The sequence below is a fragment of the Bacillus methanolicus PB1 genome, from assembly GCF_000262755.1.
GTDB classification, from domain to species: domain Bacteria; phylum Bacillota; class Bacilli; order Bacillales; family Cytobacillaceae; genus Bacillus_Z; species Bacillus_Z methanolicus.
In genome coordinates this window covers 115,344-230,686 of sequence record NZ_AFEU01000003.1, presented here as the reverse complement: position 1 = coordinate 230,686, position 115,343 = coordinate 115,344, and the positions used below count along the sequence as shown (strand labels likewise).

The 115,343-nt window shown below is 38.5% G+C and carries 118 protein-coding genes, 5 pseudogenes and 2 riboswitches (2 of these 125 cut by a window edge); of the genes and pseudogenes, 89 read left to right on the top strand and 34 right to left on the bottom strand.

From position 1 onward, the window contains the following. A riboswitch (cobalamin riboswitch) is annotated at positions 1 to 19 on the top strand (it extends 180 nt beyond the left edge of the window). A gap of 153 nt (positions 20 to 172) precedes the next feature. The 3 genes from metE (at position 173) to PB1_RS10930 (ending at position 3,705) form a co-directional block, all read left to right on the top strand. Continuing rightward, on the top strand, positions 173 to 2,467 hold the full coding sequence (metE, locus tag PB1_RS10940; RefSeq protein ID WP_004436489.1) for a 5-methyltetrahydropteroyltriglutamate--homocysteine S-methyltransferase: 2,295 nt from the start codon (positions 173 to 175) through the stop codon (positions 2,465 to 2,467). Between the two features lie 215 nt (positions 2,468 to 2,682). Next, the gene (locus PB1_RS10935; RefSeq protein ID WP_004436488.1) at positions 2,683 to 3,111 is read left to right on the top strand and encodes a DUF1284 domain-containing protein; all 429 of its coding nucleotides are present in this window, start codon (positions 2,683 to 2,685) and stop codon (positions 3,109 to 3,111) included. 81 nt (positions 3,112 to 3,192) lie between these two features. Then, positions 3,193 to 3,705 carry an acyl-CoA thioesterase gene (locus PB1_RS10930; RefSeq protein WP_004436487.1) on the top strand — a complete coding sequence of 171 codons (513 nt, stop codon included), beginning with the start codon at positions 3,193 to 3,195 and terminating at the stop codon, positions 3,703 to 3,705. An 83-nt stretch (positions 3,706 to 3,788) separates the two neighbouring features. Here the strand turns inward: PB1_RS10930 and PB1_RS10925 are convergent, their stop codons facing one another. Next, positions 3,789 to 5,531, bottom strand: a complete 1,743-nt coding sequence (locus tag PB1_RS10925) for an AAA family ATPase (RefSeq protein WP_004436486.1) — start codon at positions 5,529 to 5,531, stop codon at positions 3,789 to 3,791. 153 nt (positions 5,532 to 5,684) lie between these two features. Here PB1_RS10925 and PB1_RS10920 point away from each other — a divergent pair, with 153 nt between their 5' ends. Beyond that, positions 5,685 to 5,966 (top strand): hypothetical protein, encoded by a 282-nt coding sequence (locus PB1_RS10920; RefSeq protein ID WP_238533129.1) that lies wholly within the window; start codon positions 5,685 to 5,687, stop codon positions 5,964 to 5,966. A gap of 114 nt (positions 5,967 to 6,080) precedes the next feature. On the opposite strand, the gene metH is transcribed toward PB1_RS10920, so the two are convergent. From metH to PB1_RS10900, 4 genes are read right to left on the bottom strand one after another with little or no spacing between them, the layout of a single operon-like run. After that, complete coding sequence (metH, locus tag PB1_RS10915; RefSeq protein ID WP_004436484.1) at positions 6,081 to 9,533, bottom strand: methionine synthase; 3,453 nt, start codon at positions 9,531 to 9,533, stop codon at positions 6,081 to 6,083. Beyond that, positions 9,511 to 11,376 (bottom strand): bifunctional homocysteine S-methyltransferase/methylenetetrahydrofolate reductase, encoded by a 1,866-nt coding sequence (locus PB1_RS10910; protein ID WP_004436482.1) that lies wholly within the window; start codon positions 11,374 to 11,376, stop codon positions 9,511 to 9,513. The genes metH and PB1_RS10910 overlap by 23 nt, the downstream gene beginning before the upstream one ends. After that, positions 11,373 to 12,575 carry a cystathionine beta-lyase gene (gene metC / locus PB1_RS10905; RefSeq protein ID WP_004436480.1) on the bottom strand — a complete coding sequence of 401 codons (1,203 nt, stop codon included), beginning with the start codon at positions 12,573 to 12,575 and terminating at the stop codon, positions 11,373 to 11,375. Before metC ends, PB1_RS10910 begins: the two co-directional genes overlap by 4 nt. Further along, positions 12,572 to 13,684 (bottom strand): methionine biosynthesis PLP-dependent protein, encoded by a 1,113-nt coding sequence (locus PB1_RS10900; RefSeq protein ID WP_004436477.1) that lies wholly within the window; start codon positions 13,682 to 13,684, stop codon positions 12,572 to 12,574. Before PB1_RS10900 ends, metC begins: the two co-directional genes overlap by 4 nt. Positions 13,685 to 13,767: 83 nt before the next feature. Next, a riboswitch (SAM riboswitch) is annotated at positions 13,768 to 13,884 on the bottom strand. Between the two features lie 211 nt (positions 13,885 to 14,095). Here PB1_RS10900 and PB1_RS10895 point away from each other — a divergent pair. From PB1_RS10895 to PB1_RS10885, 3 genes are all read left to right on the top strand, one after another. Beyond that, positions 14,096 to 14,884 (top strand): ABC transporter ATP-binding protein, encoded by a 789-nt coding sequence (locus PB1_RS10895; RefSeq protein WP_004436475.1) that lies wholly within the window; start codon positions 14,096 to 14,098, stop codon positions 14,882 to 14,884. A gap of 139 nt (positions 14,885 to 15,023) precedes the next feature. After that, positions 15,024 to 15,998 carry an ABC transporter substrate-binding protein gene (locus tag PB1_RS10890; protein WP_004436473.1) on the top strand — a complete coding sequence of 325 codons (975 nt, stop codon included), beginning with the start codon at positions 15,024 to 15,026 and terminating at the stop codon, positions 15,996 to 15,998. Positions 15,999 to 16,002: 4 nt separating this feature from the next. Further along, entirely contained in the window at positions 16,003 to 16,776 is a 774-nt protein-coding gene (locus tag PB1_RS10885) for an ABC transporter permease (RefSeq protein ID WP_034645565.1), read from the top strand. A gap of 93 nt (positions 16,777 to 16,869) precedes the next feature. Here PB1_RS10885 and PB1_RS10880 read toward each other — a convergent pair whose 3' ends face one another. Continuing rightward, complete coding sequence (locus tag PB1_RS10880) at positions 16,870 to 17,325, bottom strand: winged helix-turn-helix transcriptional regulator (protein ID WP_004436470.1); 456 nt, start codon at positions 17,323 to 17,325, stop codon at positions 16,870 to 16,872. A gap of 211 nt (positions 17,326 to 17,536) precedes the next feature. Here PB1_RS10880 and PB1_RS10875 point away from each other — a divergent pair, with 211 nt between their 5' ends. Further along, positions 17,537 to 18,070, top strand: coding sequence for a DUF4242 domain-containing protein (locus PB1_RS10875; protein ID WP_004436468.1), 534 nt, complete (start codon positions 17,537 to 17,539; stop codon positions 18,068 to 18,070). Positions 18,071 to 18,250: 180 nt separating this feature from the next. Continuing rightward, complete coding sequence (locus PB1_RS10870; protein ID WP_004436467.1) at positions 18,251 to 19,324, top strand: acyl-CoA dehydrogenase family protein; 1,074 nt, start codon at positions 18,251 to 18,253, stop codon at positions 19,322 to 19,324. A 394-nt stretch (positions 19,325 to 19,718) separates the two neighbouring features. Here PB1_RS10870 and PB1_RS10860 read toward each other — a convergent pair whose 3' ends face one another. The 3 genes from PB1_RS10860 to PB1_RS10850 form a co-directional block, all read right to left on the bottom strand. Next, a complete protein-coding gene (locus PB1_RS10860; RefSeq protein ID WP_004436463.1) occupies positions 19,719 to 20,183 on the bottom strand; it encodes an SgcJ/EcaC family oxidoreductase in 465 nt (154 codons plus the stop codon). A 53-nt stretch (positions 20,184 to 20,236) separates the two neighbouring features. After that, the gene (locus PB1_RS10855; protein WP_004436461.1) at positions 20,237 to 20,980 is read right to left on the bottom strand and encodes a thermonuclease family protein; all 744 of its coding nucleotides are present in this window, start codon (positions 20,978 to 20,980) and stop codon (positions 20,237 to 20,239) included. A 240-nt stretch (positions 20,981 to 21,220) separates the two neighbouring features. Continuing rightward, complete coding sequence (locus tag PB1_RS10850; protein WP_004436458.1) at positions 21,221 to 21,796, bottom strand: GNAT family N-acetyltransferase; 576 nt, start codon at positions 21,794 to 21,796, stop codon at positions 21,221 to 21,223. A 243-nt stretch (positions 21,797 to 22,039) separates the two neighbouring features. On the opposite strand from PB1_RS10850, the gene PB1_RS10845 reads away from it, so the two are divergent. The 7 genes from PB1_RS10845 to PB1_RS10820 all read left to right on the top strand — a co-directional run bounded on the left by PB1_RS10845 (position 22,040) and on the right by PB1_RS10820 (position 25,806). Then, on the top strand, positions 22,040 to 22,228 hold the full coding sequence (locus PB1_RS10845; protein ID WP_004436456.1) for a hypothetical protein: 189 nt from the start codon (positions 22,040 to 22,042) through the stop codon (positions 22,226 to 22,228). Positions 22,229 to 22,518: 290 nt separating this feature from the next. After that, entirely contained in the window at positions 22,519 to 22,719 is a 201-nt protein-coding gene (locus PB1_RS17030; protein WP_238533128.1) for a helix-turn-helix domain-containing protein, read from the top strand. 3 nt (positions 22,720 to 22,722) lie between these two features. Further along, on the top strand, positions 22,723 to 23,286 hold the full coding sequence (locus PB1_RS10840) for a methylated-DNA--[protein]-cysteine S-methyltransferase (RefSeq protein WP_004436454.1): 564 nt from the start codon (positions 22,723 to 22,725) through the stop codon (positions 23,284 to 23,286). Positions 23,287 to 23,471: 185 nt separating this feature from the next. Beyond that, entirely contained in the window at positions 23,472 to 23,690 is a 219-nt protein-coding gene (locus tag PB1_RS10835; protein WP_004436452.1) for a tautomerase family protein, read from the top strand. A gap of 396 nt (positions 23,691 to 24,086) precedes the next feature. After that, on the top strand, positions 24,087 to 24,797 hold the full coding sequence (locus PB1_RS10830) for an MBL fold metallo-hydrolase (RefSeq protein ID WP_004436450.1): 711 nt from the start codon (positions 24,087 to 24,089) through the stop codon (positions 24,795 to 24,797). A gap of 65 nt (positions 24,798 to 24,862) precedes the next feature. Then, positions 24,863 to 25,444 carry a TetR/AcrR family transcriptional regulator gene (locus tag PB1_RS10825; RefSeq protein ID WP_004436448.1) on the top strand — a complete coding sequence of 194 codons (582 nt, stop codon included), beginning with the start codon at positions 24,863 to 24,865 and terminating at the stop codon, positions 25,442 to 25,444. 23 nt (positions 25,445 to 25,467) lie between these two features. Then, positions 25,468 to 25,806, top strand: coding sequence for a YrdB family protein (locus tag PB1_RS10820; protein ID WP_004436446.1), 339 nt, complete (start codon positions 25,468 to 25,470; stop codon positions 25,804 to 25,806). Between the two features lie 292 nt (positions 25,807 to 26,098). On the opposite strand, the gene PB1_RS10815 is transcribed toward PB1_RS10820, so the two are convergent. The 6 genes from PB1_RS10815 to PB1_RS10790 all read right to left on the bottom strand — a co-directional run bounded on the left by PB1_RS10815 (position 26,099) and on the right by PB1_RS10790 (position 30,022). Then, positions 26,099 to 26,836, bottom strand: coding sequence for an amino acid ABC transporter ATP-binding protein (locus PB1_RS10815; protein WP_004436444.1), 738 nt, complete (start codon positions 26,834 to 26,836; stop codon positions 26,099 to 26,101). A 20-nt stretch (positions 26,837 to 26,856) separates the two neighbouring features. Beyond that, the gene (locus tag PB1_RS10810; RefSeq protein ID WP_004436443.1) at positions 26,857 to 27,558 is read right to left on the bottom strand and encodes an amino acid ABC transporter permease; all 702 of its coding nucleotides are present in this window, start codon (positions 27,556 to 27,558) and stop codon (positions 26,857 to 26,859) included. Continuing rightward, entirely contained in the window at positions 27,545 to 28,390 is an 846-nt protein-coding gene (locus PB1_RS10805) for an amino acid ABC transporter substrate-binding protein (RefSeq protein ID WP_004436440.1), read from the bottom strand. Before PB1_RS10805 ends, PB1_RS10810 begins: the two co-directional genes overlap by 14 nt. Positions 28,391 to 28,551: 161 nt before the next feature. After that, the gene (locus PB1_RS10800; protein WP_004436439.1) at positions 28,552 to 29,421 is read right to left on the bottom strand and encodes a DUF421 domain-containing protein; all 870 of its coding nucleotides are present in this window, start codon (positions 29,419 to 29,421) and stop codon (positions 28,552 to 28,554) included. 20 nt (positions 29,422 to 29,441) lie between these two features. Next, complete coding sequence (locus tag PB1_RS10795) at positions 29,442 to 29,648, bottom strand: DUF1657 domain-containing protein (protein WP_004436437.1); 207 nt, start codon at positions 29,646 to 29,648, stop codon at positions 29,442 to 29,444. 170 nt (positions 29,649 to 29,818) lie between these two features. Then, positions 29,819 to 30,022 carry a DUF1657 domain-containing protein gene (locus tag PB1_RS10790; RefSeq protein ID WP_004436435.1) on the bottom strand — a complete coding sequence of 68 codons (204 nt, stop codon included), beginning with the start codon at positions 30,020 to 30,022 and terminating at the stop codon, positions 29,819 to 29,821. Between the two features lie 303 nt (positions 30,023 to 30,325). Between PB1_RS10790 and PB1_RS10785 the strand changes: the two genes are divergently transcribed. From PB1_RS10785 to odhB, 3 genes are all read left to right on the top strand, one after another. Next, a complete protein-coding gene (locus PB1_RS10785) occupies positions 30,326 to 30,562 on the top strand; it encodes a hypothetical protein (RefSeq protein WP_004436433.1) in 237 nt (78 codons plus the stop codon). Between the two features lie 314 nt (positions 30,563 to 30,876). After that, positions 30,877 to 33,732, top strand: a complete 2,856-nt coding sequence (locus tag PB1_RS10780; protein WP_004436431.1) for a 2-oxoglutarate dehydrogenase E1 component — start codon at positions 30,877 to 30,879, stop codon at positions 33,730 to 33,732. A 1-nt stretch (position 33,733) separates the two neighbouring features. After that, complete coding sequence (gene odhB, locus PB1_RS10775; protein WP_004436429.1) at positions 33,734 to 35,014, top strand: 2-oxoglutarate dehydrogenase complex dihydrolipoyllysine-residue succinyltransferase; 1,281 nt, start codon at positions 33,734 to 33,736, stop codon at positions 35,012 to 35,014. Between the two features lie 74 nt (positions 35,015 to 35,088). Here odhB and sda read toward each other — a convergent pair whose 3' ends face one another. Further along, the gene (gene sda, locus PB1_RS10770) at positions 35,089 to 35,223 is read right to left on the bottom strand and encodes a sporulation histidine kinase inhibitor Sda (protein WP_004434141.1); all 135 of its coding nucleotides are present in this window, start codon (positions 35,221 to 35,223) and stop codon (positions 35,089 to 35,091) included. A 190-nt stretch (positions 35,224 to 35,413) separates the two neighbouring features. Here sda and PB1_RS10765 point away from each other — a divergent pair, with 190 nt between their 5' ends. The 5 genes from PB1_RS10765 to crcB (PB1_RS10745) all read left to right on the top strand — a co-directional run bounded on the left by PB1_RS10765 (position 35,414) and on the right by crcB (PB1_RS10745) (position 37,937). Further along, complete coding sequence (locus PB1_RS10765; protein WP_004436427.1) at positions 35,414 to 36,202, top strand: VOC family protein; 789 nt, start codon at positions 35,414 to 35,416, stop codon at positions 36,200 to 36,202. Between the two features lie 13 nt (positions 36,203 to 36,215). After that, positions 36,216 to 36,620, top strand: a complete 405-nt coding sequence (locus PB1_RS10760) for a secondary thiamine-phosphate synthase enzyme YjbQ (protein ID WP_004436425.1) — start codon at positions 36,216 to 36,218, stop codon at positions 36,618 to 36,620. A gap of 219 nt (positions 36,621 to 36,839) precedes the next feature. Beyond that, positions 36,840 to 37,043: a DUF6501 family protein gene (locus PB1_RS10755; protein WP_004436424.1), complete on the top strand. Its 204-nt coding sequence runs from the start codon at positions 36,840 to 36,842 to the stop codon at positions 37,041 to 37,043. Between the two features lie 148 nt (positions 37,044 to 37,191). Continuing rightward, positions 37,192 to 37,587 carry a fluoride efflux transporter CrcB gene (gene crcB / locus PB1_RS10750; protein WP_004436423.1) on the top strand — a complete coding sequence of 132 codons (396 nt, stop codon included), beginning with the start codon at positions 37,192 to 37,194 and terminating at the stop codon, positions 37,585 to 37,587. Then, on the top strand, positions 37,584 to 37,937 hold the full coding sequence (gene crcB / locus PB1_RS10745; RefSeq protein WP_004436422.1) for a fluoride efflux transporter CrcB: 354 nt from the start codon (positions 37,584 to 37,586) through the stop codon (positions 37,935 to 37,937). Before crcB (PB1_RS10750) ends, crcB (PB1_RS10745) begins: the two co-directional genes overlap by 4 nt. A gap of 147 nt (positions 37,938 to 38,084) precedes the next feature. Here the strand turns inward: crcB (PB1_RS10745) and yidC are convergent, their stop codons facing one another. From yidC to PB1_RS10725, 3 genes are all read right to left on the bottom strand, one after another. Further along, on the bottom strand, positions 38,085 to 38,858 hold the full coding sequence (gene yidC / locus PB1_RS10740; protein WP_004436421.1) for a membrane protein insertase YidC: 774 nt from the start codon (positions 38,856 to 38,858) through the stop codon (positions 38,085 to 38,087). 500 nt (positions 38,859 to 39,358) lie between these two features. Continuing rightward, positions 39,359 to 39,925 carry a biotin transporter BioY gene (locus PB1_RS10730; protein WP_004436419.1) on the bottom strand — a complete coding sequence of 189 codons (567 nt, stop codon included), beginning with the start codon at positions 39,923 to 39,925 and terminating at the stop codon, positions 39,359 to 39,361. Between the two features lie 278 nt (positions 39,926 to 40,203). Next, positions 40,204 to 40,662, bottom strand: a complete 459-nt coding sequence (locus PB1_RS10725) for a cupredoxin domain-containing protein (protein ID WP_004436418.1) — start codon at positions 40,660 to 40,662, stop codon at positions 40,204 to 40,206. A 131-nt stretch (positions 40,663 to 40,793) separates the two neighbouring features. Here PB1_RS10725 and PB1_RS10720 point away from each other — a divergent pair. Both PB1_RS10720 and PB1_RS10715 read left to right on the top strand, forming a co-directional pair. Next, positions 40,794 to 41,159 (top strand): annotated as a pseudogene (locus PB1_RS10720) (EamA family transporter); the annotation flags it as partial. A gap of 202 nt (positions 41,160 to 41,361) precedes the next feature. Then, entirely contained in the window at positions 41,362 to 42,549 is a 1,188-nt protein-coding gene (locus PB1_RS10715; protein WP_004436416.1) for a C40 family peptidase, read from the top strand. A 69-nt stretch (positions 42,550 to 42,618) separates the two neighbouring features. Here PB1_RS10715 and modB read toward each other — a convergent pair whose 3' ends face one another. Both modB and PB1_RS10705 read right to left on the bottom strand, forming a co-directional pair. Next, entirely contained in the window at positions 42,619 to 43,272 is a 654-nt protein-coding gene (gene modB / locus PB1_RS10710) for a molybdate ABC transporter permease subunit (RefSeq protein WP_004436415.1), read from the bottom strand. 286 nt (positions 43,273 to 43,558) lie between these two features. Then, on the bottom strand, positions 43,559 to 43,801 hold the full coding sequence (locus PB1_RS10705) for a YkuS family protein (protein WP_004436414.1): 243 nt from the start codon (positions 43,799 to 43,801) through the stop codon (positions 43,559 to 43,561). A 112-nt stretch (positions 43,802 to 43,913) separates the two neighbouring features. On the opposite strand from PB1_RS10705, the gene PB1_RS17025 reads away from it, so the two are divergent. Next, positions 43,914 to 44,045 carry a YuzL family protein gene (locus PB1_RS17025; protein WP_004436413.1) on the top strand — a complete coding sequence of 44 codons (132 nt, stop codon included), beginning with the start codon at positions 43,914 to 43,916 and terminating at the stop codon, positions 44,043 to 44,045. A 420-nt stretch (positions 44,046 to 44,465) separates the two neighbouring features. Beyond that, positions 44,466 to 44,597: a hypothetical protein gene (locus PB1_RS18310; RefSeq protein WP_004436411.1), complete on the top strand. Its 132-nt coding sequence runs from the start codon at positions 44,466 to 44,468 to the stop codon at positions 44,595 to 44,597. A gap of 269 nt (positions 44,598 to 44,866) precedes the next feature. Here PB1_RS18310 and PB1_RS10700 read toward each other — a convergent pair whose 3' ends face one another. Further along, positions 44,867 to 45,466, bottom strand: a complete 600-nt coding sequence (locus PB1_RS10700) for an SCO family protein (protein WP_004436410.1) — start codon at positions 45,464 to 45,466, stop codon at positions 44,867 to 44,869. A 234-nt stretch (positions 45,467 to 45,700) separates the two neighbouring features. Between PB1_RS10700 and PB1_RS10695 the strand changes: the two genes are divergently transcribed. The 14 genes from PB1_RS10695 (at position 45,701) to PB1_RS10635 (ending at position 59,619) form a co-directional block, all read left to right on the top strand. After that, on the top strand, positions 45,701 to 46,099 hold the full coding sequence (locus PB1_RS10695; protein WP_004436409.1) for a CidA/LrgA family protein: 399 nt from the start codon (positions 45,701 to 45,703) through the stop codon (positions 46,097 to 46,099). Further along, on the top strand, positions 46,035 to 46,757 hold the full coding sequence (locus tag PB1_RS10690; RefSeq protein ID WP_081485619.1) for an LrgB family protein: 723 nt from the start codon (positions 46,035 to 46,037) through the stop codon (positions 46,755 to 46,757). Before PB1_RS10695 ends, PB1_RS10690 begins: the two co-directional genes overlap by 65 nt. A 1,055-nt stretch (positions 46,758 to 47,812) precedes the next feature. After that, positions 47,813 to 48,697 (top strand): FAD binding domain-containing protein, encoded by an 885-nt coding sequence (locus PB1_RS10685; RefSeq protein WP_004436407.1) that lies wholly within the window; start codon positions 47,813 to 47,815, stop codon positions 48,695 to 48,697. After that, on the top strand, positions 48,694 to 49,209 hold the full coding sequence (locus PB1_RS10680; RefSeq protein WP_004436404.1) for a (2Fe-2S)-binding protein: 516 nt from the start codon (positions 48,694 to 48,696) through the stop codon (positions 49,207 to 49,209). The genes PB1_RS10685 and PB1_RS10680 overlap by 4 nt, the downstream gene beginning before the upstream one ends. Continuing rightward, positions 49,190 to 51,541, top strand: a complete 2,352-nt coding sequence (locus PB1_RS10675; protein WP_004436402.1) for an aerobic carbon-monoxide dehydrogenase large subunit — start codon at positions 49,190 to 49,192, stop codon at positions 51,539 to 51,541. Before PB1_RS10680 ends, PB1_RS10675 begins: the two co-directional genes overlap by 20 nt. A 178-nt stretch (positions 51,542 to 51,719) precedes the next feature. After that, the gene (locus tag PB1_RS10670; RefSeq protein ID WP_034645269.1) at positions 51,720 to 52,727 is read left to right on the top strand and encodes an XdhC family protein; all 1,008 of its coding nucleotides are present in this window, start codon (positions 51,720 to 51,722) and stop codon (positions 52,725 to 52,727) included. Positions 52,728 to 52,833: 106 nt separating this feature from the next. Further along, positions 52,834 to 53,277, top strand: a complete 444-nt coding sequence (locus PB1_RS10665) for an SRPBCC family protein (protein WP_004436399.1) — start codon at positions 52,834 to 52,836, stop codon at positions 53,275 to 53,277. A 17-nt stretch (positions 53,278 to 53,294) separates the two neighbouring features. After that, positions 53,295 to 54,155 (top strand): AAA family ATPase, encoded by an 861-nt coding sequence (locus PB1_RS10660; protein WP_004436397.1) that lies wholly within the window; start codon positions 53,295 to 53,297, stop codon positions 54,153 to 54,155. A 20-nt stretch (positions 54,156 to 54,175) separates the two neighbouring features. After that, the gene (locus tag PB1_RS10655; protein WP_238533127.1) at positions 54,176 to 55,270 is read left to right on the top strand and encodes a vWA domain-containing protein; all 1,095 of its coding nucleotides are present in this window, start codon (positions 54,176 to 54,178) and stop codon (positions 55,268 to 55,270) included. A 39-nt stretch (positions 55,271 to 55,309) separates the two neighbouring features. Continuing rightward, the gene (locus tag PB1_RS10650) at positions 55,310 to 56,083 is read left to right on the top strand and encodes a cytochrome c oxidase assembly protein (RefSeq protein ID WP_004436393.1); all 774 of its coding nucleotides are present in this window, start codon (positions 55,310 to 55,312) and stop codon (positions 56,081 to 56,083) included. A 179-nt stretch (positions 56,084 to 56,262) separates the two neighbouring features. Continuing rightward, positions 56,263 to 57,312, top strand: a complete 1,050-nt coding sequence (locus tag PB1_RS10645; protein WP_004436391.1) for an XdhC family protein — start codon at positions 56,263 to 56,265, stop codon at positions 57,310 to 57,312. A gap of 43 nt (positions 57,313 to 57,355) precedes the next feature. Next, positions 57,356 to 57,970 carry a nucleotidyltransferase family protein gene (locus tag PB1_RS10640; RefSeq protein ID WP_004436390.1) on the top strand — a complete coding sequence of 205 codons (615 nt, stop codon included), beginning with the start codon at positions 57,356 to 57,358 and terminating at the stop codon, positions 57,968 to 57,970. Between the two features lie 62 nt (positions 57,971 to 58,032). Next, the gene (locus PB1_RS17515; protein WP_004436386.1) at positions 58,033 to 58,209 is read left to right on the top strand and encodes a hypothetical protein; all 177 of its coding nucleotides are present in this window, start codon (positions 58,033 to 58,035) and stop codon (positions 58,207 to 58,209) included. A 231-nt stretch (positions 58,210 to 58,440) separates the two neighbouring features. Then, a complete protein-coding gene (locus tag PB1_RS10635) occupies positions 58,441 to 59,619 on the top strand; it encodes an MFS transporter (RefSeq protein ID WP_004436383.1) in 1,179 nt (392 codons plus the stop codon). Positions 59,620 to 59,755: 136 nt separating this feature from the next. On the opposite strand, the gene PB1_RS10630 is transcribed toward PB1_RS10635, so the two are convergent. Beyond that, complete coding sequence (locus PB1_RS10630; RefSeq protein ID WP_337999022.1) at positions 59,756 to 59,947, bottom strand: hypothetical protein; 192 nt, start codon at positions 59,945 to 59,947, stop codon at positions 59,756 to 59,758. A gap of 103 nt (positions 59,948 to 60,050) precedes the next feature. Here PB1_RS10630 and PB1_RS10625 point away from each other — a divergent pair, with 103 nt between their 5' ends. Both PB1_RS10625 and PB1_RS17020 read left to right on the top strand, forming a co-directional pair. Beyond that, positions 60,051 to 60,263 carry a cold-inducible protein YdjO-related protein gene (locus PB1_RS10625; RefSeq protein WP_004436378.1) on the top strand — a complete coding sequence of 71 codons (213 nt, stop codon included), beginning with the start codon at positions 60,051 to 60,053 and terminating at the stop codon, positions 60,261 to 60,263. Positions 60,264 to 60,511: 248 nt separating this feature from the next. After that, the gene (locus tag PB1_RS17020) at positions 60,512 to 60,616 is read left to right on the top strand and encodes a YjcZ family sporulation protein (RefSeq protein WP_081485618.1); all 105 of its coding nucleotides are present in this window, start codon (positions 60,512 to 60,514) and stop codon (positions 60,614 to 60,616) included. A gap of 220 nt (positions 60,617 to 60,836) precedes the next feature. Here the strand turns inward: PB1_RS17020 and yhfH are convergent, their stop codons facing one another. Then, positions 60,837 to 60,980 (bottom strand): protein YhfH, encoded by a 144-nt coding sequence (gene yhfH / locus PB1_RS17015; protein WP_004436376.1) that lies wholly within the window; start codon positions 60,978 to 60,980, stop codon positions 60,837 to 60,839. Positions 60,981 to 61,279: 299 nt separating this feature from the next. On the opposite strand from yhfH, the gene PB1_RS10620 reads away from it, so the two are divergent. Then, on the top strand, positions 61,280 to 62,104 hold the full coding sequence (locus PB1_RS10620; RefSeq protein WP_004436374.1) for a LysM peptidoglycan-binding and 3D domain-containing protein: 825 nt from the start codon (positions 61,280 to 61,282) through the stop codon (positions 62,102 to 62,104). Between the two features lie 49 nt (positions 62,105 to 62,153). Here the strand turns inward: PB1_RS10620 and PB1_RS10615 are convergent, their stop codons facing one another. Further along, positions 62,154 to 62,942, bottom strand: a complete 789-nt coding sequence (locus PB1_RS10615) for a hypothetical protein (protein WP_004436371.1) — start codon at positions 62,940 to 62,942, stop codon at positions 62,154 to 62,156. A 125-nt stretch (positions 62,943 to 63,067) separates the two neighbouring features. Beyond that, the gene (locus tag PB1_RS10610; RefSeq protein ID WP_034645265.1) at positions 63,068 to 64,198 is read right to left on the bottom strand and encodes an MGDG synthase family glycosyltransferase; all 1,131 of its coding nucleotides are present in this window, start codon (positions 64,196 to 64,198) and stop codon (positions 63,068 to 63,070) included. Between the two features lie 134 nt (positions 64,199 to 64,332). Here PB1_RS10610 and PB1_RS10605 point away from each other — a divergent pair. The 6 genes and pseudogenes from PB1_RS10605 (at position 64,333) to PB1_RS10585 (ending at position 67,615) form a co-directional block, all read left to right on the top strand. Further along, positions 64,333 to 65,135: pseudogene (locus tag PB1_RS10605) on the top strand (metallophosphoesterase). Positions 65,136 to 65,328: 193 nt separating this feature from the next. Continuing rightward, the gene (locus PB1_RS17820; RefSeq protein WP_004436364.1) at positions 65,329 to 65,487 is read left to right on the top strand and encodes a hypothetical protein; all 159 of its coding nucleotides are present in this window, start codon (positions 65,329 to 65,331) and stop codon (positions 65,485 to 65,487) included. Positions 65,488 to 65,629: 142 nt separating this feature from the next. Beyond that, positions 65,630 to 65,797, top strand: a complete 168-nt coding sequence (locus tag PB1_RS17815) for a hypothetical protein (protein WP_004436363.1) — start codon at positions 65,630 to 65,632, stop codon at positions 65,795 to 65,797. Between the two features lie 231 nt (positions 65,798 to 66,028). After that, the gene (locus PB1_RS10595) at positions 66,029 to 66,472 is read left to right on the top strand and encodes an RDD family protein (RefSeq protein WP_004436361.1); all 444 of its coding nucleotides are present in this window, start codon (positions 66,029 to 66,031) and stop codon (positions 66,470 to 66,472) included. A gap of 358 nt (positions 66,473 to 66,830) precedes the next feature. Beyond that, positions 66,831 to 67,037, top strand: coding sequence for a hypothetical protein (locus PB1_RS10590; RefSeq protein ID WP_004436359.1), 207 nt, complete (start codon positions 66,831 to 66,833; stop codon positions 67,035 to 67,037). A gap of 56 nt (positions 67,038 to 67,093) precedes the next feature. Next, positions 67,094 to 67,615 (top strand): HD domain-containing protein, encoded by a 522-nt coding sequence (locus PB1_RS10585; RefSeq protein WP_004436358.1) that lies wholly within the window; start codon positions 67,094 to 67,096, stop codon positions 67,613 to 67,615. A gap of 238 nt (positions 67,616 to 67,853) precedes the next feature. On the opposite strand, the gene PB1_RS10580 is transcribed toward PB1_RS10585, so the two are convergent. Together PB1_RS10580 and PB1_RS10575 are read right to left on the bottom strand one after the other, a co-directional pair. Continuing rightward, positions 67,854 to 68,777, bottom strand: coding sequence for a VanW family protein (locus PB1_RS10580; protein WP_004436357.1), 924 nt, complete (start codon positions 68,775 to 68,777; stop codon positions 67,854 to 67,856). Between the two features lie 45 nt (positions 68,778 to 68,822). Further along, positions 68,823 to 70,253 carry an aminotransferase-like domain-containing protein gene (locus PB1_RS10575; protein ID WP_004436356.1) on the bottom strand — a complete coding sequence of 477 codons (1,431 nt, stop codon included), beginning with the start codon at positions 70,251 to 70,253 and terminating at the stop codon, positions 68,823 to 68,825. A 115-nt stretch (positions 70,254 to 70,368) separates the two neighbouring features. Between PB1_RS10575 and PB1_RS10570 the strand changes: the two genes are divergently transcribed. Next, complete coding sequence (locus tag PB1_RS10570; protein ID WP_004436355.1) at positions 70,369 to 71,289, top strand: DMT family transporter; 921 nt, start codon at positions 70,369 to 70,371, stop codon at positions 71,287 to 71,289. A 384-nt stretch (positions 71,290 to 71,673) separates the two neighbouring features. Here PB1_RS10570 and PB1_RS10565 read toward each other — a convergent pair whose 3' ends face one another. Beyond that, positions 71,674 to 72,630, bottom strand: a complete 957-nt coding sequence (locus tag PB1_RS10565) for a TIGR03943 family putative permease subunit (protein WP_004436354.1) — start codon at positions 72,628 to 72,630, stop codon at positions 71,674 to 71,676. A gap of 13 nt (positions 72,631 to 72,643) precedes the next feature. Beyond that, positions 72,644 to 73,660, bottom strand: coding sequence for a permease (locus PB1_RS10560; protein WP_004436353.1), 1,017 nt, complete (start codon positions 73,658 to 73,660; stop codon positions 72,644 to 72,646). A 244-nt stretch (positions 73,661 to 73,904) separates the two neighbouring features. On the opposite strand from PB1_RS10560, the gene rpmG reads away from it, so the two are divergent. From rpmG to PB1_RS10495, 14 genes and pseudogenes are all read left to right on the top strand, one after another. Next, positions 73,905 to 74,054, top strand: coding sequence for a 50S ribosomal protein L33 (gene rpmG / locus PB1_RS10555; RefSeq protein ID WP_004436352.1), 150 nt, complete (start codon positions 73,905 to 73,907; stop codon positions 74,052 to 74,054). A 115-nt stretch (positions 74,055 to 74,169) separates the two neighbouring features. Then, positions 74,170 to 75,369 (top strand): GTP-binding protein, encoded by a 1,200-nt coding sequence (locus PB1_RS10550; RefSeq protein ID WP_004436351.1) that lies wholly within the window; start codon positions 74,170 to 74,172, stop codon positions 75,367 to 75,369. Between the two features lie 177 nt (positions 75,370 to 75,546). Then, complete coding sequence (locus PB1_RS10545) at positions 75,547 to 76,110, top strand: biotin transporter BioY (RefSeq protein WP_004436350.1); 564 nt, start codon at positions 75,547 to 75,549, stop codon at positions 76,108 to 76,110. Further along, positions 76,111 to 76,827 (top strand): dethiobiotin synthase, encoded by a 717-nt coding sequence (gene bioD, locus PB1_RS10540; protein ID WP_004436349.1) that lies wholly within the window; start codon positions 76,111 to 76,113, stop codon positions 76,825 to 76,827. Positions 76,828 to 77,036: 209 nt separating this feature from the next. Further along, positions 77,037 to 77,462 carry an OsmC family protein gene (locus PB1_RS10535; protein WP_004436348.1) on the top strand — a complete coding sequence of 142 codons (426 nt, stop codon included), beginning with the start codon at positions 77,037 to 77,039 and terminating at the stop codon, positions 77,460 to 77,462. A gap of 188 nt (positions 77,463 to 77,650) precedes the next feature. Continuing rightward, entirely contained in the window at positions 77,651 to 78,655 is a 1,005-nt protein-coding gene (locus PB1_RS10530; protein ID WP_004436347.1) for a LacI family DNA-binding transcriptional regulator, read from the top strand. Positions 78,656 to 78,892: 237 nt separating this feature from the next. Beyond that, a complete protein-coding gene (locus tag PB1_RS10525; RefSeq protein WP_004436346.1) occupies positions 78,893 to 80,065 on the top strand; it encodes a substrate-binding domain-containing protein in 1,173 nt (390 codons plus the stop codon). A 168-nt stretch (positions 80,066 to 80,233) separates the two neighbouring features. After that, positions 80,234 to 81,733, top strand: coding sequence for a sugar ABC transporter ATP-binding protein (locus PB1_RS10520; RefSeq protein WP_004436345.1), 1,500 nt, complete (start codon positions 80,234 to 80,236; stop codon positions 81,731 to 81,733). After that, positions 81,714 to 82,697: an ABC transporter permease gene (locus PB1_RS10515; RefSeq protein ID WP_004436344.1), complete on the top strand. Its 984-nt coding sequence runs from the start codon at positions 81,714 to 81,716 to the stop codon at positions 82,695 to 82,697. Before PB1_RS10520 ends, PB1_RS10515 begins: the two co-directional genes overlap by 20 nt. A gap of 66 nt (positions 82,698 to 82,763) precedes the next feature. After that, a pseudogene (locus PB1_RS18430) lies at positions 82,764 to 83,180 on the top strand (sugar phosphate isomerase/epimerase family protein); the annotation flags it as partial. A gap of 74 nt (positions 83,181 to 83,254) precedes the next feature. After that, entirely contained in the window at positions 83,255 to 84,286 is a 1,032-nt protein-coding gene (locus tag PB1_RS10510; protein WP_004436343.1) for a zinc-dependent alcohol dehydrogenase family protein, read from the top strand. A 138-nt stretch (positions 84,287 to 84,424) separates the two neighbouring features. Continuing rightward, on the top strand, positions 84,425 to 85,267 hold the full coding sequence (locus PB1_RS10505; RefSeq protein WP_004436342.1) for a sugar phosphate isomerase/epimerase family protein: 843 nt from the start codon (positions 84,425 to 84,427) through the stop codon (positions 85,265 to 85,267). Positions 85,268 to 85,742: 475 nt separating this feature from the next. Beyond that, the gene (locus PB1_RS10500; protein ID WP_004436340.1) at positions 85,743 to 86,921 is read left to right on the top strand and encodes a Gfo/Idh/MocA family protein; all 1,179 of its coding nucleotides are present in this window, start codon (positions 85,743 to 85,745) and stop codon (positions 86,919 to 86,921) included. Further along, positions 86,918 to 87,889 carry a sugar phosphate isomerase/epimerase family protein gene (locus PB1_RS10495; protein WP_004436338.1) on the top strand — a complete coding sequence of 324 codons (972 nt, stop codon included), beginning with the start codon at positions 86,918 to 86,920 and terminating at the stop codon, positions 87,887 to 87,889. Before PB1_RS10500 ends, PB1_RS10495 begins: the two co-directional genes overlap by 4 nt. A 222-nt stretch (positions 87,890 to 88,111) precedes the next feature. Here the strand turns inward: PB1_RS10495 and bioB are convergent, their stop codons facing one another. Next, on the bottom strand, positions 88,112 to 89,110 hold the full coding sequence (bioB, locus tag PB1_RS10490) for a biotin synthase BioB (RefSeq protein WP_004436337.1): 999 nt from the start codon (positions 89,108 to 89,110) through the stop codon (positions 88,112 to 88,114). A 398-nt stretch (positions 89,111 to 89,508) separates the two neighbouring features. On the opposite strand from bioB, the gene glsA reads away from it, so the two are divergent. The 5 genes from glsA to PB1_RS10465 all read left to right on the top strand — a co-directional run bounded on the left by glsA (position 89,509) and on the right by PB1_RS10465 (position 94,017). Next, a complete protein-coding gene (glsA, locus tag PB1_RS10485) occupies positions 89,509 to 90,438 on the top strand; it encodes a glutaminase A (protein ID WP_004436336.1) in 930 nt (309 codons plus the stop codon). A 53-nt stretch (positions 90,439 to 90,491) separates the two neighbouring features. Continuing rightward, positions 90,492 to 91,976: an alkaline phosphatase family protein gene (locus PB1_RS10480; protein ID WP_004436334.1), complete on the top strand. Its 1,485-nt coding sequence runs from the start codon at positions 90,492 to 90,494 to the stop codon at positions 91,974 to 91,976. Between the two features lie 249 nt (positions 91,977 to 92,225). Next, on the top strand, positions 92,226 to 92,795 hold the full coding sequence (locus tag PB1_RS10475; protein ID WP_004436332.1) for a YkoP family protein: 570 nt from the start codon (positions 92,226 to 92,228) through the stop codon (positions 92,793 to 92,795). A gap of 141 nt (positions 92,796 to 92,936) precedes the next feature. Continuing rightward, the gene (locus PB1_RS10470) at positions 92,937 to 93,230 is read left to right on the top strand and encodes a hypothetical protein (RefSeq protein WP_004436327.1); all 294 of its coding nucleotides are present in this window, start codon (positions 92,937 to 92,939) and stop codon (positions 93,228 to 93,230) included. A 151-nt stretch (positions 93,231 to 93,381) separates the two neighbouring features. After that, positions 93,382 to 94,017: a spore coat protein gene (locus tag PB1_RS10465; RefSeq protein ID WP_004436325.1), complete on the top strand. Its 636-nt coding sequence runs from the start codon at positions 93,382 to 93,384 to the stop codon at positions 94,015 to 94,017. Between the two features lie 160 nt (positions 94,018 to 94,177). Here PB1_RS10465 and PB1_RS10460 read toward each other — a convergent pair whose 3' ends face one another. Further along, a complete protein-coding gene (locus tag PB1_RS10460; RefSeq protein WP_034645262.1) occupies positions 94,178 to 95,524 on the bottom strand; it encodes an APC family permease in 1,347 nt (448 codons plus the stop codon). A 384-nt stretch (positions 95,525 to 95,908) separates the two neighbouring features. Here PB1_RS10460 and PB1_RS10455 point away from each other — a divergent pair, with 384 nt between their 5' ends. From PB1_RS10455 to PB1_RS17005, 6 genes and pseudogenes are all read left to right on the top strand, one after another. Then, a complete protein-coding gene (locus PB1_RS10455) occupies positions 95,909 to 97,315 on the top strand; it encodes a branched-chain amino acid transporter BcaP (protein ID WP_004436322.1) in 1,407 nt (468 codons plus the stop codon). A gap of 197 nt (positions 97,316 to 97,512) precedes the next feature. Continuing rightward, positions 97,513 to 98,940, top strand: coding sequence for an adenosylmethionine--8-amino-7-oxononanoate transaminase (gene bioA / locus PB1_RS10450; RefSeq protein ID WP_174269862.1), 1,428 nt, complete (start codon positions 97,513 to 97,515; stop codon positions 98,938 to 98,940). A gap of 299 nt (positions 98,941 to 99,239) precedes the next feature. Continuing rightward, positions 99,240 to 99,695 carry an SRPBCC family protein gene (locus PB1_RS10445; protein ID WP_004436319.1) on the top strand — a complete coding sequence of 152 codons (456 nt, stop codon included), beginning with the start codon at positions 99,240 to 99,242 and terminating at the stop codon, positions 99,693 to 99,695. Between the two features lie 365 nt (positions 99,696 to 100,060). Further along, positions 100,061 to 101,458 (top strand): amino acid permease, encoded by a 1,398-nt coding sequence (locus PB1_RS10440; RefSeq protein ID WP_004436317.1) that lies wholly within the window; start codon positions 100,061 to 100,063, stop codon positions 101,456 to 101,458. A 220-nt stretch (positions 101,459 to 101,678) separates the two neighbouring features. Continuing rightward, positions 101,679 to 102,586 (top strand): annotated as a pseudogene (locus PB1_RS10435) (AEC family transporter). Between the two features lie 30 nt (positions 102,587 to 102,616). Next, a complete protein-coding gene (locus tag PB1_RS17005; RefSeq protein ID WP_081485617.1) occupies positions 102,617 to 102,871 on the top strand; it encodes a DMT family transporter in 255 nt (84 codons plus the stop codon). Positions 102,872 to 103,020: 149 nt separating this feature from the next. Here the strand turns inward: PB1_RS17005 and PB1_RS10430 are convergent, their stop codons facing one another. Then, complete coding sequence (locus tag PB1_RS10430) at positions 103,021 to 103,605, bottom strand: beta-class carbonic anhydrase (protein ID WP_004436313.1); 585 nt, start codon at positions 103,603 to 103,605, stop codon at positions 103,021 to 103,023. 490 nt (positions 103,606 to 104,095) lie between these two features. Here PB1_RS10430 and PB1_RS10425 point away from each other — a divergent pair, with 490 nt between their 5' ends. The 6 genes from PB1_RS10425 (at position 104,096) to PB1_RS10395 (ending at position 109,021) form a co-directional block, all read left to right on the top strand. Next, complete coding sequence (locus tag PB1_RS10425; RefSeq protein ID WP_004436311.1) at positions 104,096 to 104,668, top strand: NADPH-dependent FMN reductase; 573 nt, start codon at positions 104,096 to 104,098, stop codon at positions 104,666 to 104,668. Between the two features lie 262 nt (positions 104,669 to 104,930). Beyond that, entirely contained in the window at positions 104,931 to 105,503 is a 573-nt protein-coding gene (locus PB1_RS10420; protein WP_004436309.1) for a DJ-1/PfpI family protein, read from the top strand. A gap of 478 nt (positions 105,504 to 105,981) precedes the next feature. Beyond that, positions 105,982 to 106,368, top strand: coding sequence for a VOC family protein (locus tag PB1_RS10410; protein WP_004436305.1), 387 nt, complete (start codon positions 105,982 to 105,984; stop codon positions 106,366 to 106,368). Between the two features lie 200 nt (positions 106,369 to 106,568). Then, positions 106,569 to 107,321: an alpha/beta fold hydrolase gene (locus PB1_RS10405; protein WP_004436304.1), complete on the top strand. Its 753-nt coding sequence runs from the start codon at positions 106,569 to 106,571 to the stop codon at positions 107,319 to 107,321. Between the two features lie 274 nt (positions 107,322 to 107,595). Further along, the gene (locus PB1_RS10400; protein WP_004436302.1) at positions 107,596 to 108,369 is read left to right on the top strand and encodes an inositol monophosphatase family protein; all 774 of its coding nucleotides are present in this window, start codon (positions 107,596 to 107,598) and stop codon (positions 108,367 to 108,369) included. A 370-nt stretch (positions 108,370 to 108,739) separates the two neighbouring features. Next, positions 108,740 to 109,021 (top strand): CC/Se motif family (seleno)protein, encoded by a 282-nt coding sequence (locus PB1_RS10395; RefSeq protein ID WP_004436300.1) that lies wholly within the window; start codon positions 108,740 to 108,742, stop codon positions 109,019 to 109,021. A gap of 433 nt (positions 109,022 to 109,454) precedes the next feature. On the opposite strand, the pseudogene PB1_RS10390 reads toward PB1_RS10395, so the two are convergent. Further along, positions 109,455 to 109,706: pseudogene (locus tag PB1_RS10390) on the bottom strand (SDR family oxidoreductase); the annotation flags it as partial. Between the two features lie 202 nt (positions 109,707 to 109,908). Here PB1_RS10390 and PB1_RS10385 point away from each other — a divergent pair. The 6 genes from PB1_RS10385 to PB1_RS10360 form a co-directional block, all read left to right on the top strand. After that, positions 109,909 to 110,142, top strand: a complete 234-nt coding sequence (locus PB1_RS10385) for a hypothetical protein (RefSeq protein ID WP_004436295.1) — start codon at positions 109,909 to 109,911, stop codon at positions 110,140 to 110,142. Beyond that, positions 110,129 to 110,695 (top strand): DUF6036 family nucleotidyltransferase, encoded by a 567-nt coding sequence (locus PB1_RS10380; RefSeq protein WP_004436293.1) that lies wholly within the window; start codon positions 110,129 to 110,131, stop codon positions 110,693 to 110,695. Before PB1_RS10385 ends, PB1_RS10380 begins: the two co-directional genes overlap by 14 nt. A 275-nt stretch (positions 110,696 to 110,970) precedes the next feature. Continuing rightward, positions 110,971 to 112,002 (top strand): Delta(5) desaturase DesA, encoded by a 1,032-nt coding sequence (desA, locus tag PB1_RS10375; protein WP_004436292.1) that lies wholly within the window; start codon positions 110,971 to 110,973, stop codon positions 112,000 to 112,002. Between the two features lie 106 nt (positions 112,003 to 112,108). Further along, positions 112,109 to 113,242, top strand: coding sequence for a sensor histidine kinase (locus PB1_RS10370; protein WP_034645257.1), 1,134 nt, complete (start codon positions 112,109 to 112,111; stop codon positions 113,240 to 113,242). Continuing rightward, positions 113,239 to 113,838 carry a response regulator transcription factor gene (locus PB1_RS10365; RefSeq protein ID WP_004436289.1) on the top strand — a complete coding sequence of 200 codons (600 nt, stop codon included), beginning with the start codon at positions 113,239 to 113,241 and terminating at the stop codon, positions 113,836 to 113,838. The genes PB1_RS10370 and PB1_RS10365 overlap by 4 nt, the downstream gene beginning before the upstream one ends. 547 nt (positions 113,839 to 114,385) lie before the next feature. Continuing rightward, positions 114,386 to 115,343: the 5' portion of a sulfate ABC transporter substrate-binding protein gene (locus tag PB1_RS10360; protein WP_004436284.1), read on the top strand. 122 nt of this gene lie beyond the right edge of the window; only the first 958 of its 1,080 coding nucleotides appear in the window; its start codon is at positions 114,386 to 114,388; its stop codon lies off the right edge, out of view.

The window sequence follows — 115,343 nt, the reverse complement described above, 5'->3', positions numbered from 1 at the left end:
CCTGGTTCAACAACACTGCTGGACCTACGGGAGATAGGGAGGTGTCAAAAATTTGATCATGGGTAGAATTGATCGTCTACTCCTGCTTATTTAGGCATTTCTAACTTTCTATTTGGTCGTTAGAGATGCCTTTTTATTTTTGTGTTTTTATATCTAAATAGGAGGTATGGAGATGAGTGGAATCAAAAGCAGTCAGTTAGGTTATCCACGATTAGGGGAAAGGCGTGAATGGAAAAAGACTCTAGAAGCATTTTGGGCAGGCAAAATAGAAGAATCCGACTTTCTTGATCAAATGGAGCAGATCCGTCTTTCCCATTTACAAAAACAAAAAGAGAAAGGAATCGATCTCATTCCAGTCGGTGATTTTTCATTTTATGATCATATGTTGGATATGGCTGTTATGTTTGGGATGATACCTGAACGTTTCAACTATAAAGGTGGAGTCGTTCCATTTCAAACATATTTTTCAATGGCGAGAGGGAATCAGACAGCAGTAGCATGTGAAATGACAAAATGGTTTAACACGAATTATCACTACATTGTTCCCGAGTATGAAGGAGCAAAACTAACCTTGACAGAAAACAAACCACTTAACGCCTATCGAGAGGCAAAAGAAAAGTTGGGAATTGAAGGAAAACCTGTTCTTGTTGGACCTTATACGTTTATCAAACTTTCTAAAGGGTATTTATGTACGCAATTACCTGCTTTTATTTTGCAACTGGTTCCATTGTATGTGCAAATTTTACAAGAATTAGAGAAGGAAGGAGTCGAATGGGTCCAATTGGATGAACCAATCCTCGTTACTTCAATCACAAAGGAAGAGATGGAAACGGTCGCTTACATTTATAAACAGCTTCACGAAGCAGCTCCAAAACTTCGTATCATGCTGCAAACTTATTTTGATTCTGTCGAATGGTATTCAGAGTTGATGAAGCTGCCTGTACAAGGAATTGGATTAGATTTTGTTCATGGTTTGGAAGAGAATCTGCAAAATCTTAAAACGGTCGGATTCCCTCATGATAAAATACTTGGTGTTGGACTTGTCGACGGACGGAACGTATGGCGTTCTAATTTACATGAAAAATTAGAGTTAGTAAAAACGATCTCGAATATTATCCCACAAGATCGATTATGGCTTCAACCATCCTGCAGCTTATTACATGTTCCTGTTACAACAAAACATGAAACGAAGCTAGAACTCGAAATTAAAAATGCATTAGCTTTTGCTGATGAAAAATTAGATGAGATTATATCCTTAGTCAAAAGGTTTCACTATGGAGAAAGCTGTGTTGACGAGGAATTTTCCAACAGCGAGACAATTCTCAAACAATTGGCCCGGTCCCAAGGAAGAAATCGTTCTGAAGTACATCGGTCTGTCAATCAAATCCAAGCACATCATTTTCATCGAAATTTACCTTTTAAAGAGCGATACGAGAAACAACAATCATTGTTCGATCTTCCTTTATTGCCAACTACAACAATAGGAAGCTTTCCGCAAACCTCAGAAGTTCGACAAGCTAGACAGAAGTGGAAAAAAGGCGAATGGACGTCAGAAAGCTATGATAAGTTTATCAAAGAACAAATAAAAAAATGGATTAATATTCAGAAAGAGATTGGACTCGATGTCTTTGTCCATGGAGAATTTGAACGGACAGACATGGTGGAGTTTTTTGGAGAAAAGTTAGGAGGATTTGCTTTTACACAGAATGGCTGGGTACAATCATACGGCTCACGTTGTGTTAAACCTCCAATTATCTACGGTGATGTTGAGTTTCTTGAGTCCATGACTGTAAAGGAAAGTGTATATGCCCAATCATTAACAAATAAGCCTGTGAAAGGAATGATTACGGGTCCGGTAACCATCTTAAACTGGTCATTCGTTCGCGACGACTTATCAAGGCAGCAAATCGCCTACCAAATTGCTCTTGCTTTACGAAAAGAAGTGGAAGCGTTAGAGGCTGCCGGAATCAAGATGATTCAAGTAGACGAACCAGCACTCGGTGAAGGATTGCCCCTTAAAAAAGCCGCTTGGAATGACTATTTAGACTGGGCTGTTAAGGCATTTCGCTTAACGACTTCTTCGGTGAAAGATACGACACAAATTCATACTCATATGTGCTACTGCGAGTTCCATGATTTTATTGACTCTATAAGCGATTTGGATGCGGATGTGATTTCCATTGAAACATCGCGCAGTCATGGGGAATTGGTTTCTTCGTTCACAGATCATTCGTATTACAAAGGAATCGGACTTGGAGTATATGATATACACAGTCCTCGAATTCCATCTATTGAGGAAATCACAAGCATTATCGAACGAGGGTTGCAAGTGCTTGAACCGACTCTGTTTTGGATTAACCCGGATTGTGGATTAAAAACACGAGGCGTTGAAGAAACAATCGCTTCTCTGAAAAATATGGTTGCCGCAGCTGCGATCGCCCGCAAGAAATTAATAGCTGTACATTAATGGAAACATTAAATAAATTAGTTGAAAATGGAAATCCGTTTATCCTTACTTGAGGTCGATCAAATATAATTACAAAAACCCGAACATCTGTCCTTAATGTGGCAGAAAATCGGGTTTTTGGTAATGTAAGAACATGCTTGTTCTTTTTTCGGTTCCATTCAATTACAATAAAAAATAAATAGTATTATATATTAATAGAAGGAAGAGGTTTAAGAATGGAAATAACTTTAAGAGGGCATCATCTTTTATGTGTGCACGGATTCCGCGGAATGGGCTACAGCCCTGAATTTGTAGAAAAAATGGCTGGTATCGTAAAAGATATAAGAAATGAAGAGAAAGATTTTAATATAAAAGTAGTAGCGGCTTTAGATGATGCATGTATGGCGTGTCCCCATCGAGGGATGATAAAATGTGAAGCTGACGAAAATTCAAATGAACACGTTCTTTCCATGGATGAAAAAGTCATCCGTCATTTAGGGTTAGAGAAGAATATAAGCTATTCTAAAACAATGTTAGTTTTGTTAACAGCCTCAAAAGTACAACCTGATGACTTGGATTATTTATGTAAAAGATGTTCGTGGCTTCCTTACGGGGTTTGCAAAGAAGGGATAAAAGAACTAAAGGAAAAAATAAATCGCAATTAAGATTATGAAAGGTATATTTGGCTTGTTTTTTCCAAATATAGTATAAACTAAAGATATAATTTACAGAAGGAGTTTCACATCATGGAAAATTCAAAGCGCTGCAGAGATTCATTTGTTGTTAGAACAAGTATCGTCTTGCCTCCGGATACAAATAGTTATGGAACAATGTTCGGGGGTAAACTAATGGCCTACATTGATGACATCGCAGCAATTTCTGCTATGCGCCATGCCCGTAAGCCCGTAGTAACAGCTTCTACAGATTCCGTCGACTTTTTGCATCCTATATATGAAGGAAATTCTGTCTGTTTGGAGGCGTTTGTCACATATACAGGACAAACATCCATGGAGGTGTTTGTAAAAGTGATTGCCGAAGATTTGTTAACAGGTGAGCGAAATGTATGTGCACTATCTTTTTTAACTTTTGTTGCCATTGATGTCAACGGTGCACCTTCTCCTGTTCCACAAATTATACCTGAAACAGAGGAGGAAAAGAACTTATTCAATACTGCGAAAGAAAGAGCTGAATTACGAAAAAAACGGAAAAAAGAAAGTGAAATCCTGGCCAAACGGTTCGGAACCGACTTGCCGTGGTAAAAATTCCTTATAAAAAAAATAAAGAGTAAGAACCCTCCAATACAACCATATAGTCATGGTTAGAGGAGGTCAGACCCTTTATATCAAACCATCAACAATTCATTCGAAGTATTATGATTTTTTCCCAAAACGATCGATTCTACTTCCCAGCCTTCAAGCGTTTCTTTTTTCAGCAATGCTTCAACAAGGTGATTAAATACTTTGCGTTTTGTGCGTATCAAAGCTTCCGCTTTTTCTAATGCTTCGTCAAAAAGAGCCTGCATTTTTGCTTCTTTTTCCGTCTTATTAAATGTTAATGTAAAACCATCCTGAAGGAGCCCGGTGTCAACCATTTGCTCAAGGATTTGTTTTGCTTGCTGAACATCACCGCTGACTCCGATGCTATGTTCCCCAAGAATGATTCTTTCAGCAACGCCTCCGGCAAGGATCATTGCAACTTGATCGATCAGCTCACTTGTTGTTGATAAATGGAGTTCTTTCGGAATAGGTGCGACATAACCGAGAGCTTGGCCGCGCGGAATAATCGTTGCTTTTCTGACTGAACCAGGTTTAGTTACAGCCGCGACAAGAGCGTGCCCGGCTTCATGAATAGCTACCCTTCGTTTCGTGGCAGGATCATGAAGATTGCGGGAAGTGCTGCCGAGAATGATCCGGTCGAGCGCATAATCAAGGTCACTTTTTTGAATTACATCCTGCCCGTTACGAAGAGCTCTTCTGCTGGCTGTCTCAAAAAGTGACTGAATTTCTGCACCGGAAAAGCCTGATGTGCTTTCCGAAAGTTCGTCCAAACAAGCGGCTGCATCTACTGCAAGAGGCTTTCCTTTTAAATGAATGTCAATGATTTCTCTTCTTCCTTTCCGATCCGGCAGAGGAACATGGAAAGAAAAATCAATCCGGCCGGGGCGTAAAAATGCTTCATCAAGCATATCCTTCCGGTTTGTTGCTGCAATAAATAAGATCCCGTCATTGGAATGGCCGCCATCAAGCTGTACAAGAAGTTCTGTAAGAGTTTTTTCAGCTTCTTCACCGCCATATTGTTTACGTTTTCCTGCCAGGGCATCTACTTCGTCAATAAAAATAACTGCGGGGGTTTGTTTTCTGGCATTCTGAAATAAACTGCGGACACGGGACGCTCCGACTCCGACAAATAATTCGTTAAACGCTGAACCGCTTGTAGAGAAGAAATTGGCTCCAAGTTCATGTGCGATGGCCTGCGCAAGAAGGGTCTTGCCCGTACCGGGCGGCCCGTATAGCAAAATTCCTTTCGGTGCATTCAACCCCATTTTTTTCGACTGTTCAGGATTTTTAAGAATAGACAAAGTTTGTAAAATTTCTTCCTTCATTTCTTCCGGCAGTCCGCCTACATCATTGAGAGTGATGTCAGGAAGCGACTTTGCTTTCGAAACGCTGTTTTTCATTGAATTTGTAATACCAATTCCGCCCTTTGACTTTTTTTGAATTAAGAGTGCCGATGCTATAAGCACTAAAACGATTCCGCCGAATAACCATTTTCCGTACTGGCTGTTATTGGAGTAAGAATAATGAACATTATATGTTTCCACAAGCTTTGCTGCCATTTCACTGCCGGGAGGTATGTGGGTAACGTACAAACCGTCTTTTGTCGAAACATAGATCGTTCCATCACTCTGTTCATTCAATTTAACAGGTTTTCCGTTTTGTTTTTGGAGGATATGTTCCAGTGATGAAAAAGGGATCACTGTTTCGCTGCTTCTATTTACCATTAACAAGATGGAACTTGAAATTAAAATAACAATTGACGCAATCAGCGGAATAAACTTTGCAATCTTTTTTGACCGTAATTTCAATTTGCGACAACTCCTTATTTAGACTTACTTCCATTATAAATAAGAAAGAAAGTCATTAATAGGTTAATAGAAGGAATAATAAGTGGTGGATTATGGAAAGAACGGGATTGTTTTTATAGAAAAAAGTACATAGTAAAAAAAAGAGGGAATCAAATGAAAAGGAGTGAACATATGTCCTATCATGAAGGATTTATTATTTCGGGGGAATACGATAAAGAAATGAAAGAGTTTGCTATCCAAAAAGTGAAAGAATTTCAAACACAATCGGTTGTGAATCAAAAACAAGTAAATAGCTTGTATCGATATTTAAAAAGCAATATTGATAAAGAAGAAGGACAAGTTGTTACGCTTTATGACCAAATGCCGGTAAAACTTTCACAAGAGGAAGTAAAGCAAATCATACTGGATCTTGAACATATAAAGTCACTATTTTAATTTGTGCTAATGCGGAAGTGTAAAAAATGGTCAGACCCCTTCCAATACAATAAAATGACAAACAGTCATTCATTATTGGAAGGGCCAGACCCTTATGAGTCATTCTCCTTTTCGTTAATTTTTTAGTACATTAAAATACCTTGCCTCCGGATGGGCAAATACCATTGCTGAAACTGATGCTTCCGGTTCCATCATGAAGCCGTCCGTAAGATAAATGCCAATATCCTCAGGCTGAATCAGCTTGAATAGCTTTCTTTGGTCCTCAAGGTCCGGGCAGGCCGGATATCCGAATGAATATCGCTGGCCTTGGTACTTGGCGGAAAAGCGTTCCCGCATTGTAAGGTCGACCGGATCTGGGAAGCCCCAGCGGTCCCTCATTTGCCGATGGATTAATTCGGCAAATCCTTCAGCTGTTTCTAATGCTAACGCCTGCAGGGCATGGCTCTCTAAAAAACGGCCTTTTTGTTTTAATTGTTCTGCCACCTCGCGAATTCCCCGGCCTGCTGTAACTGCAAAGAAGCCCACATAGTCCATTTGCCCGCTATCGACCGGTTTTAAATAATCAGACAGACAAAGGAACGGAGAAAATTCTTGCCTTGGAAACTCAAACTCTTCTATAATCTGATTTTGCTCAACCGGATCGTAAATATATATTTTATTGCCGTCAGACTGGGCAGGGAAAAACTGATAAACAGCAGCTGGAGTTATCCAATTATTATTCTTCGCTTCAACAATCAACCCATCGACAATTTCTTTTACCTTGACTGCTTTTTCATTACCTGCTTCAAGGAGCTTTGCAATGTTGCCTTTCACGCCAAGATGGTGTCCCAATAGCATCTGCTGATTAATATAAGGCTCAATATGAGAAAGGGAATAAGACGTTAATAAATGCCGCTTTGTATCCTTTGGGACAAATACCGGAACTTCTGTTGACACGGCTGATGAAGTCTTAACAGCTGTTGCTACAGCAGACCGTTCTTGGTAACTCGGCTGAATAGGCATAGATACTGTTTTTTCATGTTTTTCAGCAAGAAGCTTTTCATACTCTTCCGGATTTTGAAGCTTGTTAGCCAGTGAAAGACCATTCATGGCGTCTTTCGCATACAGTACAATTCCATCATATTCTTTTGAAATTTTTGTTTCTGTAAATTTTCTCGAAAGAGCCGCTCCTCCTACTAAAATTGGAATCGAAATTCCTGCTTTTTTCAAGTCATGGGCTGTAATCACCATTTGCTGCGCCGATTTCACAAGGAGACCTGATAGCCCTACTATATCAGGTTTTTCATTTTTGATCGCTTCAATCAGTTCGTTTGGTGCAACTTTGATGCCAAGATCGATAACCTCGTAGCCGTTATTGCTCAAGATTATGTCCACAAGGTTTTTTCCAATGTCATGAACATCTCCTTTTACCGTTGCCAGAATTATTTTTCCTTTTGTAGAAGTGGAAGTGTTTTTCTCCATAAAAGGCTCTAAAAAAGAAACTGCTGTTTTCATAACTTCGGCACTTTGCAGAACCTCTGCAACAATTAATTGATTGTCGTTAAAGAGCCTGCCGACTTCCTTCATCCCATCCATTAATGGTCCATTGATAATGTCGAGCGGGGAAGGGTAGGAATCTAACGCCAGCTCCAAATCTTGAAGCAATCCTTCCTTCGTTCCTTCAACAATGTAGTAGGAGAGGCGCTCCTCAAGTGTCATGTCGGGAAGGGTACTTTTTGCTTCTTTCTTTTTGTCACGGTAATATTCAGTGAATGCTGCTAATGATTCGTCTGTTGTTTCAAAAAGTAGCTTTTCTGCCATCGCTACTTCTTCTTTTGAAATGGAAGCGAATCGTTCAAGTTTTTCTGTATTGACAATCGCATAGTCCAAGCCAGCCTGTGTACAATGATAGAGAAACACGGAATTTAAAATTTCTCTTCCGACAGGGGGGAGGCCAAAGGAAACGTTGCTGATCCCAAGAATTGTTTGTGTTTCAGGAAAATTCTCCTTAATCATTCGAATCCCTTCAACGGTTGCTTTAGCGGATCCGATATACTGCTCATCACCAGTACCAACCGGAAAGACAAGGGGATCAAAAATAATATCTTGCGGTGAAATTTTGTATTTGTTCACTAGCAGTTCGTATGAACGTTCGGCAATTTCAAGCTTTCGTTCAGCCGTCACGCCCATTCCTTTTTCATCAATCGTTCCGACGACTACTGCTGCACCATACCGATGGATGAGGGGAGCAATTGCTTCAAACCGTTCCTCACCGTCTTCAAGGTTTATTGAATTAATGATTGCTTTTCCTTGTGTGTAAGTAAGTGCTTTCTCAATTACCCTTTCATCGGTTGAATCGATAACTAAAGGAACTTTGACTTTCTTGACAACTTCCTTTATAAAATTTTCCATATCCGCGAGCTCATCCCGATCCGGATCTGCAAGACAAATATCGATGACATGGGCACCGCTTTTAACCTGCGCTCTCGCAATCTCGGCTGCTTCCTCATATTTGCCTTCCTTGATTAAACGTTTAAACTTCCGGGAACCGATGACATTCGTCCGTTCACCGACCATAATCGGTCTAAAAGAAGGATCATCATATATTAACGGTTCAATACCTGACAATTTATGGGTGTTGTCTTGTTTAAGCAATCGAGGTTTGTAAATTTTCATAACATCCGCGATTGCCCGAATATGGTCAGGAGTTGTACCACAGCAGCCGCCGACAATATTCAGCCATCCCTGTTCTGCAAATCCCGCCAATTTTTGTGCCAGTATTTCGGGAGTTTCATGGTATTGTCCTTCTTCATCAGGCAATCCGGCATTCGGATAACAACTTACAGCAGTCGTTGCAAGGTTTGCCAACGAACGGATGTGATCCTGCATAAACTCTGGTCCTGTTGCACAATTTAACCCGACAGCTGCAGGTTTCATATGCTCAACTGAAATATAAAATGCCTCGATGGACTGTCCGGCAAGGGTTGTACCCATTGGTTCAATCGTTCCGGAAATGATCAACGGGAGAATTTTTCCTGTTTTTTCAAACGCTCTTTTAATTCCGATAAAACCCGCCTTTACATTAAGCAAATCCTGGCTTGTCTCCAATAATAATAGATCAACATTTCCATCAATTAATCCGATCGCCTGTTCTTCATATGAATCAGCAAGAGCTTCAAAAGTTGTACCGCCTGTTACACTCAATGTCTTCGTGGTCGGACCCATCGAGCCGGCAACAAAGCGGGGCCATTCCGGAGTTGAAAACCGGTCTGCCGCTTTCCGTGCAATCCGTGCGGCAGCTTTATTAATCTCATAGGCTTTATGTTCAAGCTGATACTCAGCAAGTACAATACTTGTGGCTCCGAACGTGTTTGTTTCAATAATATCTGCTCCGGCTTTTAAATATTCTATATGAATCGATTCGATTACTTCTGGAGCGGTTAAATTGAGGTGTTCATTACAACCATCATAAAGCTCCCCGCCAAAGTCTTCTGCAGTCAGGTTGGCTTGTTGCAGCATCGTTCCCATTGCGCCGTCCATAATGAGAATTCGTTGATTTAATTGATCAGTGAAAGATGCTTTGGACATAGTTGTTCCTCCTAACTAGATTCTCACTTTGACTTCGGGCATATTCCGCTAACTCGACAGTAAGCTCATATCGTAAAAATGGGGTAATCAGATAGATTCCGTTAAAAAGGTCCAGTGCTGCATCGATTAGCGATTTTGAAATATTAAGGCCTTCAAGGGCAGCTTGTTGAGGGTCATCCTTGAATTTTGCCATCCTGTCTCTAATGGTATCAGTTATTTTTATGCCGGGCACTTCATGATGCAGAAATTCAGCATTTTTACTGCTTATTAACGGCATAATTCCAACATAAATCGGTGCATTAATATGTTTAGTAGCTTCATAAACTTCTATTAGTTTTTCTTCTGAAAAAATCGGTTGAGAAATGAAATAATCTGCTCCAAACTTCATTTTCTTTTCAAGACGGCTTACTGCTTTTTCCAAAGACCTTACATTCGGGTTAAAAGCCGCAGCAACAGAAAAAGCTGCTTTCTGACCAAGATCCTTCCCGGAAATGGACAATCCTTCATTCAATTGCTTAATCATTTGAATTAATTCAAATGAAGACACATCGTACACGGACGATGCTCCCGGAAAATCACCAACCCGTGCCGGATCTCCGGTTACAGCGAGGATATCATGCAACCCCAATGTATGCAGTCCCATCAGATGTGACTGCAAACCGATAATATTCCGGTCACGGCAAGTAATATGAATAATCGAACGCAAGCCTATTTGTGTTTTTGTCAAATATCCTAAAGCAGAATTTGAGATGCGGGGGGAGGCAAGGGAGTTGTCAGCCAGTGTAATGGCATCTATACACGTTTCTTTCAGTGCCTTAGCCCCTTGAAAAAATTTTGTCGCATCCAATTTTTTTGGCGGATCAAGTTCAACGATGATGGATTTTCTCTCCTTTACGATATCCTGAAGGGGCGGATATTCTCTTTTTGCCTCTTCCGGCTGAATGATGATCTTCTTAGGTTTCTGCTTCACTGCTTTTTCCGTTACAGGCGGAGCATCGTGAAGTTCCGCTGCAAAGGCGCGTATATGTTCAGGTGTCGTTCCGCAGCAGCCTCCAAGCAATCTGACTCCTTGTTCTCTGAAAGACCGGGCCGATTTTTTAAAATAATCCGCATCCCCTTCATAATGGAATTTTCCATCGGTATATGCTGGTAAGCTGGCGTTTGGATATGCCGACAAGAAAGCACTCTTTGGAAGAGGGACTTCTTCAAGAGTTACAAGCATATGATGAGGACCAAGACGGCAATTAAGCCCGATGACATCTGCTCCTATGTCCTCTAATCGATTGAATGCTTCTGTTATCGGTGTCCGGTCCTGCATAATTCCAACCTCTTGCAGGGAAACCTGGGCGATAATCGGCAGGTCCGTTTCTTTTCTCGCAATCTGCAAAACAGTTTTTAATTCCTCAAGATCATAATAGGTTTCTAGTAAAATTCCATCGACTCCTTCTAACAGGAGGCAATATAATTGTTCACGAAAGCTTCTTTTTATTTCTTCTATTGGTATAGAATTCGGTTTTATGCCGCGATTGCCCCCGATCGTTCCCAGTATATATGCCCGGTTTTGTGCTGCTTTTTTGGCATTTCTTACAGCAGCGCTGTTGATTTCTTTTACAAAATCCTCAAGACCGTACCTCTTCAGCTTTAAATAATTGGCTGCATAAGTGTTTGTTTGAATCACATCAGCCCCTGCATCAATATAAGCCCGGTGTATATTTGTGATTTGCTCGGCCTGGGAAAGGTTCAGCTCTTCGAAACAGCAGTCTGTTCCATATGAATAAAGAAGTGTTCCCATCGCACCGTCGGCGATTAATATTTGATTTTCTAGTTTATTCAGGAAGCTCATTTCCTCCCTCCTCGTTGTACATAAATTTCCCTCTCATCGTAACAATTTTCATTTAAAGCAACAGTAAAGTCATTAATTAAGTCATCCGGATTTTCAAGCCCCACCGACAAACGAAGAAGATTGTTGCTGATTCCTCGTTTTTCTCTTTCAATTTGCGACATAGCCGCATGAGACATTTTCGCCGGATAGGAAAGAATTGATTCGACCGCCCCAAGACTTACGGCGAATACTGGGATTTGAACCTTTGATAAAAATGAACGAAGTACTTGTTCATTGATTAATTCAAAGGAAAGAACGGCTCCCGGCCCTTTTGCCTGTTCAGTTTGCAAAACATATTGCGGGTGGCTTTTCAGTCCGGGATAATAAACCTTTTCCACTAATGGATGATCTTCCAAAAATGACGCAATCTTTTTTGCTGATTTGATCGATTGTTCAAGGCGGACATGCAGCGTTTTTAAACCACGCAGAACTAGCCATGCATCTTGAACTCCTAGAACTGCACCAAATGAATTTTGTAAAAAGGCAAGCTTTTCGGCCAGAATTTCATCTTTAACCACTGCCAACCCTGCTACGACATCACTATGCCCTGACAAGAATTTGGTTGCACTGTGGAGTACGACATCTGCTCCCAATGTAAGGGGTTTTTGCAGAGCAGGGGTTAAAAACGTGTTATCAACAAATGTTAAGGCATCGTTTTCCTTCGCGATTTTGCTGATTGCTTTAATATCCGTCACTTTTAGCAATGGATTTGACGGTGTTTCAATATAAAAAACTTTTGTATTAGGGCGTACCGCTTGGCGAACTGCTGAAATATTTGTCATATCGACAAATGTGTGCTCGATTCCATATCTGGTTAAAACTTGTGTTACGATCCTGAAAGTACCTCCGTAAACATCATCAGAAAGGATGACATGATCTCCTTGGGAAAGAAGGAGAAAAGCGGTGGATATGGCTGCCATTCCAGATGAAAAAGCAAATCCTCTCGTTCCTTCTTCCAAGTCTGCAATGACTTCCTCAAGTGCTTCGCGAGTTGGATTTAAGCTGCGGCTGTAATCATATTTTCCAAATTGATCTATGTGAAATTGATGAAAAGTAGATGCATGCTGAATAGGCACACTTACCGCACCGGTTACTGGATCGATTTTTTGCCGATTGTGAAGAAGCGATGTTTCAAAAGAAAATGTTCCTTGTCCATTCATACTGCAACCACCTTCCTTGCATTTACAAATGCCTGCTCCAAATCTTCTATTAAATCGTGAACATCTTCAATTCCTACCGAAAACCTTAATAAACGATTACATACTCCGTTTTCCAGCCGGATTTTTTCCGGGATATCTGCATGAGTCTGCGTGGCAGGGTAGGTGATAAAGCTTTCTACTCCTCCGAGGCTTTCCGCAAAAGTGATAAGGGAAAGACTTTGCAAAAACGGATTTACCCATGATTCATCTTTCATTCGGAATGAAACCATCCCGCCTTTTCCGGGATAAAGGACGTCAATGACTGCTTCATGCTCAGTAAGATAGGATACAATTGCTTTTGCATTTTCTTCATGTTTCTTCATCCTAAGAGACAAGGTTTTCATTCCTCGCATTAACAGCCATGAATCAAATGGACTAAGGACAGCCCCGGCAGCATTATGATAAAGTGCAAGGGACTCGCACAGTTCTTTTCCTTTTGCAACAATGAGTCCGGCAAGTACATCATTATGGCCGCCAAGGTATTTTGTCGCACTGTGAATGACGATGTCCGCGCCAAGGGCTAAAGGCTGCTGCAGCAAAGGAGTGTAGAACGTATTGTCCACAATCAGCAATAAATCATGCTTTTTAGCAATCTTTGAAACTGATGAAATATCGGTTTGTTCCATGAGGGGATTTGTCGGAGTTTCCAGGAAGATAGCTTTTGTTTGAGGAGTAATTTGACTCTCAAGCTCTTCCGGACAACACGTATTTACATATTTACAGTGCAATCCCCATTTCTTAAAGCCTTGCTCCAATAAACGGTATGTTCCTCCATATAAATCTTTGCTCACAATCCATTCATCACCGGATTGAAATAAAGACAGAATGGTAAGAATGGCTGCCATTCCGGAACTGCAGGCAAAACCTTGATCCCCTTTTTCTAAATCGGCAATTGCATTTTCAAGAAGCTGTCTTGTCGGATTTCCTGTGCGGATATAGTCATATCCGGTTGATTGTCCAATGCCCTCATGCCGATAAGCGGTTGAAAAATAAACTGGCGGGTTTACCGTTCCTGTTGCTTTTTCACTTCGATTGCCGATTTGTGCAAGAATCGTGTCTACTTTATACATGACCATCACTCCTTCTTATGTAGGAAAAATAAAAAAAGTCTTCTTTGATAAGAAGACTTTTGTATGCAGTGAACACAATCGTCTTCTTATCTTTCAAGTTCATAAGAACTTGCTGGAATTAGCACCTTTTCAATGTCGAAGTAACATTGAAGGTTGCTGAGGCTTCATTGGGCCAGTCCCTCAACCTCTCTTGATAAGAAATCCTCAATATTAAATTTTATATAAACATTACTATACTTAATTGTATTCTGTCAATTGCCTTTTTGCATAATTTTCAAAACTTTTTATTTTTATAAGGTTGAATTTTTGAACAAAGTATATTAAACTTACTAACAACCATTTAATCACACTAATTTGATAGGAATTTAATGAAATTTAATTAACTGAGGTGAAAGGAAGGTTAGGCGAAAATTGGATCATTCTGCAATAATTAAAGTTGATTGTGTAAGTAAGAGTTTTTCGAACAGAGGGCAAACAGAACAAGTTTTACAGCAAGTCTCGTTTGATTTAGAAAAGGGGGAGATAATTTCAATACTCGGTGAGAGCGGATGCGGAAAAAGCACTCTCTTAAATGTAATCGGAGGTTTTGAACAAGCAGACAGCGGAAAGGTTCTTTTGGATGGACATATAGTGGAGCGGCCAAGCAGGCGGTGTGTAATGTTATTTCAAAATTATGGACTGTTGCCTTGGCGGTCGGTGCTTAAAAATGTGGAATTAGTATTAGAAGATGATGCAAAAATACCTGCAAATGAACGAAGAGAACAGGCTTTTCATTATTTAAGATTAGTCGGACTTCATGACAAAGCCAATCTCTTTCCCCATCAGTTGTCAGGAGGGATGCAGCAGCGGGTTGCACTTGCAAGAGCGCTTGCCATTCAACCGGAATTAATCTTAATGGACGAACCGTTTGCTGCTTTAGATACGTTTAACCGTTATTATTTACAAGATGAACTATTACGTCTTCAGGACAAAGAAAAAACAACCGTAATCCTAGTGACGCATGATATTGATGAAGCAATCTATTTATCGGATCGGATTCTGATCATGAGCGCAAATCCGGGACGAATCCGCAGAGAAATAATAATTAACACCTCAAGACCGAGAGATCGAAGTCATCAAGACTTTCAACATTTCCGAAAAATCATCTTTGAAGAGTTTCATTTCAATCGTCCTGCACTGCCAATGGAATACAGTATCTAATTTTTTTAGAAAAATAAACCATACAGATCTATTAAATTTACGGAAAGTTGTTGTGAGTTAAAATTTTCGAATATTTTCTTCATATAATTTTTTATCATATCGGTTGGACAATTTTTTTTATAAAAAGGGGGTTATTTCAATGAAGAAAAAATTAATGAGAGCTTTTGCTTTATCATTGCTCATAATGAACCTTATTATTCTTTCAGCCTGCGGGTCAAATCAATTATCTTCGGGAAGCAGCGGCGGCGGGAAACGTACAATTAAAATAGGGTACTTGCCGATCACTCATGCATTGCCATTGTACATCGAAGAAGAGACGGGCAAGAAAAACTTTAAAAATATCAAGCTTGAACTTGTGAAATTTGGATCGTGGCCTGAATTAATGGACGCTCTGAATACAGGAAGGATTGATGGAGCTTCTGTTCTTGTACAACTTGCGATGAAAGCAAAAGAACAAGGGATTGATTTAAAAGCAGTAGCATTGGGGCATAGAGATGGAAATGTTCTCGTAACTTCAAAAGATATCAATCGTGTGGAGGACCTAAAAGGAAAAAATTTTGCCATCCCTCACAAATTTTCTACTCATAATATATTACTCTATCAAATGCTTAAAAAAGCAGGGCTTCAATACGATGATGTGAATGTGATTGAACTTCCGCCTGCAGAAATGCCGGCAGCTCTTTCCGAAGGCAGAATTTCCGGTTATGTCGTGGCAGAGCCATTTGGTGCCTTGTCCGTTGCTAAGGATAAAGGAAAAGTACTGTTCCAATCCCAAGATTTATGGGTAAATTCCGTGTGCTGTGCCCTCGTTTTAAGAAATGAATTTATTCGAAAAGAGAATAAAGCTGCTCAAGAGTTAGTGAATGAATATATAAAAGGGGGAGAAATGGCTGAGTTGAAAGATGAACGCACTCATAAAATTTCTTCAAAATATATGAAAGTGGATAAAAAGGTATTGGATTTATCATTCCAATGGATTTCATATGATGATTTAAGATTGAACGAAAGCTCATATGAGGAATTGAGAAAGTACATGAACGAAACAGGCCTGTCAAAAAATCCTCCAACCTATGAGGAGTTTGTTGATAATTCATTAATTGATAAAGCGATGTGATCAAATGGATAAATTGAAAAAACTATTCAATGTCTTGATAGGGTTAGTGTTATTAATTGCTGTATGGCAAGCGCTTATTTTTATTGGAAAATATGACGAGGTTCTCTTTCCATCTCCTTTAAAAGTGTGGGAAGGCATTTTAACGCTCATTAAAGATGGAACTATTTTCATTCATTTTCAAGTAAGTTTAATGAGATTTTTGATTGGATATCTCTTAGCTGTTGTTACAGCAGTTGTATTAGGGTTAATTTTAGGACGGCTCAAGAAATTGTGGGATATTCTTGATCCTATTGCGCAAGTGTTGAGGCCGGTTTCGCCTATTGCATGGTCTCCTTTTATAGTTCTGTGGTTCGGAATCGGTGATATACCGGCAATTGTCATCATTTTTATTGCTGCATTTTTTCCAGTTTTACTTTCCACTGTTTCAGCTGTGAGAAAAGTAGATAAGATGTATTTGAAAGTTGCACAGAATTTTGAAATTAAACAATCTCAATTATTGAGAAAAATCATTTTTCCTGCTTCATTTCCGTATATTGCGAATGGTCTTCATATTGCAGTGGGTACAGCATGGATATTCCTTGTTGCCGGAGAAATGGTTGGTGCACAGTCGGGGCTGGGTTATCTGATTGTTGATGCCAGAAATTCTTTAAGACTGGATCTTGTATTAGCAGGAATTATCTTTATCGGTGTTTCCGGATTGATTCTGGACAGGGCAATCGGATTATTTGAGAAATGGATCCAAAAGCAATGTGGGCGGTCAAGTTCGGCTTCGAATTAATAGCTCATACTCTCTGTTTTGTAAAACATTAATAAGAGGCTGTCTCATAGGGGTCTGACCCCCTTTGAGACAGCCTCTAATACACGTAATCCTTTAATAAGATGATAGCGGCTTGCGTTCATTGAATTCAATCTCTGCAACAACGAGATCGTCCACATTTTTTTCACAATGCGGGCAATAATAGGCGATTTCTATTTCATGCTGGCACGATTGGTGCACGATTTTCTTGTAGCATTTTTTCAAATGGTTTCTTCCCCAAAGAATCAAAGCGTTAAAGACATCCTCCAGATCCTTCCCGCTTTCTGTCAATGTGTATCTGTATCTTGGCGGATGTTCAGAGTAAAGGGTGGAAGTGACAAGTCCGGTTTCCTCCAAATATTTTAAACGGTCCGATAAAAGATTAGAGGAAATACCGTCCAATGACTTTTTTATTTCGTTAAAGGTCGTATGTCCCAGCAATATCTCGTGAACAATTAACAAAGTCCAACGATCACCAATGATATTCAGTGATTGAGCAATATTACATGGCAAATGATACGTATTTTTCATAAAGAAAACCTCCAATTATCACATTTTTTTAAATAATAACATATTTCTTTTTTTAAAGGTTGTTTTTTTGAACTTAGTGTAATAAAATTACTAACAATAACAAAATTCCATTAATTAGGTCGGAAAAGTAAGAAAGTCCATAAAACTTTCAGGACAATCCCGATCGATTAATTGGAAGGTCAAAATGTGATTTAATAAGGAGGAAATCAAAATGACGCTTTATTTAGTGGAATCCATTTTAAACGGTGCAGTAAAAGATAAGGAGAGTTTTGAAAAAAAGGTTTCTGACATTCAAGAAGCTGTCAGCAAGAAAAATGCGAGTATCATTGAAATCCAAGTATCAAAAGACTTTTCAAGAGCATTTTTCATTTTCGACAGTGAAGATCGAAATACTGTAAATGATAGTTTAAGAGAGTTAGGGATTCCGATTACTCTTATTAAACAAGTACGGCTTGTCGGCCAAGATTTAGAAGAAGTAAAGAAACAAAAAGATGCAGTGAATTACCTTGTTGAATGGAATCTTCCTGAAAATTTGACAATGGATCAATATCTGGACAGAAAGAAAACGAACTCCGTACACTATGCTGAAGTACCTGATGTTTCATTCGCGAGAACATATGTATGCGAAGATATGACAAAGTGCCTATGCTTTTACGATGCTCCCGATGAAAGAACAGTCAAAAAAGCTCGCGAAGCAGTTAAAGCTCCAATTGATACAATTACAGAAATTTTACCTCAAAAATAAATCAGTTAGTTTGGAATCATAAAAAAAGTTTGTCGGTTAAAGTCTGCAGGTTATTATGAGAGTTTCTGAAAGCTCCGGAACCACATTGCCGGAGCTTTCAATCGATGATTTTCATTGATAAAATGAAATCTCCTTCATGTTTAGGTTATCCAATTAAGTGTTAGAGAGGAGAATTCAAAGTTGGCAATAAAGGAATTGAAAGAAATAAAGGTTTTGGAAGATTTAATCGCAAATCTATTGAAGCCTTATGTAAGAAAAATTGATTGCGAAGCCTATTATCCCCGCGATTTCTTAATGGAGCTTGGAAAATCCGGTCTTTTGCGCTCACAAGGTTTAGATGAAAAAGAATTCCGTTTCCGGGAAGTGCGTGTAGTCGAAGAGATCGCGAAAGTATGTATGACGACAGCGTTTAACTTATGGTGCCACTTAGCTTCATTAACATATTTACGGAAAAGCGGCAATCCTTTTTTGAAAAATGAACTTTTACCTTCGCTTGAAAACGGAAAATTGCTCGGAGGAACTGGTTTGTCTAACCCGATGAAATACTATGCCGGCATTGAATCTCTTCATTTAAAAGCGAAGCGTACTGCAGGAGGATATATTGTTTCCGGCCAATTGCCGTCCGTGTCCAATTTAGGACATGATCATTGGTTCGGAATCATTGCATCGGTAAATGAGCAAGAACGGATCATGGCATATGTTCCATGTCATGCAAAAGGTCTAAAGTTAAAAGAAAAGCTCGAGTATTTAGGAGTTAATGGAAGCGCTACTTACGCATGCTCATTTCATGATGTGTTTATCCCTGATGACTGGATTATTGCGCAACAGGCAGACGAATTCGTCAAAAAAATCCGTCCTGCTTTTGTACTCTATCAAATACCTTTAGGACTTGGCGTAATAGAAGCTTCCATCCAGTCTATCGAAAAAGTGTGCAACAAACAAGGCGGATGCAATCATTTTTTAGACATTCAACCAGATGAGTTATTGAGTAACGTAAACCCTCTCAAGGAAAAAGTGTATCATTTATCTGAATTTTCCGATCCGGGGAAACATTGGAAAGAATTATTGCAGGTTCGATTAGATGTTGTATATTTAACTTTAAAAGCTGTTCAAACCGGTATGCTGCATCATGGCGGTGCAGGCTATTTACAAAAAAGTGATCCATCCCGAAGATTAAGAGAATCATATTTCCTTGCCAATTTAACTCCTACCGTAAAACACTTGGAAAAAATGATACAAAGCTTTGTCTTTTGAATTAAATTGGCTTGTTTGCATTCAAATTTCCATAGAATTGAAAACTTTAAACAAGCTGTTTCAAAATTTTTTTGTTTTAAAACATATTAAAACGCTCGTTTTACTTTGTCTTAAAACTCAAAGAAAAAGAATGCAAACAAAGATCAAATGGCAGCGAAAGGAGAAAGAGATCTGGGGAAATAGATAAGAAATAACAATTTGATTTCCTGGATTGATTTGTAGTGTTTCTCATGAGCCGGCAAGTATTCCCGAATTAAGTAAATGTTGAAGGATCAATTCAAACGGATCCGGATTGGCTGTTATCAAAGATCAAATAAAGAATAATAGGCGGGTGAGGGAGACTCACCCCGCCTTTAATTAAGTTAGCACAACAAGACTATAAAATAGCATGATATTAAAGCAGCTGACGAAGCTCATCAGTCATTTGCTCGACTAACTCCGGTCTTCCGTGAAACTGAGCCGGTGTATTCTGAAAGAGCACGGCTTGCCAGTTGCCGTCGCGATTCGCAGCAACGAGTGTGTGATGCGTGTTTACTTTTGGATTAATGTCTGACTGCCCTGGCGGCACCATGCCTGCGATCGCACGCAGGACGGCAACTTCCGGACTCAAAAAACGTATGTTTTTGATTTTTACCACGAAGGGAGCAGTGGGGTGGTCGGCAAAGATTGGTTCAAGATGTGAAATGATCTCTTCCTTCCCTATGACCTGGCTTCCATCGAATCCAATGAGTTCTCCATCCTCAGCGAACGGCTCAGCCATTGCATTTGCATCGCGCTTGTTCCAGCCATCTATAATTTGTTGATAGAGTTCGCGTACCTCAGTCTCTTGTCCTTTTGAACTGCTTTTTGACACTTCCATCTCTAAGCACTCGCTTTCATGTAATTAATAAACGCAATTATAGATTATTTTATCTATTTTTCAGGAGAACGAAAACCGGCTAAAACGGCTTCTTTTTCCGTACAGAACCAAACTTCCGGCTTCGTTTGCTCATACCATGGCGAATCAGGGGTATGATAGATTTTTTCGCCATTTGAACTAATGTTCCCTTTTATTTTACATCCTCGTTTTGATTTTGGAGAGACATTATGTACTTCTATGCCTTGCTTGTCACTATTTTCTGAAGCCTCATCAAACATCTCAGGATGAAACCCGTCTTCTTGGGAGTAGTTTTCTATCTTCCAAATTCCAATGCCTTCTTGTTGAGCTTTTTCTTGTATGGCTCGGAACTGATCTACATATCGTGTGTTAGGAGGGTATACATATGCCACTCTGGCTAAACCATTTTTTAACAACTCCTCTTGAATCATTTTTCCATCGACATGCACATATGCCAACAAGCGGCCGTATTTATCCCGGTTCGGACCGATATCAAATTCGAGCTCGATTGTTTTGGCTTTTTCAACTAAATCTCGCGTAAACATCTTCGCTTCCTTTCCATAAGGTTGTTCACCAAGCCGGGGATGGGATGTTTCGGGAGTATCAACAAGTAAAAATCGGACTGTTTCAGGTCTGCCATCATAAATGACACCTATTGTATCACCGTCATAAAGCTCATTAAATTCAACTTGAATTCGCTTCGATTCACGTGAGTTTGAACATGACGCAAGGATTAAAAATATTCCAATGATTGTAATAGAAAAGAGTATTTTTTTCATTATTTCACTTTCCTCGAAAATAACTATAACTAGTTTTATACAAATTCATCATAACATATGTTGTTTCAAATACGTAAGTATGTTCGTGTTTTTCTTTTTCAAAAACAGCTGTTGTTATTTTTCTGTCTGGAACATACAAAAAACCATCCTTTTCTAAAGAAATTTATAGAATAAGAATGGTTTATTTTCGATTAAAACATTTTCATCTCTTTTTTGAACTTATGAAACGGTTCTTTCCCTTTAAATGTCTGCTAATATGTCACGTTCATTACGATTTTCATCGAAAGTTAAAGCTTTATCTGCGGGCAAATACGACTCCCCGTACCATTTTTTATCTTTATACGTATGAATCATTTGATATGTCTTTTTCATTCTCTCGAATATGCTTTCTTCACTTTCTTCCGTTGGCGACCAATACAAGATTTCCATTTGATTGACTTCGTTTGTCGCTAACGAACGACGATGATATCCGATCGATTGAGCATGCTCAAACCCTTCTCGTTTATAAAAACGGAGTCTTTTTTCCGTATCACTGTCTTCATAATCAACCGGCTCCACTTCTAAAATAATCGGTTTGCCTTTCTTCTTGAGTTTTTCAATCAATTGACGGCCTAGTCCCTGTCCTCTTGATTTTTTGGACACAAATAAATAATCAATAAATATAAAATCATCAAACTCGGCGTACATCATCACGTGATTGGGACCTTCATCTTTATTGTAAATATCTCCTCGTTCTTTTAAGAGCGCCTCGATATGCTCCTCTGACTTCATCTCTTCAATCGGAAAATATTGACTCAGTTTTTCGTACCAGTTCATTTTTTCCTCCTAAAAATGTTTATTTGAACAGCTATGTTAAAGGATTTTGGTGTTATTGTCAAACTATATCAAGATTTTAGGCTTATAGTTTTTCATTTAATTCTTTCCGGAAGCAGGCCGGCAATAGTGGCTGCCAAAATTTTTGCAGCGAAATTAATTTAAGTTTCCTTATCATCTTAAAAATTCAAAAAGGAAAAAACTGCACTAAAAAAGAATATTTAAATGTGAATGGAGGCGATTTTAATGAAAGCAATAAATGAATGTTCAGCTTGTGGAAATAAAGAGATTGTCCAAGGAAAATTTCAGTACGAGGCGAGAGTTCAGCCAATCAATAAGAAATTTTCCACGGGTTCGGACGTTCTTGTAGACTTTTGTTCAAACTGCGGCTTAATTTTATTAATGAAAGTCGAGAATCCCGAAAAATTTAAATGATTTGCAAATTATTTCTTGGGAAAGCGCAGAATCAGACAAACTCAAACTTTTGCTTTAGCGTTTTTTGTAAGAAGATGCAGGGAAAATTCAAAGTTTGTCGGAAATGCCGTTTTGAATTGTCGGTCATTGTCACATGTTCTATGATGAATCGACTATTTTTGTAAAAATCCTAATGGATTATTGGTGGAAATAACAAATTTCTAAAAAATTTGAGAAATTTTAGAGGAAATAATCACTTTGTAGGGCAATAAAAGAATACGACTTTAAATAGAGCTCCCAAAACAAAAAATGTGCTGTATTTTATTCGACAAGTACGAATTTCCAAAGCGATTCAATATCTTGACACTTCGGATAAAACCATTTCAGAAATTTCCTTGGCAGTAGGCATTCCCAATACAGCTTATTTTATAACGTTGTTTAAGAAAAAAACGGGTTATACGCCTGTCGATTATCGACAATTAATTAGCAATAAACAACGACGGAGGTGTTAAATAGTGTTGTCAAAAAATAGTCAAATCGTTTTTTGGACTATGTTTTTGTATGAACAATGGCAAATGTATATAACTGCGACATCAAAAGGGCTTTGTTACGTAGGTTCCCCTAATAAGCCATTTGAAGAGTTGTCCAATTGGGTAAAGAAACTCTTGCCGAATAGTGTGTTGCTGCAGGATGATGAGAAATTGCAGCCTTATGCAGATGAATTAACAGAATACTTACGTGGGCAGCGCAAGACCTTTGTACAGCCTCTTGATTTATTCGGTACACCATTTCAGTTATCAGTGTGGAACGCATTGCGCGAAATTCCGTATGGACAAACCAAATCTTACTCGGAAATCGCAGCTCATATTCAAAAACCGTCTTCGGTACGCGCTGTTGGAGCAGCTATTGGTGCTAATCCATTATTAATTATGATACCTTGTCATCGGGTTATCGGTAAAAATGGAACACTAACAGGTTATCGGGGCGGATTGGAGATGAAGAAGCACCTGCTGCAGCTGGAAAGTGAAAGGTCGCTTATAAAAAGGAGACTTCTGCTGCCCAATAGCATTACTGTGTAAATTGAACGTATTACTGCGTTGCGACGAAGTATATTGACAACTATTTGTTCTAATTCCTCTTTTAGAAACTGAACAATCAAAACGGAAAAAACTGTGGATACAAACAATTTTGCTGGAAACGTATAAGAAAGCAACCTTCATTACAAATTATAAATTCAAAAACGGTTTAGAGGAGTTGTTGTTCGATGCCTTTTATTAACGTAAAGATGGCTAAAGGGCGAACTGTAGAACAAAAACAAAAGTTCGTTGAAGCAATAACAAAAGCATCTGCTGAAATACTAAATGTGAAAGAAGAATGGGTTACAGTAGTCTTCGATGAATATGAAAGAGAAAGTTGGGCATCTGGTGGCACACTTCACTCCATAAAATTTGGTGAAGGCTACGGGAAGATAGGGGCTGAATAATTATCTTCTGTCATCTTGTTCAATAAAAAAACCAAGTTAACGAAATAGCTAAATTAAAAAACAATCAACAATTTAAGTGGATATTAGGTAACTTCGCGATTATTTATAAAAAAAGATTTTTCACCAAAATAGAGATTGGCAATGCTTGTATTTTCATATTGAACTATTCTGTCGACAGAAAGAGATTTAAACTGAAATTGTATAATTGAATAAGAAAATATAAAACTGTATGAAAATTAAAGCTGATCCGAATTCGTGTATAAATTTGGATCAGCTTTTTTCCATTTGTATCATCTTAATTATTTTTCAAAAAGCAGAAATATATGTTGCATTAAACTAATAACATTAGTTATTATTAAACTAACGTTATTAGTTTAAAAGGAGCGGGGAGTGGCTATGAAAGTAACAAAGGAAAAAACTGTTTACCAATTGACATTTTTACCCGGCTTTTTTCCTGTAAATTGCTATTTGATTGAAGAGGAAAAAGATTTAACGCTTATTGATGCAGCGCTTCCTTTCAGCGTGAAAGGCATTTTAAGATCTGCTTCATTAATTGGGAAACCAATTGCGCGAATTATTTTAACCCATGCGCATGAAGACCATGTTGGTGCTCTTGATGGATTAAAAAATGCTCTTCCAAATGCAAAAGTATATATTTCTAAAAGAGATGCCCGTTTACTGACAGGGGATAAATCTTTAGATCCCGCAGAACCGAATACTCCCATCCGTGGCGGTGTTCCTCAAAACTTGAAGACAACTCGTGCAGATGTTCTCCTTGAAGACGGAGATCATATCGGATCACTATTAGCGATCAGCTCTCCCGGGCACACACCCGGTTCCATGGCTTTCTTAGACACAAGAAATAACAGCCTGATTGCAGGTGATGCTTTTCAAACAAAAGGGGGAATTGCCGTTGCCGGGAAGGTACAGCCGCTTTTTCCGTTTCCGGCGATGGGAACATGGAATAAAATGATTGCTCTCGAAAGCGCCCGAAAGCTGCTAAAATTAAAGCCAACTCTGCTGGCAACAGGCCATGGCCGAATGATCGTTCATCCGGAAGAAGCTATGAAAACAGCAATAGCAGAAGCAGAAAAAATTTTCATTTAAATGGAAAATAGGTGAAAACAACTATACATGAAGCGTTCATCATATATCGAAAGGAGATAGCAACAATGTCACCGAGAACAGGTCTCGACATGCCGACTATTTTACGGAATGCAGCAGAAATTGCAGATCAGGAAGGAATTGAGGCGGTAACACTTGCATCACTGGCAAAAAAACTGAACATACGACCACCATCATTGTATAACCATTTTGACGGATTAACAGGTTTGCGAAAACATTTAGCTATTCACGGTTTAGAACGTCTTTATGAAAAATTGTCATATGCAGCCATTGGAAGATCCGGAGATGAAGCGGTCTATCGACTAGGGATCGCTTATGTCGATTTTGCACGCACACATCCCGGTTTATATGAAGCAACATTGCTGGCACCTGATCCGGCTGATCAAGATGTTCAGCAAGCCGGTCAAAAAATTGTTGATCTCGCCACGCGTGTGTTAAGTGTTTATGGCTTGAAAGATGATGCAGCTCTTCATGCTGTAAGGGGACTGCGGAGTATTTTGCATGGATTTGCTTCTTTGGAACAAAGAGGGGGCTTTGGTCTTCCACTAAGTCTGGATAAAAGCTTGAGCCTGCTGATCCAAGCCTTTCTAGCCGGAATTCATGTCATGAAGCAAAACGGAGAGGAATAGACAATAAAAGGGAAGTGAGTTTAATGGCCGTAATAAAATTATTAAATCTTGCGCTCAGATTTGTACTTGAATTATGCGCGCTGGCTGCATTGGCATATTGGGGATATCAAGCAGGGAAAAGCCCAATTTTAAAAATAGGGCTTGGAGCAGGTACTCCTCTTTTGGCAGCCTTAATTTGGTCAACATTTGGCGCTCCCGGTTCCTCAATGGAGCTTTCTGAACCATTACGATTTCTGTTGGAGTTCGTCATTTACGGTACGGCAGCAGCAGCTTTGTTTGCAAGCGGTCATACTAATTTGGCACGTACATTCATTTTGTTAGTTATCATTAATAGCTTGTTAATGTTTTACTGGAAACAATAAACAAGAGGCTGTCTCAAACCTCCATGGCATATCAGCCACCACGATGAATGAAAATGTTTTCGACCTTTGACCTGCAATTTATTAATGAAATTAGCGGGTCAAAGGTCGTTGCTTTTTTTTGCTTTTTACCGGACATTTTCGTATAAAAAGCCTAAGGGTCAGACCACATAACACAGTATATAGGACATAATGTTGGATAAATGTGCTATATATTGATAAATGCATATGAGGTCAGACCCTTATGAGACAGCCTCTTCATCATTAAAGTTACCTTTGATAATCCCGATTCTCATTACTTCTGAATTAAATTCAAAAACTGTCTTGTCCGTTCTTCTTTCGGGTTTGTAAAAATATCCTCCGGTTTTCCTCTTTCAATGATAACACCGCCGTCCATGAAAATAACTTCATCAGCGACCTCTTGGGCAAACCGCATTTCATGTGTAACGACTACCATTGTCATTCCTTCGTTGGCAAGGTCCTTCATAACTTTCAAAACTTCACCGACAAGTTCCGGGTCGAGAGCCGAGGTAGGTTCATCAAAAAGCATTACCTTTGGCTCCATGGCAAGTGCTCTGGCAATGCCGACGCGCTGCTGCTGGCCGCCTGAAAGCTGGTAAGGGTAATCATTTAATTTATCTCCAAGACCTACCTTTGTTAACAATTGTTCTGCTTTTTTTCTGGCAGATTCTTTCGATTGTTTTTTAACAGTGATTGGCCCTTCCATCACATTTTCCAAAGCTGTCATATGTGGAAAGAGATTATAGCTTTGAAAAACCATTCCGGTTAACCGCCTGAATGCGGCGATCATATTTTTTGAAACAGGCTTTGAAAAGTCCATTTTCTGATTTTCAATTGTAATTGAACCTTTTGTCGGCATTTCTAAAACATTTAAACAACGAAGGAGCGTCGTTTTTCCTGAACCGGATGGACCGATAACCACTACAACTTTCCCTTTCTCAACTGCAAGATCAATACCTTTTAATACTTCAAGCTTGTCGAATTGTTTGTATAAGCCGTTTATTACAATCATTTTGTAATCTCCCTCCCTTATTACCTTGAGACATAACGGTCAAGCCGTGCTTCAATTTTTCCTTGTATAATCGAGAGGAAGAAGCAGATGACCCAGTAAATAATGGCGGCTTCTGTGTAAAGAAGCAAAAATTCATAGTTCGTTGAGGCGATTTCCTGGGCTTTTCTAAACATCTCCGTTACGAGAATCAAAGATGCGAGAGATGTATCTTTCACCAAACTAATGAAAGTATTGGACAAAGGCGGTATCGAAACCCTTGATGCCTGAGGGAGGATAATCCTCTTTAATGCCTGTGAATACGTCATCCCAATTGAATATGCAGCTTCCCATTGTCCTTTTGGAATCGATAAGATGGCGGCCCGTATGATTTCCGAAGCATAAGCTCCGACATTTAATGAAAACCCGATTATCGCAGATGGGAGTGGATCAATGACAATTCCAATTGTCGGAAGGCCATAAAAAATAATAAATAATTGTACCAACAAAGGAGTGCCGCGAATGGCAGAAACATACACTCCGGCAATCAGCTGAAGCGGTTTAATGCTGGAAATGCGTGCAAGAGCTGTTAGGATGGCTAAAACTAATCCAATGAAAAAAGAAATCAGTGTAAGCGGAACTGTATAATAAATAGCTCCCTTCAGTAAAGGCTGAAGGGAACTTTGGGCAATCTCAATTAATCTTGATGTTCTGTCTGGATCCTCAATCATTCTATTTAAGTACATTTTCGCCAAACCATTTCTCGGAAATTTTTAAGTATGTGCCATCTGTAATCATCTCTTGCAACGCTTTGTTTACTTCTTTTACAAGTGGATCGCTGCCTTTTCTAAACATTAATCCGCTCTGGGAGGCATCTTTATGTGTCGCAACAATTTTGATCGGTGCATTTGGTTTGTGCTTTTTAAAATCTAAAAAGGAAAGCTTATCATTGATCGTTACATCAACCCGTTTGGAATTCAGCAATTCAATTGCCTGATTGAATCCCTCAACCCCGACAAGTTCGGCTCCATATGACTTGGCAAGGTCTGCATAATTGCTGGTCAAGGACTGTGCTGACTTTAATCCTTTTATATCTTCAAAACTTTTTACTTTATTATTGTCTTGATGTGTAATAAGAACAGCAGCGGATGTAATATACGGGTCTGAAAAATTATATTTTTCCTGACGGTCAGGCCGAATTCCGACTTGATTTGCAATCATATCAAATCGTTTTGAATCTAATCCTGCAAACATGGCATCCCATTGAGTTTCCATAAAAACAGGCTTCACACCGAGGCGTTTTGCGACTTCTTTGGCAATTTCGACGTCAAATCCGGTAAGCTCGCCATTTTTATCATGAAAAGTGAAAGGGGGATAAGTTCCTTCTGTCCCAATCAATAATTTTCCTTCCTCTTTCACTTTGGCCAGCAAGTCACCGTCTTTTGTTCCACCGCCGCCAGCAGTGTTATTTTCTGCCGTTTTTTGATTTTCATTCGCATTGTCATTAGCTGTCCCGCATCCAGCTAATGAAAGAGCAAAACTTAATAATAAGACCAAAAACAATAATATTTTTTTCAAGTTTTTTCCCCCAATTCTTATCTTTTTAATCGGCATTTGATATTATAGTATAAGGAACATTTGCTGTCAAAGAATGTTTTCCATTGTTAACATGTCCAATTAAAACCAAAAAAATTATACATTCTCGGCACGAAAAAAGCTCACTTTTCCAGGTGAGCTTTTTATTGTAATGGTTCGCTTAAATAAGGTGTTAGTTTTTCCATCGTGATTTTCAGTTTTTCAGCATTTTTCCTGTACATTTTTTTTGCTTTTTCAGAATCGGTTTCAAGAGCGAAAAGCTCGAGATCTGCTTGTGCTTTTTTGATCATAGCAAGTAATAGCGGACGCGCTTGAGGGGAGGGTACGTTGATTTTGTCATCAAAAATATCAACAGTTAATTCCCCGTAAGAATCAACTTGAGCCATAAATACATTTTCAAGAAGAACTCCCAATTTCTCTAATTCAATGTTAAGCCATTTTCGTGTTTTACCTGCGGACGAAAGAGCGTCATCCAGTATTTGACCGTCCATTATTACCGTTTGAGGCACTTTTTCTTGAGCAACCTGCAAATTAACGTCTTTAGGTGTAAGCGGCTGATTTTCTTTTTTCAATAGTACACTTAATTCCCCATTTGGTTCTAACACAGCAAATTCAACATCAGCGACATTAAACACATCTTTCTGCCGAAGCAAAGCCGACATATCGTCAATCGTATATTTTTCTTTCTTTAAATTATCTTCGAGTATCTTTCCGTCTTGGATAAGAACAGTGCTTTTTCCTTCAACAATGTCGCGAAATTTTTTGCTTTTTAATGCGAAATAATCCACAGCAAATGTTGTGATACCAAAAGTGAGGATACCAATCATTCCATAAAACATGCTATCTTCGAGGCCCATAATGACTTCTCCGGCAATGCTTCCGATCGTAATTCCGGAAACATATTCAAAAAACGACAGTTCTGAAATTTGCTTTTTTCCGATTATTTTTGTCAATAAAAATAAAATCGTAAGAAATAAGATGGAACGTATAATAATTTCCAGCCACTCCGGCACTGTTTTTTACCTCCCCCGGATCAGGAATTTTTGTATTGAGGCTCTTCAAATTCAATTTCATTTTTTCGGATCTCTAAATCGTTTTTCACTTCTTGCATCACTAACATGCATTCATGAAAAACCCGCTGTGCCTTTTCGTCTTGAGAATTTAATGCAAAATTTGATAATTGGGTTTCAATGCCTCTTAAAGTTGCGAGCAATTGGTTAACGTTTGAAGCGATAGTCATCGTTTCATCTTCCTATCTATTTCATGATAACTTAAGATCATAAATCTATAATGAAAAGGGAGGCTGACTCATAAGGGTCTGACTCCCTCCGACATGACAATATAAAATAGTTTTATTTATGTTTCTCTATATGATGTATTGGAGGGGTCTGACCCGTCAGCCTCATTTTTTTACTGATTGTATTGAGGCTCTTCCTGAATAATTTCCTGAAGGCGCGGTTCAATACTGTCAATGATGGATTGAGTTTGCTTTGCGGCACTTTGATACAATTGCTTTGCATTTTTGTTATCTGTACCGAGGGCAAATGTTTCAAAACTTGCTTGTGCACTTTTTAATCCTGCTATTGTTTGCTTCAATTGATTTCCTACTGTCATATTGCAACCCTTCTTTCTTCGTTTTAAGTATTTGTTACAAAACGTAGTATGTCTTTTCTTAAATTTCTTATGTATTTTTTAAAAACGGAATTTCCTGGTGTTAAGAAATGCAAGGGTAAAAAGATACCGCGAGATAAAGAAAAGGTTCATTTTTTTGTTTACGAAAGTAATCATAATATTATTATGTTAACTAAATCAGAATGAAGCCGTATCGTCTGAAAAAGTTCTTAAAATTGTCATATGAAAATTCGGAAAATTTGTATTATAATAAAGACATCCATATCTTCCGGAGGGATCTCTTTCATGATAGAGGTGAAAAACTGCAAGCATCTTTTTTCTAATAGTAATGAGAATTATGTTTTTACGACAGATGACGGAATTGAAGTATTTGTTACAGGCGCCGCTTATCAGAAATGCATGAGCTGCGGCCATGCCGAATTCCCGCTTGAAACGAAAGAACTGATTGAATCTTCATTAAAAGAAAAACGGATTTCAAAATCCAATCAACAATTATATATAAATTTAATAGATTTACTGTAAGCCGGGTTCCCCCGGCTTTTCATTTTGGGGCCAGCCCTTATTGCTTTAACGTAATAAAGGATGATCCTTTGATTATTTTTTTAATAAAATAAATAAAGAGTGCAGAAAATATAAAATCATCTCTATGCTCAGGTTAAAATCTTTGTAGAACAGGCTTTTTCGTGATAAAATTGGATTGAAAACGTTTTATCCTTTAAAAAATAAAATTATTTTGTGAATTAAAATATTACTTTATTAAGGGGAAGGGTAAAAGAAGAAAGTATGATAAAACGGTCAAAATTTGGTTTTAAAAAACAAGTGGGGGTATTTTTGCCATGAAAAAGCCATCAACCGGTCATGACCCTGTCTGGCAAGGGTTCCATGGTCCAAACCTTGGCTATGTTATTGATCTTTATGAAAAATATTTAGAAAATCCGGAATTAGTTGACCCGGAAATAAGTGCATATTTCGAACGATGGGGTCCACCAGTTTCTGCACAAGAGAAACCGCAAACATTTTATTCCGAGTCATTAAGCGCACAGCCTTTCTTTCCTGATATGGAGAAAGTGTTTTCGGCCATTCGCTTAGCCGATCGGATCCGGTCGTATGGTCATTTGGCTGCAAATATTTATCCATTAAATGACCATGTACAAAATTCCGAGATTGTCGATCCTAATAAGTACGGTTTAAGCGAACAAGATTTATCTACAATTCCCGCAAGCATAATCTGCCTTGATGCACCGAAAGAAATTCGAAATGGCTTTGAAGCAATTGACTATTTAAAGAAAGTGTATACTGGTTCGATTGCATTTGAATATCATCACGTAGCTAATCTTGAAGAAAAAAAATGGCTCCGCCAAAAAATTGAAACAGGGGGAATCCTCCCTGCTTTTAAAAAGGAAAAACGCATTTCAATCTTAAAAAGACTGATTCAAGTAGAAGAATTTGAAAAATTTCTTCACCGGACGTTCGCAGGGCAGAAGCGTTTTTCAATTGAGGGCCTTGATTCGATGGTTCCGCTCCTTGATGAACTAATTTCAGAAGCAGTTAAAGAAGGAGCAAAAACGATAAATATCGGAATGGCGCACCGCGGCAGATTGAATGTCCTGGCGCATGTTCTGGGTAAACCATACGAATTGATTTTCGCCGAGTTCCAGCATGCTCCGAATAAAGAACTAGTGCCATCAGAAGGCTCAATCGGGATCAACTATGGCTGGACAGGGGATGTTAAATATCACCTTGGGCTTGACCGGCAAATAAAAGAAGAAAATACTGTAAAAGCAAGAATTACGCTCGCAAACAATCCGAGCCATCTTGAATTTGTCGGAGCGGTTGTTGAAGGGTTTACCCGCGCAGCGCAAGAAATACGAACAAATAAAGGGTTTCCTGAACATACTCCAACATCAGCATTGCCGATTTTGATTCACGGAGATGCTTCTTTTCCCGGCCAAGGTATTGTAGCGGAAACTTTAAACCTCAGCCGATTAAAAGGTTATCAGACAGGCGGCACCATTCACATTATTGCAAATAATACTATCGGGTTTACGACCGAATCCGCTGATTCGCGTTCGACAAGATATGCCAGCGATTTAGCTAAAGGATACGAGATTCCAATATTGCACGTAAATGCAGATGATCCGGAAGCAGTTCTTGCAGCTGCACTGTTTGCGATCGAATACCGTACAAAATTCAACAAAGACTTTTTCATTGATTTAATCGGCTACCGGCGGTTTGGCCACAATGAAATGGACGAGCCAATGACAACCAATCCGCTGATGTATAAAATGATTCGCCAACATCCAACCGTGAAAGAATTATATGGAAAACGTTTAATGACTGAAGGTTTGGTTTCTGAAGAAGATATGAAAAAGTTTGCCGAAGATATTCATGAACGCCTTCAAAAAGCATATGAAAAAGTTCCTAAAGAAAAAGTGCACCATGATTTAAAAGAAACAGAACCACCGGTAACTGTCGAAAAAGGTTTTCCTGAAATAAATACGGGAGTTCCATTCAAACTTTTAAAACAAATCAATGAAGAATTATTAAAATGGCCTGAGGACTTTAACGTCTTCGGAAAATTGGCGAAGATTTTGAAACGAAGAATCGACGCTTTTGATGAAAATGGAAAAGTTGATTGGGCATTAGCCGAAACACTTGCTCTTGCATCAATCATTTCTGACGGCACACCTGTCCGGATGACAGGCCAAGATTCTGAACGGGGTACATTTGCCCATCGCCACCTTGTTCTGCATGATAGTGAAAATGGAAAAGTCTATCTGCCACTGCATCAATTATCGACTGCAAAAGCATCATTTTCCATACACAATAGCCCTTTGTCTGAGGCTGCGGTTGTCGGGTATGAATATGGTTACAATGTATTTGCACCTGAAACCCTTGTTATTTGGGAAGCGCAGTATGGTGATTTTGCGAATGCAGCCCAAGTGATGTTTGACCAATTTATATCAGCAAGCCGCGCGAAATGGGGACAAAAATCAGGATTAGTTATGCTTCTGCCGCACGGTTATGAAGGTCAGGGACCGGAACATTCCAGCGCCCGGCTTGAACGTTTCTTGACCCTTGCTGCCGAAAATAACTGGACTGTTGCCAATTTAACAACTGCTGCCCAATATTTTCATATATTAAGAAGGCAAGCAGCCATTTTACAAAAAGAAGAAGTACGCCCGCTCGTCATTATGACTCCGAAAAGTCTTTTGCGAAACCCGCTCGTTGCATCAAACGGCCTCGAACTCAGTAAAGGAGAATTTAAATCGTTGATAGAGCAGAATGGTCTTGGCATGGATACGGAAAAAGTAGAGCGAATCCTGTTATGCAGCGGAAAAATCTGCATTGATCTTGCTGAAAAATTAAAAACTGCTGAAAAAAAGGAATGGCTTCATATTATTAGGGTGGAAGAAATTTATCCGTTTCCTGTTCAGCAGCTGAAGAAATTATTCGGCCGTTATCCAAACGTAAAGGAAATTATTTGGGTTCAGGAGGAACCGAAAAATATGGGCGCATGGAGCTTTGTTGAACCTCTCATTAAAGAAATTGCTCCACATGGGGCAGAAGTTTCTTATATCGGCCGTCGTCGACGATCAAGTCCGGCTGAAGGTGATCCAAATGTCCATAAACTTGAACAAGCACGAATTATTGACGAAGCACTAACCAGGAAAGAACAAGGGGGTATATAAGGTGGCAGAAATCAAAGTTCCAGAATTAGCAGAATCAATAACGGAAGGTACAATCGCGCAATGGTTGAAAAGACCTGGTGACCATGTAAATAAGGGCGAGTATATTGTAGAACTAGAAACAGACAAAGTGAACATTGAAATAATATCTGATTATGAAGGTGTCTTGAAAGAACTTCGAGCAAAAGAAGGAGATACAGTAAAAGTCGGAGAAACAATTGCTGTTGTCGATGTAAATGAAAAAGCATCACATCAAGTATTGCAAGAGCCGCAACAAGTAAATGAACAAGAACTAGCGAAAAAGCAGCCTGCCTCTTCTGTAAAACAGATAATACAGTCGACAGAAAGCAATCCGTCTGAGCCTGAAATGCAAGAAAAGAAAGACAGGCCAATTGCTTCACCTGCTGCCAGAAAATTTGCAAGGGAAAAAGGAATTGATTTAAGCAGTGTACCTACAATTGATCCACTTGGAAGAATAAGAAAACATGATGTAGAATTGTTTCATTCAAACGAGGGAATAAGCAGCGTTCAACAGCCGCAACCGCAAAAATCTGAACAGACTGTAACACATGCAGAATCCGGAAAACCGGCAGAACGGATTCGCATGTCGAGGCGCCGTCAAACAATTGCCAATCGCCTTGTAGAAGTCCAGCAAACAGCTGCCATGCTTACAACCTTTAATGAAGTTGACATGACCGCAGTTATAAACTTAAGGAAACGCCGAAAGGATAAATTTTTCGAAGAACATGAAGTACGCTTAGGCTTCATGTCATTCTTTACAAAAGCTGTCGTCGCTGCTTTAAAGAAACAGCCTTATTTAAATGCTGAAATTCAAGGTGATGAAATCCTGCTTAAGAAGTATTATGACATCGGAATTGCCGTCGCGGCTCCGGAAGGATTAGTTGTACCGGTTGTAAGGGATGCAGACCGTAAAAATTTTGCGGAAATTGAATCTGATATTATGGAGCTTGCTGAAAAAGCAAGAACAAACAAATTGTCATTAAATGATCTTCAAGGCGGAACCTTTACAATTACTAACGGCGGCGTGTTTGGATCATTGCTGTCTACACCAATTTTGAATGGTCCGCAAGTAGGAATTTTAGGTATGCATAAAATACAGCTCCGTCCGGTTGCAATTGATGAGGAACGGATTGAGAACCGTCCAATGATGTACATTGCATTATCATATGACCATCGCATTGTAGACGGAAAAGAAGCCGTTACGTTCCTTGCTAAAGTAAAAGAGCTGATCGAGGATGCGGAATCACTGTTATTAGAAGGGTAATGAAATTTGCAAAATTTAATAAAAACCACAATAAATTAGAGCGGTTCAGCAAATGCTAACCGCTCTGAATCTTTTCATCGTTTCTTAAAAGGTTTTAATCCTCGTCTTTTAATTTCATCTTTTAAAATCTTTGCCCATTCCTTATCCTTATCCGACTTCAGTGCATCACGATACGAGACAATCAACAATTCATTACTCATAATTTTCATTTTGCATTCCTCCTCGGAAAGTGAATGGATAGTAAAAATATTAAATTATTAACTTATTGTAAATGTTTTTTAAGCTTTTGAAAACCCATTTTCAAAATATTTTAAAAAAGACTTTTCTTTATAAAACAGATAGAATATACAACAAGCAAGTATAATGAAAGAAATGAGTTAGGAATTTGGAGGGATCAAAATGAAACTTGAAATTGACCACGTCGTTCATTTTCTTAACAGGCATCCTCTGGAAGCTGTAAAGCTGTTAAAAAATCACGGATATCATGCAGTGATGGGCGGTCGACATGAAAATTGGGGAACACATAACAGCCTTTTTTATAACGGATTGTCATATGTAGAATTTCTGGCAATAGAAGATCGGCAAAAAGCCAACGAAGCGGATAATCCCCTTGTTCAACAGCTAATAAGTGACATCGGGAGAGGTGAAGGGGTAGGACAAATTTGTCTGCGGACAAATAATATTTCTGTTTTACAATCCACGATTTGGAAAAGAGGTTTTAAAACTTCCGGTATTTTTAATGGCAGCCGTAAGAGAGAGGATGGATCAGTTATTCGTTGGAAAATGCTTTTTATTATTGAGAAAACTTTATTGCCGTTTCCTTTTTTCATTGAATGGGAACAAACAGATGAAGAACGGTTTCATGATTTAAAAAAACTGCAGATGATAACTGATGATCAGGAAAATCGTTCAATTAAATCCGTAACCTACACTGTACATAATGCTGAAAAAGCAGCGAAAGAATGGTCAAAATTATTTGATGTTCCGATACATTATCTTAAAGATGCAAAAGATATAACTGCAAGTATTCAAGTCGGAGCATTAGAAATTGTTTTTGTACAGCCTGCCACTAAAGAGAGCGATCTCTATAAAGTTTTGCACCAACGCGGAGATAGACCTTTATTAGTAACATTCGAACCGATACTTCGAAAACAGGGTTTTGAGCTGTTTGGAACCCGATATCAGTAAGGAGGTTTTTTGTATGTTGCAAAAATCTACAATTCGTACAAATAAACGGGATGAATTTTATGAGGTAACGTCTGAAGTGGAAAAAGCAGTAAAAGAATCCGGAATCAAGGAAGGGGTGGCAATCGTGTATTGCCCTCATACTACGGCCGGGATTACCATTAATGAAAATGCGGACCCGGATGTAAAACGCGACATGATTCGCCGGTTTGATGAAATATACCCTTGGCACCATTCTTTGGATCGACATATGGAAGGAAATACTGCAGCCCATATGAAAGCCAGTACAGTCGGTTCTTCCCAGCAGATCATTATTACAAACGGAAAGCTGTTGTTAGGATTATGGCAAGGAATTTATTTTTGTGAATTTGATGGTCCGCGTACAAGAACATTTTATGTAAAAATTTTACGATCAGAGTAAAGGGTCTGACCCCCTCCAACAATTAAAGTCTAGTTTTAATGAGCTTATAATGAAGCGTTTACGGTTAGGTCAAGGACCTCACTTTCAAAAGGGCGGGTACATGCTTACATGCATGAATAAAAGAGCATATTTTATATATAAATCAATCTAGCACTATTGCGGTATTCCAATCTCTTTCATTATACTTAGAAAAAGATATTCATTTAAGGAGTGGCAATTATGATTCATCAAACATGGCATGACCGAGCTACTGTGAAAAAAATAAAATGCGTCCATACTGATGCAAAAAAATACATTGTTAACCGTGCCTTAACACCTGGAAAAGTTTACGAAGTTAAGAATGAAACCGAAGAATTTTATTTTATCATCGATAATACAGGAAAAGTAGGCGGCTTTTATAAAAACTATTTTGTAGACGCATAACAATTTCTAAAAAGGGCTCACTCATAAGGTCTTACTCCCACCTGCATTGGAGGGGTCTGACTTTTTTTATTAAAGAAAGGAGTTCCAGATCACAATCGCGAACTCTTTTCTTTAACTTCATAAACATGTGAAAATAGAAGGTGGTATCTTGTCTTATGTAACTACCGGTCTTGGAGGAATCATTGGAAGTCTGCTTCGATACTTCCTTTCCGTCACTGCCTTATCGCTCTGGGGAGATGGATTTCCTTTTGGCACTTTGGCTGCTAATTTATTGGGTGCATTTGCTTTTGGGTGGCTGACAAATAATAAGGCGGTATTCCGTAAACTCCCTGCGCACATTGTAAGCGGGATCGGAACGGGGATCATCGGCTCATTTACGACATTTTCAACATTTAGTTTGGAAACTTTACAGCTTGTTGAGCAAGACCATCTGTTTTTTGCATTTTTATATGTAATCTTTAGTTTGCTCGGCGGCCTTTATTGTGCATGGCTAGGATCTTGTTTGGCAATAAAAGTAAGTAACACGGAGAAGAAAAGTTTATGAAGAATTTATTACTTGTTGCTCTCGGCGGTTTTTTTGGGGCAGTATCCCGATACTTCATTTCAAGGAAATTGAATGGCCATAATTCAAAAATTCCTTTTGGAACATTAACAGTTAATTTGCTCGGCTCGTTTTTGCTTGGAATTCTTATTGGAAAAAAACTTGGGGAAGCTGTTTACGCGCTTTTTGGAATTGGATTTATGGGTGCTTTTACTACCTTTTCAACACTGAAAGCAGAAACACTTCAGCTATTTGAACAAAAAAAAACCATCAAAGCAGCCTTTTATTTAGCTATTACTTACATTGGCGGTATAACAGCCGGCTTTCTCGGCCTGTTAATTGGGAGATCATAAATAAAATAAAAGGGGTTAGAGGCTGTCTCATAAGGGTCTGACCCTTAGGTTTTTTATACGGTGTCTTATCTAGAAGACTCATTTATCATGGTGGCTGATATGCCATGGAGGTTTGAGACAGCCTCTCAGCCCTTATTTTTTCATCAATCAATTGGAATTTTCATGACGCTTTTCAGTTGAATATAATTTTCTTGCTACGATCGTCTGAATAATTAAAAACAAACCGCCGACTGTCCAGTAAAGCGGCAATGCTGCAGGAGCATTTATAGAAACAAATACAATCATAATCGGAGAAAGCAATCCGAAAAATTTCATTTGATTTTGCTGATCGGCAGGCATATTCGATTGGGAAACTTTGAACTGCAAAAAATAGACGATTCCTGCTGCAGCGGTAATAAAGAGATCAGGATGTCCGAGATTAAACCATAAAAACGAATGGGTTGCAATTTCTCCAGAACTTCTAATCGCATAATAAAACCCGAGTAAAATCGGCATTTGGATAATAGCGGGAAGGCAACCTGCCGATAGTGGATTCACTGCGTGTTTTCGATATAAACTAAACATCTCTTGCTGCAATTTTTGCTGTTCCTCAAGTTTTTTCGCGCTTTTTAATTTCTTTTGAATTTCATCCAACTCTGGTTTTAGCAATTCCATTTTTTCTTTCATTGCCAACTGGCTTTTATATTGTTTTAACACTAAGGGCATTAAAATTAATCGAATCAAAATTGTAATTACAATAATCGACAATCCGAAATTGCCCCCGAAAAGGCCTGCAACAAAATGAATGGCCTGAGCGAAAGGTTCAATAAACATGATATGAAAGAACCCTTTATTGTCTGCTCCGTAAGCTTGACATGCGGTAAGCAAACTAGTACTGATGAATAAGATAATAAGAGATAGCGCTAAACGTTTAATTTTCATTTTATTTCCTCCTATTTTTTATTTATAAGAGAAAATAAAATGATCACCTTCATCATCGGCAGATTCTTTCTTTCGAATATATTTTATAATCCACGTTAAAAGAAAATTTGTATTTGACCGGCTTTTAGCTATATAGGATGGTATGCATGAATGTGACTTGATGTCTATGCGGGAAGAAAAAGAATCAATTGAAACATCAACGGACAAAAAGAAAATATATTGAATCGAAAGGCTTAGCAAAACACTAATATAAAAAGTCGTAAGCTGAGAAACATCCGAGACGTCAAATAAATATTCTAACAATAATTTTCACCTCTATTGAAAGCCGATGATATGAGTATATTCAGTCAAATAATATAAATCAATGGCATCCTATTTCCATGCACACAAGAAATAATACGTATAAACATAAAGAAAGTTTCGAAGAAAATATTTATAAAAATATTTTTCCTCTTAAAAACAAAAATGAGCATTCGCAACGAATGCTCTCTTGAAAGGAATTAAAAAGGTGTTTTTGCTGTTAACAATAAGTTGGCAGATATTAGCCTGTTTCTGACTAAGATTCCAATCCATGATGCAAGGACAGCTTTGATAATACCTACAATTATAAAAGGAGTAAATCCAACTGTAAATGCTTCTGTCAAGGAAAGTTCCGCAGCGACTTTCAGCCATACAGTTCCAATTGATAACGTGATCAGCATACCGATTATATTTGCAATTATGGCGTTTTTTATCGTAAAGGATGTTTTTTCAAGAAACCATCCAATAAAGAAAGCAGTAGGAATAAAGCTAAATAAATAGCCTCCCGTCGGACCGACAAGAACTGAGACACCGGCTTTCATTTCAGCGTATACCGGTATCCCTGCTGCACCAATGATTACATATAAAATAACTGCAAGAGTTCCGTATCTTGCTCCTAGAATTGTTGCGGCAAGGCCGATTGCCAGAGTTTGTCCGGTGATCGGAACGTGCGGAAGCGGAATCGTTAACTGTGCCATTACTCCGATAATCGCCGCAAATAAAGCTGTAATAATCATCATTCTTAGTCTTCGCTGTTGATTGTTCATTCGTTTCTCCCCTTTTTTGTAAACAAATAAACCGATATGGTTTACAATAATACATTATTTCAGCAAATTAACTTTGTCAATACATGACTTTACAATTAATAAGAACGGTTTGACCCCTCAATACAATTAATAATGAATTAGTAATAATAAGTTTTACTGAAATTGGTGTAGGTTATGCAAAAGGAGGGGCATACGGTCAATATTGGACGCAAATGTTCATCGGAAGGTAAAAATGACAAAAAGCACTGGGTTCCCTGATCCAGTGCTTTTCTTTGTCACTAATCTACAACAATATAAGCAATCATTGGACCATTACGATCTTTGTTAGAATGCGTTAGGCAAATAAACCTGTATATTCCTTCTTTATCAAATTGCAGGGGCACGGTTGTTTCATCATCTTGTTTGACAACTCCTTTTATATTAGTACCTTCGATAATAAATGGATGTTCTTTACCATTCACACCTAAAATGGTAAGGCGCACTTTTTCCCCTTTGTTAACAAACACGGTGCCGGGATCCCAGCGATATGCCTCAATTTCTTTCCCTCCGCTTGTTTTCGCTGAAAATTCACCAGTTACCATATGAATCTCTCTTATTTGTTCATGTTGATTTTGATCTCGGCTGGCAACAGGAACCGAGCCCGATGTTCCGAAAAACCAGATAGCAGCGGCGGAAAGTGTAATCATAAATAAAAGAAAAAACATCATAGACCCTTTTTTAAGCACTACAAATCGCAATTGTTTTCACCTCCAATCACTTGTCCATTACAATCTTATGCAGGTGAGGGGTTAATACTTGTCTGTTTTCATCTATTATTTGATTACAATCGTCATTAGACGTACTTCCAATTTAATTTCCGCAACTGACGTTATTGTTCGGGTCTTTGCTTTTATTTTTAATTAGTTTTTGGATGGAACCGGACGGTCTATTAAGCTTGGCAAACGGTACGGGATCCCTATGGATGATCTTCCTTGCGTCAGCTGTACTTGCTACTGCGCTTGGTCATATGATTTACAACAAAGCAATTCAACAAATTGGTGCAGCAGAATCGGCGATTTTTATTAATTTAAATCCTCTCTTTTCATTACTCGGGGCTTATTTATTTTTAGGAGAATCTATTTCTCTTTCACAAATTTTGGGGTTTAGTTTGATCGTGCTAGGTGTCATTTTAGGAAGCGGTATGCTGGATGAAAGCCGTGTACTTTCTCGGCGTTCAAAAGCGCTGGGGAAATAATGTGTCTGGAATTCTCCGAATGACCTCCCGATGTTAGAGAGTTGCTTCAATCATATTAATTCCGTTTCTTTTGACAAAAAATTACCCGTTTAGCCTTAAAGAAAAAAGCAGTCCATCCGATGTAAAGAATAGTAGTGTTTTTTTTGCATGATTCATTGAATAAACGTTTCGTTCGTTGACATAGATAGAGGGGGAAAAAACGGTGAAAGATCCGGTGAAAAAGCTCATCGTCGGTTCCGCGTTTGCATCGGCGCTATTCATGCTTCCATCCATTAGTGATGCGGCCTTGGGAGACTCGGATTTAAAAATAGGGATGAAAAACGATGATGTAAAACAGCTTCAGCAATTATTAAAAAATAAAGGATATTTTACATACTTTAAAGCTACGGGCTATTATGGATCTATCACGGAAAAGGCTGTGAAAAACTTTCAATCGGCTGTGGGATTGCCACAAACAGGTGTGTTTGACTGGAAAACGTATGAAAGATTAACGGGGGTCTCTCAAAAGGCAAATCCTGCCCAGACAGCTGCCAACGGCACGTTAAAAATTGGATCCCGCGGTAAAGAAGTCAGCCAATTGCAATCACAATTGAAATCGCTTGGATATTTCACTTATCCGTCCATCACCAATTACTATGGAACAATCACTTCTGAAGCGGTTCGCAAATTCCAGCAAGATTATGGGTTGACCGCCGATGGAGCAGCAAGGCCGCAAACGCTGAACAAGCTGAAAGAAGTACTGAACCAAAAAGGAAAATCTGCACCAACCAATAATAAAACTGAACCTCCACAGACAGCGATACGCTTAACGATCAGTTCGACCGGGGAAGAAGTTAAAAAGGTTCAAACGAAATTGAAAGAGCTCGGATATTTTACATACACGACCATTACGGGATATTTTGGCACGACTACCTTTGAGGCAGTAAAAGAGTTCCAAAAGGCCAATAAACTTCCAACGACCGGTACGGTTGATTTGAATACTTATACGCGATTAATGCTAGCAAAACCTTCCAAGAAGGAAAAAGAATTTAACGTTATTAATTTAATTGGAGATGCGGCGGAACTGCTTGGAACACGCTACCAATGGGGTGGAACGACTCCTGAAAAAGGATTTGACTGCAGCGGATTTCTTGTTTATGTATTCGAAAAACAACGTATTTCTTTACCGCGTACAGTCTCGTTAATTTGGAACGCCGGAAAACAAGTGGACAAGCCGTCAGTCGGAGACATTGTTTTTTTCGAAACCTACCGGCCGGGAGCCTCTCATGCTGGGATTTATATCGGAAACAATCAATTCATTCATTGCGGAAGTTCTACAGGAGTTACCATCAGCAATTTGACAAGCAAATATTGGAGTGAACGATACCTCGGGGCGAAGAGATATTATTGATACTCCTTTTATATTCCTCTATTAAAGAAAAAGCCATAGAATTAGATACCGCTCCATGGCCCATATTATTTACTTTAAAAATGCGGTACATAAAATCATGAAAAAAGATATTGCAATCATTGCCCCAACTAGCAGCCAAGCCATCTCCATATTTCCAGAGTCAAAAGCTACATAGATGGCCGTTGATGCCGTCTGTGTTTTTCCCGGAATATTGCCGGCAAACATTAATGTAGCTCCAAATTCCCCCAGTGCCCTGGCAAAACTTAAAATACTGCCTGTAAGTATTGCTCGAAAAGAAAGGGGAAGAGTAACAAATAAGAAAACTTTCCATTCATCAGCACCATCAACTCGTGCTGCATCTTCCACACCTGAATCAACTAACTCAAATCCTGTTTTTGCAGATTGGTACATTAGCGGAAAGGCGACGACAGTTGAAGCAATAACTGCTGCCAAAGGGGTAAACATAACTTGCTGCCGAAAAACAGAATCAATAATCATCCCTAGAAAGCTGTTATTTCCAAATATGATAATTAATAAGAATCCAATAACGGTCGGCGGCAAAACTAAAGGGAGCAATAATGCCGTTTCAAGTATTACTTTTCCGCGAAACTGCCTTTTTGCCAACAGTTTTGCTAGTAATAATCCGATGATTAAAACAATAACGGTAGAAATGCCGGCAATCTGTAATGAGAGCGATACAGGCATCCAAAAATCAGTGTTCATACATAAATCAGTCCAATACGTATTACTTGTAATATTAATGTCTGAACTAAATAGACTATCAACCAATACTAGGTTCATACGTATTATAACGAAAAATTTGCCATTATTCAGCACTAAAGATTATTTAAAAGCAAAAAGCAAAAAGAGGGTGTCTCATAAGGGTCTGACCCCATGTGCATTTATCAAAATACAGCACATTTATACAACATTATGTCCTATATATTGTGTTATGGGGTCTGACCCTTAGGCTTTGAGACAGCCTCTTGAGACAGCCTCTTTATGATGGTTAACGGAGCTTTTCTTCAACTTGCTGGCAAACTTCATCAGCAGACTTCCCACTCGCATCGATTACAGAGGCATTTGTAATAATATCCTGCATGCCCATCATATTTAAATCCTGGCCTGAAACGACGCAGCAAAAGCAGTCCTTTGCATCCGACTCCTGCTTTAATTCAACTACATCGTATCCTCTTTGCCGAAGGGCTTCGGAAATGTTGGTTAAAGATTGTTCAACCCCAATTTTCGCCACAAAAAACACCTCCTCCCATAAAATATCATCTCTAACTTTTCTCAAAATATTCTTTATAAAGCTGTATAAATTGCCCGGCTCTTTGCAAAAAGTATACGTGGAGGTGTTTACAGTGTCTAAACGAAAACAGGATCCGTCCAGGACAGGACTGAGTTCATCGCAAGTTGAGGGACAAGGAACAACAACTACAGAACCTGGTGAACGGCAAGCCTCTTCATCCCGCCGAAAACAAAAGCGGTCTTAATTGATTTTCAAAAACATGCAAATGAGGCAGACTCATAATGGTCTGTCTCCCTCAGACAAATACAATATACAGAATGGTTGTATCAGTCTTTGCCGGAGGAAGTCAGACCCTTCAGCCTCGTGTATTTTCAAAAAATAAATCAATTATTAAATTGAGAAGGGAAAAAGTATTTATAATTGATGAAATTTTTTAAGAGAAAAACAGGATTTTAGTTTTCAATAGCGAATGGATAAATTGAGAAGAAAATACAAGCGTTTAGACCCAATTTTCCCAAAATAGGAATACCAATAATTGGTTTTAACGCCAGAAAAGAAAGGGAATGAGAAATATTCAAATATTTTTATCAAATTTTTCATTGATTGTTCATATTTGCTATGTAGTATAAAGGTATTGAATCGCTCTTAAAAAGGAGTTTTTAGAATGGCAACAAAACAACTCATTGAGTTTGTCAATCGGTTAAGAAAGTCCGGCATTAATGTAAGCTTCACAAAAACAAAATCTGAATTTTTTTCATTGCAAAATAATAACAAGCAATCCTCAACCGAAAATTAAAAGAATAGATAAGAATAGATATGAAGAGATTCATTACCAAAAAAGCAGTGATCACACAATTCACCGCTTTTTTTCTGTGGAATAGGGCGCAACGCTAACAAAGATAGAAATGGCACTTACCTTTAAGAAGATACTTGTTTAGCTTTGTAAATATTTAGAGCTCGGCTTCGTTGACACCGCCTTATTATGTTGGTTCTGTATTATAATAAAAGCTGTTTCCATGTTATGGTAGGGAGTTTAAAACTCTTGCACGTTTTTTGATTTGTGCATTAAATTTCATTCATAATTTTCTCAAAAACTTCATCTTTATTAAAATTTTCTCCCATTGGGAATTTTTTTATGAATTTATTATTTTCATCTAATAAATAAGTGAAGGAAGTATGAATGTATAACCCGTTTCCCGGATCACGGTATTGGAATTGGAAAGTATCAGCAATTTTCTTAATTTCTTGCCGATCTTTTTCATAGTTTTTCGGATCCGCTGTCAGCATAATCCAGTTGCCGTCATTTTCAATTCCAAACATTTCCATATATTTTTTTAATACTTCAGGCGTGTCGCGGTAAGGGTCAAACGTAATTGTAATAAATTGTATGTCCTTGCCATATACCCCTTCTTTTTGAAGATCTTTTTTTAATAAATTCATTTTTTGTGTAGTAGTAGGACAAATATCAGGGCAATGTGTATACATAAATTCAACTAATTTCAATTTTTTATCGGCTTTTCCAAACGTATATTCCTCTTCATTCATCGTTATTAACGAAATATTATCAGGTATTTTTGCAGCAACATCTCGAAAAATAAAATATGAAATGCCTGCAACAGTTCCGATTATAATAAGTATTGTGCTGATTATATACAATCTTTTCATTATTGTTCCCACCTTAAAATTTTGATGAAAAAATACAAGGGTTTTCATAGAACTTTTTCACATTTAAGATATATAATTTCTATGAAAAATCCTATGGAAATTGTGTGAACATTTATTACTAACAGCATTTATATAGTTCATTTTTACTTGTCTTCAGTCAGGCACACATGATTGGCATATAAAATAATTTTGGTAAAATAAAGGTAATCAAAATTATTATGAGGAGCTTCAACATTGAAAATTTCTACATTTGTTAAATTTATTTTTCAGCTTTTCGTGTTGATTTCGCTTAATTATGCAGGGTCGATGATCGCAAAATTCCTTCATATTCCAATACCTGGTAATGTCATGGGGATGATTTTGCTTTTTATTTTATTAACTACGGGTATTATCCGCATAGATTGGATTGAGACAGCAGCCAATGTGCTGATTAAACACCTTGGTTTCTTTTTTATTCCCATTTCGGTAGGGTTAATGACTCTCGGAAGCGTTTTTTTAAATAATGGACTGGCTTTCATGTTTATCTTATTTGCTAGTGCATTTATCGGAATTGCTTTTTCCGGCTTAACTGCTCAAACACTTCTTAAAAGGAAAGAAGGGATTCAAGCTGAAAATCGCCGTCACACTTTATAGTATTTGTCTAACGACAGGAGTTTATCTTTTTTCTCGAAAAGTAGCTATAAAATATCCTTCTCCTTTTACAACGCCAGTGTTTTTAAGCACTATTATCATTGTTTTTGTTTTAATCGTTTCAAATATTTCTTATAAGGAATATGGAACAGCCAAAGAGATTTTAACATATTTATTAAGCCCTGCAACAATTGCATTAGCTGTTCCGCTATATAAGCATCGCCGCATATTATTCCGATATTTTTTGCCGGCTCTTGCCGGATTATTTGCCGGCACGTTGTCGACAATCGTATCTGCGCTATTGCTGGCTAAATTGTTCCAATTAACTTCTATAACTGCTTCCATAAGTATTAAATCGATCACAATTGCGTTTGCTTCTGAAGTGGCAAAAATAATAGGGGCCGATAGGATTCTAGTCGCTGCTTTTGTCATGATTACAGGGATGATCGGGGCTATGTTCGGACCTTGGCTCCTGAACAAATTACACGTAACCCATCCTCTTGCGAGGGGACTTTCGATTGGTACGGTTGCCCACGGTATCGGAACAGCGGAAATTGCTCGCGAGGGGGAGATGCAGGGAGCTGTTGCCGGAGTGGCAATGGGCCTTGCCGGTATTCTTACATCTGTGTTGATCCCATTTTTGCTTCCATATCTTCTTTAGGAAAACTATAGTTTGAAGCGTGATGAGTAGAAATGGACAGCCTTTTTTGGATCAACTTATAACTTTGATAGCAATACGTAAAAAAATTTGAGCAAAAATTAGCAGTTATGAGACTTAATAAGTCTCTTTTTTTATATACAAAAAAGGAAATTTACAGCAAAATCGCCGAAATGGACATTCTTTTCTGACTATTTGCACATTATTGACAATTATGAATTTTCGTACTAAAATAATTACAAAGCTCCTCAGATTCTTCTTTCGTATTTAAATGAATCTATTCTTTCAGCAAGATTTGAAACTTTGTCACCAGCACAATGAATCTACAAAATTTTATATCGCAAAGGAGGGAATTGTTAGTATTGAAATGTCTATTTATTTCGAAAGCTTTGTGATGTAAATAACCTCCTATCTTGCTAGAAATCTACCCTTGAAAAAACACATACTCTATTTACTTCCGTCAATAATGTAACCGCTTTCTATTTTTATTATCATTAGTCACAATCACACCGACCAACTATATGGATCAATACCTCATTACGGCGTGTTAGGTCGGGCGTTTGATGCAAAATGTTGTGTTTGTTATTAACATGAGACAACATTACTTAGACAGGTGGCGGAAGGTACTTACGAGGGTGCGGTTCAGTTGTGGAACACCTTCGATAAAAGCAAAGGATCACCGCCTGGTTTGAAACCATTCATTTGCGGGTTGCTTTCAAATAGTTTGAAAAGTGCATTTGGTTGCAAGGAATAAAAAGATGTTACGTTTGGTATTGATTTTGCGAGGTTCGGGCCAGAAACTTTACCCGAAAAAGAATTAAATTAAACCCCAAAGGGTGTGAAAAATCGTTATCCTGTTCAATTACCCGGGTCAACCAACATAACTCAAAGGCTGTACAAAAAGGAAAAGTAATAGTTTTAAACATTGAAGCGAATGCTTAGGCAGGCGAAGAGATTGGAATGGGTGAATCCAACAATATGGATGTGCGCGAAATGCCCTTATCCAAAGTATACCTGTTCACAATGCTCTTGCCATCTAGACATAAGGGGGTTTCTAAATGTTTCCCAATGCATTCAAGTATGAAGCACCAACATCTATCGACGAAGCGATCCGCCTCATGGATGAGTATGGATACGACGGCAAAGTATTGGCGGGGGGACAAAGTTTGTTGCCAATGATGAAGTTACGCATCGCAGCTCCCGCCGTGATTATTGATATTAATAATCTCGATGAACTTAAAGGATGGAGTGAAGTTAACGGGAAATTGCGGATCGGTGCGGTAACACGCCAATCCGAATTGGAGCATGCGACAGAACTACGTGACCAATTTCCACTTCTTTCCCGCACTGCCCGATGGGTTGCAGATCCATTAATTCGCAACCTCGGGACGGTTGTCGGTTCGCTCGTTCACGCAGATCCTGCCTCAGATTGGGGAACTGCGATGATTGCCCTGAATGCGATGGTGGAAGCAAAAGGAACGAATGGAAATCGTTTGATTCCCATTGACGAGTTTTTTGTGGATACATTTGCCACATCGCTCGAAGAAAATGAGCTTGCCGTCGCGTTGCACTTGCCCATTCCAACCAGTCTTGTTGCCGCACGCTATATGAAGCTCAAACGGAAAGCTGGCGATTTTGCCATTGCGGGGCTTGCTGTACAGGTCGCTGTTGACGATGAAGGGCGTGTGTCTGAAGCAGGCATCGGCATTTGCGCTTGTGGGCCGATCCCTTTGCGAGCCGTCAAGGCAGAGGAAGCGCTCATAGGACAACGTTTGACAGTGAAGACGATTGAGGAAGTATCCAAACTTGTGCCGGAAGATGCGGATCCTGCTGATGACTTAAGGGGCAGTACGGTCTATAAGAAGGATCTTTTACGTGTGTTTGCTGCAAGGGCACTCCGCGAAATCGCGGAAGAGTTGCATGGAAAGGTGGAGGTTCAATGAAGATCCGTGTCAAGGTAAATGGGCATCTGTTTGAATCAGATGTTGAGCCGCGTACGTTGTTGGTCTATTACCTGCGTGATGAACTGAAACTGACGGGTGCGCATGTCGGTTGTGATACAACAAGCTGCGGTGCTTGCACAGTGTTGTTTGACGGGAAAGCTGTCAAGTCATGCACCGTATTGGCCGTGCAAGCAAATGGACGTGAGGTATTGACAGTCGAAGCGTTGGATCAAGAAGGGCAAATGCATCCGCTGCAGACAGCGTTTTGGGAAGATCATGCTTTGCAATGCGGATACTGCACGCCTGGTATGCTGATGGCTTCCTATGCACTGCTGCAGAAAAATCCTATGCCGACTGAGGAAGAAATTCGTGAAGGACTTTCTGGAAACATTTGCCGCTGCACAGGATATATGAATATCGTAAAGGCCGTCCAGTCCGCTTCACGCAAAATGGCGAATGAAACTCAAGAATCATTAGAGGAGGTGGCCACAAGTGGCACTTCAACAGAATGAGTTGCGCCCAATGGGCAAATCGATTGCCCGCAAAGAGGATCCGCGGTTTATTCGCGGGAAGGGGCGCTATGTGGATGATGTGATCTTGCCGAATATGCTCTATATGAGCATTTTACGCAGTCCGTACGCACATGCCCGCATTCGTCGAATTGATACGTCGGCTGCATTGGCCGCACCCGGCGTCAAATTAGTGCTTACTGGTGAGGATCTGGCCAAAATGAACCTTGCATGGATGCCGACTTTGAATGGCGACCAACAAATGGTACTGGCCGTGGGCAAGGTTCTGTTTCAGTACCAAGAAATTGCCGCCGTCATTGCGGAGACGCGCGCCCAAGCAGAAGACGCATTACAGTTGATCGAAGTCGATTACGAGTCGTTGCCTGTTGTGGTGGATCCGTTCGAAGCGCTTGAGCCGGATGCTCCCATTCTCCGTGAAGATCGGGAGAAAAAATCGAACCACATCTGGCACTGGGAGTCAGGGGATCGAGAAGAAACCGAAAACGTATTTCGCGAAGCGACGGTCGTCGTCAAGCAAGATGTACGCTTCCAGCGTGTCCACCCTTCACCGCTTGAGCCGTGTGGATGTGTTGCTGATCACAATGCGGCGACAGGCCGGTTGACTTTCTACATAACTTCCCAAGCGCCTCATGTCCACCGGACTGTGATCGCAATGCTCAGCGGTATTCCCGAACATCAGATTCGAGTTATTTCGCCTGATATCGGCGGCGGTTTCGGGAACAAAGTGGGAGTCTATCCGGGATACGTCTGTGCAGTTGTCGCTTCGTTAAAGTTAGGTGTGCCTGTCAAATGGATTGAAACGCGAACTGAGAATATCGCAAGCACTTCTTTCGCACGTGACTTCCACATGACGGCCGAGATTGCTGCGCGCGAAGATGGCAAAGTGTTGGCGCTCCGGGTGAAAACCATCGGCGACCACGGTGCCTTTGATGCTGCAGCCAATCCGACCAAATTCCCGGCCGGTCTGTTTAACATTGTGACAGGGTCTTATGATTTCAAAACAGCGTTCGTCGAAGTGGATGGAGTTTATACCAACAAGGCTCCCGGAGGTGTTGCGTACCGCTGTTCATTTCGTGTCACTGAAGCATCGTACCTGATTGAAAGGACAATGGACATACTGGCGCAAAGATTGAAGATGGATCCCGCCGAACTGCGTTTCCTTAATTTTATTCGTAAGGACCAGTTCCCATATCACTCTCCAACCGGATGGGTGTACGACAGCGGAGACTACGAAAAAACGTTGAAACTTGCGCTGGAACGGATTGGGTATGACGAACTGCGTAAAGAACAGGCGGAGAAACGAGCCCGGGGTGAATTGATGGGAATTGGCATCTCCACTTTTACAGAGATTGTCGGTGCAGGGCCGAAAAATACGTTTGACATTCTCGGAATCAAGATGTTCGACAGCGCGCAGATTCGAGTCCATCCTACCGGCAAAGTGATCGCGCGGCTCGGTGTGCGGCACCAGGGCCAGGGGCATGAGACGACATTCGCCCAAATTATTGCGGAAGAGCTCGGATTAAGTGCGGATGACGTGTTGATTGAGGAAGGCGATACCGATACCGCCCCTTATGGATTAGGTACGTACGCAAGCCGCTCTACGCCGGCGGCGGGTACTGCTGCAGCTCTCTGCGGGCGCAGGATTCGTGAAAAGGCTCGCAAAATTGCCGCCCATCTTCTTGAGGTCGGTGAAGACGATGTGATTTGGGACGGGACCGTCTTTTCCGCAAAAGGGTTTTCGGGGAAATCAGTGACGATGAAAGATGTGGCTTTTGCCGCATACACAAACTTGCCGGAAGGCATGGAACCCGGTTTGGAAGCTACCTACTACTACGATCCTCCGAACCTTACTTTCCCTCACGGGGCCTATATCGCGGTGGTCGATATCGACAAGGGAACGGGAGCTGTTAAAGTACGGCGGTTCATGGCCGTTGACGATTGCGGCAACGTGATCAATCCGATGATTGTCGAAGGACAGATACACGGAGGACTTACGGAAGGGTTTGCCATAGCGTTTATGCAAGATATTCCGTACGATGCGAACGGCAACTGTCTGGCACCAAACTGGATGGACTATTTGGTCCCTACGTCCCTCGATACGCCACCATGGGAAACAGATCGGACGGTGACACCGTCGCCGCACCATCCGATTGGAGCAAAAGGCGTTGGAGAGTCGCCGAATGTTGGTTCTCCTGCCGCGTTTGTTAATGCGGTTGTGGATGCCCTGTCGCCTCTAGGCGTAGAGCACATCGACATGCCGATTTTTCCATGGAAGGTATGGAACATCTTGAGAGAGCACGGTATTAATGAATGATTCAGTACCTAGCAAGGATCTAGGATTAACATGAATTAAGGAGGGAAAAGGAGGCTGTCTCAAACTCAAAGGGTCAACCCATTCAAAACAATATATAGACCATCTGTATTAAAACCATTCTAAATATTGTCATTGTTGGAAGGTGTCAGACCCTTTTGAGTCAGCCTCGGCATACAAAATGGATCTAATATGGGAAACGGCAAAGGAGTTGGATGAACGAGTTGAACCATATGTCATGGTGACTGTTGTCCGGCGTGTGAGGCCTAGTTCGGCGACAGTCGGCGATAAGGCGATTGTGACTGCGAATGGAGAAATGAAAGGTTTTGTCGGCGGGCATTGTACGCGAGAGTTGATTGTCGGTCAAGCACACGAGTGTCTTCGCACTGGAGAAAAAAAACTTTTGCTTGTAACTCCGCAGCCGCCGGCCAACGTGGAAGAAGGAGTTACAGTTCTTTCAATGACTTGTGCATCTGAAGGAACAGTTGAACTTTTTTTAGAACCGAAACATGTTGATCCTTTGTTGATTATTGTTGGGGATTTCCCGATAGCGCATTCTCTTAAAGAAATGGCGCCCCAATTCGCTTTTGTGCCTCGCCAAATCTGTTTAGAAGAAGTGGGAAACAACAGTTCGGAAGATCCATTGGAGATATTACGGAATCAACTTGCTTCTTTCAAGTATACAACTGCTTATGGAGTCGTTGCTACGATGGGGTTGTATGATAGTGAAGCTTTGTTGGCACTATCCCGTTGGCCGTTGCGGTATTTGGGTTTGGTCACCAGCCCGAAGCGATGGAAAACCGTGCGCAGCGGATTGGAAGTGGCTGGGGCACCTAAAGAATTTATTGACTTTGTCACCGCTCCTGCGGGATTAGATATTGGTGCTGTAGGAGCACAAGAGGTTGCGCTTAGTATCCTTGCTCAAATCGTTGAACGCCGACGCCGGGATTTGAATTCGCAATGGGAAGGATTACCGGAAGTGAAAAGTTCAACGACCGATCCACTGCCTTCAGATGACGGTTATGTCAAAATATCTCCAAAAGTGGTGGATCCGGTTTGCGGAATGACTGTAGACTTGGAGAAGACCCAATTCCGATTTGAACTTGATGGTACTATTTACGGCTTCTGCTGCTCTGGCTGCCGAAACCGCTTTGCTAAAGATCCTGAAACATATCTTAGTCACGCATGACAAAATAACGCATTTGTTGTTGCACTGAAAGGAAATTTGTGCTTTTCTCTGGATGATCAACGGCTGAGGACAGATCTACTAAAATCTTACTCAAGGAGGAAGATGAATGCTTAAATATGGAGGAGAATATACGATCGAGTTACCGCGGGAAGAAGTCTGGGAGTTTATTACAGATCCGCAAAAAGTGGGGCCTTGTATTCCCGACTTGCTTGAGTTTAACGTAGAAGGTGATAATCGTTTTCAAGCTATTGTAAAGGTTGGCATAGGTCCTGTCCGCGGAAAGTTCAAACTCAATTGCGAATTGTCAGCTGTTGAACCGCAAGTTGTGATGGCTCTCCCGATTAATGGTGGGGGAATGGGAAGCGGAGTTGATATGAAAGCAGTTGTAACACTTAGCGACATCGACAAAGGCACCCTCTTAAAATGGGAGTGTGATGGAGCCATCAGTGGACCGATCGCGGCACTTGGTGGTCGTTTGATTGATAACCAGGCGAAGAAAATCATACAGGATGTATTTGCAAATCTGGAGAAAGCATTCGCTTCTGTGTAGAAGGGAAGAATGACTGAATGAATGAACAAGTGCGCATGCTGCAAGAGGAATTGCAACGTTCTCACTATGTGGTAGATAAAGGGCTGGCTACTGTTGTGCACTTGGCACAGCGGCTAGCCCGTCCTTTGCTGTTAGAGGGACCTGCAGGTGTAGGAAAGACGGCATTAGCGAAGGCACTCGCTGCTGTTCGTTCCGTAAACCTTGTTCGCTTGCAGTGCTATGAAGGTTTGGATGCAAGTCAGGCGCTGTACGATTGGGATTACCCAAAACAGCTGCTGACGGCACGCACGGTCTTTACTGATGGAACTGTAAACCAAGATGCACTTTACAGTGAGTCGTTTCTCATTGAACGACCGCTTTTACGTGCACTTCGTGAAAGGCCGGCGCCAGTACTACTGATTGACGAAATTGATCGCGCCGACGAGGAATTCGAGGCATTATTGCTGGAATTTCTTTCAGAATTCCAAATCACTATTCCCGAGATGGGAACCTTTTGCGCCTCTGAACCACCTATAGTTATTTTAACGTCTAATCGCACGCGTGACTTGTCCGATGCCTTGCGCCGCCGTTGTCTGTACATTTGGGTTGATTATCCAGCATTTGAACAGGAGGCGGCTATCATTTCACTGCATGTCCCGCATATTGCTCCAAAACTTGTGAAACAAATCGTGTACAGCGTTCGCAGGCTGCGCAAGTTGTCATTATTCAAGCCGCCTGGGTTAGCAGAATCGATCGATTTTGCTCAGGCGCTGACGGAATTAGGCGCACATGAGCTGAACGATGAAGTGATTCAACACACCCTCGGGTGTTTATTAAAGACGCAGGAAGACATGGAGTTGCTAAAGGAAAGGGGATTCGATCTGCTGTGGAACATATGAGGGCTGGCGAGTTAAGCTGCTTGACAGGCAGCATCGTGAGGCAAGTGACCGATTTTGCGCCTTGGCTGCGAAATCACGGATTTCGTGCTGGGGTTCCTGAAACTTTAACAGCAATTGCTGCTCTTGCTGAATTGAACCTTTCCTCCATTAATGAGGTTTGCAGCGCCCTTCGCTCAATCTATGCACGGACATCGGCGGAATGGGGTATCTTTCCGGCTTTATTTGAGCAATATTTTGGCATACGGGAAGCAGGTTTGCAGGAGAAACGCCGCCTGCAGCCAGATGAATTAATAGGTGGAACCGATGCAGGTGAAAATGCGGAGTGCCCGCCCTTAGAGACCGTAAAGGGTATCCTTGCCGGTTATCATCCCAACAATGGAGAGCGTTTTGCTTTGCGGGCGGACCAACAAGTTTTAAAAGATGTAGTTGTGCTGACCCAATTGGCAGTGCGAACGATAGATGCACCTCGCGGCCGCAAGTGGCAGTCACGAGGCAGAGAGAAAATTGACCTGCGTCAAACCATAAGAAGTGCATTGCGCCATTCAGGAGAACCATTTGAACTCAAAATGCGCCGACGACGTCCCGACAAGCCGCGAATTGTTCTAGCTATTGATATTTCCGGATCGATGAAACCTTATGCACCTTTTATTACTTCACTCGCCTGGTCATTTACTCGAGTGCGTGCGCGCACACAAATCTTTCTTTTTTCCACACGCCTTTTGCGGGTAACATCGCTTATTGCTCAAAAAGGGGTGACAGGTATTCCCTATAGCGATTTACCCGGATTGCGCGGTGGAACTCAAATTGGCGGTTCGTTGGCACTATTACTTCATCGTTACTCTAATCTTTTGCAACGGCATACGTGTGTCATTATCATTTCAGATGGATTTGATGCCGGCCATCCGGAACAAATGCATATTTCCATGCGCGACTTAGCTGCTCGCGTTGGACGAGTGGTGTGGATGAACCCTCTGCTTGGTGAATCTGGCTATGAACCAACTTCGGTGGGCATGTCGATGGCATTGCCTTACATTGACGCGTTTGTCGATGTCCATGATGTAACAACATGGAAAAAGGCAATTCTTAACGGGGCGCTGTGTTCAGCAGCACCCTAAGCCATTATTTGTAAACCTTTTTAAATGGAGGAGAAGAAGTTGGATTCAATTCAATATATAGACAAAGCTATCTTATTACTAACGTTTTCCTTCCTTATTATATATTTTTTAATGCTTGTTAAGATTGGTCAATTAAATAGAATAATAGTAAAAAAAATAATATACTTTATTTTGGGACTTGTTTTAATTAATTTTTGTTTTGGTAGTGCCTTAAACTTCTATGGACATCTTTTTTTAAGTGTCCATATGTTCCAAATGAGTCTTCTTTGCTTTTTTATTCCTGTGCTTATTCTTTCCGGATTATTCGAATTTACGGAGCATCCTCGACTTCTGTTTTTTGTTAAGCTCCGCAGCAGCAAGATTTACCACCATGCTATATTAGGCTGCTTTGCTTTTATGTTCTCCTTTTACCATTTTCCAGTTGTATTTAACAGTGTTATGAGTAATAAAACCTTGCATGATTTTTCGCAAGTCTTCTTAATGGTACTATCTTTTCTAGTATGGTGGCCGGTGGCAACCTCTTCTTACGGCGAGAAGTCAATTAAACTAAAACGTAATTATATTTATAAAATGCTTTTATTGTTGATGCCGGCCTGTTTATTTTTAATTATTGCTAACACGGGACTATATAAAGTTTATAGTGACCCAATTTTTTTAAACCAAACATTACGTATATGTTTTTCACATGATATTGATGTGAAACAATATTTTATTAAGTTTAATTTCTTATCAACCATCGGGGATCAGAGATTAGGTGGTACGATTATGATTATCTCGCATAAGTTAGCTTCTTACTGGTTGTTAAGAGGGTAATCGTTTAAGGAGCAAGTTATACTTTGGTTTAATAAACAAACATCGTTTCTTAACTCAGTACGGAGTGGGAGTATGCTTCTTTGCCGTACTTAGAAGAGTTGGTAGCTTGTTGGAGTTATATACAATTTGAATTTCGCAATAGTGATCCAATCACTAGAAAAACGAAGGAGAGGTTGAGCGTGTCACGTATTGATGAAGCGCGTGAAGTATTTGCCCGTATTGAACAAGCATGGTTAGATGGGGAAAAGACTGCCCTTTTGACGATTACTCAGGTACAGGGCTCCGCGTATCGCCTTCCAGGTGCTAAAATGATGATGACAGAAACAGGTAATATGCTGGGGACTCTCAGCGGAGGATGTCTTGAATCGGATCTTTACGGATGGGCGGAAAAAGCAATAGAAGAAGGGGAACCCCGCCTCGTAAACTACGATCTCAGTGAAAATGAATTATGGTCTCTCGGAATTGGTTGCAAAGGAACGATGGAAGTCGCCATCTTTCCCATTCATTCTGAAGATCCTTTTTGGAGATTGGTGGGGGAGATAATCAACCAGGAACGTGACATCTCTCTTGTACTTGAATTACCAACCGGTATCCGCTGCGTATTTGACGGAAAAAGTCCCGTTGCAGGGGATGTAAACGATCTCCCAGAACCTGTTGTACAGAAGTTGGTAAATCGTATCGAGAATCGAACAAGGGCGGAGATAGCTATTGTCAACGGTCGTCGATTTTATATTGACACGATGCGGCCGAGTGAACAATTGATTATCTGCGGTGCGGGGCACGACGCCATACCTGTAGCCGAGCTCGCAGCTAAATGTGGATTCCGTGTAACTATTCTTGATCCACGCATTGATTTTAATGGAAAGAAACGCTTTCCTAAAGCAGAACACTTGGTGATTGAACCCGACGAGGCCGATCCAGAGCAACTGGCGTCGAGCTGGTGGTTGATCATGAATCACTTGCAAGCAAGGGATGAAGCTGCGCTACGTCTCGCGCTAAAGGCACGGCCTAAATACGTAGGTGTGCTTGGTCCCTTATCACGGACGCGGGAAATGCTTCAAAATATCGGTGCCGAGATGAATAGCGGTCCAATACGGGCACCAATTGGACTGGATGTGGGTGCAGAGACAATTGAGGAAGTTGCCGTTTCTATCGTGTCCGAGTTGCTTGCAGCGCGATCTGCCCGCCCTGGAAAGCCACTGCATGGGAAAGAAAAAATTCATAGTTAATCACACTGAGCAATGCGACCATTTTAAAAGGCGGGAAAAGTATATGAGCGAAATTGGTGCTGTCATTTTAGCAGCCGGCATGTCTAAACGAATGGGACAACCGAAACAATTTCTTAGCTTGCATGGGAAGCCGTTATTTCGGTATTCTGTTGAAACAGCCATGCTCTCCGGGCTCCGTCCCGTTGTTGTAGTTAGTGGTGAGCATACCGACCTAGTCAAAGAATATATACGTGATTTACCAGCGGTGGTGATTTATAACCCAAATTTCGCTAAAGGTATGTCTTCTTCTTTAAAGGCAGGAGTGAAAGCTATTTGCGATCAAGTTTCGGCATGTTTTGTTTTCTTGGCCGACCAGCCTTTTATTCCTGTTTCGGTGGTTGATCGATTACGGGAAGTCTATGATATTGCAAAATCAAAAAATATCAAGATTGTTCGTGCACGCTATGCATCTGTTCCAGGCCATCCAGTCTTGTTTGCTGCAGAAATTTTCCCCGAATTGCTTCGGATTGAAGGAGATAGAGGTGCTCATCAAGTCATTCGACAACATTTATCTGAGTTAGCATACGTCGATTTTGATCATTCATTCTGGGGCGTAGACATTGATACACCGGAAGATTGGAAAATCTACAGTAAAGAAAAAAATGAAAAAACTAACTGAGTGCAATTCATTTGCTCTACTAATGTAGACTTTATTTATGTCTATAGGAAGGGAGACGAATAATGAGGTTTCAGCGGGAAATTGTTAACGTTTGGGATGCGCAAAAGCGTCTTGAGCATTGGATTCGTCCACTCGGAACAGAAAAAGTAAAGCTTGCGGTCAGCATTAAAAACTTCTTAAATAAAGGAAGTGGGGTCCGAATCTTATTAGCAATATTATTTTGCAATAAACATTATTAAGATACATCGTCCATACTTTCAACATTTTAAAGCCCCTTTCCAAGGGGTTTTCATAATTCAATAAGTAAATAAACATAAAAATTATTGACTACTGTCAATAACAAGTGAAAGGGTTGATATAGAGGATCTAAATATAGATGATACGTTTTGGAAAAATACTACAAACTAGATTTAAACATGATAAAATAAAAGTTGGATTTTAATTTTGAAGCATCATTAGGGGGTACATAAGTGAATAATCAGGTGCGAAAGAATATTTTAACCCTACAGGGGTTTTATTTATTGACTTTTTTTGGATTTGGAAGCCTTTATCCTTTATTAAGTGTTTATCTTAGTGAAACTGTCGGTTTAAATGGTTATCAGATCGGAACAATCATGTCGGCAGGACCAATTGTCATGATTTTTTTTCAGCCTTTATGGGGCATGGTTTCAGATTCTACTAATTCTCCAATAAAAATCTTAACGTTAACTACTCTTGTCGCCGGGATATTTGGGATGGGATTTCTATTTAGTATAGACTATTATATGCTAATGATCGTTGCTGTTTTCGTTGCAATATTTCAAAGTGCGATTATCCCCGTTTCAGATAGTATTTCACTCAAATATACAAGCAGGGTAAAAGTCAATTATGGCAATATCCGATTGTTCGGTTCTCTCGGTTTCGGTTTAGCCGTTTTTATAATGGGACGTATATCTGAATATAATCCTGCTGTAATTTTTTATTCTTTCTTTTTCTCATTATTAGCGGCTTCTCTTTTAGGTTTACAAATTCCGAAAGAAAAAGGCTCTCCAAATAAAAATCTTTTTTCCGGAATAAAAGAAATCTTGACTTATAAGAAATTTGTTGTTTTCTTAATCATTACGTTTATGATTTTTGGTCCTAACATGGCCAATAATGCGTTTTTCGGATTATTTGTTGAAGACAGCGGTGGTACTTACACCGGAATTGGAATTGCTTTTTTAATTGCAGTTCTATCTGAAATTCCCTTCATGAAGGCTGCGGGAAACTGGATCCAAAAAATTGGGATTTTAGAAGTTGCATTGATTGCCGGAACAGTATCACTAGTCAGATGGATTTTGTATTTTACTCAGCCAAGTTTGTCAATTGTTTATATCACAACCTTCATTCAGGGATTTTCCATTGGTTTGTTTATTCCCGCAGGTCTTCAATATATTAAAGAAATTACACCAGTGCATATTACGGCTACAGCTGTTACACTATATTCTGCTATTGGCAACGGGCTTGGAAATTGGTTTAGTACATTTTTAGGCGGTATTCTTTATGAGGAGTATAATGTTTATACTGTCTATTTATTTTTTGGGATTATGGCAATAATGGGGATATTGTTGATCGTTTGGTTAATAAAAGAAGAGAAGGCTGATTCAATTGTAAAAAAAGCAGCAGGGTAACGGGGCTGACTCATAAGGGCTGACTCCCTCCAAAAATGACAATATAGAATGGTTTTATTAATGTTTCTGTATATGTTGTATTGGAAGGATCTGACCTTTTGGTTTTGAGTCAGCCCAATTATCTCGATCTGCACAATCATAAGTTTTCATTTTGCTGGCCGATTTCTTTTCCTCCAACAATCATATTGGCTACTTCTAAATTTTTATGATTGTCGACTGAATCACCCGGAAAATTTTTGCTATTTGGGAAAACATCATCCGTCTGGATTGTAAATTCATGATTTTTTGGGGCATGTGTCAAGTACTTTTCTTCTCTTTTTTGCATCATTTTCAACTCCTTTACTAAAATTTTTCTCTTTATTGTCGAATGTTATTCATGAATAAATAAAAAGAAGATGAAATAGGCATACTAGAAAAAAAGGGGGCAGCTTATGTATTTTGCAAAGAAAGCAGCAGAAGAAACAGAAACCACTTTTGTTGACACAAGTGTATATGCATGTGAATCTCCTTCATGTAATGGCTGGATGAGAAAAGATTTCGCAACTGAAGATTTAAACTGCCCGATATGCGGAACAAGCATGCGTGAAGAAACGAGAGAACTTCCGCAAATTCGAACCGATTTTAATCCATTCAGATACAATTAAAAAACAACTTCCAATACAAAATTCCTCTAGGTAATATTTTTTTGTAAAATCTCGTTTCTTAAGAAACGCCCTCAAGTGAAAAATTGGGGGCGTTTTCGTGTTCATGGGAAAGTTTATGTTTTTAGGTATTTTTTCTAAATTTCGTATATATTTTCGAAAGCAAAACGGGAGTCTGCCTATTTTAAAAATTAATCCACGCCTGTCTAGTCCAAAAAAACAGTTCATCAATAATATATAGTAACAGGTAAATGGAGGTGAAAAATATGAGCGGCGGTTTCAACAACAGCTTTGCGCTAATTGTAGTATTGTTTGTATTGCTCATAATTGTTGGTTGTTCTTGTTTTAGATACTAGTAAATGCGCCTCCTTATTCTCCCTGTAGGCCTGGAACCTCCTTATAGAAAAGCGGCTGTCAAACGGGCAGCCGCTTTTCGTAGTGTAAAAAAGAGGCTGTCTCAAAGCCTAAGGGTCAGACCCCATAACACAATATAGGACATAATGTTTCATAAATGTGCTATATATTGATAAATGCCATGGGGTCAGACCCTTATGAGACAGCCTCTTAAAATATTCATTATTCTTCTTTTTTAGATAAGCACCGATCACATTCCATTAAATAAGATTCAGCTTGTTCTGTCATAACTTGGCCGCACTCCGGACAAACTTTTTTAGGCAGATTTTTGTAAAATTCCACTGGACTTTGCAAACTTTGCAACATGTTAATTTCCTCCTTTTTATAGTACAGATTTTTTTGTTCTATCCTGTTGTAGTACAGTATACACCATAGTCTTATCATTTGTGTAGTCTTAATTTAAATTTTTTTTATTTTTTATAGAAAGAATTATCTTTATATAATGGGTAAAAACCATAAAAATCAGAATATTCAATTTATTTGAAATGCTGGCGTTATATACTTGTCAAGATCTTAATTTAATTATAATCTCCCTGTTCTTTTTCTCAGACAAATTCATGTTATGATAATAACCGTTAGCTGAATAAGCTATAGGAGGTTATTAAATGAAAAAACACTTATACTCAATGTTAGCAGCGGCAACAATCTCTGGAATAATCGGTGCTAACGCCCAGGCAGAAGAAATTGTAGTTAAAAAGGGAGATACGCTTTGGGAGATCTCTCAAAAATATGATGTAACAGTAGAAGATCTTAAGAAATGGAACGGGCTATCTTCGGACGTAATATATCCAAATGATAAGTTAGAAGTACTGCCGGAAAAACATTACATAGTGAAATGTGGTGATACGCTTTGGAACATAGCCAAAACAAATGGTGTCACTGTTCAAGATTTAAAAACATGGAACAACCTAAATTCAGACTTGATTAAACCTGGATTGAATCTTGTGATCTATCCGACAGCTGACGGAACAAACACAGGAACTCCGTCTTCATCAGCACGGTCGGTAAAAGCAAGTTCTGCGCAAAACAAACAAACAGCTGTGAAATCAGCCGTAAAACCACAACCTGTACAAAACAAGCAAACAACGGCGAAAACAGCTGTGAAAACGGCAACTTCCAAAGCACCGGTTGCAAATGTTGCGAAAGAACTTACTGTAACGGCTACCGCCTATACTGCAAGTTGTGCCGGGTGTTCAGGTGTTACTTCAACTGGGATAGATTTAAAAGCCAATCCAAATGCAAAAGTAATTTCAGTTGATCCAAGTGTAATTCCATTAGGTTCAAAAGTATATGTTGAAGGATATGGATATGCCACTGCTGCGGATACAGGAGGTGCAATCAAAGGAAATGTCATTGATGTATTTATTCCTTCTAAAGAAAAAGCAGTTCAATGGGGAAGAAAACAAGTAAAAGTAACGATTTTAAAATAATTTCTTGAAAAAAGGAGCAAAGGGTCAGATCCCGCTAATAAAACTAATATTAGAGGGGTCTGGCCTCATTCTTTACCTTTTCTTCTTTATTAATCCTTTTGGGAGGCGTCCGGTACATAATTCCTCTTTTTGAAAAAAAACTGATGAAATAACTTGCCGATATGCGAAAATGTAATTGCAGTTGCTCTGATATTTGGCTGAACCGTTCAAATATGTTTTCTTTTAAATGATCAAGCTGCCTTAATAACTTATGACTAAGTGCATCCTGTTGGTCAAGCCTTTCCATTACAGTTTTATGATAAATTTCTTCATTATTAAGTTTTTGAGAAATATCATTAAAAATCGATTGCTGGTTTTCAAGCTGGTGCTTAAACTCCTGATTCAGCCGGCCATATTCTTCTAATTTAGTTGCAAGCCCCTCAAACCTTTGATCCTGGAATGAAAGCTGATCAAGAATTGCCTGATGCACGAGTCCTTCTCCTACCGCTTGTTTCTCAATCCCTTTTTGTAATTGTTCTAATTCATGCAGTCTTTCCAATATAACTCGTGAAGTTTGTTCATGTTTTTTTAACAAAGAGGCTAAATGCTCGCTAAATGTTTCCTGATGTTCAAACCGGTTAAGGACTTCTTCAAAATAATTGGTTTGCTCACTCTTTGCATTCTTTAAAAGACCATTGACTTCTTGAAAGGAATCGTTGAGCTGTTGATTCACAGATTGCTGCTGTTCAATAAACTGAGACACATAATTAAGATGAAACAAATTTTGGTTTGGATCTTGAGGTGAAGATTGAGTTATATATAATTTCGGCTCCATTTTCCCATTAACATACAAAGTCATAGTAACACTCCTTTACAAACGTAAGGTATTGCAGGGACAGTGGTACTATATAATATGAAGTGACACATAAAATTGTTTACTTCCCTATTATTGTGCGTGTGAAAATTAACAAAAAATGATAATAATCATGATGAGTAAGATTTTATTTTTAAAATTATGTCATTTAGTGCAGAATTAATATCAGCAAGTTTATTTGAATAAACAGAAAGATTTTTATTATAAAGCTGCTTTGCTCTTGAATTTTCAAGGAATTGCAAAAGGTTTTCTTCAAGGCGAGAGTCATTGAAAGAGAACAGTTTATTTACTGAAAGCCCTGATTCAATTAAAAAATCCCGATTCATTTCTTCTTGGCCGGGAAGTGCATCTAAAAGATAGATTGGAATTTTTTTTATTAAGCATTCACTGACAGTCACTCCGCCAGGCTTTGTAAGTATCAAGTCCATATGATCATAAAGTTCATTCATTTCCTTTCGGGACGAAATATATGGTAGAGGAATGATCAAAGGATTGTTCAACATTTTCAGTTTAAAAAACAACTTATCGTTTTTTCCGCACAGTACAAAAAACTTTATTTTCCCGGATAACTTGTTGCTTGCAAATAGCTTTTCAATAGCACCGACCCCCATGTTGCCGCCAGAGACAAGAACATGATATAAAGAACCGTTGTTTATGGAACGATTTCCACGATTTCTGCTTACAAAAAGAGGATCGACCGGAATTCCAGTAACGGCAATTTTCTTAGAAGAAACACCATTTGCTTCAAGAAACGTTTTTACTTTTAGACTGGGAACTAAATGGTAATCGATATGCCTGATCCCCCATACATTATTTATAAAGTAATCGGTATATGCATTCACAATAGGAATCGGAAGGTCTTCCTTGGTTTTAAGAAGATTTAAAAGATACGAGGGGAGACAGTGAGTGCAAATAATTGCGTCAGGTTTTTCTGCATTAATCAATTCCTTCATTTTACTAATAAAAACGAGTTCATAAAAAGGAAGCCTTTTTTCAAGACTGTAATTTTTGCATGCGTTGTTTTTATAAAGCCAACTATAAAAAGAGGGGAGCGACTTTATCGTTTTTAAATACAAACTTGTAACCATCTTTTCAGCAATTGGCGAAGTATAATGAAATATATCCACTTTTTTTATTTCAATAGAAGAATCAATTTGAGTAATATAGGCTTTCAGTGCATCAGCAACTTGATGGTGACCCGAAGGAATTTGCATAAATGGTAGTAATAAAATTTTCCTCATAGTCGATTTCCTTTTTTGTCTTTAACTTTTACAATCGTTTTCGTCTTCATACATTTTCCTTTATATTCCCATGAATTACCACTAGGACTTCCCCTTTATCCCTACTATACTTGGTAAATGGGAGGGGATAAATAATGCTTTTTTATTTCATGTTAGTTTTTTTTGTTTATCTTGGTTTAATTTTTTATAAAGCAAATAAGAATACTCGCCATGTAATGGTAAATACAATTTCCATATCCCGAAAAAAAATAAAAATATTAAGGTCCTTCACCTTTCAGATATCCACCTTGAAAACATTTCAGTCAGCCCTGATAAGCTGTTTGAAATAATTTGTAAACAGCCTGTTGATTTCATCGCTTTAACTGGAGATTTTTTAGATAGAAAAAGAAGCATTCCAAAACTAGCAAACTATTTAAAAATCTTACAAAAAGCAACTCCGAAATATGGAATATATGCAGTATTTGGAAATCATGATTACGTCTTAAAAGGAAAACACTTTGAAGATCTGAAGAAAATGCTTGAAGAGCATGGTTGTAAGACACTTCAGAATGAGAACGTGACTCTTTGCGTTGATGGGGAGAACCTTAATATTATCGGCATCGATGATTACAGCACAAAGCGAAGTGATATAAGAAAAGCTTTTCAAGGAGTGCCGGATGGGTATAATTTAGTTTTAACCCATGATCCGAATGTTGTACTGGACATGGAAGGTTTTGATTTTGACTATCTTCTGTCCGGCCATTTCCATGGCGGGCAAATTCATTGGCCAAAGCCTTACCATCTCATCAAAATGGGAAAACTTGTGCGTATGAAAATGGTAAAAGGCTTGCATTACCATAAGGGGAAGCCTTTTTATATCAGTGAAGGTTTAGGCCAGACCGGGGTCAATATCCGCATCGGAAGCCGTCCGGAAATTACGTATCACGAAATTTCATAAAATAAACCACAAGAGACTGACTTATAAGCGCCGGATGGTTCTGACCCTTTGCTTTTGAGTCAGCTTTGTTTTTTAGTCATTTTTCATAAGTTATTATTTCAATGTAGATCGGATTTCACGAAAAAGAAATATTGTGATGTATAGTTCCTCATTTTCAAGGAAAAATTAAGCGTGAAAGGTGGATGATTTTAAAATGAAAGATAAGAAAACCCAAAACAAGGAAGAACCAAAAATCGCACCTGGGATGGATGACAGTGAGGAATTGGAACAAAATGCTTCAGAGGATGAAGTAAAAAGAGGCGAATATACACGTGTTACTACATTATCTTATGATGAAGTAGATCCAAGCTGAAAATGTAAAAATATAAGCTTTCCCGAGAGCTGACTCATAAGGGTCCGATCCTCTCCGGAAATGCAATAATTAAAAAAGAAGTAATATGGTTTTCCCAATGGGGCAGAATAATAAAGATCAATGCACCAAGGAGGCTTAGATCATGCCGAGAGGAAAAGAATTGGAGCAATTGCCAATGTCAAACACGCCCCCCGGGATGGGAGATAGCCAGAGCAAAATGAACAGAACATCATTAGAAGGCATCACGTCAACTGATTCTCCATCTCCGTCTCAAATATCAAGAAAAAAGATGAAAGAAGAAGGCCGTTAAAAGGATAAACCGGCCTTTTTTTATTTTATGCATTTAACTAAAAACCGTACAAGTGTATAGAATACTTTTCCAACCAGAAGATCATTTGAGACTACATACAAATCTGGGAATATTTAAAGAGAAATTTTAATATCATATATGGAGGAGCCTATTTGTAGCACTTTTTTTTGGAAACAAATTGAACCGGATTTGTTTCCGTGGAATCTGAATAAAAGGAAGGTGGAAAATACATTGAATCGTGCAGGATTCGGGATTCGCTTAGGAGCATTATTTATTGATGCGGTGATTTTTGGAATTATTTTATGGATTTTAGAGTTTATTGTTCGTTCTGTTTTTGGGATTTCCGATCAAATGGATCCTAACGCAGGTCTTCCTGTTCTAGGAGCTGGGTTAATAATAACTAATTTGGCCAGCTTTATTTTAGCTTTGATTTATTATGTATGGTACCCTGTTCTTTCAAATGGCCAAACTTTCGGAAAGAAATTTACAGGAATACGAGTTAAACGTACGGATAACCGTGATCTAACTTTTTGGACGATGTTCTTGCGTGAAATAATCGGAAAACTATTATCAACATTAATTTTATTTATTGGTTACTTAATGGCCTTAGGAAAAGAAAAAAGAGGATTGCATGACTATATAGCAAAAACAGAAGTTGTTTATATAAAACAATAAATTCAAATGAGAAAAGGGGAGCCTTTACCAAAAGGTTCTCCTTTTTTGCGCAAAGGGAGTTTATAACATAACATTGTTACGAAACATTGAGAAAGAGTAAAATATAACATTGTTTTGTTGTATGTATTATGTATGAAAAGAGTCGCTGAATTAAACTGGAATACTTTTCGAAAAAAAGATCTTATAGATTTAACTGGAATATCGTTTGGTCAACTTTATTGTAAAAAAGAGTGGAATACAGAATCTTATTATGAACGATTCGGGAAATTCCCCAAGAGATTTATGCAATAGCATTTGCTATTTTTATGCTATCATAATGATAGCAATTAATATCATAATGATAGGGGGATCATTCATCATGAGTGAACAAAATAAAATACAGGTTAATGTAAGACTATCAAAAGTAACAGTTGAAAAACTGGATGAAATTGTTGCATACTATCAAGAAAATACAAAAATCGGTAAAGTTTATAAAGGAGACGTCCTAACCGACATTATCGAAAAGTCATATGAAATCATGAAAAAACAAAAATCAGCACAAAAAATGTTTCAAAAAAAATATTGATGACAAAAATCATACAAGTTTCTCAATTCATATGAATATATTAAAAGGGTGATAACATGAGAGAAGTTAAATTAATCGATATATATCAACATCGTATTTCACAAAAATATCTTAATCGCTCGGGAATGGCTCATGCTATCGCTGTAGCCTATCACGCGTTTCATTTGGCTAAGGAGCAAAATATTGATGTTGATAATGCTGCAAAAGCAGGGTTTCTTCATGATATTGGCCATTATACATGGTATAAAGACGATAAATGGGATTATGAACTCTATCGAAAAAATGATATACACGCTATTAAGGGAGCTGAACGGGCACATAAATTATTGATCCGTTTGGGTGAAAATCCTGTAAAAGCAAAAGAAATTGCTCTGGCGATTCTTTTTCATACGGATTCCTTTTTACCAGGAGGAGAAGTAGTTAGAACTCCTTTGCAAAACATTATTAAATTAGCGGATGAAAAAGATGAAGAACCGGGAGGCCTTCACCACTACCGGAAAATTGATAGTGAGCGTGCATTTAAGATGCTGCAGCAACTTGATAATCAAATAGATGCATGGATTTGTGAGAAAAGCTGACTTTACAGAATTGGGACTGACTCAATAGCAAAGTACGAGACCCTGCCAATAATCTACATATAGACAAACACTAATAAGATCATTCTATATTTTGTTATTATTGGAGGGAGTTAGACCCTTATGAGACAGCCCCTTTTATTCCTAAAATGTTTTATAGAAACTAATTGCTTCATTTAGCATGAATGATGTTTTTTACAATTGAGAAATGGCATCAAAATGCTTTCTCACGTAATGAATGTTAATTTTTCATTCCCTCCATGAACATTGTTTCCATTGGCAGTAGACCGGAAGCCGGAGATACTTTGCGAGGTTTATAATTGATCAGGTCCGAAGAGTAAACCTTAACAATTACTTTGCCTCCGTAAACATGAGCGCGAATAAGGATCGGCTGATTGTAATTATTTTCAAAAATAAAATCCGGACCATACCAACTTACTGTTGCATCCCGGCCCTCCGGCACATATGGAACACTTTTGCTATGAGAATACCGTTCCAATATATGTATTCCCGCATTGTCAACAGCATTAAAAAGTGTTGAAGAAACCTGGCAAATCCCTCCGCCAACTCCTTCAGACAATTCGCCTTTTACAATAATCGGGGCTGGCAAATAACCTTTTTCAACCGTTCTTTTGCCTACAACACCATTAAAGGAAAATGTTTCACCTGGAAAAATGACATGGTTATTAATTGCTTTTGCAGCTAGGATAATATTAAGCGTACGATTTTTATTTCTTGGATTAAAATAGGTTATATAGTGGCCTATCTGTTTTTCCCTTATATGCGATAGAAGCTCACTGTCCACTTTTGGATAAAGTGAAATGGTTGGTACTTCAATTCGGGAGGGGCCCTTATTGAAAAAATAATCATAAATTTGTTCTGTAATTGCAGTTCGATTTAACTTAAGCCCTGCCTTTTCAGGGATGATTTTTCCATTTTCATCAATGAATGCATTTACTGGAGCTTGATATACTAGCTGATCGAGTTTTTCCAAAAACCCTTTATATTTTTCTTGATCAATAAACGGTTCAGCGAGAAAAGGCAGAGAATACTCCGTCCGGCTGACGGAAGAGATCGTTTTTCCTTGATGTTCCACTGTCAAATGATCAGTTGAACCGATAGATTGCAGGGATATAAAAAGACCAATTATCAATGAAATTTTCATAAGAAAAATACCTCCTAACTATAGTATGAGAAGGGAGGCATTATTTTATGTCAGGCTGACTTTTCCAATCAAATAAACCGAATTATATACATCAACAAGATCCTTCATTCCTTCTATCAATTGTCGTTCATTTACAAATGAGTAGCTTAAACGAATCCATGAATCCAACTCATTGAGAGGATCACATATGTTTCCCGGTACGAATGAAATAGATCGTTCAACACTATTCGACAGGAGTGTTTGGGCAGAAATCTCTTCAGGTAATTTTACCCAAAGGTTAAGACCTCCCTTAGGACTGGTCCACTCCCAGCCTGTAGAAACGATCACTTCTTCCATAATTTCCTTTCTAATGTTTAATGCAATACGCAGCTTTTCAAGGTGCTGTTGCATTCTTTCTGATAGAAAATAATGCAGAAACATCTTTTGATTAAGTAATGGTGTCCCGTTATCCGAAAGTGATTTTGCCGTTAACAGGATTTTCATTAAAGGTTGCCTGCATGCGACCAAAGCAATCCGTAAACCAGGGGCAATGTATTTGCTATAGCTGCGAATATATATGACATACCCGCCCGTATCATATCGGAAAAGAGGTGCGGGAGGTTCATGTCCGAAATATATATCATGAAACGGATCGTCCTCTACTAAAAGACACTGGTATTGTTCGGCTAATTCAGCCAACCTCTTGCGCTGTTCAGTCGGAACGGTATAGCCTGTCGGATTATGGAATGTAGGGTTCAAATAAAATAAACGGGGTTTGTACTGCTTCATATTTTTTTCAACTTGTTCGAGATCATATCCATACGGAAGAATATCAACTGGAATGATGGTTGCCCCTTGGTGACGAAAAATATCAATCGCCGCACTGTAGGTTGGCCGCTCCATTAACACAGTATCTCTCGGTTTGACAAATGCTTGTGAAATCAAGTTAATCGCTTGTTGTGCACCAGAAGTAATGATTAGTTCATTGGCGTTGACATATAACTGATGCCGCTTTCGGAAATAGTGGGCTAACGCTTCTCTAAGTTCTCCGTCGCCTTGTACAGTGGAATAAGTTCCTAATACTTTCGGATATAAATCGAATACCTTTTTAATATAATCTGCAAAATAATGGTTTGGTAACAAATTTGGATCGATAAGTGCCTGAGAAAACTGATAAGTAACAGGTATTTGATGAATCTCTGAAAGATAACTTCTTTGAACACGTGATGTAAAGATAGGAAACTGTATATGTTCAAATCCTTCCAAATTGCCCGGATGTATATAATAACCTGATTTATCTTTCGCATACACTTTTTCTTCTTCTTTTAATCTTTGATAGGCTTTAAAGACAGTTAGACGGTGCACATTCAATTCCTTTGCCAATTCACGAACAGATGGAAGCTTTTCATGAGCCCTCCATTCCCCGCGATTGATCCTGTTTACAATATAATCATATACATCCTCAAAAAGACGGTTTGAGTTCTTTTTCAATGGCATCAGCTCTCAACTCCTTTATTTCTTAATCTTAACAGATTCCTTTCTTATCTGTTCTATTTAAATTTATCTGTTCTGTTTGCCTCCTATTATGATAAAGGCAAAAGGAGGAATTTTCATGGTTATTCTAAATTATTTCATCATGTGTTTTATTTTTGGGACTACTTTTTTAGCGATAAAAATAGGAATGGATGCAGGTGCCCCGCCATTTATGTCAGCAGGGATCCGATTTTTTCTGGCAGGTTTCATTTTATTTATTATGATGAAAAATAAAGGGAAGGCGAATATGTCGCTTCTTGTTCGAAAGGAGATGCTGTTGTCAGGTTTAGGTTTAACTTTTGGTACGTTTGCGACTTTATATTGGGCTGAACAGTATGTTAATTCAGGAATTGCAGCTGTGCTGTCTGCTACAGGCCCCATGATGATATTATTAATCCAGACATTTATTTTGCGTAAAAAATTAAGTAACAAATCGTTAATTGGATGTTTCATTGGATTTGCAGGAGTAATTTTATTACTGTCATCCAGCTTTACATTTGAAGCTAATCCGCTTTGGTTTCTTGGGAGTATTGTGATTTTGATGGGAGAGGTCTGTTATGCGAGTGGGGCTTTATATTCCAAACGTGTTATTGGAATTTTTAAAGAAATATCGCCGATTGCATTGAATGCAGCTCAGATGATGTATGGCGGAGCCCTTCTCGTTGTTTTATCTTTGTTTACTGAAAAAATTGATGTCGAATCGATAATATCCATAAAGGCGATGGGATCTCTCCTTTATTTAATTATCGTTGGGTCTATGGTTGGACACAGCTTATTTTATTGGCTTGTTGCCAAAACAAACCCGGTTTTCCCATCTACATGGCTATATATTTCACCACTTATCGCTATATCATTAGGTGCACTATTGAATAATGAGGCTGTCACATGGTTAATGGCAGTAGGTGCAATAACGATTATCTGTGGAACTCTCCTTGTAAATTTAGATGCTTTGCAAGAGGTAATCAAAAAACCGATTCTTTTGAAAAAAAGAACTTATTAAGCAAAACAACAAGAAAAGTTTCATGGTTGTAAATGCGATTAAAATCATATGTTGACGGCAGGCATGGGTGTTTCCTTGTCTGCTTTTGTATATAATAATCTTTCTTTCTATATTATAAGACAAAACGGTAAATAAAAGGTTATAGTGGTTGATACAAATATGTTTTCTTTATGAAATGAGGTAAAAGAAGGGAGGAATAAGAGCTTCCTTCCCTTTTGTTTATTGATGCTTTCCATAAGAAGTAATCCCACTCTTGCAATCTCGTCCGGATGATTTGACGACTATTTCTCACTCAGAGCCGGCAACTGCACACCACAGTCTTGCGACAAGCTTTAAAGCAGTGGGGGACTGGCCCTTTTATCACAACCAGAATATTTTATTAAATTAATTAAGTTTGACACTAATCGGATAAAGGTAAGGCTCTTTTGGTTCATCGATTTTTTTCCAACTATTTATTTTAATTAGTGGGAGCCTGGTGCCATTAAAAGTGGTAACATCAAGTGTTCCTTCCGCCTCGATCCATGTATCTGGGGAAAGTGTGGAAGCTTCCGGAAATTCAGAAAGAAACCCGATAATTTCGGCGTCAGCGACGCAATGCGTGATTAAAAATCGTGATATAACAAGTTGATTCGTCTGAAACCCTTTTTCTTTATAAACAAAACCGTTTAATTGAATCTTCCTTCCTTTATACTTATCGATATCGATACTGATCGCATCATAATAAGAAGAGTACACTAGATCATTCATTAAAATGGCTGATGTATTTTCTAATTCTTTCATTAGCTTCTGATATTCCTCTTCCGTCATTTCATTTGGATTGACAGGAACATTTGAATCATGGGTGATCGTACTTCTTCTATCTTGCCCCTCGCTGTTCTCCGTATCAGGTTCAGAAGGATTCCCTGCGGAGGCGCTTTCTTCTTCAATTTGTCCGCCTTGTCCGCCGCTTTTTGCCTGATTGGATAAGGAAATCATTGCTCCTTTTTTATTGGCGATTGACGCATCCAACGCTTTAGCCGGCAGAAAAATTCCCGTTAGCAAAGGAAAAACAATAATGAAATAAGAAAGTGCTTTTTTAAAAGAAAATGGTGAATCCCCATGATCATGATGGCTGCATTCATGCCCGTCATGACAATGGTGTTCCTCCTTTGCTAATGTCCACACCCTGGTAAGCTGAACCATAAATAATAGTAGAAAAATTATAGCTGCCGCCTGGCTAAGATTTTCGTATTTAGGGTTAATAAATTTCGTCATCTCGCCGGTAAAATGCAGTTGTAAAATTAGAGCGGAAAAAGTAAACAGTATTAATGCTCTAATGGCCTGCTGAACATGAAATTGCATCTTTTTCTCCCCCTCATATAAATGGATGCAGAAGCATCAATGCAGTAAAAACAGAGATCGTGATGATCACCAAAACGCCCAAAACAAACCTTGTCCGAAAAACGCTCAGCATCATGATCGTATTTTTTAAATCAATCATAGGGCCAAATACTAGAAAACCTAAAATGGAAGTGGTGGGAAAAATGCTTGAAAAAGATGCTCCGATAAAGGCATCCGCTTCCGAACAAAGAGACATAATGTAGGCAAGCCCCATCATAACAAGGGTGGAAGAACCTAGTCCGCTGCCTGCCTCAAGCAACGATTTAGCCGGTAAATATGTTTGTACAAAAGCCGCGAAAAGTGCCCCAATGATTAAATATCTGCCCATATCAAAAAACTCATCGATAGAATGCTTAAGCATACTCCAAAACTTTTCGGTAAACGACAGACGTTTATCGCTTGAGTGTGAATGCACGTCCATTAAAGGGCCAGTCTCTTTAAACTGTCGGCCTTTAAAGAGGAAGCTCACTGCAATTGCAACAAATATCGCGATAAAGAACCCGATAATCATCCTCAAAAGTGAGATTTTTAAATTATTCCCAAATGCCATGTATGTAGAAGCAATTACGATGGGATTTATGAGCGGACCCGTTAGCAAAAAACCAATTCCTGCGTAAATAGGAACCCCTTTGGCAACAAGTTTCCGGACGATCGGCACAATACCGCATTCACATGCAGGGAAACATGCTCCGACGACGCAGCTCATCATGACAGCCAAAAATTTGTTTTTAGGAATACACCTTTGAATATGCTCTTCTTTAACAAAAATTTGGATCATACCGGCAATGAGGACACCGATCAAAACAAAAGGCAAAGCTTCTATTAAAATACTTAAAAATATCGTATTTAAATTTAATAGAGAAGGTGGGAGACGCCAGCCTGCTTCATTATTAACCGTTATATTTATTCCAAAGGATAAGAAATAAACGGCAAAACCAATTATGAAAATTCCAGTGAAATCGAGCAAGTATGAACGAAATAGACGATCCATAATGACCTCCAATTAATCAAAAATATAATACTTGTCAATAATATTTATTAATAGAATTCATTTTTAAGAATTGTATTTACTTATTTATTGGAAAATCTATTATTTGCTGGATGGCAATATATCTTATTAGGACTATTTGTTCTTATTTTTTAGTCAAATTCCCGATCTTGACTTTCCTTTAATCTATACCATACAATGAAAATCGTAATCATTCCTATTTTAATCTAAACAAGGAGGATAAAAAATGCGAGTTAAAATCACGCTTCAATGTACTGAAACAGGTGACAGGAATTACATAACGACAAAAAATAAACGAAACAATCCCGAAAGACTTGAATTAATGAAATACTCACCGCGGTTGAAACGTCGTACTTTACATAGAGAAACGAAATAAGATCTTGGAAAGCAATTTGAAATGGCGTAATTGCCGGAATCATTTGGAGAAATAGCACAGTATAAATCGTAATAATTATGATTTATTGTAAATATTTTTTTTAAGGAGAATCAATATGCATGATAAAAAAATACCAGTCACCGTTTTGAGCGGATATTTGGGAGCAGGAAAAACAACGATATTAAACCATATTTTAAAAAACAGGGAGGGTTTGAGAGTAGCTGTCATCGTCAATGACATGAGTGAAATCAATGTTGATGCAGATTTAGTTAAACAAGGGGGAGGGTTAAACCGAACCGAAGAGAAACTTGTTGAATTATCAAATGGATGCATTTGCTGCACTCTGAGGGAAGATTTATTGAAGGAAGTAGAGCGGCTCGTACAGCAGGGGAATATTGATTACATTATTATTGAATCTACTGGTATAAGTGAACCCGTACCAGTCGCTCAAACATTTTCCTACATTGATGAAGAATTAGGAATCGACCTGACGAAGCATTGCAGACTTGATACAATGGTTACAGTCGTCGATGCGAACCGATTTTGGCATGATTTCGCATCAGGGGATTCATTGTTGGAGAGAAGCCAGGCCGCTGGAGAAAATAACGAAAGAACTGTTGCCGATCTATTGATCGATCAAATTGAATTTTGTGATGTTCTCATCCTGAATAAGTGTGATTTGTTAGATCCTGAACAATTAAATCAACTGGAAGGGTTTCTAAAAAAACTTCAGCCCGAAGCAAGGCTGATACGTACTGTAAAAGGAGAAGTCTCTCCTTCTGAAATATTGAATACAGGTTTATTCGATTTTGAGAAAGCAAGCCAATCAGCAGGATGGCTTAAAGAGCTGGAATCACCAGAACATACTCCGGAAACAGAGGAATATGGAATCAGTTCGTTTGTGTATCGAAGCCGCATCCCATTTCATTCAGAGCGATTTTACCAATGGGCTGAGGAAATGCCTGAAGAAATTGTGAGGGCAAAAGGGATTATTTGGTGCGCCACAAGAAATGATGTTGTACTTTTATTCTCCCAGGCCGGCCCATCCGTCAATCTGGAACCTGTTGCTTACTGGGTGGCAGCTTTGCCTATAGAGGAGCAATCCACATACTTTGCGGAAAATCCTGAATTGAAAGATGATTGGGATGAAAAATATGGTGACCGCATGATTGAACTCGTTATAATCGGAATTGATATGGATAAAGAAGCTGTAAAAGCTTCATTGGACAGTTGCTTACTAACAGAAGAGGAAATGTTAATGGACTGGAATGAATTTAAAGACCCGTTTGCTTGGAATATTTCCGTACAGGCTTAGTTTGTATTAAAAACAATTTATATATTTTAAAGTAGGAGGTATCTATTTGCAGATACCTCTTTTTTAGCGATAATTTCACATTTCGGATTAATTGTAAACACATTTTTAAAAATGGTTGACAAAAAGAATATAAATCATGCATGATAAAAAAAACAATTCAATGAGGGTGAAAATGAAATGAAAACAAAACATATGACCTTAGCAGCGATATTTGCCGCATTGACAGCCATTGGGGGATTTATAAAAATTCCTATTCCGTATGTACCATTTACTTTGCAGATTGTTTCTGTTTTTTTGGCAGGCTCTCTGCTTGGTTCGAGATTAGGAGCGCTTAGTCAACTGTTGTATGTATTCATAGGCCTTATCGGAGTACCAGTTTTTGCAGAAGGGGGAGGGCTTGGTTACGTTTTAAAGCCAACCTTTGGCTATTTGATCGGATTTGTTTTAGGAGCATATGTAAGCGGGTATATTGTGGAGAGGTTGAAAAAACGTACAATAAAAACGTTGGCAGCGGCCAATTTTACAGCTTTATTAATGATATACACCATAGGTTGCATATGGTTATACGCTGCAATGAAATTCTTAGTAGAGAAGCCACTGACGATTAAGCAAACTGTCTTATACGGACTTCTTATTCCCGTACCGGGAGACATCGTCCTTTGTATTATTTGCTCGATTTTAGCGTCAAAAATCCTGGCACGTTTATCTGCATTTCCTGTCGGAAAAGGTGTGGCAGCTTAAATGGGTAGCGCTCTATTTATTACGGGAACAGGAACTGAAATTGGAAAAACCGTTGTATCGTCATTTTTACATAAAGTTCTTAGTAAAAATGGATTAAAGGTGAAGGTTTTTAAACCGATTCAATCGGGATTTGATGAAGAGAAACAAATCTATCCGGATTCATTTTGGTTTCAGAAGTCTATCGGTGACGATCAGACTGGGATGTATTTTTTCAAGCCTGCTGTATCTCCTCATTTGGCAGAAAAGCTAACAGGACAAAAAGCGAATATAGAACATATAAAACAGAAGCTGAATGAATTAAAAGAGCAATATGATTTGGTCCTGGTGGAAGGGGCAGGAGGACTGGCGGTTCCTCTTCAAGTACGTGAACACGAATTGTATATGACAAAAGATTTTATTAAAGAACTACAAATACCTGTTGTATTAGTTTCTTTATGCGGTCTTGGAAGTATCCATCATGCTGTCACAACCGCTCATTATGCAATGAATGAAGGATTGGAAATAAAAGGTTTCGTGTTTAACCAATTTAATGATCAAAACTTTCTGCACATGGACAATGTCTCAACGATACAAAAACTAACAGAGCTGCCTGTCATAGCAAAGCTTCCATATTTTGAAAATGTGTTACCTGATTTGGATGAGTGGATCAGTAAGCATAATTTTAACGATGTAATAGCTAAACTGAATGATAAAAAAGTCAATAAATCATACATATAAACAATTTAATAGCCAGGTTAAAGAGTGGAGAAATTCATTTTTCATTATGAGCTAATCATTGTTTATCCTTTTTTTATGGATTCACTTTAACAGACTTGTTTAAATTTGATTTATCATATGTTAAGTGTACAATTATGAAAAGAAGAGTATATCAACTTAAGAAGTAAACAATATTAAAGAAAAGGTACAAAAGGAAAGGATTGTAACAAATGAAAACAACGGTAACATGGACAGGACAATTGGCTTTTACAGGTTCCACTCCATCAGGGCATGAAATCAAAATAGATGCGGCCGAGGAAATCGGGGGGCAAAATAGTGGAGCAAGGCCTATGGAATTGCTTTTACAAGCAGTTGCAGGGTGCACCGGGATTGATATTATAATGATCTTGCAAAAAATGCGTTTAAATCCTGCCTCTTTTCATCTTGAAGTAGAAGGAACACGCGCAGAAGACCATCCGAGACGATATACAGATATTCATATCCATTATGCTTTGGAAGGAGATTTACCCGAGGATAAGGTGATCCGGGCCATTCAGTTGTCAAAAGATAAATATTGTTCAGTTTCTCAGTCATTAAATGCAAACATTACGGCAAGCTATTCAATTAACGGCGTTAAAGGCAAACAAACTTTATAAGATAGAAAATGAATCTTAAAGCGAATGAAATATCAATGGACAGGGGGGGAGGTAATAAAACTCCCTCTTATAATTGATAATAAACAATATGAGAAAGATAAAAATTTTTAAAAAAATATTGTAAAAAATAATGTAATCGATTACAATGTAAACAACAAAGAGATATACTTCTCGAAAGGATATACAAAATGGTAAGGATTGTTGATGTAGCGAAATTGGCCAATGTTTCCACGGCTACCGTATCAAGAGTCTTAAGCAATTCTGGAACCGTATCAAAAGAAACAACCGAGAAAGTTATGGAAGCAATAGAAAAATTAAACTATCAACCTAATATACTAGCAAGACAACTTAGAAAATTAGAGACAAAAACGATACTTGTTGTTGTACCTGATATTACTAATACCTTTTTTTCTAAGATACTTCGCGGGATAGAAGAAGTAGCTGCAAAAAACGGTTATCAAGTTCTTTTAGGAGATACGGGAAACAATCTTGAACGCGAAAAAGAATTTTTGAATATTCTTCGTCAAAAGAAAGCCGATGGCTTAATACTATTAACAGCAAGAATTGATCAGAATTCAATCGAGGAAATTGCTAATGAATTCCCTGTTGTACTAGCGTGCGAGTATATAGAAGGATCCCAAATTCCAACTGTCTCGATTGATAATATTAGCAGTGCACGGAAGGCGACTGAACATTTAATTCTTTTAGGTCATAAGCGTATCGGTTTCATTTCCGGACCACTTAATGTTGTACTAAGCCGGGACCGATTAAAGGGATTTCATCAGGCGATAGCCCAGCATGGTATAGCTGCAGAGCCGTATTTAATTCAAGAGGGTGACTTTTCATACGAAAGTGGTTTTAATCTAATGATGAAATTTCTAGCGCTTGAGCAGCCGCCAACTGCCGTTTTTGCCGCAAACGATGAAATGGCAATCGGAGCAATGAAAGCGATTAAATCAAAAGGATTACGTGTACCTGATGATATTTCTGTTGTTGGGTTTGATGATATAAAATTTGCTTCTATTGTTGAACCGGCGCTTACTACGATTGCCCAACCAATGTTTGATATTGGTATGAAAGCGATGGAATTACTTTTAAAACTAATCCATAAAGATCCATTAGAAAAAAATCAATATATTTTAGAAGATAAACTGATTATCAGGGATTCAAGTAATGAGTATAAGAAGAAATAAATATTAAATACCCGCGGGTTGCAGAGAAAAAAATTTTTTAAAATCTATTGTAAACGATTACATATATTTTGAAGGTTGGTAGATCAATAAGCTGTGTTAATTTTTATTATATGTAATCGATTACTTAAATGAACTGATTATTTTTTTTATCAAATAAAAGGAAGTGTTGCTCAATCACGCATCATAAAAAGTTAGAAGAGTTGTACTAATTAAAAAAAACAAAGGAGAGGTTACCTAATGAAAAAGAATGTTTTGGTTTCCATCATATTGGTTTTTGTTCTTAGTATGGTGCTTATAGGTTGTGGTAATAAGGAAATGGCTACTGGAAGCAAAGAAAGTACAAAGAAGAATGAAAATTACTCTGAGCAGACTTCCGGACCGCTGACAATCAACCCTAAGATTCCAGATTTAGATGTTCTTGATAAGGGGCCTAATGGTGAAAAGGCTGTATCTGCAAAATCTTTACAACTTACTGAAGAAGAGCTTCAAAAGATTAAGGATGGAAAGTATAAAGCCGCAATTGTAATGCATTATTCCGGAACTGACTACATGAATGCAGCAGTAGGAGCAATGAAAGATACATTTAAAAAGATGGGCATCGAAGTAATCGCTGTTACAGATGCACAGTTTAAGGCTGAAAAACAAGTAAACGACATTGAAACAGTACTAGCTAAAAAACCGGATATTATGATCTCAGTCCCTGTTGACGCAGTTTCCACCGCACCAGCTTATAAAAAAGCAGTTGCACAAGGAGTTAAATTAGTATTTATGGATGGGGCAGCAAAGGGTCTCTCTCCAGGAAAAGATTACATTAGCATTGTTTCAGGTGACAACTATGGAAACGGTGCATTGGCCGCAGACATCATGGCTGAAAAAATTGGTAAGAAAGGTAAAGTCGGTATCGTTTATCACGATGTTAATTTCTTTGTTACGAAAAACCGTTCAGATGCATTTGAAGCAAGAATTAAAGAAAAATATCCAGACATTGAAATCGTAGCAAAAGGAGGTATTACTGATCCAAATAAAGGAGAAGAAGTAGCTTCCGCAATGCTTACAAGACACCGTGACATCGATGGGATTTTTGCGCCATGGGATGTACCAGCTGAGGGTGTAATGTCTGCTGCCCGTAACGCTGGCAGAGAAGATTTAGTCGTTACTACAGTTGACTTAGGTACAAATGTCGCTATATCCATTGCATCCGATGGAATTGTTAAAGGCCTAGGCGCTCAATTACCATATGACCAGGGGGTAGCTCAAGCTATTCTTTCAGGTTATGCGCTTCTAGGAAAGGAGGCACCAGCTTATGTTGCTTCTCCAGCGATTAAAGTTACAAAAGAAAATGTTTTAGATTCCTGGAAGCTCATCTACGGTACAGATGCACCCCCAACCGTTAAAAATGCTATGAAATAAGTTTGTGTGGATGACACTATTTTATGGGGCTGTCTCAAAAGCCTAAGGGTCAGACCCCATAACACAATATATAGGATATAATGTTGGATAAATATGCTATATATTGATAATGCACATGGGGTCAGACCCTTATGAGACAGCCCCATAAATAAAAGAAGGTGAATTAATATGGATCAGCCTGTACTTGAAATGAAAAATATCTGTAAAGCATTTAATGGAGTTACCGTACTTGACAAGGTGGATTTCTCCTTGAGAAAAGGAGAAGTTCATGCCTTGATGGGAGGGAATGGAGCCGGGAAATCCACATTAATGAAAATACTAACTGGTATTTATGCTGCTGACAGTGGTGAAATATTAGTAGAAGGAAAACCAGTAAGTATTAAGAACATTGACGATGCAAAAAAACATAATATTTCTATGATATTCCAAGAGTTTAGTTTAATTCCTACACTGACCGTTTCCCAAAACATCTTTCTGACCCGGGAGACAAGGACTTCGTTGGTGTTGCTCAATGATAAAGAAAGCGAGAAGAAAACAGAAAAGCTGCTAAAAGAATTAGGAGTGGATATCAAACCATCCGATATTGTTCAAAACTTGGGAGTTGGCTATTGGCAGATGACGGAAATTGCCAAAGCACTATCTCAAGAAGCAAAAATATTAATAATGGATGAGCCAACATCATCATTAACAAAAACTGAAACTGAAGTCTTATTCAACATCATTAACAAATTGAAAGAAAAAGGTTATTCCATCATTTATATCTCCCACAGAATGGATGAAATCTTTCAAATATGTGATAGGATTACCATCTTAAGAGACGGAAAGTATGTCACAACAGAAACATGTAGTGAAACCGATTTGGAAACAGTCATTCAACATATTGTGGGAAGGGAGTTTGACAAGGCTTTTGAATGGCAAGAACGCCCTTACTCAACAGACGTACCACCGATCTTTGAAGTTAAAAACCTAAATGTCGGAAATAGACTTAAAGATATTAATCTTTCAATCCAGCCTGGTGAAATTGTAGGTATAGCAGGATTAATGGGTAGCGGCAGAACTGAATTATTTCGTTGTTTATTTGGAATTGACCCAATTGATAGCGGTGATATTTACGTTGAGGGTAAGAAAAGAAAGATTAAGAGTCCAAAAGATGCCATAGAAGCAGGCATTTCACTAATCCCTGAAGATAGACGGATGCAAGGATTGATTCTTCAACATAGTGTAAAGGATAATATGATACTCCCAATCCTTTCAAAATTAAAAAATGGGCTCTTCATTGACAATAAAAAATTGAATGAAATTAGTAAGCAATTAGTTAATAAGTTGAAGATCAAAACTGATAATATTTTTAAAACATCAGGCTTGTTATCTGGTGGTAATCAGCAAAAAATTGTCCTTGCCAAGTGGCTGGCAACCGATCCTACAGTATTACTTCTTGATGAACCTACAATCGGTGTTGATATTGGAGCAAAGACTGAAATTATTGAAGTAATTAGAGAAATGGCCGAAAGTGGTAAGGCAATACTAGTTGTCTCCTCAGAGCTTCCGGAACTTTTAGCCATGAGCGATCGAGTGGTCGTTATGCATGAAGGGAAGATAAAAAAGGAGATGAAGCGTAAAGAGATTAAATCAGAGGAGGAACTAGAATATGCAATCCAAGGTTTTTAATGAAGTAAAACAGCCTTCAATCTCCGTAGTAAAAAAATTTGAGTGGCGCAATTATATTGTGTATTTGGCCTTCGTAGGAGTGTTAATCTATTTTTCAATTACCCTTTTTGATCAGGGGTTTTTAACAACAGGGAACTTATTAAATATAGTAAGACAAACAGCAACTATTACTTTAATGGCCCTAGCGATGACATTTGTAATAAGTACTGGTGAAATAGACCTTTCAGTCGGTTCAATCGCTGCATTATCTTCACTGACAGGAGCATTAGCTCTTCAAACAGGCTATGGCATATTAGGGGGAGTAATTGCTGGTGTTGGAACTGGCCTGCTTATTGGTTTAGTAAATGGTGTACTTGTTACAAAATTAGCTATTCCGTCATTTTTGGTAACTTTGGGTACAATGGGAGCAGTCAAGGGTATGGCTATGTGGATAACTGACACCGCTCCGGTTCCAATTATTGATTCAAATTTCAATTTTATTTTTGGTTCTGGTGACATCGGCCCTATCCCTGTACTGCTTATTTGGACTTTGATGTTCGCAATTATCGCACACGTCTTGCTTCAAAAAACGTCATTTGGGCGCCAGGTTTTAGCGACAGGTGGAAATGAAATTGCTGCAAGGTTTTCTGGTGTTAATACAAGTAGAATTAAGATGTTGGTTTTCCTGGGCACTGGCCTAATGGCAGGCTTAGCTGGGCTTCTATATGCAGGCCGTATGAATGCGGGAAGATTTTCCTTTGGTGAAGGTGACGAGCTTTCTGTAATAGCTGCAGTTATTCTTGGTGGTACAGCATTAGCTGGAGGAGTAGGAACTGTGATAGGAACAGTAATTGGGTCATTAATGATTGGAGTTATTAACAATGGGTTAATTATCATGGGGTTGGATGTAAGCCAACAAATGATCATCAGAGGTTTGATTATTATTTTGTCGGTAGCGCTTGGACGTAAGGCGGTAAACCGATAAAAACTTAACCTTTTGGACCGAAAGAATTATTGTGGAATAAAAAAAGCTGAAGTATTAGGTACAGGTGAGACGTTTCTAAAATTGAGAGAATTTGTAGGAGAAAGTATCGGAGCAAACTTCGATCCAAGTCATTTAGTCTGGTAAGAAATTGATCCGGTAGAAGCCATCAAAAGGATTGGTCGGGAAAATGCGATCTTTCATTTCCATGCCAAAGACACATATCTGGATAAAGCCAATAGTAGCGTAAACGGCGTGTTAGATACCAAACACTACAGCAATATTTTATACTGCTCATGGACGGTTAGATCAGTAGGATATGGACCATGACGAAGAAATGTGGAAGGACATCGTAAGTACTCTTTGTGCTGTAGCATATGATTACGTTACGTTATTTCCATTGAACATGAGGATATGCTAGCTTCGACTGATGAAGTTTTATGTAAAGCCATTTCCCTCCTACAAGGGATCTTGTTCAAGCAATAAATTAGTGATATGTGGTGGGCAAAGTCCCATAACCGGTTTTACCATTCAACAATATTTTTTTAGGAGGAAATACTATGAAAATGAAAGCTGTATTCTTTCCGGGAGATAAAAAAGTAGAAGTTCGCCACGTCGAAGTTCCAACACCTGGTTCAGGAGAAGTCTTAGTTCAAATGAAGGCATCTGCGATTTGCCGCAGTGATATGAGCTTGTATTATGGCACTTCTGTTTTTGAAGGAACAAAAACCGGTTTAATGGTTCCAGGCCATGAACCAGCGGGGGTCATCACACAGGTTGGAGAGGGCGTATCAAAATTCCAAGAAGGAGATCGTGTTGCGGTATACCTAGCTTTAGGTTGTGGGGAATGTGCTCACTGTAAGAGCGGCTATAAAATGTTTTGTAAGGAATTCAAGTGTATTGGTTTTGATGCCCACGGGGGAGATGCTGACTATATGGTTGTTCCTGCAGAAAACTGCATGCGTATTCCGGATGAAATGAGCTTCGTAACTGCTGCCGTTTCTACTGACGCTGTTGGAACGTTATATCATGCGCAAAAGAGACTGGGAATCTCAGGGAGAGACAAACTTGTAATCTTCGGAATGGGTCCTATGGGGGCTGCCGGTGTAATGGTTGCACACGCACTTGGTGCTACTGTTATTGCAGTAGACATGATTGACGAGCGTTTAGAAATGGCGAAAGAACTTGGTGCAGACTATATCATCAATGGGAAAAATGCCAATGTACAAGAAGAAATTTCGCGCATTACAAACGGGCTTGGCGCAGATGCAGCCATCGATTGTTCAGGAAGTCCTTTTGCGCAAAATGATGCACTGGATTGCGTAAGAGCGCATGGCCGCGTGGCATTTGTCGGTGAAAGCAAAGAAACAACCATCCATCCGAGTCCACAGTTGATACGTAAACAAGTAACACTTATCGGTTCATGGTATTTCCCAATTCAGGAATATGAAGAAATCGCCGAATTTATCGTGAGAAAAAATCTTCCAGTTGAAAAATTAGTGACTCACAAATTTAAGCTGGAAGAAGCAGAAACAGCCTTCCGTTTATTTGATGAAAGAAAGACGGAAAAAGCGGTATTTGTTTGGGAATAATATGGATAAAATCAATCTTAGAGTCTTAAGGGATGAAAGTGCGAATGGACTACTCGTTACTAAATAATGTTGCCCATGATCAGACACTTGGGGGCATTCTCAAATGAATCAAATCATATTTAGAAAAGAGGTATTCAAATGAAAGGGATTTCTTTCAATACATGGGTATATAGTAGTTTTCCAGCATGGGTTCCTTCTTATCCGTTAGAGGAGGTAATAAACCGATTATCATCATTTGGCTATAATGGGATTGAGATTGGCTGTGCTAGTCCGCACGCCTGGCCTGATTATCTATCAAAAGAGAGAAGGCAGGAAATTTCAAATCTATTAAAACAAAAGAATTTAAAAGTAGCAGCGATGCTTCCGGCTCCAGGTGGTGGGCCAGGAATGAATCCTAGTTCTGCGCTCATTGAAGAAAGAAAATTCACAATCGATCATTACAAAAAAGTAATTCAATTGGCATACGATTGGGAGTGTCCTACAGTGATGTGGCTGGCGGGATGGGCAGCTTTTGGAACAACGCAGCAGGACGCGTGGAACCGTAGCTTAGAAGGATTAGTAGAGGTAGGCAAATATGCGCAAGAGCTAGGGATAACAATGGTCGTTGAGCCAACTCCAGCTGACAGCAATCTGATTGAAACAGCAGACGATGCATTAATGTTGGCCGAACAAACTGGATTATCAAATGTGAAAGTCATGTTTGATACCTTCCATGCCTTGTATCGAAACGAAGTGCCGAGCGATTATGTCTATCGAATGGCTGATAAACTTCACCACGTCCATATTTCGGACAATGACCGCCTCCCACCTGGACAGGGAAGAGGAGATTTCGATTCGGTTCTAAGAGCATTAAAAGAAATCAATTATGATGGCTACTTATCAATGGAAGTAGGCTTCCATACAAGACAATCAGAGCCGGATTGGTATGCGAAAACGTCTATTGAATATTTGAGAGCTAAAGTAAATGAGATATTTAAATAAATCTATAAAGAATTAGGGGCTATCTCAACTTCGATTATATTCGGATGGGTGGGCCCCTTTTCCAACTACTACTTTTAGTAAGAATATTGCAAAATTAAGAAAATATACGAAGAAGGCATAAATCACAACTCTAAGGAGGTGGTTGTGTTCAAGGGGAGTACTCCTAATGAATTTGAAATTACTCTTTTAAACAGAGGGATCAATATGAAATTAGAATAACAAACAAATACATGGGGAGACGTTGTCGGACACCTCGTTCAAAATCGTTGTTCTTTCTTGAAGGTTGGATAAAAAATTTTTTGATTAGACGTTATTGATCAAAATGAGGAATTACAACACAAAAACCAGCGTCAAAATATTATTTCATTCAATTCAAGTTAAGAAGCACATGAAAATGAATAATTTGAAATTATTTTAATTATAAACCAGACTTCAAATTTTAAATAAATCGTCTATTGAACAGGGGGAATCCCATATGGAAAAGATCAAAGTCGGAGTGATCGGGACAGGTTTTATCGGTCCTACTCATATTGAAGCAATCAGAAGGCTTGGTTTTGTTGAAGTAATAGGATTAGCGGGCAGCAGCAAGGCGGCCGCCGAAAAAAAAGCGGCTGAACTTGGGATTCCGAGAGCATATGGCGATTACCGCGAAATGCTTAATGACAGTGACATACATGTTGTTCATAACTGCACTCCAAATCATCTTCATTTTTCAATTAATAAAGAAGCTATTTTAGCAGGCAAACATGTTTTATCTGAGAAGCCGTTAGCGATGTCAAGTAAAGAGTCAGCAGATTTGCTTGCATTAGCAAAACAGCATAAAGTCGTACATGGTGTGAATTTTAATTATCGCCAATTTCCGATTATTAAAAATTTACAAACGATGATAAAAAATGGTGAATTCGGAAAAGTGAATTTGGTACACGGAAGTTATTTGCAAGATTGGTTACTGTATGAAACTGATTTTAACTGGCGTTTGGATCCTAAATTCGGCGGATACACACGTGCCATCGCGGATATAGGTTCCCATTGGTGTGATACGGTCCAATATGTGACCGGTAAAAAAATTGTGGAAGTTTTTGCAGATTTGGCAACGGTTTTACCTGTTAGAAAAAAACCGAAAACAAATGTGTCAACTTTCGGTACACAAAATACGGAAGAAGAGAATTATGAAGAAGTAACGATCCAAACAGAAGATTATGCGTCGGTTCTTGTGCGTTTTCATGATGGGGCTAGAGGTGTGTTTACAGTTTCTCAAGTAAGTGCCGGCCGGAAAAACAGACTAAGTTTTGAAATCGATGGCAGCAAAAGTTCAGCTTATTGGAATCAAGAGGAACCGGAGAAATTATGGATCGGTTATCGCGACAAACCAAATGAAATTCTTTTGGCAGATCCTGCTTTATTTGCACCGGAAGCAAGATCTTCGATACACCATCCCGGAGGGCATAATGAAGGCTGGCCTGACGCTTTAAAAAATATGATGCTGCAATTTTATACATTCATTCGGGATGGAAAAGACCCATTAAAAGATCAAACAAACTTCGCGACCTTTGAAGATGGACATGTATCAATGTCTATTATCGATGCAATAGTAGAAAGTCATAAACAACAAAAATGGGTGAAAGTCCAAGTAGATCAGGAGGTGTCTTCGTGAAACTAGGTGTTTTCACAGCTTTATATCAAGACTTACCTTTTGAAGAAATGCTTGATAAATTAAGCGCTATGGGTGTTGAAGCTGTTGAACTGGGAACGGGCAACTATCCGGGAAACAGCCACTGCAACCCTGATGAGTTATTGGAAAGCCCTGAAAAATTAAAATCTTTCCAACGTGCGCTTGAAAACAGAGGATTATCGATTAGCGCTTTAAGCTGCCATGGAAATCCTCTTCATCCAAATAAAAATTATGCGAAAGAATCTCATGATGTTTGGAGAAAAACGGTTTTATTAGCTGAGCAGTTAGAAGTTCCTGTCATTAATGGTTTTTCCGGTTGCCCAGGTGACCATCCAAACGCTAAATATCCAAATTGGGTGACTTGTTCATGGCCTCCGGAATACTTGGATATTCTAGATTGGCAGTGGAACGAAGTGGTGATTCCTTATTGGAAAGAAGAGGCTAAATTCGCAGAGTCTCATGGAATCAATCAAATTGCTTTCGAAATGCATCCCGGTTTTGTTGTCTACAATCCGGAGACGTTACTGAAATTAAGAGAACATGCGGGAGAAAGCATTGGAGCAAATTTCGATCCGAGCCACCTTGTTTGGCAAGGAATTGATCCCGTAGAGGCAATTAAAAAGCTAGGCCGAGAAAATGCCATCTTCCATTTCCACGCAAAAGACACATATTTAGACAAAGCCAATATTAGTGTGAACGGTGTGTTAGATACGAAACACTACAGCAACATTTTAGACCGGTCATGGACGTTCAGATCAGTCGGCTATGGCCATGACGAAAAGATGTGGAAAGATATTGTTAGCACACTTCGTGCAGTAGGTTATGATTATGTTCTTTCCATTGAACATGAAGACATGCTCTCTTCTACCGATGAGGGATTAAGTAAAGCGATCAGCTTACTGAAAGAAATTCTATTTAAAGAGCAAATGACTGAAATGTGGTGGGCATAGTTTGCTAGAGGCTGTCTCATAAGGGTCTGACCCCATGTGCATTTATCAATGTATAGCACATTTATCCAACATTATGTCCTATATATTGTGTTATGGGGTCTGACCCTTAGGCTTTGAGACAGCCCATATTGTATGAAAAAGGCGGAAATACACTAAAAAGGCTGACGTTTTATATTCGACAGCCTTACATCTATTTGTTTGCGACACTTCATTTTCATTCATTCACGAAACTGCACTAACTTCTTCTTTAACGAAATCAATCTCAAACCCGAGATCTTTGAGCATCTGGTGATCTTCAGTGCTTTCTTGTCCTGCAGTGGTCAAGTAGTTTCCGACAAATATAGAGTTAGCAGGGTATAAACCTAGCGGTTGAAGACTTCGAAGGTTCACTTCTCTTCCTCCTGAAATGCGTATTTCTTTAGTTGGGTTAATGAAACGCATGAGGCAAAGAACTTTCAGGCAATATCTAGGATTAAGTTCGTCAACACCTTCCAGCGGCGTTCCGGGTATTGCGTGAAGGAAGTTAACAGGTATTGAGTCAGCATCTAATGCTTTTAAGCTTCTTGCCATATCAATAACGTCCTGCTTTGTCTCTTTCATCCCGATAATGACACCGGAACAAGGGGAGATACCCGCTTCTTTTATAAGCTGCACGGTATTGACTCTGTCCTGGTATGTATGGGAAGTCGTGATCGCTTCGTGGTGGTTTTCAGAAGTGTTGATATTATGGTTGTAGCGGTCCACACCGGCTTCTTTCAATTTTTTTGCTTGCTCGGGCTTTAACAATCCAAGACAGGCGCAAATTTTTAGATTATATTTTTCTTTAATTTCCTTTACGGCAGATACGACGTGGTCAACCTCTCTATTGCTCGGACCTCTTCCGCTGGCCACAATACAATATGTCCCGACATTGAGTTGATGTGCCTGCTGAGCACCTTTTAAAATGGATTCTTTGTCAATCATTGGATATTTCTCAATTTGAGCTGTTGAAACACTGGACTGGGAACAATAACCGCAATTTTCCGGGCAAAGACCGGATTTCGCGTTAATAATCATATTTAATTTTACCTTGTTGCCATAGTAATGATGACGGATTGTATAAGCGCTTTGAAGCAATTCAAGGAGTTCTTCATCAGGACAGTTTAAAATAGATAAAGCTTCATCATCAGTTATTTCACGTCCATCTAGAACACTTAATGCAAGTTGTTTCCAATTTCCCATTCTTTTTACCCCCTATTGAGCAACATTTTACATTTATAAAGGCAAGATCTCATTTGTGTAGACGCCATAAAACCAGTACCTGCAAACACAATGTATTCGTTTGGAGGCGGTACGTCCATCCACATCCATACAAGTGTATGTAAATCCGACTGAGGCAAATAAGTAGATATTATCCAGCTTATTTTAAACAATTCATTAACGTCTTGTATTTACAATGTTATATAAATAAAGAATAATAGAACATCAACATTAATGTCAACCGATTTTTAATATTTGTTTACATATAAATCAACGTAATAAATCGAATGGTTTTATGATGATTACTCCGGATTGTTTTTGCTCACACTAGCTAATAAATGAAAAGTGACTCATTTTTAGAATTTAAGTTGGTGATAAAAATGCCTTGTCAATCGAGTGAAAAGTTAAACGAAGTCGTGCTGGAAGCAAAGAAATATACGAAACACGGAAAGGTCGCTGATTATATCCCTGCTCTAAAAAAAGCAAGCCCGCATGATTTATCTGCAGCCATTTTTCATCCTGACGGAACATGTATATCTGCAGGTGATATTCAGCAAAAATTTACATTGCAAAGTATTTCGAAAGTGTTAACTCTTGCTTTAGCACTAATCGATTGCGGAGAAGAATTGGTTTTTAGAAAGGTAGGGTACGAACCTACGGGAGATCCTTTTAATTCCATTGTTAAGCTTGAAACAAATAACCCTTCCAAGCCGTTAAATCCGATGATTAATGCAGGGGCATTAGCGGTTACTCATATGATTAAGGGACATTCGATCGAGGACCGATTTAAACGGATTCTTACATTCGTTCAGGAATTGGCAGGCAATTCAAATGTTACTTATTCAAAGGAAGTGGCCAAGTCGGAGTTTGAAACTTCCTTTCTTAACCGTTCTTTATGCTATTTTATGAAGCAGCACGGAATCATTAATGAGGATGTGGAAGAGCTTCTGGACCTTTATACAAAGCAATGCGCGATTGAAATGGATTGTTTGGACTTGGCCAGAATAGGCATCGTATTCGCCATGGATGGGGTTGAACCGATTACAAACAAAAGAATCATGCCTGTTGAAGTAGCAAGAATTTGCAAAACTTTTATGGTTACATGCGGTATGTATAACGCTTCAGGGGAGTTTGCCGTCAGGGTTGGAATACCGGCAAAAAGCGGAGTTTCAGGCGGCATCTTGGGAGCGGTTCCCCATCGTTTTGGGCTAGGAATATTTGGACCTGCTCTCGATGAAAAAGGAAACAGTATCGCAGGACTTAAATTATTGGAGATCTTATCTTCGAGGCATTCGTTGAGTATATTTTAACTGAACTTTTTTAAATAATAAAAATAAAACCAAAATAGAAGGGAGCAAATCAATTGGCATTAAGCAATTATGCAGCAGAAGAAATAAAAAAACGCGTGATTCTTCTTTTAATAGATTCTCTAATGACAACACCTTTGCAGAATGCTGTTAGGAGGGGACAGGCTAAAACATTTCAGTATTTTATGGAAAACGGGCACTTTTATCCAGATGTGGTTAGTCCGTTTCCGACCATGTCAGTAAATGTTGATAGCACCCTGTTGACCGGGGTTTATTGTGATAAGCATAAAATCCCTGGATTGGTTTGGTACCATCAAGATGAAAAACGATTGATTAATTATGGAAGCCATATTAGAGAATTAATGAAGCTTGGTTTAAACCAGTCAATGAACGATATTTTATATAATTTGAACAACGTCCATTTAGGTAATAAGTTTAAAACCATTCATGAAGAACTTGCCATGACTGATAAAAAATCAGCTTCAATAAATACACTTATTTATAGGGGAAGTACAAATCAGTCATTAAAAATTCCACGCCTGCTGTCTTGGTTAACTGTAATTCCAAGAGAGATAGAAGTAAAGGCTCCTTTCTTATTTTCACATGGGGCACTGCATAAAATGAACCCTTTTAACGGTACACACCACTTTTGGAGAAAATACGGATTCCATAACACTTTTTCCGTAAAGGAACTCACTTACTTAATTCAAGAAGACAGGCTACCTGATTTTTCGATTGTATATTTTCCGGATGGAGATAAAAGTGTACATAAAAACGGGCCGTTGGATACGAAAGCAATAATAAAAGCGGATCAAAAACTTGCAATGATCTTAGACAGTTTCCCCTCACGGGAAGACGCTTTAAAAGGGAATATATGGGTCATCATGGGTGATAACGGACAAGCAAGGATTGGCGCTGATCGGAATGAAGCGCTCATTGATCTAAGGGAAGTCTTAAACGAGTATAAAATTGTCAAATTAAGAAAGGGAGTTACACCAAATGATCAGATCGTTTTAGGTGTTAATGAGCGAATGGCATTTGTCTATTCTCTTGATGCAAATCGTTTGGCTCTTAATCAGATTGCAAAAACTTTGCAAAAGGACAGAAGAATTGATTTGATTGGATGGAAAGAAGGAGAAGACATTCATGTTATTTCAGGCGAACAGGACGGAAAACTTATTTTTCATCCGGGTGGAGAATACATTGATGAATACGGACAAACATGGAGTTTAGAAGGAAAAATAGAGATTCTGGATCTGCAAATAAAAGATAAAAGAATTTCCTTTGGAAATTTCCCTGATGGTCTTTCAAGGTTTTACAGCTCGTTTTTTTCACATAAAGGAGATTATCTTGTCATAACAGCAAAACCGGGATATGAACTTATAGGAGAAGGGTCGCCGACTCATGTCGGCGGAGCCAGCCACGGAGCTTTGCATAAAGACGATTCATTAGTCCCTATGATTGTGACAGGAACAGATTCCGCCCCAAAGCATTTACGAATAAAAGATGTAAAAGAATGGGTACTTTCAATAATAAAATAATTTATATAAACCAATTGCAAACAAAAAATGGGGGCTGTCTCAAAAGCCTAAGGGTCAGACCCTTATGAGACAGCCCCATTTTTTCACACCTTAAAAGAATTATTCTGTTTAAAGTATTCGTCAATAGATTTACATCCATTTTATATTTCACCATAAAATACCAATAACCTTTTTCATATTTCTATTTTTAAAATTGTAACGGTTTAAACATCATATTGTTGAAGTGAAATGAAAGGAGATTAAATCGATATGGGGATACGTCTTTCCATTTTATCTATATGGAAAATTGTAGATCCTATTTATTTTTTATTTACCCGACTTCAATATATCGAGTCTTCCGCCAATAAAAAAGCAATATTTAGAGTTCGATTAACAAAATATAAAGGAAAAGATGTTATCCTTTCGGATGGAACGACGATTTGTAAAAATGACGTACTATTAAAAATCCATATCCATAACGTTAAATTATTGAGTGAACTACTTAGAATGGAGAATCATGTAATCAGGGCAAGATACCTTTACAAAATGGTCTTAAATTCAATGCCGCTTCTGGCTGAATATATTCATAATCATCCAGAAGAGCAAAAAATAAAAGGGGTTATTGGAATAACAATGATAAACAAAGGGGTCAGACAATTAGGATTTGAATGCTTTTCTCCACAAAACATTTTTTACAAAATATGCAAAAAAACTTCACTGCTGCCAATCTTTTTCCTTTCAACCTCTTCTTTCAGTTTTAGCAACGTTAAAAAACATCATTTGGTTTATCTAATGATGTCAAAAGAAAAGCTGTTGAAGAAATATCGTAAAGCAACTTAATGATATTGAAAGAAAAGCATTTAAAAATTATTTTTAATCAAAACATTGCCAGCATAATTAAAGTTATTAAAGTTAAAAATAAAATTTGGAAAGTGAAAAATAATTTTGCTTTCTGAATTTTTATTAAGGAAGTGAATCAATTTGAATAACTGGATCACAATGCTTTTTTCAGGCAGAAGACAGCCTCTATTCAATATGTTTGGCAGAAGAAGGAACAATAGAGGGATGATGTGGGCTTCCTTATTAGGCCTGGGGGTTGGTGCAGTTGCCTATGGGTTAAGAAGAAATCAAAATATTAATAAGATGCAGCCGTTTCAAAACTTAATGAGTAATTTTCGCTTTCGAAAATCTGCCCAAATGCCCAATATAGGTGGATTAACTGAGCTTTCAAAGGAAATAATTCCTAACAAAAATCCACTTCCAAAAAATAAATAGTTTTTCGAGGCTGTCTCAAAAGCCCAAGGGTCAGACCCTTATGAGACAGCCTCTTAAAATGTATCTTTTTTTTGACATGTAAGCATAAATCACAATGAAATTAAACATAATAACAACGTATGTTTTACTAAAAAAGGAGGAGTGATTTCAAGTGGTAAATCAACAAGGCCAAATGCATCAAAATATGCAAACAGGTAATATTCCGCAGCAACTGAATCATGGAGGGCATGAAGTTTTTGATGTACATGAAGTTTTATCTGGATCAATTGGCACTCTGAACACATATACGTTATTGCGCCAATTTGTAAAAGACCAGGAATTGGCTGATATTATGGATCGCCAATATCGTTTTTTGCAAGAGGAGTACAACATAACATTAGAATGTTTTAAAACTGGAAGAGATCCTTCTAAACCGACACAAAGCTATAAAATGAAGCAAGGGAATGATTTCGTATACGGGTTAAAGCCTTCCCAGCCAAAAAAACCGATTCAATCCGTTTCCGAAGTAAATGAAGAAATCGTTTCAGGTTTATTGCTGGGAGCCTTAAAATCGATGGCTTCTATGAAGACATTGGCTGCACTTGAAACAACGAATCCAGTTGTTCGGAGAGTGCTGGCTGACTCAGTGCCAAACTGTATAGAGATGGCATATGAAGTTAACATATATCAGAACAAACATCATTACTATCAAGTACCACAACTTGCCCAACAAGACATGCAGCAAATGTTAAACTCCTACGCACCTGCCCAAGGTCAGCCGCAGGTCCAAAATAATATGACTCATTAAAATTGCAAAGAGGCTGTCTGAAAAGCCCAAGGGTCAGACCCCATAACACAATATATAGGACATAATTTTGGATAAATGTGCTATATATTGATAAATGCGCATGGGGTCAGACCCTTATGAGACAGCCTCTTTTCTTATTTTTAATTTGTTCACATTCGTATCAACTGGCTTTTGCTATTGTTTTAGCTTGAGCTTTTGACTTTGCTTTCCAATAAATTGGCAGTCCGAGTAAAGTAATACACAAGGATATTAACGCATCCAATGGACTATTTAACAATGCACTTCCCACAATGTAAATCGCACCAAGAATCGCAATTATTGGTGTAATGGGATAAAAAGGCACTTTATATAAATGATTATTATCTTTATTATTTTTGCGCAGAAGGAAAACAGCATAAAAGGCTAAACCATAAAATGTAAAGACCGAAGAAATGGCAATATCAGAAAGACGGTCAGGGTTTCCTAAAGTCATCATTAATATTGCAATGAACATTTGGAGAATTGTTGCTCCAACAGGTGTCTTAAATTTTGGATGTATCCAAGATATTGATCTCGAACCGGGAAGCAACCGGTCTTCAGCCATCGCGAAAGGAATTCTCGGAAAGGTAAGTACTTTCCCGTTTAGACAACCGAAAATGGATATAAGAATACCTATTGTTAAGAGTTTTCCACTTATATCTCCAAATAGCTTAGTTGCTGCAGCCTCTGCAGCATTAGGTCCAAGTTCGACAATTTGAGCTGCCGGCAATACATGAAGCATGGCAATGTTTACAGATAAATAAGCAATGATTACAACCATGATTCCTGAGATAATAGATCTTGGAAGTGTTTTCGAAGGGTTTTTCATCTCACCCGCCATATATCCAACATTCATCCAGCCGTCATAAGCCCAAAGGGTTGCCAAAACTGCAGCACCCATGCTTATTTCATGGGAAATTCCACTTTCCATATTAAGAACAGGAGAATCACCTTGCCAAATTCCTAATAATGCTATAAGAACGATAGGTATAAGCTTCCCGATCGTAGATAAACCTTGAATAAAACCCCCAAACTGGGTTCCTAATATGTTTAATATACCAAGGAAAACAACAGTAATAATGCCGATGATTATTTTACTGCTTTCTGCAAGGCCAAAAAATCCAGCGAGCAGTGAGCCAAAGTATAATCCAAGAGCTCCAATTACAGCAGGGCCATAGATGATGGTTTGTACCCATCCGCACAAAAACCCCCAAAGTCTCCCGTATACTTCTTCTAAATAAGCATATAAACCGCCTGTTTTAGGAATTTTGACACTGACTTCCGCAATCGTCAATCCGCTTGCCAAAGTAATAATACCGCCAATGATCCAAGCTAAGATAGCCATAGTAGAATTTCCGGTCGAATCCAGTACGATTCCAGGTTTCATAAAAATTCCCGAACCGATAACCGTACCAATAACTATCGAGGTTGAGACAAAAAACCCGAGATTTTTCTTTAGATTGATTTGTTTTTCCACGATGATGTCCATCTCCTATGCACAAGTGTATTTAGGGAAGTTATTCGAATTATAACACAGAAATTTTACAGATATATTTTTTCAGAAAAATTTTATTATTTTCTTCTAAATGATTTGTTGATTAAACTTTCTTTATCTTGTGGATAACGTCTTCATTTTTTGAGGTTTACTAAAGGAACTGATGGGGAGTTTAAAACTAAATCGGGCAAGTAAAAACGCCAGATAAATATAAAAAATCGACAAATTTGCGAAAAATAAATGTCATTAACAAAAATAAAGTCTTTAAAGAAAATTTGTATCTGAAAAACTTTTACCTTTACAAATAATTAATATACACTTAAAATAGTTTTGTTATTTCGATAAATTTCGACATCATGAATTTTTCGGGAGGTTTCCATGGATTTATTTCGTAAAAAACCAATCGGCGGTGAATTTTCAAATAATTCACTAAAAAGAGCGTTGGGTGCTCTGGATCTTACAATGCTGGGTGTCGGAGCGATCATAGGTACGGGTATATTCGTTCTGACAGGAGTAGCCGCAGCAAAATATGCCGGTCCAGCCTTGATTATTTCATTTATTATTGCGGGACTGGCCTGCGCTTTTGCTGCATTATGTTATTCAGAATTTGCATCTATGATCCCTGAATCAGGGAGTGCATATACGTATAGCTATGTTGCATTTGGAGAGATATTTGCTTGGATTTTAGGCTGGGACTTGGTTCTTGAATATGGTCTTGCCGCTTCAGCGGTCGCTAGTGGATGGTCCGGATATTTTAAAGCTTTATTATCAGGATTTGGGATTCATATCCCAACCGCTTTATCTAGTGCATACGATCCTGCGAAAGGCACATTGATTGACTTGCCTGCTATCATCATAGTACTTTTAGTAACTTTTCTTCTTTCTAGGGGAGTGAAAGAATCTGTTAAGTTTAATTCCTTAATGGTAATTGTGAAAATTGCAGTCGTACTTCTTTTTATAATCATAGGGGTTTGGTACGTTAAACCAACTAATTGGACTCCATTCATGCCTTTTGGATTTTCAGGTGTAGTTACCGGTGCTGCCGTAGTTATTTTTGCATACTTTGGTTTTGACGCGGTATCTACAGCAGCTGAAGAAGTGAAAAATCCTCAGCGCAATCTTCCAATCGGCATTATTTCAGCATTAATGATTTGTACGATTCTGTATATTGTCGTATCTTTAATTCTCACAGGGATTGTGCCTTATCAGTTGCTTAACGTGAAAGATCCAGTAGCATTTGCGTTGCAGTTTATTCATCAAGATTGGGCAGCCGGATTTATTTCTCTTGGAGCAATTGTTGGAATAACAACTGTTCTAATCGTAATGATGTTCGGTCAAACGCGTTTGTTCTATTCGATTAGCAGAGACGGACTTCTTCCAAAGACTTTGTCTTCTGTTCATCCGAAATCACAAGTTCCGGTCGCAAGTACAAAGATGACAGCTCTCTTGGTTTCGATTTTTGCCGGTTGCGTTCCCCTTGACAAATTAGCTGAATTGACGAATATAGGCACATTATTTGCTTTCGCAACTGTTTCGTTAGGAGTTGCTGTACTGCGTAAAACTAAACCCGATCTAAAACGCGGTTTTAGAACGCCATTAGTTCCTTTTATTCCTGCTGCAGCAGTGATTTTATGCGTTTATCTTATGCTTCAGCTTTCCGTCTTTACTTGGATGGGATTCCTTGTTTGGCTGGCAATAGGTCTTATAATTTACTTTACCTATGGTTATAGAAACAGTAAATTAAATCTCCATCAACAAACTAAAGAAAAATTTAGTTGGAATTGATTGTTCTTATATCCCTTCATAAGAGTGTAGCAGCTGCAATGCTCTTGTCAGGGGATTTTTTTACATGAAAAAATAAGTTAAAGGGTTTTGAGATCAAGGCTTCAACACAACTTTTGCTAGAAGCGGTGGAATAGGAAAAGTTTCATCAACTAAAGATTTTAATTTGTGAAGTTTGTAATCTTTTGATATCATTTTTATTGTTAACTTATATTATTTTATGGTTAACAATAAAAGGAATGAAATCAGGAGTGATTACTTCTATGACAGGTGAAATGCTTAGTTACGATGAACTGGCCGAAAAAAATAAGCGATATTTGTGGCACCCTTTTACACAGATGAAAGAGTATATAGAGGACAATCCAGTCATCATTGCCAGCGGAGAAGGCCGGAAGCTTCGCGATGTCCAAGGCAACGAGTATTGGGATGGTGTATCTTCCATTTGGCTTAATGTACATGGTCACCGTGTACCGGAGTTAGATCAGGCAATCCGGGATCAATTGGATAAAATTGCTCATTCTACTTTGCTTGGGATGGCAAATATACCGGCCATTCTTTTAGCGGAGAAGCTCATTCAACTGATGCCTCCGGGTTTGGCTAAAGTATTTTATTCTGATTCTGGTGCAACCGCCGTCGAGATTTCCATTAAAATGGCCTTTCAATATTGGCAGCATAAAGGACGGCCTGAAAAACAGCGATTTATCACAATGAAGGAAGCTTATCATGGGGACACCATCGGCGCCGTATCAGTTGGAGCAATCGATATTTATCATAAAGCATACTCTAATCTGCTTTTCAACTCGATAAAAGTTCCTTATCCATATGTATACCGGTCTCCAATTGAAGGAAATGAACAAGAGCAAACGAAATTTTTCCTAACCGAATTAGAAAAAACACTCGAAAACCATCATCATGAAGTTGCGGCATTGATCATCGAACCGATCGTTCAAGGAGCAAGTGGAATCATTGTCATGCCGGAAGGTTACTTGCGCGGTGTGCGTGAATTATGTTCGAAATACAATGTTTTAATGATCGCTGATGAAGTTGCAACAGGATTCGGACGTACAGGCCGCTTATTCGCATGCAACCATGAGGAAGTTACACCAGATATTTTGACAGCGGGAAAAGGCCTTACAGGCGGTTATCTTCCGGTAGCCATCACGGTAACAACAGACGATATATATGAAGCTTTTCTCGGAAACTATGAAGAGTTAAAGACGTTCTTCCACGGCCATAGCTACACCGGAAACCAACTAGGTTGTGCAGCAGCCATTGCGAATATTGATTTAATAGAAAAAAAGAATCTCATTCACGAAGTAGAACGGAATTCCCAATACATCGCTAATCGCTTACAAGAATTTCTTCAACTACGCCATGTCGGTGATATTCGACAAAAAGGATTTATGATTGGACTTGAGCTTGTCGTAAATCGCAATACAAAGGAACCTTATAAATGGTCCGATCGGATAGGAGTCCAGGTGTGCAGACGAGCCAGGGAGTTAGGAATGCTGATTCGCCCCCTTGGAAACGTTGTTGTATTCATGCCGCCGCTTGCTTCAACCGTAGAGGAGTTAGACTTCATGCTGGATATTCTGTACCAATCGATCAAAGAGGTCACGGAAAAATAATATTTTATCAAAAACTTGAACAATTTAAAGAAAGAATTGTTAGAATTAAACCCGCATTTAGAATCGGCATCAATTTTATCCTGTAGGGAGAGCATGAATCCATTATTCAAAGTGAGAAAACCTATCATCTACGAGCTAAATAATGGCTCTTTAATAGCGGATTCAAACTTTCGCACCATAAAAAGATGTTGTACCGTTTTTTAACAAAAAACTACCCTCTCAAAATAATAGTACTAAGGGACAAGTCTATACACATATTTTGTTATTGAATGCTTTAACCAAAGAGAGGGGAATAACCAATGCCAAATGGTGAACATTTTATAGACATCCTGGTGCCAATTCAAGATGTTTGGGATTTTGTAAGTCGATTGGATAAATGGGCTCCGCTAGTGCCGGGATACATTAGCCATGAAATCCTGAATGACCGCCAGTCAACGTGGACGTTTGTAGGCGACCTCGGAATCATGAAAAAAGAGATTAGTATGAAAGTCGACATTACGAATTGGAAGGAGCCAACTGAAGTAGTGTTTGATTTAACAGGTTTAAATGAGAACTTCATTGGAGGCGGATTTTTCAAAGCAGAAGCACTTAGTGCAAATCTCACGAGGATGACCGGCTGCCTGGATATTACAGCGAAAGGATTGAAAGGACCAGTGGCAAACGGGCTTCTCAAATCTTATATCCCACAAACAGCGAAAGAGTTAACAGAAGCCGTAGCAGAAAAAATAGCAGCAAATAAGAAAGTGAAAGCTTGATTGGGCTGTCTCAAAAGCATAAGGGTCAGACCCCATAACACAATTTATAGGACATAATATTGGATAAATGTGCTATATATTGATAAACGAACATGGGGTCAGACCTTTATGAGACAGCCTCAATTTCCTTTTAAGTTGAAGAACAAACATTTTTATTAAATTTATAAAATGGACCGGTTCAAAATTTCGCCGGTCTTTTCTTTTTGTTCATTTTATTCTGTAAAATATATGTTCCAAGTTCAATTTGGATTTTTATGCATAATATTGGATGTTTATTCTACTTTTGCAACACGAAACATTATGCTAAAATAATCTTAACTTTTTTTTCTTTCAGATTTTAAACGCTTACAATGAGGAGGACATCTATGAGTGCTTTTTTCAGAAGAAAATCGATTGATCTTTTGCAACGAGAAGGTGCCAAGAACACCGGGTTAAAACGAGTATTAGGATTATGGCAACTTACCGCGATTGGTTTAGGTGGTATTATTGGTGTAGGTATCTTCGTATTGACTGGCGTTGCCGCTGCTGAACATTCGGGCCCTGCTGTAACCTTATCATTCATTATTGCCGGACTGGCTAGTGCAGCAGCAGCGCTGTGTTATGCTGAATTTGCCGGTTTAATACCCGTCGCAGGAAGCGCTTACACATATAGTTATGCAGTACTGGGAGAATTAGCAGCCTGGCTCATTGGATGGGATTTATTACTTGAATATACATTAGTTGTCGCGGTTGTAGCCATTGGGTGGTCTGGCTACATGCAAGAAATACTCCAACAGATTGGAATACATATTCCTGTATGGGCACAAGGTGCTCCGGGTACTGGAGCTGGTCACAAAGTTGACTTGATTGCAATGATAGTCAGTCTTGCCATTGCTGGGTTGCTTTACGTAGGTATCGAATGGGGTTCTAAATTTAATAACCTAATGGTTTTCATTAAGTTAAGTATTATTTTAGTAGTGATTGCTGCAGGAAGTTTTTATGTTGATACAGCTAACTGGCATCCTTTTATGCCTTTTGGTTTTGATGGTGTAATGAGCGGGGCAGCCCTCGTATTTTTTGCAGTATTTGGCTATGACACCTTGACAACAGCGGCAGAAGAGGCGAAAAATCCGCAGCGCGACCTGCCGAGAGCCGTCGTAATATCTTTGCTAATCGCGTTATGCTTGTATGTCGGGATGTCTCTCGTTATAACAGGTATGGCACCGTATCATACACTCAATAATGCTGCGCCAGTAGCCAAAGTATTTAGTGATGTCGGCTTGAACTGGATCACTTTGATCATATCTGCTGCTGCTATTGCAGGTATTCTGTCTGTATTATTTTCTTTTATGCTTGCTGGGTCACGCATATGGTTTGCCATGAGCCGCGACGGTTTATTGCCAAAATGGTTTATGAAGGTTCACCATAAATATAAAACACCATATCGTCCAACCTTGATTATTGGAGTTATCACCGCTATTGTTTCAGGGGTTACCCCTATAAGCGAAGTAGCGGAACTAGTTAACATCGGAACTCTGTCGGCGTTTATCTTAATTTGTTCATCCATCATCGTGCTCCGAGTGAAACGGCCAGAACTCAAAAGAACCTTTAAAACACCATTTGTTCCGGTAATACCTTTGATTGGAATTGGTTTTTCAATCTACCTGATTATCAGTTTGCCTCAAATTACTTGGATTCGTTTTTTCGTTTGGATGATTCTCGGTTTTGTTATTTATGTATTATACGGTAAAAGAAAGAGCAACTTAGCGAATAATGATCATTAAGATATATACCCAATTCTTTTTTGCAGGGGAGCCAAACGGCTCTCCATTGTATTAATATAAATTAGCTTGTAATTAAAGTTAAGACAGAAAAATTCATGAAAATATTTTTCTTCAAAATACAATCTATCTCGTTAAGTATTGTCTGTGATATAATTTGACTATGAAAATCTTTCGAATCACTAAATTTTAAAAAGAAAAAAATGTGATTGGATGATACTGAATGGAATTTTTCACAGTCTTAATTCCAATTTTTTTATTTTTGGAATCGGATTTGTCGGTCAAAAAGTCATGGGATTTGATATAAAGCCGCTATCCAGAATGGCAATCTATTTAATGACACCTTTTCTGGCCTTTCGGATTTTTTATGAAATTGAATTTAACTTAGATTATGTCATAATGACTTTTTATACTATAGCGCTAGCCTTTATCTTAATTGGGATTATCTACATAATTGCCCGGATCAGAGGGTACTCAAATAAAAAAACATGTGGAATGATTTTAGCGTCTGCCTTTATGAATAACGGAAATTACGGGACACCTTTGATTTTGTTTGCTTTTGGAGAAGCAGGAATGAAATACGCTGTCATCCTCATGGTCATCCAGCAGCTCCTCATGTGTACTGTTGGAGTTTATTATGCTGCAAAGGGTGCTTCTGAAAGTGCAAGCATAAAAACAGCAATAAACGAGGTTATCAGGGTTCCGATAGTTTACGGAGCTTTAATAGGTATCATCTTTCATCTATTTCATGTACGGTTAGATGAAACAGTTATGGATGCAGTAAGTATGGTCGGAAACGCCGCGATCCCTACCATTATGATTATTCTCGGCATGCAATTAGCCAAAATATCAGTAAAACAATTGTCAAAAGGCCCGCTGACATTGTCTCTTTTCTTAAGGCTGATTTTGTCGCCCGCTATCGCCTGGGTTTTCACACTTTTCTTGCCGGTAGATGATTTATTAAAACAAATCATGATCGTCCTCGCCGCCATGCCATCTGCAGCCAATACTACCATGTACGCTGTACAATACGGGACGGAGCCTGAATTTGTTTCCAGTGCAACGTTGATTAGTACATTATTAAGCTTGATTACCTTGCCCTTTATATTGTATGGGGTTTCATTTTTATAGATTCTAAAGATTGGTATTGTGAAATAGAATCTGCCTATTTCAATTCTAATTTTGTTCTATGTAGGAATTTTAGCTTCAATTGTTGCTTTCCTTTCATGGAATTCAGGCGTATCGATCGTGGGTGCAGCAAAATCAGGCATTTTTCTAAACTTGCTCCCTGTTTTCGCAACCTTATTTGCAACAACGTTTACAAAAGAATCATTGTTGTGGTATCAATTTGTCGGCGGCTGCATTGTCATTATTGGTGTATTACTGTCTTCAAAAACATCTCCCAAAGTTGAATAACATATTTTTCTCTTTGAAAGCCAATCGTAATATCAATGTATCAAGGCAAAGGGTCTGACCCCTATGAGTCAGCCCCTTATCAGTGAATAAATTAGCATAATTCAAGAGCACGGTTTCGATTTTTGCAGACAAATTAAATGAATGAAAGTTCAGATGGCTGCCCGCCCAATTCGGTTAGCTTCAGGCACTTCAATCAGACGACCGCTTTTCACATCGTAAATAAAACCGTAGATCGCAATGTTTTTTGGAACAAGAGGATGGGAACGAATCCGTTCAACATCATCGATAACACTCTGTTCAAGATTGTTGATCGTCAAGAATTCAATGTATTCTCCAGCTCTAGAACCCGGCCCTTTTCCAACATCTCGCCATTTTTCCCCATTGAATTCGGCTGTTTCCAAACTGTTGGCAAGCAAATCGCGGATCACTTCATTGGTAAACGTCTCCATCCCGCAATCGGTATGATGAATAAGGAACCATTCCCGAGTTCCCAGCAACTTATAAGATATTATTAGGGAACGAATCGCATCGTCGCTTGCCCGGCCTCCGGCATTTCGGATCACATGAGCATCACCTTCCGCAAGTCCGGCGAATTTGGCAGGATCGAGGCGCGCGTCCATGCAGGTCAAAATCGCAAATCGACGCTTCGGCGGCATCGCAAGATTCCCTTTATCCCCGAAATCAGCAGAATATGTTTCATTTGCATCCAACACTTCATTCAAAATTTCACTCATTAAACGTCACCCTTTCTAAAATTTATATAAATCTTATCGGTTAACTAGGATTATAATATGCAGTTATTCTAGCGTCAATTAAAATGCAATTATTTTTTCTGTATTATGCAATTGATTACTCTTTTTTTCCTGAACGATCGGAAATGGGTGAAACCTTAATAGAAGCCAGTTTGGCAAAACATATTATTTAGTAACAATACGATCAAAAGAATGGTATTACTATGAGGATAGCAGAAGGATGCTTAAAAAATTTATAAACATTCATAATGACTTCTGTAAAAAATTAAAAAGCGATTTTTGATGACAACAGAAGATGCAGTTTATAGGTCAATAGTTGCATGAATAGTTTGTTCATAATTCAACGCATACTATGAGAGATAAACATCAGCACTTATGATGCTTATGGAAACATGCAGATTATTGAGTTGCTTCTAATTACCTTGAGAATACGAACTCTCAGAAACAAATCATAATTTAGGAGGAATGAACAATGATCAAGATAGCAATCATTATTGGAAGCACACGACCTGGTCGAAATAGTGAATCCGTTGCCCGTTGGTTCTACGAAATCGCAAAAAAGCGCAATGACGCCGAGTTTGAGCTTGTTGACATTGCAGACTATAATCTGCCGCTTCTCGACGAACCGGCGCCTCCGTCAACGGGTCAGTACACTAAGGAACATACAAAGTCTTGGTCTGCAAAAATTGCTTCATTTGACGGCTATATCTTCGTGACACCTGAGTATAATCACGCAACAACGGGGGCTCTCAAGAACGCGATTGATTACTTATACAACGAATGGAATAACAAAGCTGCCGGCTTTGTTAGCTTTGGGAGCACTGGTGGTACACGTGCGGTTGAAAATTTGAGACTTATAATGGGCGAGCTTCAAGTTGCCGACGTACGTACACAGGTTTCACTGTCTCTCTTCACCGATTTCGAGAACTTTAGCGTTTTCAAACCAGCAGACCATCATGAAGACTCAGTCAATTCAATGCTTGATCAGGTCATCGCTTGGAGTGGTGCATTAAAAACACTTCGGAAGAACGGTGTTGGGGCATAAATAATTCTGCATCATTCTTCATGCATCTTAGAGATTCATACCGCTCTAAGATGCTTTTTTACTAATCATTTTTATTTTAAATATTTAGAAAATTTAGTATTATATACAGGAGGTTTGAGTTTAATTAACACATGGTATTAAAGTTTACTAGAAGCACGTTATAATCTACCTTCTGCCAAAGACCAACTCCGTTATAAGATATTGGTGGTTTCAAGAATGCTTATTTCTTGAGAAAAATTCAATAAAGGAAAGGTGATTAAAGATGAGTAAGAAAGTTCTAATTTTAACTGGCGACGCTGTAGAGGCTTTGGAAGTATTTTATCCTTATTACCGTTGTCTTGAAGAAAATATCAATTGCACAATCGCTTCACCGGTGAAAAAAAAGCTTCAAACAGTTATTCATGATTTCATTCCGGAAATGGAAACCTACACAGAAAAATTGGGGTATAAACTTGAGTCTCATGCCTCTGTTGATGAAATTAACCCTGCAGATTTTGATGGTCTAATCATTCCTGGCGGACGTGCACCTGAATACATTCGATTGAATACAAAAGTGCAAGAAATTGCAGCTCATTTTCTAAAGGAAAGTAAGCCGCTTGGCGTCATCTGCCATGGGCAGCTTGTTCTTACTACGGTTCGTCAGTACATTAAAGGTCGAGAATTGACTGCATATAATGCTTGCCGTCCTGAAGTAGAGGCTTCCGGAGCAACTTATATTGAAAAAATGCTACATGTTGATGGTAATATTGTTTCAGGGCATGCTTGGCCGGATTTACCTGGATTTATGAAAGAATTCTTTAAACTTTTAAATGCAAAAGAGACTGCGAACGTATAAGTGAATTAATAAAAGACTGTGAGAAAACCATATCTCGCAGTCTTTTTTAATTTTGACCCTTTTTGTTTTTAGGAGAAAGCGTTTAGGAATCCTACCTCATTTCAATAAAGAAATGATGAAAGCATGAGTTAATTTGATTTTATCAACTAGTTTAATTGGGTAATAAATGTGAAATGTTTCAATTTATCAATTCAATCAATATGCAAGTTGTTTTAATATTTCTTAAATTAATGTTAAAAAATGTCGAAATTAACTCATTTTACATATATTTATATTTTAATTCCAGGCAAAATGACTTATACTATTCTTGCTTTTTTCTATAGAAATGGAAATTTTACCTATCAAATTACCAAACGAAATCAAAAGTTTGATTTTACAGTAGCGAATTTACAGAAAAGAGAATTAGCCATAAAAATTGAAATCAAGGGACTCGTATTGGGAGCTGGCGAAACTATTTCAATTTAGGGGAGATACAAATATGAAAATCATCCGGCTGGATCATTTTGTGATGACAGTTAAAGATATCGAAACCACGTGTCAATTTTATTCAGAAATCTTAGGGATGGAAGTTGTAGCTTTTGGAAACGGACGTATAGCTCTGCAGTTTGGACATCAAAAAATCAATCTTCACCAAGTGGGAAAAGAGTTTGAACCTAAGGCATTGAAACCGACCCCTGGTTCCATTGACGTATGCTTAATAACTGAAACTCCTATTGAAAATGTTATAGAACATTTAAAAAGAAAGAAAGTGGATATTGAAGAAGGGCCTGTTGAAAGAACCGGAGCGGTTGGCAAAATACAATCGGTTTATTTTCGGGATCCTGATCAAAACTTAATTGAGGTTTCCAATTACGTGAGTAATTAACGATATCCCGTGAACGAAGGGTGAATTATTCCTTTATTCCTTTATTTTAACTGGGCATTGGACTGTTTCGCTGCTTTGTCAATGCTTCTACCAAAATAAAATTACTTAATATTTGATGATTGGAAGTGGAGTTTATTCCTCGAGTACAAGCTAACGGAATTACAATTAACTATGAGGTAAGAGGAGAAGGAGAACCAATTTTGTTTCTACATGGAAGCGGAGTATGTTGGAAATTTTGGGAACCGCAAATTCAGGCTTTTTCTTCAAAGTATAAAATGATTATGGTGGACCTTAGAGGTCATGGTGAATCATCTAAAGAGTTTCCGAATGGACAATATGATCATTACATCATTGCTGAGGATATGAAACATTTCCTTGATGTGATTGGCGAGAAAAAGGTGCATGTGGTAGGAGTTTCTCAAGGAGGACAAATTGGTACATTACTTGCAATTAACCACCCGGAATATGTTAATAAGCTTGTAATCTCCAATAGTTACAGTGAATTCCCCGCGCCTGTAGCAAAATGGATTTTAGATGTATCAAACTTTGTGTTTTCTTTATTACCTTTAAAAACCATCAAAACCTTAATGATGAATGTTTATAAAGATGATTCCTACACAAAAGAAATAATACTTAATACATGGTCAATTGATAAGAAGATGATGTTAGCTATGAAAAAGGCACCTTTTCCAACTCATACACACCTCCTGCATAAAATAACCGCACCGACTCTTGTTATGGGTGGAGAAGGAAAAGTTGTGACAGGAATAGATGAAGGTAAGGGCTCAAGGATAATTTTTGAACATATTCCAAATGCAGTATTGGCTTTATTTAAGAACGCATTTGATCCATTAAGTACGATGAGAAAAGATATATTTAATGAAATGATTATAGACTTTCTCCAAGGAAATATGCTTAAAGATTATGAAAATGTTATTTATTCCTATAAATGAAGTAACATAAACTAAAATCTACAAGGAGAAAAGTTAGGGATTTAAGTGCTATTGATCACCAACAGCTATATTAATCGGATTTCTGGAGGATTAAGGAAAAACTATGGAAACATTTTTTAAAATCTTAAATTATTTTCAGATAAATGTTCATGAAAGGTATTGGTACATCGAGTATTCATGGTAGACTAGGATAAGAAGATAAAATGTATATGCTTGTCATTATCAAGCTATTTCCTTGTCTGCACAAGTAACAAATACGAAAGGATTGTTTACAATGCAATACGAATGGAACCAAATACTCCAACATATTAAACAATGGGTCAAAGAAGCGGGTGAAGAACAATTGCGCCGTCAGGATCAACCGGTGAAAATCAATGAAAAAAGTGCGGCGATTGACCTTGTCACCGAAATGGATATCTGGACGGAAAACTTTCTTTTAAATAAAATTCGCCAACATTATCCCGGTCATTCGATTTTGACTGAAGAATCGGGTATACATAATGGGGAAGAAGGATATAAGTGGGTGATTGATCCGATTGATGGTACAACGAATTATGCGCACGGTTTTCCGCTTTTTTGTATTTCCGTTGCCGTACAACAAAACGGTGACACAGTGGTCGGTGTTGTTTATGTTCCAGCATTAAATGAGCTTTATGAAGCAGTGAAAGGTCATGGGGCATTTTTAAACGGTCGGCCGATTCAAGTATCATCAAGAAAAAAATTGAATCAGTCCGTTGTGACGACAGGTTTTCCTTATGACCGGGCAACCGACCCGAACAATAATGTCCGACATTTTGTGAATGTGGTTACGAAAGTCAGGGATATTCGCAGAACTGGAAGTGCTGCTTATGATTTGTGTCAAGTTGCAGCCGGCCGTTTCGACGGATACTGGGAGTTAAAGTTAAATCCTTGGGACATCGAAGCAGGAATGCTGTTGGTTAATGAAGCAAAAGGAAGAACCAGAGCGGTCAAACAAGAAAAAGGTTATTACGTTCTTGCAGGTAACCCGCATCTTTTTGAAATATTGGATGGGATGATTGATGAATGATCGGAAACGAATTATGCAAAAAATCTAACTGAAAAAACTTTTGTGGATATATTATTTTGGAAGAATAAAAGTGATGACCACGTCGACTTATCGGCACGTGGTCTTTATTTTCATGGAATGTGAACTAACTTTTCTTGCTAAGTCTTAGTAATGCCTAAGCACAAGACACAGCCAGCGAGGTTTAGAGAATTTAGAAGCGATGAAAAAAAGTATGATTGTCCTTTTTAGTGATGAGAGAACCCACTTTATATATTCAATCCATCCTTTATAAAGTATCCTTTGTTGTTGAAATGCTAACAATTATTTTTTAAATTGATTAGTTTAGAATTATTTTTTAAAATAATATAGTAGAAAGGATGGAATTTGTGGTATGAACTTTGAAATAGATAATGAAGCCAAAAAGTGGCTTAAATTAAAAGGGAAACCTTTAACAGTAGAGACTGTTCAGGTAAACGGGTGTTGTACTGTAGGTGTTCAGGATTTGATTGCTTTACTAGGAAAACCAAAGGCTCTGGATTATTATGATGAGTTTAATGTTGATAATCTTTCAATCTATATACATAAAAATATAAAGGTAAAGGATAAGATGATCATAAAACTGTCGGGGTTTGGATTTTTGAAAACGATTACTGCAAAAGGAGTCCTACAATGAAAAAGTAATTGAAACGACCCTTGTACGATTAGGAGTCGGTTAATACTTTAAACCTCTTAAACCACCCGAACATTCATTAATATTGCCGCCGATCGTTCAAATTTTTATGTCAGCCACATCAAATGCATCCCGGTTTAAAGGATTGTTGCTGATACATTTGAAAAATTACACCCTGTACTGAAACGAAATCGATTTGCTCTACAAAAGATAAAATAATAAAAAAAGATAAGCCTATCCCTACAAAAAGAGGGAAGGCTTTTTTTATAACCTATATATTAATTTTAATAAGAAAGAAGCTCATATTATTGAAATGTGGGGAGAAATTGATGATTTTCAAGGTCAAAATATTGCCAGCCGTTCGTTCATGAAAAATTTTAATAAATCAAATGAGGTACCAATTAGGAAATTAATAAAGCCAAGCCTTCGTATCCACCTATCCATTCACAATTTCTCCGCCATTCACATGAATGATTTGGCCAGTCATGAAAGAGGCATCATCGCTTGCAAGGAAAACATACGCTGGAGCAACTTCTTTTGGCTGGCCGGCTCGTTTCATAGGCGTGTTGGAACCAAAAGTAGCTACTTGATGGCTTGGGAATGTTGAAGGGATTAATGGTGTCCAAATGGGGCCGGGTGCGACTCCATTGACGCGAATTCCCTTGTCAACCAAAGATAACGCGAGGTTAGAAAAAAGTAAAAGTCCACACTGAAACGGAGTGCAGCCATTAACCATTTGAGATTGCCGAAATGCAGTTTTATGGAAATTAGGAGAAGGAAATATGATTTACAAACAGGTAACGTAGAAGGAAGTTTTTCTGAGAAGAATATGAACCCGCTAAACGAAATGATATACTTAAGGTAAACGCAAATTTGGAGAGTGATTGGAAATGAAAGAAATAAATTTCTCAGAACTAAATGAAAAGATTTTTGAAAAGAAAAAAGAAGTAGAACGAACCATTTTAAGAACAAAAAAACAAGAGCGAAACATACGTACACGTCCTCGTGATAAAAATGAGGCTGAAATTTTAGATAAGTTATGTATGAAACGTTGGAAAAAGGCGGAGGCCGACGGTAAAGTGAAATATTTAAGTGAGAGGGTATGGTATTATGAATTCGATTGAAGATGCGAAGAAAAAAATTTGTTCGCTTATTCCAAAAAGTAAGTTTGAAAAAATGGTATATGTAACAGCTGTTCTCACTAAATTATTAGAAAATAACCGGATTCGACCTGTCATAGTCGGAGGATTAGCTGTCGAAATTTACACAAGAAGTGATTATACTACAGTTGATATCGACGTAATTGTGAGTGATCGAAAACTAGCGGGCGACATTCTTGTTCAATTAGGATTTATTCCAGAAGGACGACATTGGTATCATGAAGAGCTAATGGTCAGTATTGAAATTCCAAATGATATATTAGAAGATGCCGATTATGAAAAAATCATTGAACTTAAATTAAGAGATGGATCAAAAGTTTATGTCATTGGAATTGAAGACATTATTTTAGATCGATTACGAGCTTGTATCCATTGGAAATCAACCTCTGATTGCGAATGGGGAAAAAGAATGTTTTATCTTCATTTTGAACGTATTGATTTAGAATATATGAGAAAAAAAGCCAAATTGGACTTAACAATCGAAAGACTGGAAAAGTGGATTCATGAATATGAATGATAGTAAATCATCTTATGGTAGACTGCATTGGCACTTTTCTGGAAGTATTTGCTACCTTCCTCCTAATTATTTGGGGGTTTTTTTATACCCAAAAAGAATAGAAAACAATAACTACTATAGATAAAAACTCCATTTAAAGGTTAGAGCTTTTTTTTATAAGATACTTATTAACCATACATGACATTTATCATATCTTGCACATGACACATATGACTACACAAGTCCATCTCCTTCCTTTATGTTTAGATTAAACAAATTAGGAAGGAAAAAAATAAATGACCAATCAAAAACAAAAAAATTTAAGGAAGCAAATGGCTCCTTATGAAAAACCTAATACAAAAGATAGTATGTGGCAGCTAATCAATACCGTTGTGCCTTTTTTTCTTTTATGGTACTTAGCTTATCAAAGTCTATCCGTTTCTTATGTCCTTACATTTGTAATTTGCGCAATTGCCGCCGGATTTTTAGTGCGGATTTTCATCATTTTCCATGACTGCTGCCACTATTCTTTTTTTCAAAATCGGCTTGCTAATAAAATTCTTGGAACAATAACAGGTATTTTAACCTTTTTTCCGTACAGCCAATGGCAGCACGACCATTCAGTCCATCATGCAACCAGCTCTAACTTAGATAAGCGCGGAACAGGGGATATATGGCTTCTTACGGTCGATGAATATATGTCAGCGCCGCTTTTGACCAAATTAGCTTATCGGTTTTATCGGAATCCGTTCGTGATGTTTGGTTTAGGCCCTATTTACATTTTCCTTATTAAAAATCGATTTAACAGAAAAGGTGCCAGGCTAAAGGAACGCCTTAACACCTATTTGACAAATATTTCAATCGTTGCTATGGCTGGTGTATTCTACTTGACGATCGGATGGGAGTCATTTCTTCTCATACAAGGGCCGATCTTTTTAATTTCAGGTTCTCTCGGTGTATGGCTTTTTTACGTGCAGCACACATTTGAGGATTCTTATTTTGAAGAAGATGAAAACTGGGAGTACGTGAAAGCAGCTGTTGAAGGGAGTTCATACTATAAGCTTCCAAAACCGCTGCAATGGCTTACCGGAAACATCGGCTTCCACCACGTTCATCATTTAAGCCCAAGGGTTCCAAACTATAAACTTGAAGAGGCACACAATCAAACTCTTCCTTTACAAAACGTGCCTACGATTACTTTGTCAACAAGCTTGCATTCACTTCGATTTCGCCTGTGGGACGAACAAAACAAAAAGTTTGTTGGATTTAAAGATTTATCGACAAAAAAGAAAAAAAGAGGCTCATCTCAAGTGAAATCAGAACTGTAGATGTATCTTTTGCCTTTTGGAATAAAGAAATAGTGACAAAGATTTTGAGATGCAATGATGAATCTATGATAAGATAAGGTAAGTCACTAAAAAGAGGATTTTGAACATGCAAAAAAAGTTTACGGTAATTCGGAAGTTCTCGGGAATTTCTCCTTATATATGGAGCGTTTTTAGCATTTTGCCATTCTATTTTATATTCCAATCTTCCTCTACTAAGGAAATCATAGTGGGGATTGTGCTAACAATCATATTTTTCATCACCTTTCGATTTGCTTTTATTTCAAAAGGGTGGTCCGTTTATTTGTGGACTTCCATCTTGATAGGTATTTCCACAACGATGACAATCCTTTTCCAGTTTATCTATTTTGCTTTTTATATTGCTTACTATAACGGTCATATAAAAAACCGTATCGCATTTTTCACGGTATACATTATCCACCTGGTCGCTACGACAATTTCGATTAATTTTAACGTGGTCCTGCAGGAAAAGTTATTCTTAAAGCAGCTGCCTTTTATTATTATTATTTGCATAAGTATCATCCTTCTTCCATTTAACATTTATAATCGGAAAAAGCAGGGGCAGCTCGAAGAACAACTCGAAGACGCCAACAAAAGAATCGCTGAGCTTGTAAAACAGGAGGAGCGCCAACGAATTGCCCGAGATCTTCATGATACGTTAGGACAGAAGCTCTCTCTCATCGGCTTAAAAAGCGACTTGGCGAGAAAATTGATATACAAAGATGCCGAGCAAGCGCGTAATGAATTAAAAGACGTTCAGCAAACCGCTAGATCCGCATTGAATGAAGTAAGGAAAATGGTCTCACAAATGCGCGGTGTTCGATTGAAAGAAGAAATCTTGCGTGTTAAACAAATACTGAAAGCAGCCCAAATCGATTTAGTAACTGAAGAATTCACATTAATAAACGTATCCCCGTTTCTTGAGAATATTCTTAGTATGTGTTTAAAAGAAGCGGTAACAAATGTCGTCAAGCACAGCAAGGCTTCAACTTGCCAAATCATCATAGAACAATCTTGGAATGAAATATGCATTACTGTGCATGACGACGGAATCGGCATTGTGGAGGATCAGGACCTTGTGAAAGGAAACGGACTGTTGGGAATGAAAGAACGCCTTGATTTTGTGAACGGAAGTCTGGAAATTATATCAAATGAAGGAACAACACTTATCATCAAAGTCCCTAATGTTGTAAAGCAGGAGGTTAAGGAGGAACTTAAATGATTAGGATAGTCATTGCTGAAGACCAGCGTATGATGTTAGGTGCCTTAGGTTCTCTGCTCAATTTGGAAGAAGATATGGAAGTGGTGGGAATGGCAGGAAACGGCGAAGAGGCTATTTCTCTCGTGCATCAGTTTCAGCCTGATGTTTGTATCATGGATATTGAAATGCCTAAAAAAAGCGGACTCGAGGCAGCTGAAGATCTGAAGGGACTGGGATGCAAAGTGATTATTTTAACAACGTTCGCCCGTACCGGTTATTTCCAACGAGCTTTAAAAGCGGGTGTAAGCGGCTATTTATTAAAGGACAGCCCCAGCGAAGAACTTGCAAGTTCGATCCGCAGCGTCATGGCAGGCAAGCGAATCTATGCACCCGAACTGATGGACGATGTTTACAGTGAAGAAAATCCTTTGACTGAACGGGAGAAAGAAGTGTTAGAACTTGTAGCCGATGGAAAAAACACAAAAGAAATCGCTGATGAGCTAAGTATCAAAACAGGAACGGTCAGAAACTATATTTCAACCATATTGGATAAGCTTGAGGTAACGAACCGGATCGAAGCTATAAAACAATCGAAAGAGAAGGGCTGGTTTAAATAGGTCTTGCCAAATGACTTTTATGCAACGAAACATAAGGGGAGGAAGATTTCAGTGAATGTCTGGGCCGGTTATCTATTTTTTCCTTCCCGAGGACTTTCCTACCATTTTATGCCTCTTTACAACCTCTTTACATTTCCTTCAATTTCTTTCATATGCCATCCTTACACTTATTTTTGATTACAAAATTATTACAGGAAGAGAGGATGAAAATGAATAAGGGTGGAATAAGGAAGAGTCTGTCTATGATTCTGGCCGTGGCAGTCATTTGGACAGGAGTTTTGACACCTGCCGCAATTCATCGTGTATCAGCAACTGAAAAAACATGATTTGATTTTTCTTTCCATTGATTCGCGGTTTTAATAACAAAATGTTCCCCAACCAAAAAATATTCAATCCCTACTTGACAGGTTGGAAAAGTAAGGATAAGATAACGTTATAAAATAAATACTATTAATTGCGCTGATCAGACATACTGAAGGCTGCTAATCTTTATTTTAAAGATGGCAGCCTTTTTATTTTATAAAAATAATAAAAGGGGGATCTAATTATGTTCAATGCTAAAAAAACACTATTAAAATTTTTTCTCGTTTTAACACTATTATCAATACTACTAGCAGCGTGCAGCAGCAATCAAACAAGCAGCAATGAAGAAAAAAATGAAAAAACTACTGAAAAAACGTCCAGCAAAGAACCGGTTGAGTTATTAAATGTTTCTTATGATCCAACTCGCGAGTTATATCAGGAATTTAATGAAGAGTTCATTAAGTATTGGAAAGAGAAAACAGGGCAGACCGTAACAATTCAACAATCCCATGGAGGTTCAGGCAAGCAAGGCCGTGCGGTTGTTGATGGTCTTGAAGCTGATGTAGTTACATTAGCTTTAGCTTATGATATCGATATGATTGCCGAAGCGAGAGGCTTGCTTGATAAAGATTGGCAAAAACGATTGGATGATAACTCCACTCCTTACACTTCAACGATTGTGTTTCTTGTTCGAAAAGGAAATCCTAAAGGGATCAGGGATTGGGATGATTTAATCAAAAAAGATGTATCCGTGATTACCCCTAATCCAAAAACTTCAGGCGGTGCAAGGTGGAACTATTTGGCAGCTTGGGCTTATGCAGATAAAAAATACAATGGCGACGAACAAAAAGTAAAAGATTTTATGAAACAATTATATAAAAATGTTGAAGTTTTGGACTCCGGAGCGCGCGGCTCTACAACCACTTTTGTTGAAAGAGGAATTGGAGATGTATTAATTGCATGGGAAAATGAGGCATTTCTTACCGTTAATGAATTAGGTAAAGATAAATTTGAAATTCTCGTTCCGTCCATCAGTATTCTTGCTGAACCGCCGGTTGCTGTTGTTGATAAAATTGTAGACAAAAAAGGTACGAGAGAAGTAGCTGAAGCTTACCTTAAATATTTATACACAGAAAAAGGTCAAGAGATTGTTGCTAAAAATTATTATCGTCCGCGAAACGAAAAAATACTTAAAAAATATG

What these genes read in the sequence shown, in the direction of transcription:
- metE (WP_004436489.1), top strand. Translation starts at nt 173, where the DNA reads ATGAGTGGAATCAAAAGCAGTCAGTTAGGTTATCCACGATTAGGGGAA.
- PB1_RS10935 (WP_004436488.1), top strand. Translation starts at nt 2,683, where the DNA reads ATGGAAATAACTTTAAGAGGGCATCATCTTTTATGTGTGCACGGATTC.
- PB1_RS10930 (WP_004436487.1), top strand. Translation starts at nt 3,193, where the DNA reads ATGGAAAATTCAAAGCGCTGCAGAGATTCATTTGTTGTTAGAACAAGT.
- PB1_RS10920 (WP_238533129.1), top strand. Translation starts at nt 5,685, where the DNA reads ATGAAAAGGAGTGAACATATGTCCTATCATGAAGGATTTATTATTTCG.
- metH (WP_004436484.1), bottom strand. Translation starts at nt 9,533, where the DNA reads ATGTCCAAAGCATCTTTCACTGATCAATTAAATCAACGAATTCTCATT.
- PB1_RS10910 (WP_004436482.1), bottom strand. Translation starts at nt 11,376, where the DNA reads ATGAGCTTCCTGAATAAACTAGAAAATCAAATATTAATCGCCGACGGT.
- metC (WP_004436480.1), bottom strand. Translation starts at nt 12,575, where the DNA reads ATGAATGGACAAGGAACATTTTCTTTTGAAACATCGCTTCTTCACAAT.
- PB1_RS10900 (WP_004436477.1), bottom strand. Translation starts at nt 13,684, where the DNA reads ATGTATAAAGTAGACACGATTCTTGCACAAATCGGCAATCGAAGTGAA.
- PB1_RS10890 (WP_004436473.1), top strand. Translation starts at nt 15,024, where the DNA reads ATGAAGAAAAAATTAATGAGAGCTTTTGCTTTATCATTGCTCATAATG.
- PB1_RS10885 (WP_034645565.1), top strand. Translation starts at nt 16,003, where the DNA reads ATGGATAAATTGAAAAAACTATTCAATGTCTTGATAGGGTTAGTGTTA.
- PB1_RS10880 (WP_004436470.1), bottom strand. Translation starts at nt 17,325, where the DNA reads ATGAAAAATACGTATCATTTGCCATGTAATATTGCTCAATCACTGAAT.
- PB1_RS10875 (WP_004436468.1), top strand. Translation starts at nt 17,537, where the DNA reads ATGACGCTTTATTTAGTGGAATCCATTTTAAACGGTGCAGTAAAAGAT.
- PB1_RS10860 (WP_004436463.1), bottom strand. Translation starts at nt 20,183, where the DNA reads ATGGAAGTGTCAAAAAGCAGTTCAAAAGGACAAGAGACTGAGGTACGC.
- PB1_RS10855 (WP_004436461.1), bottom strand. Translation starts at nt 20,980, where the DNA reads ATGAAAAAAATACTCTTTTCTATTACAATCATTGGAATATTTTTAATC.
- PB1_RS10850 (WP_004436458.1), bottom strand. Translation starts at nt 21,796, where the DNA reads ATGAACTGGTACGAAAAACTGAGTCAATATTTTCCGATTGAAGAGATG.
- PB1_RS10845 (WP_004436456.1), top strand. Translation starts at nt 22,040, where the DNA reads ATGAAAGCAATAAATGAATGTTCAGCTTGTGGAAATAAAGAGATTGTC.
- PB1_RS10835 (WP_004436452.1), top strand. Translation starts at nt 23,472, where the DNA reads ATGCCTTTTATTAACGTAAAGATGGCTAAAGGGCGAACTGTAGAACAA.
- PB1_RS10830 (WP_004436450.1), top strand. Translation starts at nt 24,087, where the DNA reads ATGAAAGTAACAAAGGAAAAAACTGTTTACCAATTGACATTTTTACCC.
- PB1_RS10825 (WP_004436448.1), top strand. Translation starts at nt 24,863, where the DNA reads ATGTCACCGAGAACAGGTCTCGACATGCCGACTATTTTACGGAATGCA.
- PB1_RS10820 (WP_004436446.1), top strand. Translation starts at nt 25,468, where the DNA reads ATGGCCGTAATAAAATTATTAAATCTTGCGCTCAGATTTGTACTTGAA.
- PB1_RS10815 (WP_004436444.1), bottom strand. Translation starts at nt 26,836, where the DNA reads ATGATTGTAATAAACGGCTTATACAAACAATTCGACAAGCTTGAAGTA.
- PB1_RS10810 (WP_004436443.1), bottom strand. Translation starts at nt 27,558, where the DNA reads ATGTACTTAAATAGAATGATTGAGGATCCAGACAGAACATCAAGATTA.
- PB1_RS10795 (WP_004436437.1), bottom strand. Translation starts at nt 29,648, where the DNA reads ATGACTATCGCTTCAAACGTTAACCAATTGCTCGCAACTTTAAGAGGC.
- PB1_RS10790 (WP_004436435.1), bottom strand. Translation starts at nt 30,022, where the DNA reads ATGACAGTAGGAAATCAATTGAAGCAAACAATAGCAGGATTAAAAAGT.
- PB1_RS10785 (WP_004436433.1), top strand. Translation starts at nt 30,326, where the DNA reads ATGATAGAGGTGAAAAACTGCAAGCATCTTTTTTCTAATAGTAATGAG.
- PB1_RS10780 (WP_004436431.1), top strand. Translation starts at nt 30,877, where the DNA reads ATGAAAAAGCCATCAACCGGTCATGACCCTGTCTGGCAAGGGTTCCAT.
- sda (WP_004434141.1), bottom strand. Translation starts at nt 35,223, where the DNA reads ATGAAAATTATGAGTAATGAATTGTTGATTGTCTCGTATCGTGATGCA.
- PB1_RS10765 (WP_004436427.1), top strand. Translation starts at nt 35,414, where the DNA reads ATGAAACTTGAAATTGACCACGTCGTTCATTTTCTTAACAGGCATCCT.
- PB1_RS10760 (WP_004436425.1), top strand. Translation starts at nt 36,216, where the DNA reads ATGTTGCAAAAATCTACAATTCGTACAAATAAACGGGATGAATTTTAT.
- PB1_RS10755 (WP_004436424.1), top strand. Translation starts at nt 36,840, where the DNA reads ATGATTCATCAAACATGGCATGACCGAGCTACTGTGAAAAAAATAAAA.
- crcB (WP_004436422.1), top strand. Translation starts at nt 37,584, where the DNA reads ATGAAGAATTTATTACTTGTTGCTCTCGGCGGTTTTTTTGGGGCAGTA.
- yidC (WP_004436421.1), bottom strand. Translation starts at nt 38,858, where the DNA reads ATGAAAATTAAACGTTTAGCGCTATCTCTTATTATCTTATTCATCAGT.
- PB1_RS10730 (WP_004436419.1), bottom strand. Translation starts at nt 39,925, where the DNA reads ATGAACAATCAACAGCGAAGACTAAGAATGATGATTATTACAGCTTTA.
- modB (WP_004436415.1), bottom strand. Translation starts at nt 43,272, where the DNA reads ATGAACACTGATTTTTGGATGCCTGTATCGCTCTCATTACAGATTGCC.
- PB1_RS18310 (WP_004436411.1), top strand. Translation starts at nt 44,466, where the DNA reads ATGGCAACAAAACAACTCATTGAGTTTGTCAATCGGTTAAGAAAGTCC.
- PB1_RS10700 (WP_004436410.1), bottom strand. Translation starts at nt 45,466, where the DNA reads ATGAAAAGATTGTATATAATCAGCACAATACTTATTATAATCGGAACT.
- PB1_RS10685 (WP_004436407.1), top strand. Translation starts at nt 47,813, where the DNA reads ATGTTTCCCAATGCATTCAAGTATGAAGCACCAACATCTATCGACGAA.
- PB1_RS10680 (WP_004436404.1), top strand. Translation starts at nt 48,694, where the DNA reads ATGAAGATCCGTGTCAAGGTAAATGGGCATCTGTTTGAATCAGATGTT.
- PB1_RS10670 (WP_034645269.1), top strand. Translation starts at nt 51,720, where the DNA reads ATGGATCTAATATGGGAAACGGCAAAGGAGTTGGATGAACGAGTTGAA.
- PB1_RS10665 (WP_004436399.1), top strand. Translation starts at nt 52,834, where the DNA reads ATGCTTAAATATGGAGGAGAATATACGATCGAGTTACCGCGGGAAGAA.
- PB1_RS10660 (WP_004436397.1), top strand. Translation starts at nt 53,295, where the DNA reads ATGAATGAACAAGTGCGCATGCTGCAAGAGGAATTGCAACGTTCTCAC.
- PB1_RS10640 (WP_004436390.1), top strand. Translation starts at nt 57,356, where the DNA reads ATGAGCGAAATTGGTGCTGTCATTTTAGCAGCCGGCATGTCTAAACGA.
- PB1_RS17515 (WP_004436386.1), top strand. Translation starts at nt 58,033, where the DNA reads ATGAGGTTTCAGCGGGAAATTGTTAACGTTTGGGATGCGCAAAAGCGT.
- PB1_RS10630 (WP_337999022.1), bottom strand. Translation starts at nt 59,947, where the DNA reads ATGATGCAAAAAAGAGAAGAAAAGTACTTGACACATGCCCCAAAAAAT.
- PB1_RS10625 (WP_004436378.1), top strand. Translation starts at nt 60,051, where the DNA reads ATGTATTTTGCAAAGAAAGCAGCAGAAGAAACAGAAACCACTTTTGTT.
- PB1_RS17020 (WP_081485618.1), top strand. Translation starts at nt 60,512, where the DNA reads ATGGAGGTGAAAAATATGAGCGGCGGTTTCAACAACAGCTTTGCGCTA.
- yhfH (WP_004436376.1), bottom strand. Translation starts at nt 60,980, where the DNA reads ATGTTGCAAAGTTTGCAAAGTCCAGTGGAATTTTACAAAAATCTGCCT.
- PB1_RS10620 (WP_004436374.1), top strand. Translation starts at nt 61,280, where the DNA reads ATGAAAAAACACTTATACTCAATGTTAGCAGCGGCAACAATCTCTGGA.
- PB1_RS10615 (WP_004436371.1), bottom strand. Translation starts at nt 62,942, where the DNA reads ATGACTTTGTATGTTAATGGGAAAATGGAGCCGAAATTATATATAACT.
- PB1_RS10610 (WP_034645265.1), bottom strand. Translation starts at nt 64,198, where the DNA reads ATGAGGAAAATTTTATTACTACCATTTATGCAAATTCCTTCGGGTCAC.
- PB1_RS17820 (WP_004436364.1), top strand. Translation starts at nt 65,329, where the DNA reads ATGAAAGATAAGAAAACCCAAAACAAGGAAGAACCAAAAATCGCACCT.
- PB1_RS17815 (WP_004436363.1), top strand. Translation starts at nt 65,630, where the DNA reads ATGCCGAGAGGAAAAGAATTGGAGCAATTGCCAATGTCAAACACGCCC.
- PB1_RS10590 (WP_004436359.1), top strand. Translation starts at nt 66,831, where the DNA reads ATGAGTGAACAAAATAAAATACAGGTTAATGTAAGACTATCAAAAGTA.
- PB1_RS10585 (WP_004436358.1), top strand. Translation starts at nt 67,094, where the DNA reads ATGAGAGAAGTTAAATTAATCGATATATATCAACATCGTATTTCACAA.
- PB1_RS10580 (WP_004436357.1), bottom strand. Translation starts at nt 68,777, where the DNA reads ATGAAAATTTCATTGATAATTGGTCTTTTTATATCCCTGCAATCTATC.
- PB1_RS10575 (WP_004436356.1), bottom strand. Translation starts at nt 70,253, where the DNA reads ATGCCATTGAAAAAGAACTCAAACCGTCTTTTTGAGGATGTATATGAT.
- PB1_RS10570 (WP_004436355.1), top strand. Translation starts at nt 70,369, where the DNA reads ATGGTTATTCTAAATTATTTCATCATGTGTTTTATTTTTGGGACTACT.
- PB1_RS10565 (WP_004436354.1), bottom strand. Translation starts at nt 72,630, where the DNA reads ATGCAATTTCATGTTCAGCAGGCCATTAGAGCATTAATACTGTTTACT.
- PB1_RS10560 (WP_004436353.1), bottom strand. Translation starts at nt 73,660, where the DNA reads ATGGATCGTCTATTTCGTTCATACTTGCTCGATTTCACTGGAATTTTC.
- rpmG (WP_004436352.1), top strand. Translation starts at nt 73,905, where the DNA reads ATGCGAGTTAAAATCACGCTTCAATGTACTGAAACAGGTGACAGGAAT.
- PB1_RS10550 (WP_004436351.1), top strand. Translation starts at nt 74,170, where the DNA reads ATGCATGATAAAAAAATACCAGTCACCGTTTTGAGCGGATATTTGGGA.
- PB1_RS10545 (WP_004436350.1), top strand. Translation starts at nt 75,547, where the DNA reads ATGAAAACAAAACATATGACCTTAGCAGCGATATTTGCCGCATTGACA.
- bioD (WP_004436349.1), top strand. Translation starts at nt 76,111, where the DNA reads ATGGGTAGCGCTCTATTTATTACGGGAACAGGAACTGAAATTGGAAAA.
- PB1_RS10535 (WP_004436348.1), top strand. Translation starts at nt 77,037, where the DNA reads ATGAAAACAACGGTAACATGGACAGGACAATTGGCTTTTACAGGTTCC.
- PB1_RS10530 (WP_004436347.1), top strand. Translation starts at nt 77,651, where the DNA reads ATGGTAAGGATTGTTGATGTAGCGAAATTGGCCAATGTTTCCACGGCT.
- PB1_RS10525 (WP_004436346.1), top strand. Translation starts at nt 78,893, where the DNA reads ATGAAAAAGAATGTTTTGGTTTCCATCATATTGGTTTTTGTTCTTAGT.
- PB1_RS10520 (WP_004436345.1), top strand. Translation starts at nt 80,234, where the DNA reads ATGGATCAGCCTGTACTTGAAATGAAAAATATCTGTAAAGCATTTAAT.
- PB1_RS10515 (WP_004436344.1), top strand. Translation starts at nt 81,714, where the DNA reads ATGCAATCCAAGGTTTTTAATGAAGTAAAACAGCCTTCAATCTCCGTA.
- PB1_RS10510 (WP_004436343.1), top strand. Translation starts at nt 83,255, where the DNA reads ATGAAAATGAAAGCTGTATTCTTTCCGGGAGATAAAAAAGTAGAAGTT.
- PB1_RS10505 (WP_004436342.1), top strand. Translation starts at nt 84,425, where the DNA reads ATGAAAGGGATTTCTTTCAATACATGGGTATATAGTAGTTTTCCAGCA.
- PB1_RS10500 (WP_004436340.1), top strand. Translation starts at nt 85,743, where the DNA reads ATGGAAAAGATCAAAGTCGGAGTGATCGGGACAGGTTTTATCGGTCCT.
- bioB (WP_004436337.1), bottom strand. Translation starts at nt 89,110, where the DNA reads ATGGGAAATTGGAAACAACTTGCATTAAGTGTTCTAGATGGACGTGAA.
- glsA (WP_004436336.1), top strand. Translation starts at nt 89,509, where the DNA reads ATGCCTTGTCAATCGAGTGAAAAGTTAAACGAAGTCGTGCTGGAAGCA.
- PB1_RS10475 (WP_004436332.1), top strand. Translation starts at nt 92,226, where the DNA reads ATGGGGATACGTCTTTCCATTTTATCTATATGGAAAATTGTAGATCCT.
- PB1_RS10460 (WP_034645262.1), bottom strand. Translation starts at nt 95,524, where the DNA reads ATGGACATCATCGTGGAAAAACAAATCAATCTAAAGAAAAATCTCGGG.
- PB1_RS10455 (WP_004436322.1), top strand. Translation starts at nt 95,909, where the DNA reads ATGGATTTATTTCGTAAAAAACCAATCGGCGGTGAATTTTCAAATAAT.
- PB1_RS10445 (WP_004436319.1), top strand. Translation starts at nt 99,240, where the DNA reads ATGCCAAATGGTGAACATTTTATAGACATCCTGGTGCCAATTCAAGAT.
- PB1_RS10440 (WP_004436317.1), top strand. Translation starts at nt 100,061, where the DNA reads ATGAGTGCTTTTTTCAGAAGAAAATCGATTGATCTTTTGCAACGAGAA.
- PB1_RS10430 (WP_004436313.1), bottom strand. Translation starts at nt 103,605, where the DNA reads ATGAGTGAAATTTTGAATGAAGTGTTGGATGCAAATGAAACATATTCT.
- PB1_RS10425 (WP_004436311.1), top strand. Translation starts at nt 104,096, where the DNA reads ATGATCAAGATAGCAATCATTATTGGAAGCACACGACCTGGTCGAAAT.
- PB1_RS10420 (WP_004436309.1), top strand. Translation starts at nt 104,931, where the DNA reads ATGAGTAAGAAAGTTCTAATTTTAACTGGCGACGCTGTAGAGGCTTTG.
- PB1_RS10410 (WP_004436305.1), top strand. Translation starts at nt 105,982, where the DNA reads ATGAAAATCATCCGGCTGGATCATTTTGTGATGACAGTTAAAGATATC.
- PB1_RS10400 (WP_004436302.1), top strand. Translation starts at nt 107,596, where the DNA reads ATGCAATACGAATGGAACCAAATACTCCAACATATTAAACAATGGGTC.
- PB1_RS10395 (WP_004436300.1), top strand. Translation starts at nt 108,740, where the DNA reads ATGAACTTTGAAATAGATAATGAAGCCAAAAAGTGGCTTAAATTAAAA.
- PB1_RS10385 (WP_004436295.1), top strand. Translation starts at nt 109,909, where the DNA reads ATGAAAGAAATAAATTTCTCAGAACTAAATGAAAAGATTTTTGAAAAG.
- PB1_RS10380 (WP_004436293.1), top strand. Translation starts at nt 110,129, where the DNA reads ATGAATTCGATTGAAGATGCGAAGAAAAAAATTTGTTCGCTTATTCCA.
- desA (WP_004436292.1), top strand. Translation starts at nt 110,971, where the DNA reads ATGACCAATCAAAAACAAAAAAATTTAAGGAAGCAAATGGCTCCTTAT.
- PB1_RS10370 (WP_034645257.1), top strand. Translation starts at nt 112,109, where the DNA reads ATGCAAAAAAAGTTTACGGTAATTCGGAAGTTCTCGGGAATTTCTCCT.
- PB1_RS10365 (WP_004436289.1), top strand. Translation starts at nt 113,239, where the DNA reads ATGATTAGGATAGTCATTGCTGAAGACCAGCGTATGATGTTAGGTGCC.